This is a genomic window from Bacteroides sp. AF32-8BH (assembly GCF_003435205.1).
In the GTDB taxonomy this organism is placed as follows: Bacteria; Bacteroidota; Bacteroidia; order Bacteroidales; family Bacteroidaceae; genus Bacteroides; species Bacteroides ovatus.
The window spans coordinates 389-115,731 of the sequence record NZ_QVLZ01000016.1; the positions used below are offsets into that span (position 1 = coordinate 389).

The following is a 115,343-nucleotide window of genomic DNA, read 5'->3' on the forward strand; positions in this document are numbered from 1 at the left end:
GACTTGAGGCGTTGGCAGATGATAAGGAATCCTGTGATATGATACGCCTGTTTTGGGATAGCCATATTCCTATTCTTATGTCAGTAAAAGATGGATACCAATATTTGTGCATAGATTTATCTCCGGAAAATTACGGTAAAATCTATTATGGAGTTGAACCTGAATTTGAAGATTCGGCGGAATTTGTTTGCGATAGCTTCAATCATTTATTGGAAATGTTGTCTTCCAATGAAAAGGACGATATACTGACAAATTTCAAATAGGGTTTATAGTAAACAGAGGGACATTGTAAAATAAACAAAATGAAATATTTTAGATTTGTTTGTGAAATTAAGGCAAAGTCATCGGAGGATGTGAATAAATCCCGTGATTGTATAAATGAGGTTGGAATATACTGTGCATACTTGTCAAGAATGTATGAATATTATTTTCCTGCCACACAAACAGATAATGTTGTTTCTATAACCGTTTGTTTGATTGATAATTTACAAAAGACGAAATACCCAACGTCATGTGATATGAAGGTTGTATCAAATGTTGTAAATATCGACAAGTTCAACCAATTAACTCCCAAAGACAAGTCATTTTATATTATTGATTTATGTCAGCAGGCTATAATGTCATTAGTATATGAAATGCAATGGAATACGGAAGTTTTCGAACGTACCTACGATAAAATCATAAGTATGGGTGGACTCTTCCGGGAATATTGGCGAAAGGCAAAGAGTTCGCCTAACAAGCAACTGAAAGCTCAAATATATTTTGAAGATGATTATGAGAAAGATGGTATATACATTGACTTTACTGATAAAAGAGGGAAACTTATAAAACGGGTTCAGTTTGCTCCAAAGGGTTATCAAATCTATTGCAAAGGTATCAGTGAGCTACAATGGCAAGATAATTCACACGTGATAATAAAGAGGGCTTTTGGTCATGGTTTTACAAAAACAAGTGACTATTGGATGATTGGAGTCGATGGTAGTATAGAATACCATTCTCCAAGAGTTGAAAATACAGAAATCAATACGCATGGACTTTTTGATTTAGGTATTCTCTATTGGGAAGGAAAAACAATTATGCAAAACCCCAATAAGGGGCTCGAATTAATCAAGAAAGCTGCGGATCTGAACAACAAGCATGCACAGAAATGGCTTGAAAGAAATATGAAACAAAGAACTGATAGCGAACAAAAAAACGACTGAAAAGCGGAATGCTATCAAACAGTAACATCACAAATCGCAATACATCCATAATCTTATGAATAATGTAATTGAAAAAAAAGATAGAAAACAAATTACGAAAGATTGAATACCTAATATGCCAACATACACAAGAATACTCACACCATTGCCGGATTTCATCATTTTGACGGATGAAATACTAACACAATATAATGCATCTGTTTTTCTGGAAGTAAAAAGAAATGATGCCATTATAAATAGACGTATAGTTGCCGATGATATAGCTCGTTTTGTGCGAAGTGACCGAGATAAAAACTTACATTTCTATATAACAACACTTTCGTTGGAGGATGAAAATAGCTTCAATTTCTATGATGATGCACTCTGCAAGTTTGTGATAGAAGGTAGAGGTGGTAGAGAGAATGTATCAGAATTAGAAATGTTGGAATTAAGAATTGTGTCAAAAACACCTGATAGCATTATAAACAAAATATCTAATGCCATAAACTCAAAGTTGCGAAAAGATATAGGATATGGTAGCCTAACTATAAAAGGTAACTATAAGGTGTTTTATAATAAGGCAGATTTAGGGAAAAAGAAATTTGTTTATGATATATATAATCCCTTATTGCCAATAATTGAGATAGAAAACAATGAGGATTAGTGAGATATTGATTATGCCCAACATATAAATCCGAGGTGAAACATCAGTGCGACATTCACCACGGTCAGGGCGATAGCGATAAGGACTATTTTGGCGAGCTTCCTGCCGGGATGTTTCATCTTTCCGTAATATTCACGGAGCGCTTCACGCCGCCCGGCTGTGTAGCGAAGCTGGCAGAACAAGTCGGGAAGAAAGCAGAGCATCATCACTACGGCAAAAGCAACAATCCAACTGAAATAGCGAAACATCAACGGTGTTCCAAGCGGTACGAGTATGGCAAAGAGCCAGCAAAAGAACAACAGCATACGCCCGTTAAGGTTGGTATGCTCCCTTTCGTGCCATATCTCGGCTACATACCACATATAGTCGATGAAGCAGATCCGGTATTTGCGATTGTCCTTATCCATCTTGTTACAAAAATAATGTTTTCTACCCACTTAACCATTACTTCATGCCGAAAAACACCATACCCGATAAAAAGAACCTCGCCGGCTTGTTCTTGCCGACGGGGTATTTTTATCCTCACTTGTCCTTAATCAGATGCGACAGCTCCGGGTCTGCCTTGATGCGCTCAATTTCGTCGGCTACAATCTGCCTGACCTCGTTCTTGATGCGGTAGTAGTTGGCATCAATCTGCTGCTGCATGGTGTCGTTGCCGTCCTTGTCGGTGAAGTCGATGATCTGCGGTATCTTCACGTAGCGGGCGGTCTCCCGCCTGACCTTCTCGTTATCCACGACAATCTCGGCATGGAAAATCTTCTGCTCGATACGCTCGTCGAAATTGTCGGCTACCGCCCCGACGAACATACCCTGTGTGAGGTTGGAAATCTTGCTTGCCGGAATGAGGCTGTCCATCTGGGTGTTGATGGAGACGGAGGTCTCGTTCCGGTTGATAGTCATGTTCTGCCGTTTCTGCAAGACCTTGCCGAAACGCTCGGAGAGCGTCTTGGCGGTTTCGGCAACTACCTGACCTGCAAAGACATTGCCGACGGTATTACAGATTACAGCGGACTCTTTGTCTCCGTAATCACGCTTCAACTGGCTAAAATCCTGAAAGCCGAGCATGACGGCTACCTTGTTGCTTCGGGCGGTGGCAATCAGGTTATCCAGCCCACGCATGTAGATGGTGGGCAGCTCGTCGATAATCACGGCGGATTTGAGCCGTTTCTTCTTGTTGATGAGCTTCACGATGCGGGAGTTGTACAGTCCCAACGCCGCCCCGTAGATACCCTGACGGTCGGGATTGTTACCGACTACCAGCACTTTCGGCTCTTCGGGATTGTTGATGTCGAGGGTGAAATCGTCCGCCGTCATCACCCAGTAGAGCGCCGGGGAAATCATGCGGGAAAGCGGTATCTTGGCACTGGCAATCTGCCCCTGCAACTGCTCCACCGCCGAGGATTCCCATGCGTCCATAAAGGGAGAAAGGTAGTTCTCCAGCTCCGGGTACGAGGTCAGGATGGGGAAAATGTCGGCGTACTTGCGGTTCAGGAACTCGATGGCATGGGGAAAGGTGCAATACTTGCCGTTCTTGTAGATTTTGAGATACCATATAATACTGGCTAACAAAATGATAGGCGATTCCACGAAGAAGTCGCCCTGCTTGGAAATATCGGGTAAGTCAAGGGCATTGCTGCCCCCTTCTCCCCTAAGAACCGTACATGAGAGTTTCCCCTCATACGGCTCAAGCAACTCAATATTTCTATTTGTTGTTAGAAATCGGCTCATACTTTCAACATTTTCGTTTATTTCGCTTGTAGCAGTTGTTGTGGACAAGTTGCCGTACAATCGAACCACCAACAGATATTTCGTTGACGTTCCATGCTTTTGTACAATCTATTTCCTTGCCACATAACGGACAAATCCGGTTCTGCTTGTTCCATAAATATAAGAGAGACTTACGTCCCTTGAGAGATTCCAGCATTTGTTGCTCCTTTCGCTGAAAGAAATAATCATCGTATTCCGGGTCGAAAGGGTTTGCCTCACCTTTGATTTGCTTGTACGGGGTATAATGTATATCCGACAACCTTTTAAGGGTCAGGTAGTTCACTTTCTTGCTCTTGGTTTCATATTTCCATGCAAACGTCCATTTACGCCCCCGAATTTCATGCCAATATTTGTCTGCAACCCAAGACTTGCGTTTCTTTGGATGGCGACGTAAAGCCCATTTCTTCGTGAGATTGTAAATGTGATTGTCACAACCATGAAAAGCATCGGTTGATGCACCATATCGGTAATAGTTGCCCCAACCTGTGATTACAGGATTAAGCATTCGTATCAGCGATTCCTGCTTACACATTTTATGTCCTTTAACGATGTCACCGATTTTTGCCCTGAAGCGTTTCTGTGCATCTTTGGACGGGGATGTGTATAGCCTTTTGCCAAACTTCCTCACATTGAAACCTAAGAAATCAAAACCGTCGTATATGTTCGTAATGGTAGTTTTCTCTTCGGATAAGGTCAGCCCTCTTTCTTTGAGAAATTCTATCACGATAGGTTTGACTTCGTTTTCCAATAGCTCCTTATCTCGACCTGTGATTATAAAGTCATCCGCATAACGAATAAGGTTTACCTTGTAGTGGAATGTCTTATTGTTGCGCCATAATCTTTTGAATCTTTCAGCCAAGAGTGGTTGAAGTCCGTCAAGTGCTATATTTGCAAGTGTCGGTGATATGATACCTCCTTGTGGTGTACCCTCTTCTGTCGGGAATAGTTTGCCATTGAATACAGCTCCACATTTCAGCCATTTTCTGAGTATCGTCTTATCCATAGGGATATGATTAAGAAGCCAGTCGTGGCTGATATGGTCGAAGCAGCCTTTAATGTCTCCCTCCAAAATCCATTCGGGGGAATGCTGGCGGTTTAGAACCGTATCAATCTGACGGATAGCGTCCATTGTCCTGCGTTTCTTGCGGAAACCATAAGAAAAGCGGTCGCCTGTCGTTTCGGCTATCGGTTCCAATGCCATGAGATATAATGCCTGCATCGCCCTGTCTTTCATTGTCGGTATTCCCAACGGTCGGAGTTTACCGTTCTTTTTCTTGATGTGAACCCTACGAAGCGGCTGCGGATTGTAACCACGACGTTTCAGTTCACCGATTGCTTTGTACTTGCGCTTGGGAGAATCCCAAAGCTGTTTATCTACTCCAGACGTTTTCTTCCCTTTGTTGGAAGTAACCCTCTTTACCGCCAATGCCTTGGCGTAAAAAGAGTGGGTCAGCATCCACTGCAAGGCTTTCACCTTGTTATGTCTGCCTTCCTTTTGAGCCTTTACAATACGCGCTTGTAGCTTTCGGACATAGGCTTCACACTTGGACCAGTCCATGCCGTCCCAAGTTAGATTCCTACTATCAGCAGGCGCACACGATGTTTTAGTTTCGTTCATTTGCTTTCCTCCTTTTGAAAGTTCTAAAAGTTATCTTGTAAAGAGTTACCATATACGGAAGTCTGCCCACTTTCGTGTCGGATGATGTCACCAATAACAACCCGTGATGTTGATTCAATCCGTATCCACCCCATTACAGGGTGGCATTCGCTTTTTCCGTTATCTCATACCTGCACCCCATTCGGCTTGCCTTGCGGTTCGCTTACTCGCATTCTTACGAGAGAGATACAGGCTTGCCCTGTTCCACGTAATTGACAAACGGATAGTTTAGGTTCTGCCAAGTCCGCCGGCAGTGCTGTGTCCGTGTAACCCCAACATGGGCAAGGGTTATCCGACTGCTTACCTTTTGGTGAGAGCTAAAGTATCTTGCGCTCCTTCAAACCTTACGACGGCTAAAGTCAGTTCACTTACGTTAACCATGCTATCCAGCCTCGCCACTCAACGGTATGATACTAACCGTCCTTGACATTCCCTCACGGTTCAGTCTTGTCCTTTCGGAAAGTGTACTTTGTCCTATAAGCTTGGCACAACCCATCACTGGAGATGCACCTTATAGTAGGCTACCGCTGACGGAACAGCGGGTTAAATCATGCAATTAATATCACTGTCTAACAATCAATTACGTGACTTTACAGGTCACACCCACGTGCGGTTCAAATTTAACATAATCGTGTAGGCACTCTCGTAGGCATCGGATATGTCGGTCATGAAGTCCGGGTGGATGGGGTTGCAGCGGTGGCTCTCCCTCGGGTTGTCGAAGTTTATCACGTAGAACTTGGGCTTGACCTTGTAGCCGTCCAAATGGGCGAGCAGGTGGTTGTAGGCTATCTCGGAGAGGTCGGGGTACTTGAAATCATACAGGAAGAGCGAATAGCCCTTCTCGATGGTCTGTTTGATGTACTGGTTGATTATCGCATAGGACTTGCCCGAACCGGGCGTGCCCAAGACCATCGTCGCACGGAAGGGATTGACAAGGTTGATCCATCCGTCATACGCCCTGCCCCTGAACCAGAAGCGGGTGCGGAGGTTGACGGAATACTCGTTCTCCTTCAGCTCTGTCTCCTGCATGAAGGATTCGTTCTCGACGTTGAACACGTCTTCGAGCAGGTCGGTCTTCAGCAGGCGGGACATCCACAACCCCGCCATGAGCAGGCAGATATACCCGGCGGTAAGGGTGGCGATATACAGCACGGTGTCCGCCGGAAACGGCAGAGGAAGGGTGAGCAACCACCCGTTGCCGAAAAAGAGCAGCAAGCCGGACACGCCGCAAAGGATGATCCTGCGCCACGTGATTTTCTGTTCCTTCACGCCCTTTGTGCCGAGGCAGCTAAGGGCGAGGAACAGCACGGCGAAGAGCTTCGTCCAGAGGATATGGGAGAACAGCCCGGCGGTACGCTGGAAGCCGAGCAATATCCTATCGACCACGCCGATGTCGATGCCCCACTCCCGGACGGACTGGTAACAGAACCAATAAATATTGATGACTACAAATAAAATGCTTATCGCACGCATGAACTCCATGACTTTGGCGAGTCCACGCAAATCGTCTTCGTTTTGCATAATTCGTTGATGTATAAATTAAAACTTCGTTTTAGTTATGTACTTTTTCCTTTTGCCTTGATGCAAAAGAAAAAGTACCAAAAAGAAAAAATCAAGACTGCATTTTCTCGCTACTCCACTTCGCAATTTTCGGGGACAAAAAGAATTGCTTACGGCGAAAGTCCTACGTTCGGCATAGCCCAAACAAGTTTGGCTCTGCTCTCACTTAAACGGACTTTTCGCTACGCTCAAACAGCTTTTTGTCCTTATCCGAAAATCGCTGCGTTCCGCTTTACGCTGCGAAAATGAGGTCGGTATGCCATGCGGATGGTTGCTTGGTTAATGCTATCTTTTTGTTCTTTATTGCTGCCTGCCGTACTTGCGCCTCTTTTTCTTTTTGCGCTGCGGTGGTACGGGCTGGTCGCCGGACGCTCCGCCGGGTACGGGGGCAAAGAGGTTGAAGGCGGCCGCCACGTTTTGGGTGGTGCCGTCCTTGTGGTCGGGGCGGTAGCCGGTATCCTGTCCGTCCCATTGGGATGCGCCCGTATGCTCCTGCTGCCGGGTGGGATGTTCCACTTCGGCGGAGGGTTGCAGCAGGTGAATACCTTCCTGCCCGGCGAAAAGGTCGTTGAACACGCCTGCGGAGAACTCCTTGCCCAGACGGGAGCCGTTGAAGACGGCTTTGGCGGCATGGTCGATGAAGGTCGCCCCATAGATGCGCCCGGCTTCATTCTGACGGAATACCACGCCGATGCCCTGCTGCATGAGTTCCCGCTCGAACTGCGCCCGGTCATGCCCTGCGGTCTGCATGGCGGCGGCAACCTTTCCGGCGGTGGCGGCGGCGACCTCCTTGTGGGTCTTTTCCCATGCGGCAGCGTTGTGCATCCGCCTTTCAAGGGCTGCGATGCCCGCCTCCTTGCCGAACACGGAGGACTTGAAGGGCTTGCCGACCTTGTTGCCCTCCCTGTCGGTTGCCGAATAGGTCAAGCCGTGATACTCCCGCCCGCCGTATTCCCCCTTCACCTCGTCCACCGTGATGCCGTAAAGGGAAAGCACCGCCCGGTATTCTCCCAGTGTACGGAAACGCCACTCCCGGGCTATCGGGCGGATGACTCCCGCCAACTGCCCCTTGAGGTTGCCGTCCCCGTAACCGACGGGCGACAAGGGCAGCCCCTCCTTCCACTGCTTGGGCGTAGCCGGGACAAGACCGAACTGCCGTTCCAGCTCCCGGCAGACCTTCATCGAACGCCCGTGCTCGTAGCTATCGGAAATGGCACGCCCGGTTTCGTCCACCCGGACGGAGACGATGTGCAGGTGCTCCCGCCCGATGTCGTTGTGGCGATAGACGATATAGGGCTGGTCGCCGAAGCCCATGCGCCGCATGTACTCCTCCGCCAAGCTGACAAACCGCTCCTCGCTCAAGCAATCCTTCGGGTCGGGATTGAGGGAGATGTGCAGGACGGGCTTCTCGGTCTTACGGTTGGCGGTCAAATAGTCGCCGAACGAGCGGGAAAGATGCCCTATCGTGTAGGGGTTATCGCCCTGCGACTCGATAATCCGGCTGGTGAAAAGCACGTCGGCGTGCCGTTCGTCCACCTTCAACTGGTTGTAGGCAAGCACCCCGTACAGGCTGCTGCCGTGCGAAATCTTGGCTATCATCGGACGGGGTATTTGCTTTGGAACTCCTCCACCAGTGCGGAAATCCGCTTGCTTAACTCGACCAGTTCGAGGGTGTGCCGCTCCAGCTTGTAGAGGAAAGCGAGGGCTTTCTTCTCCGAGAAATTGGATTTGAGCGCACGCACGCATTGGTTGTAGTTCGTGCCTATGGCACGGAACTGCGAGTGGAAAGTGGTCAGGCGCATGTAGAAATCCTGCGTCCCCTTATCCAGTTTAATGACCTTAATCTCCCTTCCGAAAAGTGCGGAAACGATAAACTCCGCCTTGGTCGCCTTGCCCGACTCGTCGAAAAGCGCGAGGAAACGGGCGTTGTCCCCGTCGTCCAGACGGAACACGTAGCGGTGGCGCATCTTGTCGGGCTTGGGCTTTCGCCCGTGGTTGCCCGCATACTTCTTCTGATTGTCCATCATCCTGTAAAATTTTAAGTGAAACATGGTCTGAAAACGCCGTATGCCTACGGCTCTCCCCCGTGAGCAGCCCCCGACTCCGGAGGGGGATGCCACATCGAGGGGGCAAGGTGGTGGTGAGGCACGAAATTCATTTCGAGTGCCGCAGCACACAACTTGCCATTTTCGTTTGAAAATAAAATCCGTCCTGCCGGACAGATTGGGGATGCCCTTGCCTGCTGCGGAGTGCCGGGGCACTCCCTCGGGCGGTTGCCGCTCTTCTCCATTCTTATTCCATTTTGGTTTCCGCCTGCAAAGTAACAGCCCTTTTCCCGTCCGGACACCATGCCCGGATGCGACAAACCTACGGGTGGAAAGACAATGCACGACACGCTGATAATCAAACGGATAAACTACCGGTATTTTGATATTCCTTTGCGCCGTGGAAGCGGTGAAACGACTGTCCGGATAGACAAGGAAACAGCCGGATAGCCGACCGGACGGACAGCCGGACGGCTGACGGTCTTGCCGGACAAACGGACGGACAACCGGATAACCAGCCGGACGATTGGCTAACCAGCCAAACGGCTAAATGACTAAACGGCTAAACGGTCAAACGGCTGAACAGCCGGACAAGCGGACAGCCGGATGATTGGATGGACGGCTGGATACCGGGCTGAATGTATGACCGGATGTCTGAACGAATGAACGGACGAATGAACGGCAGAGTGGCTGAAAGGCTGACTGATTGAGTGAACAGAGAAGCGGCTGCACGGGCAGCCGGATGAATAACCAACAGAATGACGATATGGACAGACAGACATTGAACGTGGCTTTCGCCACACAGAAAGGCGGCAGCGGCAAGACGGCTATCACGGTGCTGGTGGCGGGCTACCTGCACTACCGCTTGGGGTGTCCGCTGGCGGTGATCGACTGCGACTTCCCGCAGTACAGCCTGTACGAGATGCGGGAGCGGGACAGCCGGGCGGTACTGGAGAACGAACACCTGAAACGGGCGGCTTACGAACAGATGCGGCAGCCGGGGCGTGCCGCCTATCCGGTGCGCAAGTGCCGGGTGGAACAAGCCCCCGACACGGCAAGGGAGCTGGCGGCGGAAGGCTGCTACGACCTGCTCTTCTTCGACCTGCCGGGCACGGTGAACTCGGCGGGCATCCTGCGCACGATCGCACAGATGGACTACATCTTCGCCCCGGTGAGTGCGGACAAGGCGGTGCTGGAAAGCACGCTCTCCTTCCTCGACGTGCTGCAACGGATGATGCTGGGCAAGGAGACGAGCCGCTTGAAGGGGCTTTACCTTTTCTGGAACCAAGTGGACAAGCGGGAAACGAGCGGGCTGTACGAGAAGTACGGGGAGGTGGTCGCCGACATGGGGCTGCCGATGCTGCAAACCCGCATCCCCGACACGAAACGCTTCCGCAAGGAGGCGGACGGCACGGGACGGACGGTGTTCCGCTCCACGCTGCTGGCTCCCGACAGGCGGATGCTGGCAGGCAGCGGCATCCCCGAACTGACCCGTGAGATAGCAACCATCCTCAAACTGGAAGGCTATGAAGAGACAGCGGAATGAGAAGCCCATCGACGAGGAGCTGCTGATGCGGATGATGGCGGGCGAGGCGGCAGGGACGGGAGAACCGGGAACCGGAAAGGTTGAAACCGCCGTGCCGGTGGAGAAGGCGCAGGAAGGGAAGGCGGCGGAGACAAGACGGCGCAAGGGAAGGCAGGCGGACTACGAGACGACCTTCCTCAAAGGCATGGACATCCCCGCCCGCTACGGCAAGCCGGTCTATGTGCGCCGTGAGTACCACGAGCGCATCGCCAAAATCTCGGTGATGCTGACGGGCGGCAAGGTGTCGCTCTCGGCATACATCGACAACGTGCTGGCGCAGCACTTCGAGCAATACCGGGAGGAGATCGAGGCGGCATACGCCGGGAAACTGGAGAACCTCTTTTAAAAAGGAAGGAGGAAACGGCATGATACTGAAATTATCGCTCACCGTCCTGCTGCTTTATTACCTCGGCGTGCTGTGGAAATACTACCGGCAGGACATCGCCGGGATGTTCGGTACAGCGGAGACGGACGAAGGCACGGACGAGCCGGATCAGGAGCCGGGGCAACCGGGCGAGCCGTACACGGTCATGGGTGAAAGCACCTACCTGCCCTTCGCAGCGGAGGACGGGGAGGAAGCGGCAGCCGGAGCCGTGGAGGAACCCGCCACGGAGGACGACGGGGCGGACTACTCCGACATCGAGCCGGAGGAGGACGAGGAGGAGACGGACTATGAACCCACGCCGGAGGAGATCCGGGAACTGGAGGAGGAAGAGGAATTAGGGGCTTATTACCCGGACGGCAACCCCGACTTCGCCACGGGGTACTCCTTCGATGACCTGAAAAAGGTGCGCCGGGTACTGGTGTCGGACGATGCGGGCGAAAAGGCGGAGCGGGAAGCCCGTGAGGTGCTGCCGTCCGTGATGGGGTCGGACATCTGGGAGGCGATGCTGGACGAGTTCGAGGGCGCACGTGAGCGTGTCGCCCGGCTGATGGACAACCATAATGTTTAATTAAAATTTTAAAGACAAATGAGACAGAAAAAAATCTTTTTTACGGCGGCCTGCATACTGGCTGCCGTGGGCGCAATGGCGCAGGGAAACGGGCAGGCGGGCATCACCGAAGCCACGCAGATGGTCACCTCGTATTTTGAGCCGGGGGTGTGACACGTGAAAGCCGTGTAAGTGATTGTGTAACTATGATTTAATTCATTGATTACACCTGCAATTCCGTTTGCAGTAGTCTGAGAGTACGTGCATTGTGAGTAATCTCTTTGTGCGAAGCTGCTCTGACAAAGTACCCTTTCCGAAAGGAATAGACCGAAGCGTGAGTGGAGGTTAAGGCAGATAACATCGTTCTGCCGAGGGGCGAGACTTGATGGTATGGTCAACCAATGTGAATGTCTGATAAACATCGTTACGAAGAACAAGCCAAATGATGTTGAGGGCTTCGCTCCAAAAGCGAGGCTGTAGGCTTGAACCAAAAGGTGTGCAGTCGGTCAACTCCCTGTCCAGGTGGGGTTGCACGGACATAATGACTGCCGGTGGATAGGACAGACCTAACCCATTATCGTCACTTGCATGGAACGTGGTAAGCCCGTATCCCTCCCCCTCTTAGAGGAGGTAAGCAAGCCGCAAGGCAAGCCTATATGGGGTGCGGGTATAGGAACGTGGAAAAAGCGAATGCTGTTCTGTAATGGAGCGGATACGGATTGACCTCATTGCCATGTATGGCAGAGAGCCACATCATCTGACACGAAAGTGTGCCCACTTCCACAAGGTAACTCTTTACAATAAACTTATAGAACTTCTAAAGAAAGGAATGCAAATGAACAAATCGAAAGAAAAGTGTGCGCCTGAAAATATGGTCCTCTCTGATACCGAACGTTGGAAAAGCATTGACCGACACAAGGCAGAGGAGTATGTTCGGAAGCTGCAAGCACGTATTGTAAAGGCTCAAAGGGAAGGCAGACACGGCAAGGTCAAATCCTTGCAATGGCTGTTGACCCACTCGTTCTACGGTCGCTATCTTGCCGTAGTTCGGGTTACTACTAATAAGGGTAAAAACACCGCAGGAGTTGACCATGTAAGATGGTCATCCGATGCGGCAAAAGTCAAAGCTATTGACACACTCAAACGCCGTGGCTATCAACCGATGCCCCTGCGTCGTGTGGAAATACCGAAGAAGAACGGGAAGAAACGCCCCTTGGGAATCCCTACGATGAAAGACCGTGCGATGCAGGCTCTCTATCTGATGGCTCTCGACCCTATTGCGGAAACGACAGGCGACCAACATTCCTACGGCTTCCGTAAGTATCGCAGTTGTCAAGATGCAATAGCCCAATGTCACAATGTCCTTTCAAGGGATGTTGCTCCTAAATGGATTCTGGAGGGAGACATCAAAGGATGCTTCGACCACATCAGCCATGAATGGCTTCTTAACAATATCCCTATGGATAAGGAAGTATTAAGGAAATGGCTCAAAAGCGGTTATGTATTCAATGGAAGTCTTTTTCCGACTGAGGAGGGAACTCCACAAGGCGGCATAATTTCTCCCACTCTTGCCAATATGACTCTTGACGGGCTTCAATCCCTCGTCCAAAAGGCGGTCAAGCCTTACTGGCAACCAGTGCCTACTGCTTATGGACGCAAGTGGATTGAACCTAAAATCAATCTCGTGCGCTATGCTGATGATTTTATTGTCACTGCAAAGGATAAGGAAACAATTGAGAATGTTATCCTGCCCCTTATACGGCAGTTTATGGCAGAACGTGGACTGATGCTATCGGAAGAAAAGACAAAGATAACCCACATCAGTGAGGGTTTTGATTTTCTTGGCTTCAACATCCGAGAATACAAGTCCAACGGCAAACTTCTGACCAAACCGTCCAAAGATGCGATGAAGCAATTCTGCGATAAGGTTCGCACGAAGATAAAGAGCAACAAGTCGGCAAAGGCTTCCTCACTTATAAGGATGCTCAACCACATGATTCCCGGATGGACAAATTATTACCGTTACGGGGCATCATCGAAAGCATTCTCACGTGTGGACTACGAGGTGTACAAAACACTTTGGCAATGGGCAAAACGCAGGCATCCGAAAAAGGGTATGCACTGGATTAAAGACAGGTATTTCAAACAACTGCATGGACGTGAGTGGTGTTTTGCCACTATAACCAAGAACAAGAAGTCGGGCAAGGAAACGACTTTAAGTCTTAAAAGGCTGGCGGACACTCCCATATTGAAGTACGTGCGTGTTAGAACCAATACTAATCCATACGACCCTGCCGATGCTCCTTACTATGCACGGCGTAAGTCAAAGAACACGGAGAATCAACTACGTGAGATTGACGACTTGTTGCGTATGATTTGGATCCATCAAGAAATGCGCTGTCCAATCTGTGGAAAGATTATTGACGATGAACGAAGATGGACGACTATTAAGGAGACTGTCAACGGAAAGCCGTTTAAGATTCTCATACACAGTTCATGTAAGAACAAGAAGTTTAACCCTGATAATATTAGTAGGAAATGAGGCAGAACTATTCCTTCAGTAAGAATGGCAATGCGTTGCTTGAGCCGTGTGAGGGGAAACTCTCATGCACGGTTCTTAGAGGGGAAAGCCCCAGCAATGGGGCTGACCTACTCGACACGAAACTGATTTACGCCATCGGTGCGGTGGTCGGCTTGATCGGAGGGGTGAAAGTGTACGGGAAATTCAGCGCCGGCGATCCGGACGTGAGCAAAGTCGCCGCAAGCTGGTTCGGTGCCTGCATCTTCCTGATCGTGGCGGCTACCATCCTCCGTTCGTTCTTCCTGTAAAACAGCGGACTATGGACTTGGAAATCAACAAGGGGATCGGCAGGAACGTGGAGTTCAAGGGGCTGGAAAGCCAGTACCTCTTCATCTTCTGCGGCGGTCTGCTCGCCGTGTTCGTGGTGTTCGTCATCCTGTACATGGCGGGCGTGAACCAGTGGGTGTGCATCGGCTTCGGCGTGGCTGCGGCTACGCTGCTGGTATGGCTGACCTTCCGGCTGAACGCCCGGTACGGCACGCACGGGCTGATGAAGGCAGCCGCCCGCAGGCGGCATCCGAGGTACGTGGTGAACCGCCTGAAAATCCCCCGATTATTCACCTTTAAACACTGGCAAGAATGAGAAACGTAATGAAAGCGGCGACGCTCGAAAGCAAGTTCCCGCTGCTGGCGGTGGAGAACGGCTGCATCGTGAGCAAGGAGGCGGACGTGACGGTCGCCTTCAGGGTGGAACTGCCGGAACTGTTCTCCGTCACGGGGAGCGAGTACGAGGCGGTCCACTCGGCTTGGCACAAGGCGGTGAAGGTGCTGCCGGAGTATTCCATCGTACACAAGCAGGACTTCTTCATCGAGGAGAAGTACCGGCCGGAAACGGACAGGGACGACCTTAGCTTCCTGAGCCGGAGCTTTGAGAGGCACTTCAACGAACGCCCGTTCCTGAACCACTTCTGCTACCTGTTCCTTACCAAGACGACGAAGGCACGGAGCCGTCAGGAAAGCACGTTCTCCACCCTCTGCAAGGGCAGGCTTGTCCCCAAGGAGATCGAGGACCGGGAGACGGTTACGAGGTTCATCGAAGCGGTCGGTCAGTTCGAGAAGATCATGAACGACAGCGGACTGGTCAGGCTGCGCCGCCTCACGACGGACGAGATCACCGGCACGGAACGGTCGGCGGGCATCGTGGAGAAGTACCTCTCGCTCTCGCAGCACGACACGACGGTGCTGAAGGACATCCAGTTGAACCCGGAGGAGATGCGCATCGGCGACGACATCCTCTGCCTGCACACCCTCTCTGACACGGAAGACCTGCCGGGCAAGGTGGCGACTGACAGCCGCTACGAGCGGCTCTCGACCGACCGCTCGGACTGCCGCCTGTCGTTCGCCGCCCCGGTGGGCTTGCTGCTGGACTGCAACCACTGCTACAACCAGTACATCTTCATCGACGACCACGGGGAGAACCTGAAACGCTTCGAGCAGACCGCCCGGAACATGCACTCGCTCTCCCGCTATTCCCGCTCCAACCAGATCAACAAGGCATGGATCGAGGAATACCTGAACGAGGCGCACTCGAAAGGGCTGACCTCGGTGCGCTGCCACTGCAACGTGATGGCGTGGAGCGACGACCGGGAGGAGCTTAGGCGCATCAAGAACGAGGTGGGCAGCCAGCTCGCCCTGATGGAGTGCAAGCCGAGGCACAACACGGTGGACGTGCCGACGCTCTTCTGGGCGGCGATACCGGGCAACGAGGGGGACTTCCCCTTCGAGGAGAGCTTCTACACGTTCATCCCGCAAGCCCTGTGCTTCTTCACCGAGGAGACGAACTACAAGGACTCGCTCTCGCCCTTCGGCATCAAGATGGCGGACAGGATGACGGGCAGACCGCTGCATCTGGACATCAGCGACCTGCCGATGAAGAAAGGGGTGATCTCGAACCGCAACAAGTTCGTCCTCGGTCCGAGCGGAAGCGGCAAGTCGTTCTTCATGAACCACCTCGTGCGCCAGTATTACGAGCAGAACAGCCACATCGTGCTGATCGACACGGGCAACTCGTACCAAGGGCTGTGCGAGCTGATCCACCGCAAGACCAAGGGCGAGGACGGGATTTATTACACGTACACGGAGGAGAAGCCCATCAGCTTCAACCCCTTCTTCACGGACGACTACAAGTTCAGCGTGGAGAAGAAGGACAGCATCAAGACGCTGCTGCTGGCGCTGTGGAAGGGCGAGGACGAGAAGGTCACGAAGACGGAGAGCGGCGAGCTGGGCAGTGCGGTGTCGGCGTACATCCGCCGGATACAACAGAACCGGGACATCGCCCCCTCGTTCGACACCTTCTACGAGTACATGCTGAACGATTACCGGAAGGAGCTGGCTGCAAGGGACATCAAGGTGAGCCGGGAGGACTTCAACATCGACAACTTCCTGACCACGCTGCGGCAGTATTACAAGGGCGGGCGCTACGACTTCCTGCTGAACTCGAACGAGAACATCGACCTGCTGCACAAGCGGTTCATCGTCTTCGAGATCGACGCCGTGAAGGACAACGCCGAGCTGTTCCCCGTGGTTACGATCATCATCATGGAAGCCTTCATCAACAAGCTGCGCCGCCTGAAAGGGGTGCGGAAGATGCTGATCTGCGAGGAGGCTTGGAAAGCCCTTTCCTCGCCGAGCATGAGCGAGTACCTGAAATATCTCTACAAGACCGTCAGGAAATATTTCGGCGAGGCGATTGTCGTCACGCAGGAAGTCGATGATATCATCTCGTCCCCCATCGTGAAGGAGGCTATCATCACCAACTCGGACTGCAAGATCCTTTTGGACCAGAAGAAGTACATGAACAAGTTCGACGGCATCCAGTCGATGCTCGGTCTGACGGACAAGGAGAAGTCGCAGATACTCTCCATCAACCTCGCCAACCATCCCGGACGGAAGTACAAGGAGGTCTGGATCGGTCTGAACGGGGTGCAGTCGGCGGTGTACGCCACGGAGGTGTCGGCTGCCGAGTACCTGACCTATACCACCGAGGAGAGCGAGAAGACGGAGGTGTTCGCACTGGCGGAAGAGCTGGGCGGCGACTTGGAGCTTGCCATCAAGCGGCTGGCGGAGACGAAGTATAAATAATGTGCCGATGCGCTGGCGGGGAGCGGCGGACAGGTTGCCGGACGGGTGGTTGATTGACCGGACGAACGGCTGAAGGGTCGGATGATTGACCAAACGGCTAAACGGTCAAACGGTTAAACAGTTAAACGGCTGGATGTACAAACGGCTAAACGATATGGAGAGAATAAAATTTTGTAAAACTTAAAAAAACGGAATCAAGATGAGACGATTGAATTTAATCCTGCTGCTGTCGGCGGTGACGGCGGCGCTGGCGTTTGTCATTTCCTGCAAGGAGACAAATGCGGAACGGTTGGAAAAGATGTGCGGCGAATGGGTCAGCACGGGCGGAAAGCCGCCCTTCACCCTCTGGGAAGAGGACGGCAGGTACCGTGTGACGGTCATGCACAGGAACCACACGGGCGGCAGTGAAGCGGAAACCTACCTCGTCCGGGAAACGGAAGGGGTGCTGTTCATCGAGACGGGCTTCGCCGTGATGATGGACTATGACCGGGAGAAAGACCGCATCCGGCTGTCGCCGGGCGGAGAGTACAGGAGAAAGAGTGACGGAACCCTAAAACAGTAAGGACATGAGAACGATAAAGACAATCATCGTGGGCGTAGCGTGCCTGACGGCAGGTGCGGCCAACGCCCAGTGGGTCGTACACGATCCCGGCAATCTGGCGCAGGGCATCATCAACACGACCAAGGAGATCGTGGAGACCTCCGCCACCGCACAGCACACGCTGGACGGATTCAAGGAGACGGCGAAGATATTCGAGCAGGGACGGAAGTATTACGATGCGCTCAAGGCGGTGCATGACGTGGTGAAAGGCGGCGTGAAGGTGAAGAAGTCCATCGAGATGGTGGCGGACATCTCGGAAATCTACGTGCGCAACTACCAGAAGATGCTCGGCGACCCGAACTACACGCCGGACGAGCTGTCAACCATCTCGTTCGGGTACGCCAAGCTGCTCTCCGAGAGCGCGGACATCCTGCAAGATCTGAAGAACGTGGTGAACGTGACGGGGATGTCGCTCTCGGACGCCGAGCGGCTGGCGATCATCGACCAGAGCTACAAGCGACTGCTGGAGTACCGCAACCTCGTGCAGTATTACACGGACAAGAACATCTCGGTGAGCTACCTGCGGGCGAAGAAGAAAAAGGACGCCGACCGGGTGGTGGCTCTCTACGGGGATGCGGAAGACCGTTACTGGTGAGAGTGGCAATATATAATAATGTTCACGTACATAAATATAATATAGGACTATGTTGTTAGCGATAGACTTCACGAACCTGCACGAGATATTGCAGGCATTGTATCAGGACATGATGCCGCTCTGCGAGAAGCTGACGGGGGTAGCCAAGGGAATCGCCGGGCTGGGTGCGCTGTTCTACGTAGCCGCCAAGGTGTGGCAGGCGCTCGCCCGTGCCGAGCCCATCGACGTGTACCCGCTGCTGCGCCCGTTCGCCATCGGGCTGTGCATCCTCTTCTTCCCCACCTTCGTCATCGGCACGATCAACACGGTGCTCTCGCCCGTGGTGAAGGGCTGCCACGGGATGCTCGAATCACAGACCTTCGACATGAACCGATACCGAGAACAGAAGGAGACGCTGGAGAGGGAGGCGTTCCGCCGTGACCCGGAGAAGGCGTATCTGGCGAGCAAGGAGGACTTCGACAAGAAGCTCGACGAGCTGGGCTGGTCGCCCAAGGACTTGAAGACGATGGCGGTGATGTACATTGACCGGACGGAGTACAACATGAAGCGGAGCATCCGGCTGTGGTTCCAAGAACTGCTCGAACTGCTGTTCCAGTCGGCTGCGCTGGTGATCGACACGATACGGACGTTCTTCCTGATCGCCCTCTCCATCCTCGGTCCGATAGCGTTCGCCCTCTCGGTCTATGACGGGTTCCAGAGCACGCTCACGCAGTGGATAACGAGGTACATCTCCATCTACATGTGGCTGCCCGTGAGCGACCTGTTCAGCTCGGTGCTGGCACGCATCCAAGTGCTGATGCTCACCCGTGACATCGAGGCGATGAGCGACCCGACCTTCATCCCGGACAGCTCGAACACAGTGTACATCATCTTTTTAATCATCGGGATATTCGGGTACTTCACCATACCGACCGTCGCCAACTGGATCATCATGGCGGGCGGGGTGAGCCACGCCAACCGTGCGATGAACCAGACCGCCACGAAGATAGGCAACGTCGCCGCAGCGGGTGCGGGCGCAGCCGTGGGGAACATCGCCGGAAGGATCGTCAAGTAGCGGCGGATGTCCCAAGAACATGAGTCATAACGAATAAAAAACCGGAAACATGGAATTTAAAAGTTTGAAAAATATCGAAACGAGCTTCAGGCAGATACGGCTCTTTACGCTGGTGTTCGCCAGCCTGTGCGCCGTGGTGACGGGCTTCGCCCTGTGGAAGTCGTACAGCTTCGCCGAGGCGCAGCGGCAGAAGATCTACGTGCTGGACAACGGCAAGAGCCTGATGCTGGCACTCTCGCAGGACGTGCGGCAGAACCGCCCGGTGGAGGCACGGGAACACGTGCGCCGCTTCCACGAGCTGTTCTTCACGCTCTCGCCCGACAAGTCGGCTATCGAGGGCAACATCAGGCGTTCGCTGCTGCTGGCGGACAAGAGCGCCTTCAACTACTACAAGGACCTCTCGGAAAAGGGGTATTACAACCGGATAATCTCGGGGAACATCAACCAGATGATAGAGATAGACAGCCTGCGGTGCGACTTCGACAAGTACCCGTACAGCGTGCGGACATTCGCCCGGCAGATCATCCTTAGGGAAAGCTCTGTTACGGAGCGCAGCCTTGTGACCCGCTGCCGTCTGCTGGATGCGGTCAGGAGCGACAACAACCCGCAGGGCTTCATCATCGAGGGCTTCGAGGTCACGGAGAACAAGGATTTGCAGACCCTCAAACGCTGACGGACATGATAGGCAAGTTCATCACAAAGGCGCAGGACTGGGCGGACGGGAAGCTCCGCCGCCTCGCCGGGCGTATCTCGCCCGACATGCGTGTGGCAATCATCCTCGTGATGCTGGCGGCGTTCGGCGCACTGTCGGTCTATATGACCGTCGCCTCCATCTACCGCATCGGCAGGAACGACGGGAAGGAACTGGGGATAGAGCATGTCAGGCGCCTGCAATTGCCCAATGACAGTATTGTCAACCCTTTTGAAAGCGGACGGCATGGGACTGGCGGAGAGGTTGAGTGAGTGGCTGCTCCGCCGCCGGGAGCGGCAGGAGGAGCGGAACATGAGGCAGGCAACGGCGTATTTCGGGAGCCTGCTGAAAAAGAGGCGTGCGGATGCCGGCGCAATCCTCCAGTCCGTCAGGGACTACCGGGACTGCCCGGAGGTGACAAGGAAACAGGCGGAGCTGCTGCTGGAACACAGGTTCTTCCGGTACGTGTACCAGACGGGCTATCCCGAATGGCGGGCGGTCATGGACGCCTTGAAAGAGACCCGTTACGGGATGCGTGAGGGGGCGGCAATCCCCCGGAGCGTGAAGGAGGCGGCGGAAAGCCCGATGCTGCGTCTGGCGGCGCAATACAAGGTGCTGGAGCACGAGTACACGAGGCGCAACGCCCCGCAGCCGCTATCCCCCGAAGCGCAGGCGGAACGGGATGCGGCGCACCGGCTGCTGAACTGCTGCATGAGGGAGGGCGACCTCGACGCACTGAAAAGGCTTGCCCTGAAAGGCGAGAAACCGGACGACTCGGTGGCCATCCGCCACGGGCTGGCGGAAGGCTACCGCAGGCTCGAAGAACTGAGCCGGGAATGGAGCGAGGAGATGCGGGGCGACAACCACACCGTCATGGAACAGATCGAGTTGCGGGAGGCGGACGAGCGGGGAAAGCTGATGCGGCAAGCCGCCGCCCTTTACGAGAGGAAGACGGGCGGCATACTGCCCGGCGACTATCTGGAAGCGGTGAAGGCGGAACGGGCGCTGCTCCACGGGCTCGCCCGCCACGGCTGGGACGGTCAGCGGGAAGTACCGAAGGAGACGGTGGAGAAGTACGGGCTGATGGAGGATTTTGCCGGCATCGCCCGGCTAAGGTGGGACTACCACCTGAGCGAGGACAACGGCGACCTCTCCCGTGACTACCCGGAAGCCGCCATCGGACGCCACAACCGTGCCATTCGGGAGCGGGCGGCGAAAGAACTGGCAGGTCTGGAAGCGAGGCTGTTCCCCGAAAAGGCGGCAAGCCGGGAACGGAAGGCTGCGCACCTGCGGGCGGACAACCGGGCAAGCCCCACGGCATCGCTCAAACGGGAACGGAAGGAACCACCCGGCAAGCGGCAAGCCGGGGAGACAGGCAGGCGGAAGCCTCCGGGGAGAAGAATCAGAATGTAGGACAACCATAAATTTTTGACATGATGGAAGAACAGAACCAAGAAAAAGTAACGGCAACGCAGCACGTAAAGGCGGCGGATGCCGCAGCCCCGGAGACGGGGAACGGAAAGAAGGAGGACAAGGGCGGCGGGAAAAAGGAAAAGAAGACAGCCAAGCCGCTCACGCCGAAACAGTTGCAGCAACGGAAGAAGCTGATGGTATATCCGCTGATGGGCTTGCTGTTCCTCGGCTCGATGTGGCTGATATTCGCACCTTCGGAGGAGCGGGAGGTGAACCGGGACACCGTGGGGGCGTTCAACGCCGACATCCCCCTGCCGGAGAACGACGGGATCATCGGCGACAAGCGGAAAGCCTACGAGCAGGCGCAGGCGGAAAGGCGGCAGGCAGAGAAGGTGCGCTCGCTGGAGGACTTCGCCTTCTCCGAAGAGAGCGATGCGGACGGGGTGGAAATGGAACTGCCGGACAGCGAGCCGGAACGGGAACCGTTCAGGGACTACTCGGGCAACGGCGGCGGCCGCTCTTCCGTCGCCGCCTACCGGGACATCAACCGGAAACTCGGCTCGTTCTACGAAGAGCCGAAGGTGGACGGGGAAAAGGAGGAGCTGAAAAGGCAGGTGGAGGAGCTGACCGCCAAGTTAGAAGAAAGGGAACGGCAGGCGGGCGGAATCGACGATCAGGTGGCACTGATGGAGAAGAGCTACGAGCTTGCCGCCAAGTACATGGGGCAGAACGGGCAGGACGGCGCAACCGTGCAGACACCCGCCACCGTGCAGAACGGCAACGGCTTGGGACAGCCCGCCGTGGCGGTGCAGGCGGCACGGGAGCGGACGGTATCGGGGCTGCGACAGCCCCTAAGCGATGCGGAGTTCATGCGGCGGTACAGCCAGCCGAGGAACTACGGCTTCAACACGGCGGTGGGCAGCGGGTACGCCCTCGGGAAGAACACGATAGCCGCCTGCATCCACCAAGACCAGACGGTTATGGACGGTCAGCAGGTGAAGCTCCGGCTGCTCGAACCGTTGCAGGCGGGAAACCTGACCATCCCACGCAATACGGTGGTATCCGGTACAGGCAAGGTGCAGGGGGAACGGCTCGACATCACGGTATCGTCCGTCCAGTACCAAGGTAACATATTGCCGGTGGAGTTGGCGGTCTATGACAACGAGGGAATGAAAGGGCTGTGCATAGAAACCTCACTGGAGCGGGAAGCGGCAAAGGAGGCGATGGCGAACATCGGCGGCGGGCTGGGAACGAGCATCTCGTTCGCACGGAGCGCCGGGCAACAGGTGGCGATGGACATCACCCGTGGGCTGATGCAGGGCGGCAGCCAGTACCTCGCCAAGAAGTTCCGCACGGTAAAGGTGCACCTGAAAGCGGGTGATCCGCTGATGCTCTACGCCAAACAACAATAAATCAACAGATTATAAAACCATTAAAAAGTAAAGACAATGAAAAAGATTTTTGGATGGGTTGCCCTGCTTGTAGGCATGGTGACGGGTGCGAACGCACAAGTGAATGATACGATACAGCGGACCACGGGCAACGACCTGTATCAGGGGATTACACGGAAGCTACCCTACCGGCAGATGGTGACGCCCCACGGGGTGCAGGTGACGTTCGCCAAGACGGTGCATATCATCTTCCCCTCGGCGGTGCGGTACGTGGATTTGGGAAGCAATTGGATTATCGCCGGGAAAGCGGACGGTGCGGAGAACGTGATCCGGGTGAAGGCGGCGACCGAGGGGTTTCCGGGGGAAACGAACTTTTCCGTCATCTGCGAGGACGGGAGTTTCTATTCATTCAATGCCCGGTATGCGCACGAGCCGGAGATGCTGAACATCGAGATGAAGGATTTTTTGGAGAACGGGGACACGACGGACTTTTCGCATACCCGCATGAACATCCATTTCCGTGAGCTGGCGGGCGAAAGCCCGCTCTTGGTGAAGCTGATCATGCAGAGCATCTACAAGGAGGACAGGCGGGAGATCCGGCACTTGGGCTGCAAACGCTTCGGGGTGCAGTTCCTCCTGAAATCCGTCCACTCGCACAACGGGCTGTTCTATTTCCACACGGAAACGAGGAACAGGTCGAACGTGGCTTTCCGGACGGACTTTATCCGGTTCAAGATCGTGGACAAGAAAGTGCCGAAGCGCACCGCCATTCAGGAACGGGTGATCGACCCGGTGCGCAGCTACAACGAGGTGCTGGTGACGGAGGGAAAAAGCGACGTGCGCACGGTGTATGCCGTCCCGCAGTTCACCATACCGGACGACAAGCTGCTGGTCATCGAGCTGTTCGAGAAGGACGGCGGCAGGCACCAGACCATCCGGGTGGAGAACGCCGACCTCGTGGCGGCAAGACAGATTAACGAACTGAAAATCAAATAAGCGATGAAAAGGTTACTGTTCATTATCCTGCTTTTCGGGGTGTGCCTGCATGTGAACCAGGCACACGCCCAACGGTGCCTGCCCGGAATGAGGGGCATACAGCTCACGGGCGGGCTGTCGGACAACATGCGCTGGAAAAACGGCGACGGCTTCGGCTACCACGCCGGGATAGCGGTGAGCACCTACACGAAGAACGCCCACCATTGGGTGGTCGGTGCGGAATACTTGGAGAAGCGATACGGCTACCGGGACTGCCTCTATCCGGCGAGCCAGTTCACGGGCGAGGGTGGCTATTACCTGAACTTCCTTTCCGACCGGAAAAAGACGTTCTTCGCCGCACTGGGGCTGTCCGCCCTTGCCGGGTACGAGACGGTGAACTGGGGCGAGAGCCTGCTGCCGGACGGCTCCCGGCTCACGGATGAGGACAATTTCATCTACGGGGGTGCGCTGACGCTGGAGCTGTCCGCCTACGTGACGGACAAGATTGTCTTGCTGGTAAACGGTCGCCAAAGGGTGCTGTTCGGCGGCGACTGCGGGAAATTCCACACGCAGGTCGGCGTGGGAATACGTTTTATGATTCGATAATAACTGATTGATTGCAAAGTATATGAAAAAGATAATCTATCAAATGCTCACGGGCTGCTACATCGTGGCCGCCCTCGTGCTGGTCGCAGCCTGTAATGACGGGCTGGACATTCAGACGAAATACCCGTTCACGGTGGAGACGATGCCCGTCCCGAAGGAGCTGAAAGTGAACGAGACGGCGGAGATACGGTGCGAGCTGAAACGGGAAGGACGCTGGGAGGACACCCGGTACACGATCCGCTGGTTCCTCTTCGACGGGGAAGGGACGCTCAAACTGGACGACGGCACGGTGTTGCTGCCCAATGACCGCTACCCGCTGGAGAAAGAGACGTTCCGGCTCTATTACACCCCGCTGTCGGACGAGCAGAGCGGCTTCACCGTCTGGGTGGAGGACTCGGACGGTCAGGCGGTCGAGCTGGAGTTCGACTTCAATGCGGACAACGACAAGGAGGACGGGTATGGAACGGAATGATCTGGTTCTATACCTCGACATACCGGAATTTTCCGAAGCCCTGCATGTCTCGAAGTGGCGGACGGACATTGTCCTTCCACAAGCGGGGGACAATATACGTCCGGAAAACCTGCTGTCGGAGAAAACGCTCGCCATGCTGGAGACGGTTTCCGCCGGGGAGGTCTGGGAAGACATGAAGGACGACTGCCGGACCATGCGCCGGGTCGTGGAGCACGAGCTGTTCCGGGTGACGGAACGGGGATTTCACCTGCGCAGGGACGGGACACCGTGCTGCACGCTGACGCTGCAAAGATACCGTGTGCACGATGCCGGAAGGCGGATGAAAACAGAAGTGCCGCCATCCTATCCAGCCCGGGGCGTGGAACGGAAAAGCGGGAAAATCCGGTTTTATTTCCGGAAATACTTTGTGCATATCGACGTGCCGGACACGCTGCCGCAATACCCGGAGGTGCGTGAGTTCGTGAACATAAAGCCGCTGCTCTCGGAGGCGGATAGAAAACTGCTGGCGGAAACGGAATGCGATGAAGCGGAAAGCCTGCTGGAGTGGATAAAGAATGAAGGCTATTGCCATGTCCGGGCGAGATGCTGGACGCCGGACGAGGAGAGCGGCGGATGGATGTGCGTGTTGTCGGTGGATGTTTAAAGGGGGTTATAACAAGAAAAAATGTAAAAACATGGAACGAGAAGAAAGAATGTATCAAGTGTCTTTAGAGATGATATGCAGGCACGACCGCACGGCGGAGGTCTGCCGTGCCGCCGTTGAAGAGGACGGCTGGCAGTTGGAGAACGTGCCCGAGGAGATGAAGACGCCGGAACTGTGCCGGAAGGCGCTGGAAACGGAAGCGGGATTCGGGAACGACTTCCACCGGGGGCTGGTCCAGCATATCCCGTCCCCGGAGGTGTGCATGGAGGTGCTGAAGGAGTGCCGGGAGAACAACCCGGAAGAACTCTACGGGGTGGCGGTGGCTATCCGCCCGGAGGTGATGAACGGCGAAATGGCGGACTTCCTGCTGCCGCTGGACGGCAGGTGCATCAGCATCCTGCCCGTACACCTGCAAACGCCGGAGCGGGTGCGGGTGGCGGTGGAAACATCGGGGATGTCCGCCGTCGGGCGTGGCGGAGTGCCGAAAAGCCTGCTCACGCCCGAGGTGTATGTCAGGTGCGCCGCCCACAGCCGGGAGTCGCTGATGATGATCCCGTGGGCGGAACGCTCGCCGGAGGTCTGCCTGATGGCGAAGACGCTGTACCCGGACTGGGTGAAGAATCACCCGGAGTTCGTGCCGGAGAGCGTGCGTAACCAAGACAGCATCTACACGCTGAACAGCCTGATGGAAAGCCTGACGGGGGAAAAGTTCAGCTACCGGCAAATGACGGACTTCTACAACGGGAAGCCGCTGAATGTGAAACGGATGGAGACGCCGGACGGCGTGCAGAAGGACAAGGCGGTGAAGTTCGACAAGGAGACGGGGAAGTTCTCCTTCTCCGACATCCGGCAGGAGCGGAAACGGGGATTGAAGATGTAGCGTGAGCCGGACGAAATGGAAAGCATCCTTCGGGATGCTTTTTTCATATCCGCCCTATCGTCTTCCGGTTTCTTTTGCTTCTTGTTCTTTTTCCGCCCCGCTCACGAAAGAAAAGAAGTGCAAAAAGGATAGCGAGCAAAAAAGGGGACGCTTAAAGCATCCCCTCGTCCATGTAGCTGAGGTAGGTGTCCTCGGTCAGTATGATGTGGTCCAAAAGCTGTATGCCGATTGCCTCGCAGCCTTTCTTCAACTGGCTGGTCAGGTTGTTGTCCGGCGTGCTCGCCACGGTCGAGCCGGAAGGGTGGTTGTGCGAGAGGATGATTCCCGAAGCATGGGAAACGAGAGCCGTCTGAAGAACGATGCGTATGTCCACCACCGTACAGTCTATCCCGCTGCGTGAGATGCACGAAACGCCCAGCAGCTTGCCTGCCCGGTTCAGGTACATCGCCCAGCACTCCTCGTGGTGCTGCATACAGTCCTCGTAGAAGGTCTTGAGGATGTCGTAAGACTCCTTGGAAGAGTGGATTTTAATTCTCTTGGATGCGTCAGCATCCTTGTAACTTACGGTGATTTGAGGAAAAGACAGTGTATTCATAATGCAAAAAATTAAAAGTGAAACATTTATTTTTTGCTTTGGGGCACGGGGAAAGAACGGACTTCATGCAAGGCTTTTGCGTGGAATACGACCCGAAGGTGTGGAGATTGTGCGCAAAACCGTCAGGTTCAGCCTTGCTACTTGTCCGTTTTTCCCCGTAGATTTGCTAAAAAATGAGTGTGGAGCTTGGCTAAAAATCCGGTAGGTCAAGGGGTTTCTTTTTGCTTCTTTGTCTTTGTCCGCATCCGGCTCACCGAAAGAAAAAGAAGTGCGTCCGAAATGTCGGGTCAATCCTTTCCCACGGGCGGGTAAAAATAGAAGTCCGGGCGGATCGCTACCCGTCCCGGACCTGCGGCGATGAAACATAGAGGGGGGAAGGTTATGGCTTGATTTCCCCCGTTGCGATTAAATTCCCGTCCGAATAATACGCTATCTTCCCGTAGGTAAATCCCATGTCGGGAATGGCTACGAGAGCGATATAGTCCGAATACTCCCTGCCTTTGAGGTTCTTCCCGACAAGGTTGTTGAATATCATGGGGATGCTGCAACCGTCCTCGCTGTAAAGGACGGTTTTCCCGTTCTGTCTGATTTCCTGCTTCATGCCGTTTCCTTGAAAAGTGTCCCGTCGATAAGGTACTCCCAATTATTCCTGTGGCTCTCGTCCGTGAAATATTCCTCGCTCTCGCAATACTCGCAATCGTCTCGGCACGAGCGGAAGAAGTTTTCCAGACAGTCACGCATGAGTTCCTTGAAATTCCGTGTGTCGGGCGAGCGCATGAAGTCCATGAGGGGCTGCAAGATGATTTCGTCCGACACAACGCCCGTGAAGGGGCATTCGCAAGTGACGGAGATACGGCTCCTGCGTCTTTTCTTGCGGTCTTTCGTCCAATAGACCTTGGGCTTGTACAACCCCGCATGGAAGTTGTTATAGAGGTAAGCCAGCAAGCGGATGCCTGAAAGTTCCTCCGTGTCCGTCTCGTGCTTGGTATAGAAACGGTAAGCGTATGTGCAACTGTCGTAACGGTAGTTGGTGCAGACGATACGGAAAAGGTTGCAGAAGGCTTCGAGCGTGTCGCAGTTCTCGGAAGCATACGGGTAATCGTTTCCCTTGGCAAGCCAGTCGGTATAGGCTCTCTGACGGGCTTCGTCCTCCAGTTCCGCAATGCCGAATAGTGTATAGGTTCTCTGTACGGTTCGCATAAGTTTGAAAATTTGAAAGTTTGAAAATCGGTTTCTTTGCTATCTTTCTTTTTCGCCACGGCTCACGAAAGAAAGTAGCGGGCGGATTTCTCCGCCCTGCCCTTTGTCCTTAGGCTGCAATTTCTTCGGGTTGCGGTTGTTCCTCGGGTTGCGTTACCTTGCGCTCCCTTGCCCGTTCCTGTACCAAGAGGACGGCTTTCTTTTCCTCGATGCGCTGGTGACGCTTCTCGTACACCCCGTTGTACTCCCTTTCGATGTTGGCGAGTTCCTCCGGCATGTGCCTGCGTGCGAAGTCGAGCAAGAGGGTCGCCACGGTGTTGTTCCCATACGCTCCCTTGAAGTTGGCTACAAGGAAGTCCCTGCGGATGATGGTCTTCATCCTCACGGTGAGGTTGCCGATAATCCCCATCTTGTCCTCGTCCGTGATATACGGCTTGTCTTCCGCAATCCCCACGGCTGCGAAGTGTTCCTTCCGGAGCGAGGACAGAAGGAAGAAGTACAACATGGTATCTTCATCGGCACTGAACTTACCGCCCGTGATGTCGGCTTCGAGAATCTGTTTCTTGGTGTCCTCCACCGTGCGTTCGAGTGCGATTTCCTTGTTGCGCTCGTCCTGCTTCTCCAACTTCTCCACGGGTGAGAGCGGTGCGGGTGCGGGCGTTCCGTCCGCTGTCTGCGCTTCGGTCATGTTCTCCACGTAACAGAATGTAATCTCCTTCTGCCCGATTTTGGCATAGACGGTGATTTCCCCCGCTCCGCTCCTGCGGGTGATTTCCTCCTCCTGCTCCATGTAGTCCGCCCATTGCTGCTCGTAGCGGGTGCGGGCTTCCCCGTAGCGTTCGGGGTCGTTGAAATTTTCGGCTTTGGGTTCTTTCGGGCAGCTTGGAAAGGCGGTGTACCTGTCAAGGGTCTCCACCTCGTAGCCCGAAGCGGTTAGCCGTTCTACCACCGTCTCGTTGGTAGTGTAGCGGTCACGGCAGAGCGACACCTCCGGCTGGTTCCGCATGATTTGCACAGCCCGCTCCATGAGGTAGGATGCGTTCATCTCGGCAAGGCACGTGCGGTTGGCGCAATGCCCGCACCCGCCATCACGGAACAACAGCAAGTTATTGGTGTTATGTGCGCACGTGGCGCACTCGGTCTTGTCGAAGCGGTAGTATTGCAGGTCGGTGGTGAAGTTCTGCTCGATGCGCCTTGCGACATCGGCGGCTTTCAGTCCCCGCCAACTGTTGTACGTTCCCTCGTCCTGCAAATGCTTCTCGTACACCTCACGCTGAATGTCCTCCCCGTATCGGCAGATTTCAGCCGCCACGCTGATGGTGATTTCATCCGCATCCAAGAGGGCGGCGATTTCGGGGATAAGGGCGGTGAATTTCAGCCGTGTGCGGATATAGTTCTCGTTCTTTCCGAAGAGTTGCGCCAAGGTCTGCACGGTGTGGCGTCCGCTCTCGATAAGCCGCTGATAGGCTGCGGCTTCCTCCACGGGTGTCACGTCCTTGCGCTGCAAGTTCTCGGTAATCGCCATTTCCTCGGCTTCCTCGTCCGACAACTCGGTTACGATTGCGGGAATTTCGTTCCTGCCCGCAATGACGGACGCACGGTAACGGCGTTCCCCGAAAACAATCCCGTAACGGTCTGTCCCGTCAACGGGTCGCACGGTGATGGGCTGTAACACGCCCTGCTGCTTGATGCTCTCGGCAAGCTCGTAAAGGCTCGTTTCATCGAAACGCTTGCGTGGGTTGAAACCGCTCGGCTGAATGTCTGCCAACGCTACCATCGTGATGTTTCTCTCTGCTGCTGATTGATTTGCTTTTGTCTTCATAATCTGTTATTTTTAAGTTGATTGTTTATTCTTGTTCTTTTTGATTTTTGACAAACCGTTCCGTTCGGGCAATCGGTTTCTTTGCTATCTTTCTTTCCCCGCTCCGGCTCACGAAAGAAAGTAGCGGGCGGAAAATCCGCCCTTGCGGGCTACCTGCGGTTATAGCATACGTTCGCGAACTTCTTCTTTTGCTCTACCGCCCGTTTGAGGGTGTAGAACGTACCGCCCACGGCTACCGCATCGTAATAGACCATCAGAAAAGCGGAGTTTTCCAAAAGGTAGTCGTTACGGCGTAAGAAACAGCCCTCGGTATATCCGTCCTGCAAGGTTACCACTTCATCGGCTTGCGCCAAAATGGTGTCGTAACGCCGCTTGTCGGCTTGGGTGTACCGCTCGGCTTGTCCCTTGAAGGGGACAACGCATTTCAGCCGGATATGCGGGTATTCCTTTTTGAGGTTCAAGACTTCCTCTGCTGCGATAAGGTCGAAGCCCTCGCACATTCCCGACAAAAAGGTGTCGTAGCCTTTTTTGATGCAATAACTCTCGATGGCTACAAATGTATCGAACGCCACCTCCCTGAAGAGTTTCTCACGGTCTGCCGTGAACTTGGCTATACGGTTGGTGCGGTGTCCCGAAAAGGCTACCGTCTTTTCCTTGGTAACGGGTGTTCCGTTTTCTGTCCATGTCCTTGTTTCCATATCGGTAAATTTTAGAGTATTAAAAGAATGATTATCAGTACGAACACGAAACCGACAAACAGACGCCACGCAAGGGCGAGAACAAGCCGTGCCACGAAGTAAAACAGAGCCACGACAAGCGACAAGGCGAAAAACCGCCCTGCGGTGGTGGTGAGGAAATAAACCACCGAAGCCCAAAGGATTAGGCGGTATATCCGTTTGTAAACAAATGCCGTTTTCATGTTCTTGGGTATTGTCGGGCGGATTGCTCCGCCCGTGGTTGTTTAACAGTTCCCTTTCGGGATATAGCGGTTATCGGCTATCAGCCGAAAAGTGTCGTAATCAGCCGTTCCCCGATAACTTAGGGACAGTTCAAAAGAGAGGTGTCCTTCCTCTATGTAGAAAGTGAAGCGCAAGCCGTTGCGGGTTATCGTTCCTTTTGAACGGTTTCTCCCTTCCCATCTTACGGGTTCGTTCTCGATACTTTTCAAGAAGTCGGCTACCTTTCGGGCGTTCTCCGTATTTTCCTGCTCCACCTGCCTGTATATCTGCGTGCAGTAGTTTATCCAATCGTTTATTTTCTTGGCGGTGAACACGCCGATATTGCACGGCTTTTCGTATTGGCTGCCCGCCCTTTCGATGTCGTAGCGGTTGACATATTCAAAGTGTTCCATGTCGGCGGCTATCTTGTACTTGTTCTCTTTGTTTATCTTGTACACATGAAAACGGATGCCGTTGTACGTGAACTCTATGCGCACGCCGTAAAATGCGGGGTATTCACCGCTTACCACGTGGTAGCCGTATTCCGCTTGGGGCATGTACTTCCTTATCTCCTGCATGAGTGGAGACAGCTCTTTTTTTGCCTGTTCCACCTTCTCGGTAAACATAACTTTTATGTTTAACCCGTTAAATTCCTTTTCCGATAATGTTTTCATCGTCTTATGTCTTTAGTAGGGCGGACTGCTCCGCCCGTTGGTTGAAACTCTTGTTCTTTGCTGTCCCGCTTAGGCTGCTGCGGGTTCGTTTATCGGTTCGGTTACCTTGTCGGCAATCATCTTCGCCGCCTTGTTCACGTCCCCCAATATCTCCACCAAAAAGGCGGGTTCTTCCTTTAGCTTGGTGAGCCAGTGTTTCAGATAGGCGGCGTTGTTCTCCTGCGGTGCGGCTGCGTAGCCGAAGAACGCACCGCAAAGGGCTGCGGTAAGTTCGGCGACAAGTTCCTCACGGGCGTAGAGCGCATCCCCGAAGAAGCTGCCGAACGTGCGGTTCAGCCGTTGGGGGCTTCCCGTGCTGTGCGCCATCTCGTGCAGAAGCGTGCCGTAATATTCCGCTCCCTGCGGGAACTGCTCACGCTGCGGGCAAACGATATGGTCGGAAGAGGGCGAATAGTAGGCACTGTCCGAATACTGCACCTTGATGGGGCAATACCAATTTTGCAGATAGACAAGCTCGTCCAACGCCTCGTAAATCATCCCGTCCGAACAGTCTTCGGGCTGCTCCCCCTTCTTCATGCGCTCGTAGCGTTCGGGCTGCTTTTCGGCAAAATCGGTCTGGTCGATGTTGAAGACATTGTAATACTTCATCTGCGGGATGACCTTGTAATTTTCCTGCTCGGTTGCGGGCAGCTTGCGGTATTCCTCGTACTTGATTGTCTTTTTCGTTTCCTTGTGTACCACGAACTTAAACCAATAATAGACGGGAAACGAGCGTGCGCCCTTGCAAACACTTAAATCCTCTTCCTTCGCTTGGTTGAACGTGAGGAACACGGGCAAAGTGAATTTCATGAACTCGGTGTAGAACAATAACATCAAGACATTTCCGCCGTTATAGAGCGTCCCTCTGATGTTGCGGGGCAAACCTTGTTCAAGGCTCGCAATCCACGGCTTTTGCCAATCCGTTTTCAAGCACTCGATTTTCTTGATTAACAAATCGGTGAACATCGGTGCAATCTTTTCGATGGTGCTGTTCGTTGTTGCCATAACTCACAAATTTTAATCGTTATTACTCTGTTTTCATCGCTTGTCGCCCCAACCAATTTTTTTCCCTTGGCTGATTGGGAAGAACATTGACCATCATTGATAGCGGAAAAGGTGAATTGCAACCATCTGAAAAAATGGTAAATACTACCCGCAGGGTGGAGATTTGGCATTTTTTGCGGATTTGCTTTCACCTCCGCCTACCTTCGTCAATGTTTTTCCAATCAGCTTAGGGAAAAAATGCCCTGTCAGTCTATTCCAGTCAATGGTAAGTTACTTGCCGGGTGCGCGGGAAGAAGAAGCCTTCCGGAGAGCCGGGAACGCCCGTTTCCCAAGGCAAGGAGATACGGGCGGGAGAAGTATATGGGAGCACGGTCAGGTTTCGGCTGCCGGACAAACGCCGGGGAACTCTTTCGGGCGGGACGGGGAACGGGAAGTTTCGGCGAACAGCCGAAGCCCCGTGTGGCGGCACGGACGGATGTGTTCCGTTTGTCCTTCCGCCCGATGTCCGGCTTCGGCCATGCAGCCTCACGGAATGGTCGGAAACAGACGCCGGGACGGGACAGCCCGTGCGCCAAGGTGCAAGCGCAAGACAGTGAAAGCCCTTTCACCCACGTTAGGGATTGCAGAGGAAAGCCCACAGCATAGCGAGGACTTGTAACGGAAAGCCCGACCCGGAGGGGAACGCCCAAACAACCACCCGCAGAACTGCTTTTAAGCATACTATGAAAAAAGGAAGACCGAATATTCCGAAGTTTTGCCCTTATGATATATATTTGTAGTCGAACGAAATAGAATTAGTGAACGTCACGGATAAATTGCTTGTAACAAAAAGAAAATATGGATTGGAATAATTACCTATCAGAAGAAAAATGTCCTTCGCCCCCAAATGCACACTTAGGGGTATTGGAAGGTGAGGTATGGGGACATTGGGATTTATCCCAAGTCCCCAAGGGTACTAAAATTTTGTCCTTGCCTACACCTTTAAAGAGAACCAAATTATCTTATAGTAATTGGAACGCTCTAAGGAATAATGATGAAATCGAAGCAATAAAACTGGGATATATTGATGAAGAACGCATTGATGTTTTGTCCTCTTTACCCAATTTGAAATATTTACAAATTCACTGTAATAGCCAAGACAATATTCCTGATTTATTTCCATTAAAGACATTGCAGGTTCTTGTGCTTGCCTATATAACCCGAATAGATAATATTGAGTTTCTGAAAAGACTTTCCAATTTGAAGACTCTTTATATATGCGATCTTAATCATCTTTATGACTTGTCTCCGATAGCCGAATTAAGTGGTTTGCAGGAATTATTTTTATCTAATGGAGGAATGAGCGGAGTTGGTAAGCCCGTTAAAAGCATGGAGCCGCTTTCTCGTTTACTTGAACTTGAATATTTGCATTTTGGAGTAACAGTCGAGAATCGGAATTATGATATTTCGTCCCTATTACACCTTAAGAGACTCAAGCATTTATCTATCTTACCAAGGTTTCTGAAAAAAGGGAATGAAGAAAAACTTAAAGAAATGTTGCCTTTGCTCAATTGGTAAAGTAGCCAACAAACAGCAAACCGACTGAATAAGCGGAACGCTACCAGACATTACAACAGATAAGAAAAATGAAGAAAAAGAAAAATATAGTAATTGTAAATCTTGACCAGTACGATGGTATTCCTGCTGGCAACGATATATTTTATCTATGTTCAAATTGTAGGTCTATCATACAATCATATCCTGAAACATATTCTACTTGTAAATGTGGAAATGTCTTTGTGGATGTAGATGCAGGTAGAGGTGGTGCTAATGACATCTCCAACCTATTAATTCTAAAGATTGAATAGAATGTTAGTAACATATAGCTTAATTGCCTAAACGGTAATTAGCTGCAACCCATTAGTTGCTATTAAACGAATATGGAAAATAAAAACAAAATTTGTCCTGTTTGCGAACAACATCCTATTTGTCTGCCCCATGAGGTATGCGCTGTTTGCTATGAAAAGGCAAAAAACACTTTTGTAGAATCTGAGGAATGTTTAAATCAAATAATAAAGCGGCGTGATGGATTAGAATGTGATTTATCTTTGACAAAAGATTGGATAAAAGAAAACTCGAATGGACTTGGAGCGATAAAAGTGATAGCAGAATCTATTTTGGATTATATCGAGGATGACAAAGACCACCAATGGCACAAACACCGGATACGTTTCATGCAAGACATGGTTAAAGAGCTTGATCTGAAGTATTTTGCTCCGGCAACAAGGCAACAGATAGATGACTTTGCACAATCGGCAGCCGATTTTTGGGATGGAAAAATAACTACTCAAGAAGCCAGAGAACGGCTTCTGTTCATGCGCAAGATTGTTCAAAAGGACATTATGAAGTCTTCTGACTGGGAACCGAAAGATTTTCTCCTTTGGATGATGGAGACAGAAGAAGTTTTTGACTGGATGTGGAGTCAATGGTTTGAGTGTATCCACGCTTGCATTCCCGACAAGTGTAACGATGAGTTGTGGATAAAAATGTTTCATAAACATTTCCATAATGAAATAAAGGTATGGGTAGATAAATAAATTGGGCAACTAATAAGTGGCTTAACCTCCCTTGAAAGGTCGATTAGCTGCCAGACATCATGAACTCTAAAAAAACAATAATATGAGAACTGAAATTTTACAGTTGAAAGATTTAGGTCGTATGCCTAATGAAAGCATCAATGACCCAGATAGCATTGTTGAAGTTATACGTTCTTATGATGAATTATTAGAGCGAATACAACTCCCCATATCATTTGATGAAGCTGAAGTATTGGTACAAATTTTTCCCGAGAGTTCTTTTTATGATTTGCAGTGGGACTTATTAAAACTGGTGGAATCTGTCATACGTATTGATGATGGCGACAAATATATCCAGTTAATAAACGCCTGTCCAAGTCAAGAATGGAAAGGTGTTCTAAACATTCGCTATAAAAATTATAAAAAGGAGAATATGGAATTTTAAGACCTACAAAAGCCCGACCCGAAGGGGAACGCCCAAACAACCGCCCGCAAAAACTGCTTTTAAGCATACCATAGAAAAAAAGGAAGACCGAACGCTCCGAAGTTTCGCCCTTATATATATATTTGTAATTGAGCGAAGATATACAGCGGAAAACGTATATAATTACATGTTATCTATTTAATAATAAGCATAAAACTATGAGATTCTTAAAAATTATGGGAATATTTACTTCTATCTTAAGTTTATTGAGTTGCGGGCATGGGAATAAACGAGTGACGCAAAACGACGGTATAAACTCCAATATCCCGGTTGCTGCCCGGATTACGATAGACAAACTGCCGGATGTATTGAGAAACGTGCAGGCAGGAAATACTGATTATGATTTTATAGGTATTTGTTCCAATGGTGTGGACTGCATCTACTTTGTGCTGGAGAACGGAAAGTTTTACATAGATTTTGAAGCTATGGGTAAAGAGCAGCTTCCCTACATAGATACCTTGAAACAGTTCGCAAAGGAACATAATTATCCTATTGTCGAAACAACCTATAACAATACTCCGGTCGATTACGAACATCTGAAATACGCTCCCGTCCTTAGCCTGAAAGTCAATGCGGACATAGACAGTATCGTAAAGGTCGGAAGCCAGATTGAGCAGACCATTTTCAGGAACAATGAGCGAACCGTTTACGAAATAGTGCCTTGATTTTGCCAATAAATACATTAAGATTTAGATAACAAACAGCACTGCCGCTTAAAGCGAAACGCTGCCAAGCATCATCTACATAAAAATATGAGAACATTCGCCATAATCCTGCTTTTAGCAAGCCTGTTTGCCGCAAGCTGCGGAGAGCCGCCCATGCCACCGAGCGACGAGGCAATGATACGCCACTTTACCACGCACGAGGCGGCGTTCCGCAAGGTGTACGAAATCATGTCAGAGAGTTCAGAAGGCAGTTTCCACTACCCGCCGCTTTCTCCGGAAGAGGTCATTATACTTGATTCAACAGAGCAAAGCGATACATCCCATGAAACGAATGACGAACAAGACCTCCCGGTATATGGGTTGCTAAAGCCTGACCGACTTCTGCTTGACTCCCTGTTGTCAGAGATTGGATGCGGTCTTGTCCTTGTTGACCGCAGGGAATGGGAAACGGCGGATTCGGTATATGTGAGCCTCGTTATGCCGTACTATTCCCACGGCATCGTGGATGCGGGAACATCCAAGAGTTTCGTTTACGATCCCGGATTGGAAAGCCGCCGGAATATCCGTATCACCGAACACGGCGACCTGAACGAGATCTACCGCAGGACGTACAACGACACCACGTTGTACAAGCCCGTCAAGGAAGGCTGGTACATCGAGTTAGACCATTCACGATAACCTGAAAAGAGGGACGCATGTGGATATACCAACATGTACGCCGCTTCTCCGGATTATCCGCATCCGTTTCTATCCTCCTTCCTCTGCCTTCCGCTCGTCCTCGAAAGCGATGGTCTTGGCAAGGAACATGCCGATGACGAACTTTGCCCCATGCGCTATCAGCTTGCGCCGCAGCGCTATGAAAGTAGCCCCGGTAGTAAGCACGTCGTCCACGAGCAAGACGCACTTCCCCCTGAACCGTTCGGGGTGGAACTCCAGATTGGCGGTGCGGTCTCCGTTCCCGTGCGTGCCCTTGTATTGCGCCCGGTCATAAGCGACGGTTATCGCCCCGTACCCGTCGGCAACCCCCATTTCCGCCGAGAGCTTGCGGCAGAACGCCTCGTACCGGGTGCGGTGCTTCTCCCGTGTGGATGCCGGGACGGGAACCAGCACGGCACGGTGCCTGTTCTCCTGAATCGCCCGAATGCGGCTGGCGGCGATGGAGAAGAGCTTGACGAAAAGGTCGGTCTGCTCGCCGCTCTTGAAACGCCAGACAGCGTTCGATACCTTCTTCCCCTCGAAAGTGATCTTGTCGTTCCGCCGGACGGGGCAATAGTCATAAAGGTATAGACACAAGCTGCCGTCCAAGCGGAAGAAACCCTGAAAGCGGTTGTCGAGCGGAAGGAACGCCTTGCGGAAACCGTTGAAGAAAGTGAATACAAGGATGTTGTTCCAGAAACGTGCCTCGTCCTCGCTGCCGGAATCGAGCCTGTACATGAAGCCCGCCAAGTTCCCGCTCTCGTACAAGCCCATGCCGATGGTCAGGCGGCTGTTGAAGTCGGTCTGGCTGACGACGTACCAGCCGCACCGGGCGAAATGCTCCTCGTAGCCGGAACGGGTCTCCAGCAGGAAATAGAACTTGCCGTCGTCCTCGAAACGGATGACGTACTCGCAGCGCAGGCGGCGTGCGATCTTGCCCAAGATGCGGCTCTCCTCCTCGATGACCGCAGGAGTGGCAAGGAAGGTGTATTGAGCGATAAAGACAGCCTCTTCCATAGTGATGATGTTTGGTCGGTTACAAATATGCGAAATGTCCGGCACACGGCAAGCGGAAAGGGCGGGAAATATGCGGGAGGGCGTGCGGATATGTAGAGCTTCTCCCTGCTTTTCACCGCCCGGAACGTGACAAGGCTACAAGCGTGAAGCAAAACGAGGACAAGCGATACGGTTTTGATACACGGACATATACAGACCGGTATATTTGCAGGGAAGTATAACAATAAAAACGTATTGGGACAATGGAAATAGTAAGCATCGAGAGAAAGACCTTCGAGGAGATGAAGGAACGGTTCGGCAGCTTCTCGCAGCACGTGAGGGAGCTTTGCGCCCGCTACCGCCCGCCCGAAAAGATGAACTGGATGGACGGGGCGGACGTGTGTGAGAAACTGGGCATCAGCAAGCGGACGTTGCAGACCTACCGTGACCGGGGGCTGCTGCCGTACAGCCAGATCAACCACAAGATTTACTACCGGACGGAGGACGTGGAGGCGTTCGTGGAAGCCATGAGCCGGGAAATGACGGAGGACGAGTGAGATGGAAGTGATCACAAGGGACACGGAAGAGGTACGGGCGTACTTCGAGGCGTTGGAAGAGGGAATGAGGTACATCGACACGGTGACGGCGCACTTCCGCCCGGCGATGAACGGCGAGGTCTATCTCACGGGCGAGGACGTGTGCAGGCTGCTGCACATCACGCCGAGAACGTTGCAGGATTACCGCACGCAACGGCTGATCCCGTACATATCGCTGCCGGGCAAGACGCTCTACCGCCAGTCGGATCTGCTGCGTATGCTGGAGGAGAACTACGTGGACATGCGCCCAAAGCGCAAACGGGGGAAAAGTCCAACATAAACGCACGGGGGTGTGCATCGGGAAATGCAGCAAAGGCAGGGACACCGCATCGGAAGTTCCTGCCTTTGCCGCATTCTGCACCGGGGGAAGGCGTCAAGCCGTTTCCCGGAGGGAGCGGCGCACCCGCTTCCCGTCCTGTTTCCTGTCCTTCTTCTCCAGCACGCTCCGCTGCATGGCGGCGAGGTTGCCGGAGATCGCCCGGAAATCGGAGCTTACCATCCTGTTGGTCACCTCGGCGTAGATCTGGGTCGTGGAAATGTGCTTGTGCCCGAGTATCTTGGAGAGCGCCTCGATGGTGCCGCCGTTGCAGAGATAGATGGTCGTGGCGAAGGTGTGGCGGCTTAGGTGGAAGCCGATCTCCTTGTGGATGCCGCAGGCTTTGGCTATCTGTTTGAGGTGCCTGTTGCACACGCTGTTGCTGGGCATGGGAAACACGAGGTCGCCTCCGGCAAGCCCTTTGTAACGTTCTATCAGCTCCTTGGCAATCTCCATAAGGGGGACGTTGCTCGACACACGGGTCTTGGTGCGCCGGGTGATGATCCATTCCTCGCCGTCGAAGTCCATGCGCTGTATCTTGTCATGGGTGAGCGTCTTTATGTCAATGTAGCTAAGCCCGGTGAAACACCCGAAGAGGAACATGTCCCGCACGAGGCTGGTCTGTTTCTTGACGAACACGGCGTTAGCCAAGGTGCGCAGCTCCTCTTCCGTGAGATAGCCCCGGTCGGTCTCCTGCATCTCAAGGCTGTACTCGCCGAAGGGGTCGGTGCGGACGATTCCACGCCGCCACGCCTTGTCGGTCAGGCTGAGCAGGGGCATGGTGTATATCCAGAGGGTGTTGGCGCTCAATCCCTTCTCCATCCGCAGGTACTTGTCGAAATCGGTGATGATCTCCTTGGTCAGCTCCTTGTAAGCCATGTCGGTGCGCTTCTTCTTCTCCCAAAGGAAGGTCTTGAAATGGTTGTAAACAGCCAGATACTTGTTGTAGGTGGACTTGGCTCGCTGCCCTTTCTCGACCATCGCCTCAAACTCCCGGTTCATGTTCCCGAAGTCTTTGAGGATGCAGTTCTCCATCACGCCGACACCGAGGAAGGCGTTGCGCAATTTCTCGGCGGTGACGAAATCCTCTTCCCGGAGGATGCGGTGGTAGTGGTTGGTGAGCCGGGCGGAGACCTCCTTCAGTTGCCCGTTTATCTCGTTTGCCTCGGCGGACTTGCCTTTCGCCTTGCCGTTCTCCCAGAGGTCGGGAGTGACAAACAGCTTGGTTCCCACCGCCTTGTCATCCCCGTCAACGGAGATTTTCACCATGATGGGGGCTTTCCCGTCCCGGTTTCTCACTGCGGATCTCTTGATGTAGAACGAGGTCGCAAACGTACTTCTCTTTGTTTCCATAACTCTAAAATTTTCGTTTCTAAAGGTAGTTACTTATTTCTTACCAAGAGCTATGCAAAACAAGGCAAAGCGATGAAACAGAACTCGTTATGCCGCATATACCCCGTTTCGGAACCGGTAGCTGTTTAGTAGCCGAACTTTGTCCGAAAGGGGTGTTTTCAGGCTTTTTATGCCGAAGCCTGCTTCAACCCGCCCTGCATACAAGATGCTGACCTGCATTTATTTATGTAGAACTTTGCTTTTCTTTGCGCCTTATGCCGATTTTTTTTAGAAAAATGTGCAGAATATATTTTTTTAGGAGCTTAAAAAGCTATATATTTGCAGTCCAAAAAATTAGCAATAACATAGTAATAATATTTTTTTTAAGGAAAAATGACTAAAGCAGATATTGTAAACGAGATTACAAAGAAAACTGGAATTGATAAGCAGACAGTTCTTACAACAGTTGAGGCATTTATGGATGCAGTAAAGGATTCATTGTCTAACGATGAGAACGTATACTTGCGTGGGTTTGGTAGTTTCGTAGTAAAGAAAAGAGCACAAAAGACTGCTCGTAACATTTCTAAAAATACTACGATCATTATTCCGGAGCACAACATTCCGGCTTTCAAACCGGCTAAGACATTTACAATTTCAGTAAAGAAATAATAAACAAGAGTATTAACCCATAAAATGTGAAGCTATGCCAAGCGGAAAAAAGAAAAAAAGACATAAAATGTCTACGCACAAGCGTAAAAAAAGACTAAGAAAGAACAGACATAAAAGCAAAAAATAATTTTTAAGTCTGGATCACACAGAAATAAAGAACAAACTTGCGAAGCTAATGTCTTTCAAGTTTGTTCTTTGTTTAAGTAGCTAACCCAAAATGAACAATTTGTCAAAAAAGTTGTTCATATAAATGAGATTCAATCAATAATAAGGAAACAAAACAGTGACAAGTGAACTAGTAGTTGACGTACAGCCCAAAGAGGTCTCCATCGCCCTTCTCGAAGATAAGAGCCTGGTGGAACTTCAAAGCGAAGGAAGAAATATTTCTTTCTCTGTGGGCAATATGTATTTGGGACGTATCAAGAAATTGATGCCCGGACTGAATGCATGCTTTGTAGACGTTGGTTACGAGAAAGACGCTTTCCTTCATTATCTGGACTTGGGTCCTCAATTTAACTCACTCGAAAAGTTTGTAAAGCAGACTTTAAGCGACAAAAAGAAGCTGACCTCCATCAGCAAAGCAACCCTGCTTCCCGATCTTGACAAGGATGGAACAGTATCCAACACCCTCAAGGTAGGACAAGAAGTAGTGGTGCAAATCGTTAAGGAACCGATCTCCACTAAGGGACCGCGACTGACGTCCGAAATTTCGTTTGCCGGACGCTATCTCGTACTGATCCCTTTTAATGACAAGGTTTCTGTTTCACAAAAAATTAAATCGAGCGAAGAACGCGCCCGCCTGAAACAATTGCTGATGAGCATCAAGCCGAAAAACTTCGGTGTCATCGTCCGCACGGTAGCCGAAGGCAAACGCGTAGCCGAACTCGACGGAGAGCTTAAAGTCCTGGTTAAGCATTGGGAAGATGCGATGGTAAAAGTACAAAAAGCCACCAAGTATCCGACGTTGATTTATGAAGAAACCAGCCGCGCCGTAGGTTTGTTGCGCGACCTCTTCAACCCTTCTTTTGAGAATATTCACGTCAACGACGAGGCTGTGTACAATGAAATTAAAGACTATGTATCACTGATTGCGCCCGACCGGGCTAATATCGTGAAACTGTACAAAGGTCAACTTCCCATTTACGACAATTTCGGTATCACCAAGCAGATTAAATCATCGTTTGGTAAAACAATCTCTTACAAGAGTGGTGCCTATCTGATTATTGAGCACACTGAGGCGCTTCACGTAGTAGACGTGAACAGCGGTAACCGCACCAAGAATGCCAACGGGCAGGAAGGTAACGCACTCGAAGTAAACCTGGGAGCCGCCGACGAGCTGGCCCGCCAATTGCGATTAAGAGATATGGGTGGTATCATTGTCGTGGACTTCATCGATATGAATGAAGCCGAAAACCGTCAGAAGCTTTATGAACGAATGTGTGCCAATATGCAGAAAGACAGGGCACGGCATAATATTCTGCCGCTTAGCAAATTCGGGCTAATGCAGATTACACGCCAACGTGTGCGTCCGGCAATGGACGTCAACACGACCGAAACCTGCCCCACTTGCTTCGGCAAAGGCACTATCAAGTCGTCCATTCTTTTTACGGACACTTTGGAGAGTAAAATTGATTACCTGGTCAATAAACTGAAGGTTAAGAAATTCTCGTTACACGTCCATCCGTATGTTGCCGCTTATATCAATCAGGGACTCGTTTCCCTGAAACGGAAGTGGCAAATGAAATACGGATTCGGTATCAAGATTATTCCAAGTCAAAAACTCGCATTTCTGCAATATGTGTTCTATGATACACATGGAGAGGAAATCGATATGAAGGAAGAAATCGAAATCAAATAAACAGAAAAGGCGGCCCGGTCAAAACGAGCCGCCTTTTTGTTTTATCTATTTTTCTTCAACTATCCATTTTTCAATATTACGGGTTTCCGCACTGAAATTTACTCCTATTTTAAAGAGTTTCCGTTCATCCATCTCGAAAGGAAGAGCGTAATGCTTGTCATTTATCTGCTGCAATGCTTCTTCTGCCGTACCGTTCAGTTTAAATTCCATGATATAGATGAATTTGTCTGTCTGCAAGACAAGGTCGATGCGTCCTTCGCTTGTATGATATTCCACTTTGGCATAGAAGCCGACCAGTTTAAAAACGATGAAAAGCACGTTCTCGTAATGCAATTCCTGATCGCGAATCACTTCGTAGGTGGTATCTGCAAAGAAGCTTTGCAAGCGACGGAAGAAAGAACTGTAATCGCCGGAACGTACTTCACGAACAAATTTCTGAATTTCAAACGGAGATTCTACCTTATTTACATTCGCATAATAAGGAAGCAGGAAACGGACAAATCCTTCTTCTACTTCACGATTCGGGAAACCTAACCGATACATTCCAAATTCTTCATCATACCCTTTAATGGTGAGGTAGCCACTCTGATAAATCACCGGAATGGGATTAGTAGATTCAGAGTCTATGCTATTCAATACTTGGGCGTCGGTTTCTTCATGCGTCATCCGCTCCAAGTCATAATGATGTTTTTGCAGCAATTTCACCAGATAGGTCGGTGTGCCCGTTTCAAACCAATAGCTGCCGAAATCCTTACGTTTGAAAGCATTAAGCAAACTGAACGGATTGTACATACCAATAGAATTGTGCGTAAAATGGTAACCGTCATAGCACTCTCTCAACTCTTCACAAAGTTTATCATACGTTATTCCGCGCGCAGCAGCAAATTCATGAAGCTCTGTTTCCAAATTGTTGTGGATTTCACGCTCGCTAATGCCACAGATTTCGACATACTCATTCCACATGGATATATCATCCAAGTTGTTCAAGTCACTAAACACACTGACTTTGCCAAACTTTGTCACACCGGTAAGGAATGCAAACTTGATGCAACCGTCCATTGTTTTAAGCGCTCCATAAAAAGGCTTTAATGTATTCCGAAATTGCTTTTGCAATTCTTCATTACCGATGGCTTGCAACATGGGTTTGTCATATTCATCGACAAGAATAACCACACGTTGCCCCGCCAACTTACAAGCGCGCTCTATGATACCGGCAAAACGCAAGGAAAACGAACGTTCGGACGGCTCGGCACCATATAGTTTTTCCCATGCTGTCAGCGATTTATCAAGTATATTATCCAGACTTTCGGATGTATCATATTTCTCGATATTAAGGTCCAGATGCAGTATAGGATATTTGATCCAGTCCTTTTCCAGTTTTTCCACAGCCAGCCCTTCAAACAGTTCTTTCTTTCCTTGAAAATAGGCCTCTAAGGTGGAGACGAGCAGACTCTTTCCGAAACGGCGCGGACGACTCAAGAAGTAATAACTTCCGGTCTTTACCATTTGATACATCAGTGCTGTCTTATCAATATAGAAATAACCGTCATTACGAATTTTTTCGAAATTCTGAATACCGATCGGATAAATTTTATGGCTCATATTCTCTTCTTTTATTAATCAATGCCTTTCTTGCAAAGATATATATTTTTAATAGAAATCTTTGTCATGGCAGGTTAAAAGATTCTTTTCAATCATTCATTCTGCACATTTCCCCGGAAACTTAGGGACGATAAAATAAGGGGATAATGACTGCACAAAATTACGAAAAGCCCGGACTTTCGCAAGCTCGGGCTTTCTGTATCTTGAGGACGTCTCCTTTACCTATAGGGAAATGGGCGACTAGCAATTGATTCTAGTACAACAAAAAAAGACGTCCCAAGAGTAAAGATAAAAGGGATGCCAGTAGGAAATGTGGGGAGGCATCCCTTTTCTAATAGAAGAACAAAGATGGAAGGATGGACTTTCACAAGCTGTGTCTCTTCGCTTTGTCACTTCTCAACATATAATCTTCACACTTCGGTGAAGAAGGGTTTCATATTTATGGAGAGAACGCACTTCAACAAGCACGGGCTCTCCTATTATGTTATATCATTCTAGAGATAGCTCCCACCTCTGCCAGAGGCAAATATAGAGGAGCTATCTAATAGAACATTAAAGGATTTCAAATTAATCCGCAAAGAGAGCAGTAGGGAATGTTACTGTCTTCACCACAGGTGCAGGAGATGTTGCGCTCCAGCTGATTGAAGGAGTAATAGTAACTGTCACTACCAAATCTTTCACAAGACCCTTCAAGGCCTTACCAGCATCTGTTAATATCAATTTCTGTCCAGTAGAATCAAACTTGAAGTTAGTTTTGTCACTTAGTTCTACCTTAATAGAATATCCATAAAGAGCAAGAACAGCGTCAGCGGTAGTCAAAGTACCAGTGTCATAAGTGTTATTATCTGCAGTCGGCCACATTGCCTTGCCTTTTCTGTCTTTCCATACAATGTCACCTAATACATCAATCTCTGAATCTATGGTTTCAGCTGTATACGCTGTTGTGATACCTTTTTTAGCGTCCGTTGCACCAAATTCCGATTTAAGCAATTCTGATAATGAGATGAATTGAATCTTTTGGTTAGCAATTGAAGCAGGTTCAGTAGCATCGTTAGGCTGACAATTTACATCTACAGAGAATGCCATATTGTCTTTAGCGTGAGCCATGTCTACTGTGAACTTATCGTTAGCTACACTTCCTACATGATCGTCACCATTCTTGTCAACATCATACGTAATGCTGTTGTATATACCTGAAGTAACTCCGCCAGTAATAGCGTTCCATGTAGTAAAGATTGAGCCCATTTCTCTTTCGAGACTGATGCTCTGAATCTTATCAGCATTCTTAGTTTCATTAATCAGAAGAGACACCTTGCCATCTTCAGTCCACATACCTGAAGTTTTTGTAAATACAGGCGTCTTATAATCAACAGTTACCGGTAATTTGAATACAATTTGCTTCGTTGCGTCAACGTCAACTGTCAATACGGCTTCCATAGTACCCTTGTATGCAGCGGTTACTGTCAGTTTCAGGTTATCATATTTAGTATCACCAGAAGCAATACCACTAAACTTCACTTTATCTCCATCGTTAGCCGTGGCAGTTGAGCTAGCAAGTTTAGCAGTAGTAATAGCGTCTTTGATTGCCTTAATATTAGCTGCTGACACAGCAATGTCGGATTTTTCTGATTTATTCCAAACTACCGTCTGTGCTGCCAAAGATTTTGTTTCTATTTGCTTGAAGGTGACAGTCAGTTTAGCCGGAGCAGAGGAGCCACCGACGCTAGAATAATCAATGCCCTCATGAGTTTCTCCATCAAAAGGAATACCATTTGTAGTTATATAGCAGACTTCAACCTTTGCTTCTTGCCCTTTGGTAGAAGTGATGGTTTGTTTGCCGGCTTCGTTCGTCCCCAATGTTACACCTTCAGGAGCATCGGCTGCCAACTTATAATAATATGCATAGACTGTACTCAAATCCATAGGAGTGGTGGTAGCTGCAGCTGCCAAGTCATCCAAAACCTGTACCTCACCAACTTTTGCGGACACTGCTGCATCTACCAGTTTAGTAGCACTTGTAACTGCTTCCGGTTTGATTTTAACATCATAAGCAGAGATTATTTCATTGTTCCATGCGTCTTTTGTACAGAATGCGTATGCTTCATCTGCAGGAAGGGCAGTTTCCAAATTCAAGCCATCTTTTAGTGTAACAGTAAGGTCGTAAACACCACGATTCACTTTGGCTTCGGTAGCACGTGTCAATGGTTTTGCAGTTTTATTTTGTTCAATCTTAGAGATAACAAAATTAGCTTCATTTTGAGAATTCATCAAATAGATTTGATATTTGCTATCAGTAAAGTCAGGACCTACTGGATTAATCAACGCATTCAACACGCCGGAATTAGTTATTAACAGGTCATTTTTCTTAAATTCTTTTTTCTCATCCTCCATACCAAAAGTGAAATCAGCTTTGCATTGAGCATAACTTAATTTAAGTTCCTTTGTTCCGCCTGCAGTGATTTTACCATTCTCAATAGTCACTCCTTCAAGGCTACTAATCAAAGCTGCAGTAGGCAGAATAGTTGTTAATTCTGTTCCAGTAGTTTTATCTTTTACATGTAGAGTAAAGCTAGGTAATCCCTCATTCTGTACAGCATAAACAGTGGCTGACGAATAATCACCTTTCACCCATTTATCTGTAGCGTCATCATAGAAATACCAATAATCTTTTTCAAATTCACCTGTTCCATCACCAATAAAAGGAGATTTTCCGGCAGGACCAGCAGGACCTTCGGGACCAACAGGACCGATAGGACCTTCGGGGCCAACAGGACCGACAGGACCTTCGGGACCAACAGGACCAACAGAACCTTCGGGGCCAACAGGACCAACAGGACCTTCGGGGCCAACAGGACCGACAGGACCAGTAGCACCGGTCTCACCCTTTTCACCTCGTGCCGGTTTCCCAGTATCAACACCGTCTATAAACCAGTTTCCATTTTCTCCAATTTCAACGACAGATCCATCTTTACCATTCACAATAGAATATTTATTTCCATTGTTGAAAGTAATTTCAAATCCACCAGTGATACTTTTAATGTCTGTTACCCAATTACCTGCATTCACTTTTGCTTGCAGTTCAGCAAGACCTGCCGCATTGGCATCAATCTGCGTTTGCAGATTGTCGATGTCATCATCATAGTCTTTACAGCCTACATAAGTGACAGTAGCAAGCGTCAATGCCCCGAAAAGCATTACCCTAACAAAATTTTTCTTCATAACTACTTAAAAATTACATTAATAATATATTATTAAACACTAAGTTTCAATAATAGACCGCCCGTTACTTTGTAGGTAACGGAGAAACCTTTGTTCCTGCTCTTTTGGAGTAGTCAATACGGAAAAATGAAACAATATGCGATTACATTTTTACCCCTGCTTCTTAGAAGCGGCAGAGGGGCGGGAGACCTTTTGCAAAATTTAGAAGTTAACAAAGCCCTAATACAAAGAATCCGCGTGTTTTATTTGTTTAATTCCTGTTTTGAGTAGTTTATTAGAAAAAATGTATGATTTCGTTTGGTTGTTTTAAGAAATATGCTCATATTTGCACCGATATTTCAACCCGTTACCTACAAAGTAACAGAATAAAAATCAAGCACTTACACCGACCACAGATCGTTTTATAAAATCAAGTACCTGCATATTTGCTTCATCAATTTTCTTATTTCGGAAAGGCTTCAAATAAGTTTCTGTCACGGTGATGGACGAATGTCCCATCGCTTCGGAAATAATACCCGGATGAATTTCGCAATAATACGCAGTCGTAGCCCAGGTATGGCGGGCGGTGTACGAGCTCAACCGGTCTTTGAGTCCCAATGCCTTTCCTAATAATTCCAACTGATAATTAAAATTGCGCAATGCCAGTTGATATTCCCTATACGCCTTTGGCGAACCTTCGTCACTATGAAGAATCGGGAACAAATAAGGCGACTGTTCCTCCCGATTCATATACTTTTGCAAAAGAAACATCGCTTCCGTCGTCAACGTCACAGACAACGGACGTCCCGTTTTACGACGACGATAACTAATCACATTTCCCCGGAGATCACTCTTGCGCAAATAAGCCAAGTCGACAAAAGGCAGTCCCCGAAGCAAGAACATAAGAATGAACAACTCCTGCGCCCCCTTCATGGCAGGAGTGATGGCGTCCGACTGCAACAGACGGGCAAATACCTTCTTCATATCCTCCATATCCAATGCCCGACGGCGGTCTGCCCGCGTACCTGTATATACGGAGCGAAAAAGATGCGGCACGTATGATGCCTTCCGAAGATCGACAGCGCGATTGTAAACCGCACGCAACGTGCGAAGATACGTAGACACCGTATTCCAACTACACCCACGTGCACGAAGACTACCCTCAAAATGCTTCAGCCACTCCGGAGTGATTTCCCGAAACGACAAACGATCGGAACCCTGAAAAGTAAGAATCGCATTCAACGTACTTCTGTATACATGAGCAGTCCCTAAATTTCCACTCTGCTGCAAATCAACAGCCACTTGTTTCATAAACAAAGTAAAACTTTCCTTTTTCATTAAAAATAAATTAATAATTAATATTTACTTTTCCCACATTTTACTTTAGTAAAATACAAAAATATATCTTCAAAAATTTACATACATAAAATCTAAAAAATAAAAACTAAAACATTTACATTAATCATCAAAGTAAATTTCATACATTTGCGCAATTTTTCAAACAACATATTATTTTAACCATTTAAAGTATAAAAAAATTATGAACAACAATGAACCAGCTGCCGAACGCTACAGCATTAATGGATTCAAGTATTTCTCCGAATTGGCGAAGGAGTATTTTCCCGATCTGGCAAACGCTTCTTCCGCCAGCAAAAAAATGCGCAAACGCATTAAAGCAAACAAGACATTGAACGAACAACTGGTTGCTGCGTATTACACCAGCCAAACAATCGATGTCAGTCCTGAAATGCAGCTAATCATCTACCGACACTGGGGACCTCCCCACATTGACTTGCCGACAAACGTTTAGCGCGTAACAGAAAACGAAAACACGGACAAGAAATAAAAGGAAAATCGAACTATATATTTTTAAATATATCATTTATCTTTTATTGTTTATTATGTATTCCACTTTGCGTTCATCACTTTTTTTCAAAACGAAGATAACTACCAATCATACAGCTATTTACAGAAAGAAAAAAGCGTTCCACAAAGCGTTCGGCAAAAATGACCGTTTTTTCACTACAAACAAGACCTTCGAATCCCCCCAAACGAAGGCTTTGTTTTTTCTCCAACAGAAGCTCCACCAGTCACAAACAGAAGCTCCACCAACCACCAACAGAAGCTCCGCCAACCACCAACAGAGCATTCGTTCCATCCCCACTCCTTCCCCGGCTTCATGAAAGAAGAAAAAAACAGCCATTTGCGCATCGCGGCACCCTTTATTCATCCACACCCGTCCGCACGGAACCACACCCCTTGCGCATCGCACAAGAACGGCGTACCTTTACAGAAATTTAAAACGATAACCCAATGAACAATTTCAATTTTGAAGCCATGATGGAACATGGTTTTCTCATTATCCCCAAAGCCCTGCTACAACAACAGATAGAAGACCCGAACATAGAAGCCGGAGAAATAGAAGCGCTCCTGAAAATCCTGATGAAAGTAAACTATTCGGACACGTTATACAGCGACCGGCAGCACAAAGACTACCTGTGCAAAAGAGGCGAAAGCATGTTCAGCTACCGCGACTGGAGCCGCATTTTCCGCTGGTCTGTCGGAAAAACCTTCCGATTCATACACGCCCTTGCCATCCTGGGGATCATCGAAATCGTCCCCCATCCCAACAACTCGTCCCTGCATATCCGTGTCGTCGAATACGACAAATGGGTAGGAGCCCCCGACAGCGGCAAGCAGAAAAAGAAAGCCGTCAACGAGAAGTTCCGCCTGTTTTGGAATGAGTTTCACAGCATCACGCAGCTTCCCAAAGAAAACATCGCCAAAGCGCAACGCGAATGGAAAAAATTAAGCGACAAGGAACAGCAACTCGCCATCGACAAGGTAGAAGATTATTATTTCCACCAAACAAACATCAACTACCTGCTCCACGCCGCCAGCTATTTATCCAACAAAGCTTTCCTAAACGAATACTGATAAAACGAATCCCAATTAAACGAAGACTGATTAAACAAACACTGATTATGAATACCGAAAACAGAGTTTCACCACAGGCTCCCGAAATAGAAGAAGCCATCATCGGCGCCTGCCTGATAGAGCAGAGGGCTATACCACTGATAGCCGACAAGCTGCGCCCCGAAATGTTCTACGTCCTGCGCCACCAACTGATCTACGCCGCCATACTGGCTATGTACCACGCCGGAATGAAAATAGACATCCTCACCGTAAAAGAAGAGCTTTCCCACCGCGGAAAGCTCGAAGAGGCGGGCGGAGCGTTCGGCATCACCCAGTTGAGCAGCAAAGTGGCGACTTCCGCCCACCTCGAATATCACGCGCAGATCGTACACGAGAAATATCTACGACGCGAAATGACCTTGGGATTCAACAAACTACTCGCCTGCTCGCTAGACGAAACGATGGACATCGACGACTCGTTGATGGACGCGCACAACCTGCTCGACCGTCTGGAAGGCGAATTCGGCCACAACAACCACATGCGGGACATGGATGAACTGATGACCGCCACCATGACCGAAGCCGAAGGACGTATTGCCAACAACATAAACGGAGTGACCGGCATCCCTACCGGACTGGCAGACCTGGACCGCATGACGTCCGGACTCCAAAACGGCGAACTAGTGGTAATCGCCGCCCGTCCCGGCGTAGGAAAAACGGCATTCGCACTACATCTGGCACGAAACGCAGCCATGGCAGGACATGCCGTAGCCGTCTACAGCCTCGAAATGCAAGGAGAAAGACTGGCCGACCGATGGCTGACAGCAGCCAGCGAAGTCAGTGCCCGCCATTGGCGGTCGGGAACCGTCAGCCCGCAAGAGCTTGCAGAGGCACGCACGGCAGCCGCCGACCTCAAACGTCTGCCGATACACGTAGACGACAGCACCTCGGTCAACATGGAACACGTACGATCCAGCGCGCGACTGCTGCAAAGCCAACATGCGTGCGACGCGATCATTATAGACTACCTGCAACTCTGCGACATGACAACCGGCCAAAACAACCGCAACCGCGAACAGGAAGTGGCACAAGCCACCCGCAAAGCGAAGTTGCTGGCCAAAGAGCTAAACGTACCGGTGGTACTGCTTAGCCAGCTAAACCGCGAATCGGAAAACCGCCCCGCAGGCCGCCCCGAACTGGCACATCTCCGCGAAAGTGGCGCAATCGAGCAGGATGCGGACGTCGTGATATTACTCTACCGCCCCGCCCTCGCACGAATAACAACCGACCGCGAAAGCGGTTACCCTACCGAAGAACTAGGCATAGCAATCATAGCCAAACAACGCAACGGAGAGACGGGAAACGTATACTTCAGGCATAATTCGGCAATGACAAAAATCACCGAATACGTCCCACCGCTGGAATACATGCTGAAACATGCTAAATAGATACAGATTCACCCCGATTCCATACAATTTTATATTACAATATATAGCTGTATGGAATTTCTTTTTTTATTTCATTATTGATATAAAATAAATAGCAAAATACTTGACTTTCCCTTTCAAATTTCGTATATTTGTAATGTCAACAAGGACAGAAAATATTATTACTTAAACCTTAACTTTTTTAATTGTATGAATGTATTAGTGGAGCGCTATCAGCGCAGAAAGTATGTGAATCAGCCGGATTCACAGATGTTGTATTATGTACGCCAGAAATCGGGTACAGTGAGAGTGATGGACATCAACAAGCTGGCCGATGCCATCGAAGCGAACTCATCGCTTACAGCAGGAGATGTGAAGCATTCCATCGAGGCTTTTGTTGAGCAGTTGCGCCTGTCGCTTACCCAGGGCGACAAGGTGAAGATCGACGGATTGGGCACGTTCCATATCACGTTGAGCAGCGAAGGGGCGGAAAAGGAGAAGGATTGCACGGTGCGCAATATCCGCAGAGTAAATGTTCGTTTTGTGGCAGACAAGGCACTTCAGCTGGTGAATACGAGTCATGCCACTACCCGAGGCGAGAATAATGTCGATTTCATCCTGGCCGGAAAGGGTGACGGAGAAGACGCGGATGGTGGAAACAGCGGTAGCGGTGGAAGCGGAGAAGCTCCGGACCCGGCAGCTTAATCATTAAAAACAGTGCCGCATGGGTATTACAGAGTGATTTCTACAGTTACTCTCCATGCGGTTTCTGTTTTCTTCTACATTTATTTTTTAATTCTCAATTTTCAATCCTCAATTTATTAAAATGCTCGATAAAATCATAGAGATCATTATGACGATCCTGCCCTTTCTGGGCAGTAATCGCAAAAAGCGCAAAGTAATGGCGCAAGAAGTAAAAGAGTTCAGCGAACTGGTGAAAGACCAATATACTTTTCTGATGCAGCAATTGGAAAAAGTGTTGAAGGATTATTTCGACCTTAGCTCGAAAGTGAAAGAGATGCATACGGAGATATTCTCATTAAGAGATCAGCTGGCACAGGCTGCTGCCTTACAATGTATTAATAAGGAATGTGCACAACGTAGTGCAGCAGAGGCATGATAATGATTCAATTAATGCAAATTATGGAACCTGTGCAATTTACAGAACCTATTCAATCTATTTAATCCATTCATGAGAACTATAAACCTGATAGTAATCCATTGCTCCGCTACGCGCGAAGACAAGAGTTTCACAGAATATGACCTGGACGTCTGTCATCGCAGACGAGGATTCAACGGAACGGGTTATCATTTCTATATCCGCAAGAACGGGGATATAAAATCTACCCGTCCGATAGAACGAATTGGTGCGCACAGCCGCGGTTTCAACAAAGAAAGTATAGGTATCTGCTATGAGGGCGGACTCGATTGCAAAGGACAACCGAAAGATACCCGTACCGAATGGCAGAAACATTCGCTCCGGGTATTGATTCTCGCTTTATTGAAAGATTATCCGAATTGCCGGATCTGCGGACATCGGGATCTAAGTCCCGACCTGAACGGAAACGGCGAAATAGAACCGGAAGAATGGATCAAGGCCTGTCCCTGTTTTAATGCTGAAACGGATTGGGATAAAGTCTAAAAAAAATAGCTTTATTATAATTTAGGCACGGATAACACGGATTTCACGGTTGCTTTGTACAAGCATAGCACTAACCGTGAAATCTATGTAATCCGTGCCTAATCTTTAACTTATGATTTTGCTAGACTACGCGTTATCAAAGGTTGTTTCAAACCGACGCAATATGCTGTCTAATTTTCCAACGAGGTAAAAAGGTAGATTTATCAATTTGAATTCTTTTCCGTCTGCCGTCTTTACCTCATCCACAGCATAAGGCTGCGACCATATTCTGACTGCAACAGTCTGATTAGAGTGATTCATAAAAGAATGTAAGGAACGCAAGTGGGCGTTATGCCCTGATTTGACTTCAATGGGATAAACCATAGAATCCTGCACCCACACATAATCGACTTCTGCATTAGAACCACTTTTATTACGCACCCAGAAACAACGTTTCTGACTGACTTTATCTGTCAGTGTCAACAGTTCTTGCGCTACAATCTGCTCCGCTATCATACCACGCCAAGCATCCATTATATCTTTTGCTCCCAAAACCTCTTTCTGTACTTGTGCCGCATAATTCACCAATCCTGTATCTAACCAGACCAGTTTGGGCATACGCTTTATTTCAGGAGTGGCCGGAACTTCCGTTGCCGTAGTCGGATAAACTAATTCCAGCAACATCGCCTTTTCCAATAAACGAAAAGCCTCTCCCACTTCCCGAGCATTATAAGACGAACCAGCAAATCCTCCTAAAGTTATAATTTGTCCAGCTTTATGCCATCCTTCTTTTAATATAAAGCGAATCACTTCCGGAAGTTGTTTTCCCAAAGCATATTTTTCCACATCATCCCGGTAGCCTTGCAAAAGAGTTTCATAAGTGGACTCCAAGGATAAAATATCCCTGCGCTCCGCATAGAGTTGCACAACTTCCGGCATACCTCCAATCAACGTATAGATATTAAACAATAACATCAAACGATCATGGAAAGCGAGAGTGATTTCAGGCTTATCTAAAACGGATAATAAAGGTTCTTCTCCAACAGCACCCAGAAACTCGCGAAATGAACAAGGACGCAATGCCATATATTGCACCCTTCCCACCGGAAATGAAACACGTACATCTATCAGGTTTTCTAATAATGAACCGGCAGCAATTACATAAATATCAGGTAATTCTTCATAGAAATAGCGTAATAACGCTACTGCCTTTGCTGAATTTTGAATTTCATCAATAAAAAGTAATATAGTTCCTTCATTCCTTATCTTTCCACAATGTGCAAAAAATAAAGGCATCAAATCTTTTAGAGATACATTCAACTCAAACAAGGATGCTGCCTCCCGTTTCTCCAAATTCAAATACAGGTAATTGTCAAACTGCTTTCCAAATTCGTTGACTACCGTTGTTTTACCGACTTGCCTTGCTCCACGCAATATCAAAGGCTTTCTATGCGTATCGTCTTTCCATCTTTCCAGATGAAATAAGATATCTCTTTTAAACATAAACCACAAATTTATTGATTTTCAGCAACAAAGTTATAAAGAATTTCCAAAGATGGGGCAAAATACCATTGATTTTGTTTCAAAGATGGGGCAAAAGTCTATCGTTCATGTTTCAAAAATGGGGCAAAGCCACCTAATACTGTCGTAAATATGGGGCAAAAAGAACGTATTTACAATCAGCTAATCTACAAATTAGACGACTTACCATGTACTAACTCCAATCGTACATCGTAAATCGTCTAATCGTAAATGAACTTAATCGTAAATTATTTTTCTACTTCACGTCGAATGCAGCATCAATCAACGCTTTCAAGTTCAGATAATGACTTCTGTATATTCCACTGGAAGCATTTGCCGCATTGGTCAGGTCTCTTCTAAGATCAGTCAACTGTCCGCGTGCAATAGTCGGTGCTTCAGAAGGGAAATCGAAAGCTACGAGCGAATAACCACCCAGACTTCCGAGCGAACCGGAACTGTTCTTCGGTTTATCAAGCATTCCAATCAACGCATTGACATAAGTCTTTTGCAAACTACGTTGGGAAGCATCCGGTTTCTTTCCTCCTTGCATATCGCTCCAGATACTCTTCTTCAAATCACGGAACAAATCGTTGGCTGTGTATGCCTTCGCTCCGTTGACCAGTTCGTTGTCCGTCATCTTATCAAGTGTGCGGCTGCTAAGCAGTTGTTTCAATGTACTGCTCTGTACACGGTAGATCGAATTGAAAGTATTGATACCAGTTCTTTCGGACAGTTTATCATCCATCAGCCAGGTCGGTGTGGTAAACAGTTCCTTGTTCAGGAAGTCGACCGCTTTCTTCTGAATATCCTTCGGAACATATTCCACCGCTTTCATGTCTGTCTGTTCCACAGAAATCGGATTGTGGTAGATACCGGCCACATTGGTAGCCACATGGCCCATGTACAAGTCGAATTGTCCCACCACATTCTGATACAAACGGACAGCTTTCATATAACCCTCATTCGGTTCATAAGTCCAGTTCATGATTTCAGGCATCACACGTTTCAGGTTTTTGATTCCATACGAGCTTGCCAGCATGGCATCATCTCCCAAATCTTCACTCTGGTTGCGGGGATCGTTTCTGTCGAGTTCCGTTCCGAACGTATAGCGTTTGTCCTCCCGCAGCTTCTCAATGATCCACTTATTCAAATGAGGTATTTCGGCTTCCGCCGTTTCATATTCAGGCATCCAACGATAGCCCCATTCAATCGCCCATTTATCATACATACCGATACGGGGGAATATTCCCGAACGTGAAACGTTGTCTTCCGGCTGTGCCACATAGTTGAAGCGTGCATAGTCCATGATAGACGGTGTATGACCGTTGGCTTCCACCCATATTTTGTCTCTAAGTTTCTCTACCGGGACGGTATTGGAAGAACCGAAGTTATGACGCAGTCCTAATGTATGTCCCACCTCGTGGGAAGATACAAAACGTACCAGTTCGCCCATCAGTTCATCGTCGAACATCGGTTTGCGTGCTCCCGGATCAATGGCTCCTGCCTGCACGATGTACCAGTTGTAAAGCAGGCTCATCACATTGTGATACCAGTTGATATGCGTTTCAAGAATTTCACCGCTGCGAGGGTCGTGCACGTGAGGTCCGCTTGCGTTCGGAATATCGGAAGGCTTGTACACGATAGCCGAATGGCGGGCGTCTTCCAAGCTCCAGGTAGGATCGTCCGTCGGTGCTTCTTTGCCGAAGATTGCATTTTTGAATCCTGCTTTCTCAAAAGCGGCTTGCCAGTCGTTCACTCCCTGAATAAGGTACGGAACCCATTTCTTCGGAGTGACAGGGTCGATATAAATGATAATCGGTTTCTTTGGTTCCACCAATTCGCCACGCAGGTATTTCTCGCGGTCTTCGTCTTTGGGTTCGAGACGCCAGCGGGTGATATTCGCTTTATACTTCACTCCTTGCGGATTCTCGTCAAAATCCTTATAGCTCACAGCAAAGTAACCTACCCGGTCGTCGTGCAATCTCGGTTTCATCGGTTCCTTGGGAAGTAATAGCATAGAGCTGTTCAGTTCGTAAGTCAACGGAGTGGTAGAGGTGGCAAAGAAAGCTGCCAGCAGTTTCTCAAGTCCACTGCCTCCTCCTTTCTTCCGCTGGAAGGTACGCACGGTACGTATTTCGATGTTTTGCGGAAAGGCTTTCAGTGTGTCGATATAACTGGCGTCGTCTACCATGCTGCTCGCTCCGATGTTGTCTTTCACCCGGCTGGTGAATGAAAACATTTCGTTGTCCTTACGGATATAGTCGGTCATGTCGATCACATAGTTGGTAGTTTCTCCTTCTTTACGGACAGTTTTCAGCGGGAAGGTGGCCACAATGGGTTGAACATTGGAGTTCAATACGGCCTGATACATACCCAGTGTATCAGCAGAATGTTCGAGATAAGAGATTTCACGCACGAACAGTTTGTCGCCGCGTCCTTTCTCGAAACGGATCACTTCGTCGCTGATGTAATCTCCCGGATAGCCTACTTTACGTTTCTGCGCGTCTACCGGTGCTTTCACAACTCTGTTCACAATCAAAATATCACGTCCGAAAAGAGAGTCGGCTATTTCGAAGAAATATTTACCATCTACGTAATGCACTTTAAAAAAGCCGTCCATTGTTTTGGCTTTGCCGGTGATTACTTTTGCGTAAGGTTGCAGAGCATCTTTCTTACTCTTGGCAATGGAGTCAGCCTTGGCTTTATCCACCGCTTCCGTCTTGCTCTTCTTTTTCTTCTTTTTCTTGAAGATGTCCGTCGATTGTGCTCCGGCCAATGGGATAATCATTGCCAGAATCATCAGAATTGAAACTAATTTCTTCATGCTTTCTTTTTTAATATTTATATACAGATACAAAGATAATAATTATTCGATACCGGCAATATCTTTCATATTCAGGTTATTATCCGTCGACCAGAAACCTGTTTTAGGTTTGCCTGAAGTCGTATATTCCTGTCCGCCGATTGTCAGCGTAAATTTATAGGTATAATTCATCCCCTCTTCAAAGGGAACGGCAACCATCATGTAAGCAGTTTCCAGTGAGGCCGGAAGCCCGAAAGCCGGAAATCCGGCATTTACCACCAGGCCGTCGGGAATGTTATAAGTGACGCTGTTCAAAGGAGTACCACTGATTTCACCGGTGGCCAGATTAACGGTAGCTCCGTCTGCATAAGACAGGGGATGTTCGTCGCAGGTTACCACAATTTTAGTGCAGGTTTTTCCAGCTAAAGCATCGGGACATTCCAGTGCGGGCAAGGTGAGCTGTGAAAACAGAGATTTGAATTCTCCCAAAGTAACCGTAGCTGCCGAATAACTGGAAGTGGTGGCCGAAGCGTATGCAAAGCTATATTTACGATTAGGCATAAATTCGGATGCATAGTATTCCTGCACTGAAATGTTTGGCAAGGCTACCGTTTTGTAATCTTGTGAAGCTGCACTATAAGGGGTATATGCATAAATCGTGTGATCGCCACTTTTAAATCCTGCAGACAGTTCGGAAGAAGGATTCAAAGTCACCTCATCAGTCACATAATCCTCTTTGTCATAGGTGATGTAGGTCTTGCCCTCATATTCCATCATAGTAGCTTTAGCTACTTCCGACGGAGCATACGGCAAGTTTTCCTGCGGTTTGCCGTCAGACAATACGTATATTCCTATCTTGTCCGCTTCAATCCATCCCTGGCTTCCATGAGAGTACACATTATAGGCACCGGAAACAGCTATTTTTCCTACTACAGGAATGTCTATATCTTCTTCTTCACCATCATCATCGCTGCTGCAACTTACTGAAGACAACGCCAAAGCCACACAAGTGGCAAAATAAAACAGTCTATTTTTCATACTTTTCTCGTTTTAAATGATTAATTATTTACTGATAGGTTATTTTCTTTTTCTAATATTCTCCTTCATAGTTCGTGCACCACACCATCCCTTTCACATCGCCAAAACCGGTGAAAGTCTGTAACTTCAGATCGGGTGAGAAACCTTCGAAAAGGCGTACCATCTGGCTCTTGTTTACGTCAATGACGGTGATATTTCCATTTTCTTGCGAAAGCGCCAGCCGGAAGTTAGGATCAGTGCTATTCCCTCCGTAGCCATAGAACTCGCAAACGATGGGGCTTCCGCTGATGCCGGTGATACGGCTGTCCGCTGTGTAAGCTAATACGTGATTGCGCATCTGCATACTGTACACATAGAGGTTCTTATCTCCATCGGTAAAGTAGAAATAGGGATTCTTCTCAAAGTTGGAGGACATCTTGATTATGCTTTGCGGAGTCAACAAAGAGCCGCCACTGAATCCGTATTGGTCTGTACCGGTGATAAGGTGGGAGTTATTATCCATTCCTTTCACAGCAAACTCATGCAGATTATAATTCCCGGTTCCCTGTACGTCGATCAATGACACATAGTTTGCCCAGAAAGTCAATCCGCCATTGGAGGCAACATCTATTTTTTCGTAAGCACCTATGGCAAGGCAGCGGGTTCCCGCTCCCATATCGTTCACCCGCAACACTCCGGAGGGGACTTCCAAATCCTGATCGTATGTTTTGAAGTAGACAATGGCGGGAGTATAAACTGCTCCCCATTGTGAATAATGTGCAATACCGATGAAACGGGCATTCTGCTCATCATACAAGATGCAACGTTCTTCATCGGCACACCAATAAGTGACATTGTGGAACGGTGCGAAGCAAGTGATGCGGCTGCCTCCCTCAAACTCATACGGCATGGCACCGTACTTCCCGTAATAAGGAATCGCTTTATTGTCAGTGCCTACGGCACGGATATACACTTCCCCCTGTTCGGAGCAAATCACGTAATATTCTTCCTTGAATGCGAAGTCCATTATCTTCAAGCCTTCCGGCTCTTTACGGTTTTCAAATTCGTCGGCAAGCCACATGTCTTTTTGCAACGAATTACCATCCAGCGTGACACTTCCACTACCCTGATTTATCAGGATTTTCGGCAAACCTGACACGTAGGAACCGGAGATAGAGCCTAATACATAATAGTAATAGATCCCGCGCGGGTCTGTACCCAGACCATCTTCGATGGTGTTTTCTACATCGTGCGTAGCCCGGAGGCCGGGATTGATGAAAGATAAAGAAGATTTTCCGTCTCCTTTGTCGGAGAGAATCATCCAGCCCCAGTCGAAACTGTTCTTTCCCGTCAGGGTATATTTATTGCTGATGTATGTTTCATTCGTTTCCTTATTGATGACTTTCAGTATCAGTTCGTACGTTCCGCCTTTTTCGAACTGATACTTCAGATGATAACCTGTGTAGATCAGTTCACGGTTCAGATACCATTGAACGGTGAAAAGTTCATCAACATTCCCGATGTCCGTTGAGAAGTTGATGGGCGCATCCATCTCGAAAAGGTCGCCTACCATAAACGTGTAGTCCGATGAAGCGGAGTTCACAAAAGAGACTTTGGTAGAGTTTGTATAGTCATAGTTTCCCAAATCGTCATAACAGCCGGTTATCACGAGAAGCTGCAGGATTGAAATGAATAGTATTGTTTTTCGCTTCATAATTTATTATCAGTTATCGAGAATGGTTTCATACAGCGGTGTCACTCCGTCTGTATCATAATATTGGTAATTGCCTTGCTGCCACTGGTCTTTCCACCAGGCCTTGAAGTCGGCTATCAGGTTGACAAACTCAATACCGGTGTATTTATCCAATGATTCGAGTATCTCACCATCCATGAAAATGATAAAAACACGGTATTTCATATCCGAATAAGTACCCAGATTGGCTGCCGAACTCTGGTTCCACCAAACAGGTTGGGAAATCCGGTCGGTCACTTGAATCGTGACGTATTGATATTCTGCCGGGCCTACCAGACAGTTTTCCACTGCATCCAGCGAAAGGGTAAGTGTATATTCTGTGTTGAGCAGTGCTTCATTACGATAGACGGTAACTTCGTAGGTATCTTCTGCCAGTCCGCTATGGAAGATGCCGGAAGTCAAAGGGGCATAATCGATGCCGGAACGGGCGGTGCTCTTCTCTCCCACTGCGGAAATATCACAGGTAGCATTTTCTTCGAGCAGGTAGCCAAGAAGTGTCATTTTCACTTTCACGGTTCCTTCCCGAAGCAAGGGTGCATCCGTGGCAAAATTGAATGTTATTTTCTGGGGAGACTTATCGTTCATGTAAGTGAAATAGACGTAGTTGTCTCCATGATAAACTTCCAGTTGCTCTTCGCTGCAGGAGGCGAAAACGAGCAGCAGGCAGAAGGTGGTATATGTCAATATTCGTTTCATCTTATCCGGGCATTAGTTGGTTGTTTCACTGGTAGGCAATGGAAGTACATAAGAACCTGTCATGTTGATTTCTCCTTCCTCGTCGGAATCGGGCACGGTGGAGAGGTTCATCCGTTTGTAGGTGTAGAAGGTTCCACCTTCGCCTATCATTTCTTTCCGTATATCGAGCAGTATTTCGGCATCCAGTTGTTCACGGGTGCTGACTGTCAGACTAAGGGTACGTTCAGCTCCACGGGCTTTTCGAACTGTTTCGAGGTAGTTGATTCCTTCGGTTATCTTGCCATTATAGCTACTGATCTCCGCCAGGATATGACAGATTTCACTGAACCGGATCACTGGTATCATCGGATTCTCCATTGCTTCTACTACTGATTCTACGGAAGGGTTATACTTCAGTGTGTAATACTTCGACTGGGTTTCATTGGTAGTCCCGATCAGGTAGGTGAACCGATAGTCGGTATATACGCCCGTATTGTCCGAAGCAAACAGGGAAGGGATATTTGCCAACGGCAAACGGGTGGTTGACGAAGAAGAGGAAGAGCCCCATACGGCCTGTTCATAATCCGTAGCCAGCTGTTTCTTGTACAAGCCGAACAATATGTCGTGGGAGACTTTTGTATATCGGGAATTGAGATTGCAGGTAATGTTCTCTCCTTCTGTAAAGCCTATCCACCGTTTCTGCTGGTAATAGGTGTTGTAAAGTTCTTTGGCGGCTGTCTCGGCATTCTTGTAGTAGGCAGGACCGGCATAGATGCAGACACGGGCTTTCAAGCCCAACAGTGCCAGATAATTAATGCGGATGCCACGATACCAGAAGAATGCTCCCATATCGTCTATATAGGAACCGGAGTTGAAGCGGTAGCGGGCATTCCATTCGGGAGTAGGCTCGTACATTTGTGAAGCATACATCGCTTCGGGATGGTATTCGGTGTCAAACTTCCGCAGAATGTCTTCCGCTTCGAGCAGGTCTTTCAGGACTTTCTCAATAAAATCGGTAACGGTGCATTTTTCTACCACTGCAGCTTCATATTTATCGCGGTAAGGAAGATAGGTGCCCGAAGGATTGGTTGCCGTTGCAGGGGCAAACAGGCGAAGCAGGTCAAAATGCATCATGGCTCTTAATGACAAGGCTTCGGCGTAAATGAGGTTTTTCTCTTCTTCTCCGTATTCGAACAAAGAGATGTCCGTGGGCCGGATGTTCTCGATGAGCTTGTTCAGGTTGGCTATCACTTTATAGCCTTTTTCCCAGATAGCTGTCACGACGGGTTCGGTGTCGACCGTGTTATAGATAAGTTCGGAAGCGTCGGCATACATCGGAGAGATGGTTCCGGCCTTTTGATTGTATTGCTGGGAGATGGCACTAAGGAATCCCCAGCTTAGTTGCTTACCGTAAAGTTCGTCGGACGCCAGATTGGTGTAGATACCATTCAGGGCGTTCCGGTAGCCGAAACCGGTGGAAAACAGATCGTCGTCGGCAATCGCATTTTCTGGTGTTACGTCCAGCCAGGCATTGCAGGAAACGGCTAACATTCCTGTCAGGGTTATTAGTATATGGCTGATTAGTTTCTTCATTTGTATGGTTAGAATATGATGTTAGTAGTCAGATTGAATGAACGCGAATAAGGATAATCCAGTCCCCGTTCCTGACGGATGGTAGACCAATAGAACAGGTCGTTCATCGTGAACGAAAGACGCAGGCCGGACAGATGGAGTTTCTTTAATTGTTCGGGACGGAAATTGTAGCTCATTGTCAATGAACTCCATTGCAGGGTATTGTTTTTCTGTACAAAACGCGAAGATGCGCCGGTGGTGACATTACGGTCACGAATATCTTTCATGGTGGTTATGTCTCCCGGTTTCTGCCAACGGTCGAGCAATACCCGCTTATCTACATTGTCATTTTTAATGTCGGCATTCTCTACATAGGAGACGAGGGTATTGTTGTAAGCATCTCCACCAAAAGTATAGAGGAAAGAAGCAAACATGGATAACTGTTTATAGGACAGGGTATAACCGAATGAGCCTTGTCCCTTGGGAGCTGTATCGCCAATAATGGTCCATTCGTCGGCAGACCATACATCGGTAACGTCACCATTCCGGCGAAGGTAGATTTCTTTGCCGTTTGTGGGGCTGATTCCCAATGACTTCATCCCGTAAATAGAGGTCAGAGAGGCTCCTTCGTAATATTTCAGGTATGTTTTAGCATATTTTGAATCGGAGCTGCTTTCGGGGTTATATCCGCTGAACAGTTCTTCCACTCTTTTATTATAGTCGCGCATTGCCTGGGAGATTTCAATAATCGTGTTTTTGTTTCTTGCAAAGCTGCCGTAGAGCTGGAAGAGCCAGTTTCTGTCACTGTAAAGTCGTGCCCGCAGTTCCAGTTCGACGCCGGTGTTTTTCACCTTTCCCATGTTTTCTTTGTAGGAGGTGAATCCGGTAGAGGAAGGGATGGTATAATCGGTTATCAGGTCGATGGTACGCTCGTCGTAGGCAGAGGCTTTCAGATAGATTTTATCGTGCCACAGTCCGATTTCAACTCCATAGTCGAGGGTGTATTTACGTTCCCATTTCAGGTTCGGATTTCCCATCTGATAGAGGAATACACCGTAGCCTGTGGGATACCAGCTGTCTGTTTGCAGCTGATACATATCTTTGGCCGAATAGAGGGAGAAGTTGGTCTTTCCGGTCAGTCCGTAGGAGACACGGAACTTCAACATGGAAAAGAGTTCATTCGACTTCATAAAATCATAATTATGAATGTTGATTCCTGCTCCTGTTGACCAGAACATGGACCATCTTTTATCGGAACCGAATTCGGAAGAACCGTCGATACGTCCTGTAAGGTCGGCGAGATAGATATTGTTGTAGGTGTAGTTGGAAGTGAGCAAGGCTCCTACCAAGCGGGTGGTATTATCGGAGCTGCTGGGCTTTCCGTATACTTCTGCCGCATAGTTTGAAGAGACAAGGTCGCCACCCGGAAATCCCCGGTAACGTGTTTCGGAAGCAGTGCTCTGCGTTTGTCTCATGTTGGAGGACAAGCAGATATTGAGATTGTGTCCCTTGAAGGTATTGTTGTACATGAGTGACAGGCTTCCGTCTATCACTGTTCTCTTTTGTGTGGATTCTGTTTTTTCACCATTGATGTTGCCTGTACTGGCTGAATAACTGGCCGATGCGGGATCTTTGTACAGATCACCGGTAGAATTTCTCATCAGGACGGAAAACTGACCGCGCAGACGCAGACCGTCGGTGATACGCCAATTCAGACTAAGATCATCGGTTACTTCATCATAACCGGAATGGTCGAAGCTGTTGTAGAAGTTGATTTCGTACAGTGGATTTACTTGTGTGCCGCTAGCCCCGTCGAACTTTTCGAGACGGCGCACATAATCGCCATTTTCATCATACAGACGCATATAAGGAAGTAAATGGGAGTAATCGCTGAATGAATTGAAGGGGACATCTGTACTTTTGTTATAAGTGTAGGTCACTTTGTTCTTTATTTGTAGTCCGCCAATGCGGTAGTCTACATAAAAAGCGGCATTGGCATTCTTACGGGAAGAGTGTTTCATCACTCCTTCCGTTCCTCTGAATCCCAGTTCCACTCCCCAGCGCACGTCGTTTTCTCCACCGTCTATGAAAACGGAGTGCTTATGGTTCAGAGCCGTGCGTAGTCCTTGAGAAAGCCAATAGGTATCGACACCTGTCAGTACATTATTGAGTCGTTGGTAGTAACCGTTGGTATAGGGGTCTATTTCCGGGGTGTTGCTGTCATATAGTCCTGCCAGGCGTTCGGTTTCCAGCTTCTCACGGGCGTTCACCAGATTGTAGGAGGATAAATCCGGCAGTTCGGCAGAAAGTACTCCGGAATACTGTACACGGAACTTTCCGGCTTCAGGCGCACGCCGTTCAATGACAATTACTCCGTTGGCCGCACGTGAACCGTACATGGCAGTGGCGGCAGCATCTTTCAGGATATTGATGCTGTGGATGCTATTCATATCGAGGTCGTATATCTTTTCTACATCGACTTCAAAGCCGTCCAGTATGAAGATAGGCAGGTTGGAATTACCGCTTAGCACTTCCCGCGAAATGGAGGAGGTGGAGGTCTGCCCAAGTGTCGTTTCTCCGATACCGGTCTGACCACGCAAGACGAATTGAGGCAGGCTGTTGGGATCGGAACCAGCAGCCAGATTCTCCTGTATTCTGAAAGAGGGATCGAAAGTCTGAATGGCCGAAATCAGGTTGTTCGGGTTGACTTTTAACAGGTCTTCTTTCTCTATCTTTGTGGTATTTCCAGTGAAACTTTCTTTCTGTATGGAGTTATAGCCGGTTACAATCACTTCCTGAATACTTTCGGTAGCTTCTACCATCTGCACATCGACTTTCTGCCGGGAAGTGACTTTGATTTTACGGGTTTCAAAACCGATGTAGGAATAGATAACCAGACCGCCTTTTTCGGGCAGGGTCAATACATAGCAACCGTTTATATCGGTAATTACACCAGTAGAATGACCATCCAAACGAATCGTCACTCCTACCATCGGTTCTTTAGAGAGTTTCTCAATCACCCGGCCATAAACATAATTTCCGTGTGGAGGAAGAAGATATGTCTCTTTTGAATTATTTTTGTTTTGGGCTATTGCATTAGTAGATAGTGATAAAATGTATACAAACAATAAGATTCTATTCAAAGCCCCGGAATTTAGCTTTTGCATAACGGATATATATAGTTATTACACCCGCAAAAGTATTCTTATATGATAGACGGAGCAATCACGAATTTTAGGTATTTTACACAACTATTATACCAAAATATAATTAAAGCAAAATCTTTTTGCTTCTGTTTAGGGATTAATCAATAGCAAAAAGAATAACTGCATCATTTATCCTCTATCAAAAGGCAAATGATGCAGCTGTCGGTTATATCTGTTTTTTTATAATGCCAGACGGTATATCTCTTTGCTGTCCTGTTTCGCTAATTTGACATAGTTGCCTACCAATTCACCTTTATTCCGGTGCAGACTATCTGCAAGGCGGTCGATGTCGGGATTCTCAATGCCAAGTTCTTTGAAGGTCACAGGCAGGCCGATGGAAGTAAAGAAGGATTTCAGACGGGAAATTCCTTCAAGGGCTACCGCCTTTTTATCGTCTGATTCTGCCACTCCCCACACTCGGATGGTGTATTGGGCTATCTTATCCACATTGTGTTCTGTCATCCATGTCATCCAGGCAGGGAAGATTACGGAGAGTCCGGCACCATGAGTCACGTTATAGATGGCGCTGATTTCATGTTCGAGGAAGTGGGAAGCCCAGTCCTCTTCACAACCTACACCACAGGTTCCATTGTGGGCGATCGTTCCGCACCACATCAGATTGGCACGGGCTCCGTAGTTTTCGGGGTCTTTCATGACGGTAGTTGCCTCTTTGATGATGGCAAGCAGGGTACCTTCGCACAGGCGATCGCCTATTTCTACATCTTTCGTGTTGGTGAAATAGCGTTCCATGATGTGTGCCATCATATCGGCAATGCCGCAGGCGGTTTGGAAAGGAGGAAGTGTGTAGGTCAGCTCGGGGTTCATCACGGCAAAAACAGGACGTAGTACACCGGGAGCACGGAGGCTTAATTTCTGTAAGCCATCGACTTTCGTGATGACGGTGTTACCGGAACCTTCGCTTCCGGCAGCAGGAATCGTTAACACAACGGCTACTTTCAATGCTTTCGTCACAATGGCTTTTCCGATGTAGAAATCCCAGAAATCTCCGTTGTAAGGAACTCCGGCTGCAATGGCTTTCGCCGTATCAATCACAGAGCCACCACCAACGGCGAGCATCATGTCTACGTTTTCTTTCCGGCAGAGATCGATTCCTTCATACACTTTCGTGTCTATCGGGTTAGGCTGTACACCACCCAGCATGCAATAGGGAATACCTACTTCCTGCAATGATTTCTCAACACGGGCCAACAAGCCGCTACGTATCACGGAACCGCCACCATAAACAATCATTATTTTGCGTGCACCGTATTTCTGTACTAACACTCCGGTCTGCGCTTCCGTATCCCGACCGAACACGAATTCAGTAGGGCTGTAAAAGATAAAATTATTCATTGTCGTTTTCTTTATAGGTCTTTTCGTCAGTCTTTTCTATAGATCCAAATAGAACTCCTTTGACAAGTTTTTCTATAAGTTCTTTTATAGAGCCCTTCATAAGAGTCTTTATAGATCAGACAAAGTTATAAATTTAAGCAGAATATCTTTCTTTTGATTGTTTAAAATTTCCTACTTTCATTAGTACAAGTCCGATTACAATCCAGACCATTTCGCGTATACGGGTAATCAAAGCGGCATAGACTCCGTAAGCTCCGGAAAGGGAAAGGCCGCCTACGGCGAGGGCAAAGCCACCTTCACGACCTCCCAATTGCATAGGCAGGAAAAACAGCAGATTAGCAAGTAAAGAAGAGAAAGCCGCAATCAGGCAGCAGTCGGCAAAGCTGACATGGGTGGTCAGCACGTTCAGTATCAGCCATATTTCAAGACAACTGACTACACGGGCGGTATATTCCAGTAAGAGGGCGCTATAAAAGGTTTGTTTCTTTTGTTGGTGGAGAAGGGCAATTTGTTTGTCTATATTCTCCAACTTCTCTTTATGCGCGTTTGCAAAATGAAATACTTTCTTTTTCAGAAAAGGAATACGACCACCCATACGGACAAAAGCCACAGCCATCCCCTGCCGATAGCCTTTCATAAAAAGAATAACAATCAGCAAGCAAAAGACAGTAATAGCTCCTAAGATTATCCCCATCATCCACCCCACCGGATAGAGACAAACGTAAAGCAACACTGAACTTAACCAAAAGCAAAAGTGGGAAAAGATATGCATCATCACATAAAGAATCACGGAAGAGGTGGCGCGTTCTATTCCTATATAGGGTTTCAGCTCCATAATGCGATATGGTTCGCCTCCCATCAGCCCAACAGGAGTCACGTAATTAAGCGCAAAACCTGTTACTGTGAATTTGTAGAGCCGGACAAATGAAACCCCCGTCTTACCACCACTACGGATGATGATGTACCACGATACTGTATTAATAAGGTAGACAAACAGCCATAGCAACAAAACCAAAGGTAAATATACCCCTGCACGCTTCAAATTCAGCCAAAGCTCCTGATAATCCATATCAAAAGTGAATATCATTATCAGAACGGCAATGATACCAAAAGCGAGAAATATATTACGGTACTTGTTCTTCACTATTTGTGAGACTTATATCTATTTTTTATATGGGTATATATCTGCTTTTATATGAGTATATACTTGCTTTTTGTATGGGTATATATCTCACTTTATTCACATATAATCTTACTTTATATACGTATAATATCTTTCGAAGAATCTTTTGAACGCCGGGATTCTCATCAATATGTATTCGAATACCAGCCAACCGATTAACGCGCAAGAGATGCCAAGTAATACATCAATGATATAATGATGGCATGAATAAATAGCTGTTCCCCAAATGCCGACCATGATAATAGAGAAAAGAGTAACCACATACCACCTGCATTTACCAATAATGGCATACACCAATGCAACTACCATATAGGCCGCATGCAGTGAAGGCACTGCCGCAAAAACATTAGCATTACGCCCGTAGATAGAATCAAAGATGGTTACTCCGAAGAATGCATCAAAGCGTCCCAATCCTGCAACATTACCCGGTGTGTTTAATATCGGTTCGAAACCGTAGTTGATGGCATACCAAGGCGGAGCGGCCGGATGAATATAATAACCGGCAAAACCAATCAAATTGACAAACAAGAATACTAACGCAAAGCGAAGGTAGGTTTTTCTTTCTTTCTTGAAATACAGGCAAAGACCGAACAGGATGGGAACGGGAACCCAACAAAGGTAGAAGATTCCGGCAAAAACGTCCGCTATCGGCCAGTTGTGTGCAGCGAAGTATTCGCAAGGAGTAACCAGAAGACCATTATCCATTACTCCGAAAAGAGACTTTTCGAGATTATACAGTCCGGCCACATCAATCGGGTTCACTTCGTAGTTGGGGCAAATACGCATCCAGTCATACGAGATTCCAAAAATGGCGAAAGGTAACAGGGCCACAGCCAACTTACGAGTAGGTAATCCGGCAAAAAATAAAACTAAATAGAGTACCGCCATTAACAGGTGCTCGGAACGAAGCCCGATGAAGATACTTGTCAGCAAAAGGAAAAGAGCCATAATGACTGTCACAGTCAGGGCTTCTCTCTTCGACGGCATTTGAATATTCTTTATCATTATAATGTTTTGATTAGACAACTAGACTATTTACTATTAGACTATTTACTATTGGACTATTTACGATGTACTATTTAGGATGTACGATGTAAATAGTAAATCGTCCAACAGTAAATTAATTCATTCTTTCATCACTTTGTAGCAATGTCTCACACGAGCAAATGCCGTGATATTGGCAAACAGGGCAACAAAAGCCAGAGGAACAATCATAATCAGGATTGGTTCGAAAACGGTGATATCTTTGAAAACGCCACAGAACAAAGCTCCGAGACTGGTCAGCACTACGCGTTCCGGACGTTGCATGAATCCGACTTTACATTCAATTCCTAAGCCTTCGGCACGGGCACGCACATAGCTTACCATCAGTGAGCCGATTAGTGCCACAAATGCAATGAGTGCATAAAGGAAATAATCTTTCATTGATAAATAGTAACAGATACCAAAGAAAGTCATCAATTCACTATAACGGTCGAGTACTGAATCGTAAAGCGCACCGAACTTGGAACTCATGTTGCCTAGGCGAGCTACACGTCCGTCCATCATATCGAACAGTCCGGCAAACAAAATCACACCTCCTGCCCAGCCGATAATGGCCAAATCGTTCTGTCCGCCATATATGCCGGCATATACAAACATACCTGCCGCTACTACATTCAGGATAAATCCGGTAGTGGTGATAAAGTTAGGAGTGATTCCTATTTTAATCATTCCGCGTATCAGGGGATTGATAATCTTATAAATCAACTGTTGTAAATAATCTCTGTAATTCATCTGTTTAAATCTGTTTATAGCTATTTTTATCTAAATCTTCTGTTTTCTCAATCTGTATATATCTAATTCTTTCGTTTTCTCATCAGTCTTTTCAATCCGTTTTTCAGTTTCTTTTTCCGAACAAACTTCTTATATCTATATTCCGGTAAACAAAAAAGCGTTGCATATTATAGTTCCAGAACAGTGCCACGATGACTGCCACTACCACTTTAGGAATAATGAAAAAATCTCCGAAATACAGGCTAAGTGTGTTGCGTACCCAGGGAATCTTCGCTAATGATTCCGTCAGTGCATACGTTCCCCACGTATTGAGCCAAACACTGCAAACCCATACAAGGATAAATTTTACAGCAACGTGTGTTTTCTTTCCTTTCGATTTAAAAGTCCATTTATAGTTGATAACGCAATTAACGATTCCTCCATAGATAGCTCCCGCCAGGGTGGCATATACATAGTAGACATCAAACAGCCTGACCAGAAGAATCGTAACGAGAAAGTCTGCAATAGTTGCCATTTGAGCAGAAAGCTGCGCCCTCAAAAACATGAAGATGCCGCCTTTCTGGGAAATCATCCGTGCAACTTTTTTCAGCCAATCACCCATCTCGCTCCCACTAACAATATAAAACTATACACTCCCGCCAAAACATCGTCCATCATGACCCCTACCCCACCTTTCAGGCTTTCCATACGACGTATGCCCAACGGTTTGGCTATATCAAAGATGCGGAACAAGGCAAAAGCCGCAATCACGTACCAAAACCATTTGTCATCATTGGGAACAGCCAACAACGGTATCCACACTCCCACCATCTCATCCACTACCACACGCGAAGGATCTTCTCCCCAATAAGTCTCCAGCTTATCGGCAGCCCAAATGCCGGCGAATGTAAATACAATCACCAAAGCGGCAGTCAGCCATAATACCCAAGAGAAAGGAAGGAGAAAATAAAGTGCAATCCAAATGATAGAAGCCAGTAACGCCCCAGCCGTGCCGGGAGCAAAAGGAGAAAAACCGGAGCCAAAGCCCGTGCCTATAAAAACAGGTAGAAAGGGAGGACGCTTCATTTATTACTAATTACTAATTACAAACTACGAGTCGGTTGTGTCACGAGTCCCCCAAACGAATGGGGAATTTGTACAATAAAAAAGTAAAAGTTGAGGTTGAGTATCCACCAGTCTTTATAGGATGGTAAATCTCAATCTCAACTTATTATTTGGGGTTACTGATTAAGCTAAGTAATCAGGTTCTTTTTCACCAATCATGTTACGCAATGTCTGTTTTACCATTCTCCATTGTGTAAACAAGTCGTGTTCGGGCTGATGTTCGAAATCGTGCATCGGGCTCTTGCAGAAGAATGACAACCAAGTCTGGATGCCACACATGCCTGCACGCATTGCCAAGTCGCTGAACAACACAAGGTCAAGAGCGATAGGAGCTGCAAGGATAGAGTCGCGGCAAAGGAAGTTCACCTTGATTTCCATCGGGTAGCCCATCCATCCGAAGATGTCGATGTTGTCCCATGCTTCTTTGTTGTCTTTGCGGGGAGGATAATAGTTGATACGTACTTTATGATAAACATCTCCGTAGAGATCCGGATATTTTTCAGGTTCGAAGATAGTATCGATTACAGACAGCTTGCTGACTTCTTTTGTCTTGAAGTTGTCCGGATCATCGAGCACTTCACCGTCGCGGTTACCGAGGATATTGGTAGAGAACCAACCGTTCACACCCAGCATACGGGTTTTGAACATCGGAGCCAATACGGTTTTCATCAGTGTCTGACCACTCTTGAAGTCTTTACCGGAGATAGGTACATTCTTTTGTTTAGAGAATTCCCACATAGCAGGAGTATCCACACACAAGTTAGGAGCACCCATCACGAACGGAGCGTCTTCTGCAATAGCAGCATACGCGTAACACATACTCGGAGAAATCACGTCTGTATTGTTTTCCTTCATTGCTTTCTCTAAAGCAGCGAGTGACATGTGTTCGTCAGACAGCGGAATGTAAATTTCAGTACTTGCAGCCCAAAGCACCACTACGCGTTCGCAGTTGTTAGCAGCTTTGAAGTCGCGGATATCCTGACGAAGTTGTTCTACCATTTCCCAACGGGTAGCAGCCTTCTTCACGTGTGTACCGTTCAGACGTTTTGCCCAGTTGTGATCGAAAGCAGCCGGCATCGGTTTGATAGCTTCCAACTCTTCTTTTACTCCATTCAGGTCTTTTTCTTTCAAAACCTCGGCGTACATAGCAGCTTCGTATGCGTTGTCCGGGAAAATATCCCATCCTCCGAAAACAATGTCTTCCAAATTCGTCAAGGGCACAACGTCCTTGATGAGTTTTTCTTCGTTGTTCTCCATGCGCATTGTGGCTAACTGTGTAATAGATCCTATCGGTTTTGCCAGTCCCTTGCGAGAGGCTAGTGTACCTACAATCATCGTGGTAGCTACCGCACCACCCACTCCAACTACCAGTACGCCAAGACGCCCGGTAGCGGGTTTAATTTCTTGTTTCATTTCTATTCTATTAAAATTAAACTAAAATTGATGCAAAAATAAGATTAATTAATTACTAATACAGTCTTTATTTGTCATATAAACATTGCAATTAGCAGGATTTAACTTTTAAAAGGTCATGTGGAGACTTATTCTCAAGCCTGATCTGTCAATCCCGGGCGAATCACGATAAGTGAGCCTCCAAATATAGTCCAAACGTAACACCTTGAAAATGTTTTCGATACCGACACCCGCCTCCACATAAGGTGTTTTTCCCATTGTTTGTGTGTTCTCTATCGGAAAAGCGAACAAACCGTCACTCAAAGCCGGGTTGTTTTTATCGTTCAAATGTCCATATAATCCACGACAGGAAACTATTTCCCTCCATTTTAGTTTTTTCAACAACGGTACCCGGTTGAACAGCCATCCGTTGAGGAAATAAGTAACATCCCACGAGAAATACTCATCGTTCATAAATTCCATCGCATTCATCAACGAGTAAGATTCCGGTTGGATGGTATAAGAAAGGTTGGCATTAGGCATGATAAGCAACGGAAAAGGTACTTTATCCCACACTTTACCTGCTTTTAGTATAACGTCCGTATAGCCGAACGCGGAAAACCAGAAGCGTTTCTGAATACCGGCTTCGGTATGATTGTAGGTGTAATCGCTGCCCAACACTCCTTTTCCGGCAATGGTATGCGACAAGGTAAACACCGGTGCATCCAACGATACGGGAAAACGGTTCCATTGGGTCTGGAAGAATTTCTCGTTCGGAGCATAACGCAACTTCAACTCTGCGGCACTGATAGAGAAATCTTTTACCGGGGTGTAGGTATCTCCTTCTTTCTTTAAAAAAGGAATCAGGTAGGAGGACTCATCTTTCCGTGTACGCGCTGTCAACTGGAAAGAAAAGCCGGAATAAAACTCATTGGTATAGGTCATCTCCGCCTGCCGGAAATAGCCGATACGGTCGTCCTTCTCACGTTTCAAGGCCAGGAACACATTGTCTTTGCTTGTATACAGGTAATTTTGTCCATACTGGTTCACATCTGATTCGTAACGCAATTTCAATGAATGGATGGGAAATTCGTTGGCGTATTCTTTCTTCTTTTTGAAAGAATATTCCAGTTCTGCTAATCCTTTCACTCTTTCATCTTTAAACCCGTAAGCCACATATCCTTTGCCAAACAGGTGCGGATTGAGCCAGGCGGTAGTCATACCTCCGGCACGGATACGGGGACCTTCCAATGTGTTACCGCTGATAGTGGCATTCATCGGGCCGATATAGAAAAGTGGTGCTTCTTTGGAGGTGGGAATATATCCCGTAAAGAGAATGGAAAGCACTTTTTCCGTCCAGTAATATACCGGATAACTGCGTAATTGTGTCATCAGGCGGTCTACCGAGTTTTCCTGCTGGGAGATGGCGGCTTGTGGACGATTCTCCGCCCAGAATGTTTCGGGACGCGACAGGGCTTCCGTCTCTTCAATAATACGTTCGGGTTTGGTGAAGGCTTTGTCGGCTTCGGCAGTCGGCGTAAAGGTGTAGTTGCTGTAATCCGCTACACGGCGGGCAAAAATACCGTCCTGTCCTTCGGTCAGTTTAAACTCAACAGTGATACTTTCATGATCGAGCAGGCGTGTGCCGTCTTCAGCGCGCTTAAATTCCTGTTCGAGCAACATGTAGTCTACAAAGTTCAGGTTTATCTTTTTGGGAAAGTTGAATACGGCACGTTTGACAAAGTAGGTAGAGTCGAGCGTCACATACAGGTGTCCGTTGAAACCGAAAGACTCGGAATTAAAAGGTGTGAAAGCGAGGTCTGCACAAGGCTCTCCGGCAATCTGCAACGTGTCCATCAGGTAATATTTATAAAAGCCTGTACCGATACGGGACAAGGGACTGACAAACTTATTTGTAAACAGGGAAATGTTGTTTTCGTAGATATCGACATCTTTAAAGACTTCATTGATGGCTGCCTGCATCCCTTGTTTAGAGAGAAACTCATCGACACCGGCCTGTTTGCGTCCTTTCACCCATTGCTTCTCGGAACGGGGAGATTTCCGGTAATAGTCTGTGGCAAGCAGTTCACGGGCTGATACCGTCAGAATCGGTTTACCGGTAACGGCAGAAGTATCTACATATTCCGTCAGGAAATCAAATTTACGATATAGCCATTTTTTCTGTTTCTCTTCATCGAAGTTATTCAACGCAAAGGTGGTCTTTTCATAACGTTCGCGTTGCCAGAAGTCTTTCTCGTAGGGAGAGTAGTTGTCACGGCTTTCAATCATACGGCGGACAAATTCTACGGCAGGATTATCTTTCTTCCGGTAGTGTTCACGTTTGGGTTTGACTACCACTTCACCAAGCGCGTATTCGGTAGGCGCAAGCGCTACTTTATAGGATGCATTATGGGCAGGGCGAATGGTGCGGACATAGTCATTATATCCGATTACAGAGATTACAAGCACTGCTTCGGAGCGATGAGTTTTGAAGTAAAAGCGTCCGTCGCTTCCGGTAGTAGTTCCTTCGGTCGTGTCTTTTAAGCGTACAGATGCATAAGGCAAAGGTTCTTTGGTCAGAGAATCAGTCACCACCCCTTGTACCACATACTGCGCACTTAGCGGAATACTGATAGCCAATAAAAGAAAGAGCGTCAATGTGCCTTTTTTCATTAATCTCATACCTTAAATCCTATTGAATTGAGCGGGGCAAAGGTAGGAGTGATTTCAAGACAAAAAAAGGTCTATTTGATGGAAGAAATGTTCTTATTTGACACAATTAGGGGAAAATAATACGGAATCGGGTCAGTCCGTCGGCATAGGTTCGCAAAGAGAATGTGCACCCATGACGCATCAGTACTTCGCGAATAAAGATAAGTCCGATTCCCTGACCGTTCGGTTTGGTGGAGAAGAAAGGACTGAACAGTTTAGCTTCTGTTTCTTTGCTGATTCCCTGACCGTTATCTATCACTTCAACAGTAGCCGGAGCGAGGGTGCGGACTATTATTTCCCCATCGGTTTCAATGCTTTCCGCTGCATTTTTGATGATGTTTACGAGTACTTGCTCAAACAAAGCGGCATCCAGCATCACATCTTTCAGACTTTCGTCCATTTCCATGCGGAGTGTAATGCGACGGTCATTACACATTCCTTCCATAAACCGCTTGCAGGTGAAAACCAAATCATTCAGGTTGACAGAAGAAAGTGTCGGTTCGGGGATTTTCACCACATCGGCAAAACGGGTGATGAAACGACTCATTGAGAAACAACGGTCGGTACATACACGCATCACGTCGCAGATGTCTTCCATTCCTTCTTCGCTGGAAAGGGCTTGTTCTACCGTATCCAGTGTGGAAGTAATGCCGGCAGTCGTGTTGTTCACTTCGTGGGCAATCATGCGGATCACTTTCTCGTATGCTTTCTTTTCCGCTTTCATCACTTCGTCGGTGAGGGTTTCTACCAAGTAGAAGGGATGCTGAAATCCACGATCAATGAAAGAAGAATGAGTACACCGGTAGATATTCGAGTCGTTCAGACGGACGGTTACCTTCTCTCCTTTCGGGAGGTTGGCCAATTCCACCGCTAACGGAGAATCAATCTCTTTCATCTTCTTGCCTTGTACGTCTTCCAAACGAACACCCAGCATTTTCAAAGCCATCGGATTCAATTCCGAAAGGTCTTCATCAAGGGAAGTTATAATCACTCCCATCGGAGAAGCTTTAATCAGCAAATCGAGAAAATTATTCTGTTCACGCAGACGGAGACGTTCATTCTTGAGCTGCTCCATCATGCGGTTGAAAATATTCACCACACGATCGGCCTCATATTGACCTACAGGACTAAGGCGGCTACTGAAATCCTGCTCACGCAACAGTTCCATACCGCTTCCGATTGTATTCAACGGCTTCACAATCTTACGATAGAAAAAGGTCAGATAAATGAGGATGAAAAGTATCAGCCCCTCCCCTATGTAGAAAAAGATTGTATTCAGTTGACTGGAAAGGAACAGCAATACACTACCTAATGCCAGCAGCAGAAAGACTAGTATGTAAAAGAATCCTTTTATACGCACGTTATCTGTGGTTAACGGTTAATCTTAATATTATTAGGCACGTGCCTAAATTTATCACATTGTTATATTATATTTTTCGAGACGGCGATAGAGTGCTGCACGGCTGATACCCAATGCCGTAGCTACCTGACTCAAATTTCCTTTGTAACGGTCCAACGCCTGGAGAATGGTCTGGCGTTCTATTTCATCCAAAGTCATACCAGCCAGAGCTGCGCCTTCGGTCACTCTTGCGTCATCGTGGCGAATATACTGCGCATCAAAATCGGAAGCATCAAGCAGCGGTTTACCACTTACCAAAATGGTACGTTCCACCAAGTTCTTCAATTCACGAATATTCCCCGGATAGGGCAAACGGCTCAAGAATTGCAGGGCATCGGCAGAGAACTCCGTACGGGGCAATCCGTTGGTTACCGCCTGACGGTCGGCAAAATGACGTGCCAGCAAAGGAATATCTTCGCGACGTTCGCGCAAGGCCGGCAGTTTCACTGTTATCAGATTGATACGATAGAAGAGGTCTTCACGAAAAGTACGTTCGCCTACCATTTTGCGCAAATCGGCATTGGTGGCTGATACTACCCGGATATCCGTCTTGCGCGGACGGCTGTCGCCGAGCACTTCAAATGTCTGATCCTGCAATACACGCAGTAACTTCACCTGGCACGAAGGGTCGAGATCACCTATTTCATCCAGGAAAATCGTCCCTTTGTTTGCCATTTCGAAACGTCCGATACGGTCTGCGGAAGCATCGGTAAAAGCTCCTTTCTTGTGCCCGAACATTTCACTTTCGAACAGACTTTGAGAAATACCTCCAAGATTCACTTTCACAAAGGGGTGTTTGGCTCGCTGACTGTTGATATGAATAGCCTCGGCTATCAATTCCTTACCTGTTCCGCTTTCCCCTGTAATGAGGACAGAGGCATTGGTCTTTGCTATGCGGGCAATCGTATTCAACACATCCATCAATCCCTGGCTACGCCCGATGATGTGGCTGCGGTCGAAAGAATCGCTCTGTTCCTGCGTTGGTTCCTGTGGAGTGCCCGAAAGTTGGAGTGCCGTTTCAATGCGTTGCAACAAGGCGGCATTATTCCAGGGCTTCGTTATGAAATCAAAAGCTCCTGCCTGCATTCCTTGCACGGCAAGTTGGATACTTCCCCAAGCGGTCATCAATATCACCGGTGTTTCGGGACGGAATATTTTTACTTGTTTGAGTAGGGTCAAACCCTCCTCACCCGTTGTAGAAAGAGTGAAGTTCATATCCATCAGGATTAAATCCGGAGCTATGGAACGTACTACTTCCATAGCTTCCCGTGGACCGGGAACGGTCTGTGCTTCATATCCTGCCCGCTTCAACATGAAGCTAAGCGAAGAACGCACTGCGCTGTCGTCGTCAATTATCAGAATCATAGTTATATTTGAGTTTTACCCAGTCAATTAACAACTTTGTCTCACACTCCAAAGGTACTAATAAATAGTTTGCTACCAAATGATTGATATATAAATCACGGAATGCACGCTTCAATAATACAAGTTACGTAATAAAGCTGTTTTCTTATTATTGTATTTAAGATTTTCCACTGCACTAAATAAAGATTTTCAGTACAGTAATTTATAATTGTTTATGCAGTCGAGTAATTATCCAGTTACAATGGGACAAAAGTCACCTTATAGAGTGATAAATATCATCTTATAAGATGACTATTGGCACTCTATAATATGACCACCTGTCTCCGAAAGGATTAAAACTCTTAAGATACGAAATTAATTCGTAAAAAGCAAGAACGGAATAGAAAATAATACTATTTACTGCAAGTTCCTCCATAAGATTCAAAAGCTTTTTCCTACCCTTTCTATTGCCGGATGATTTCATCAAAATCAGCTTCAAGTTCGGTATTGGTACGAAAATCCCATAACGTCAGACTGCGAATCTGATAATAGTAATACCAATAATAATAGAGTTCGGAAATATGTTTCTGTCTTGCCTCATCTTTAGAGTTCTGCGCATCATTCAGGTCTAAGGTATTAATTTTGCCTATCAGGAAAGTTTCAATACTGGTCTTATAACGTTGCTGTGCAATTGCATCGGCTTCCTTCGCTATGTCCAACTGCTGCGCCTGATTATTGAAATGCTCCACCAACAAAAAGATATCCTGGTTGAAGTTGATCTGTTCCTGGCGGATCTTTGAAAGCACCACATCCCGGTTACTCTTGGCTACCCGGACTTTCCCACGGCGTTTTCCCCAATCGAGAATCGGAATCTTAACGCCTACCTGAACAATCTGATTATCCTGCAGGTTCCTGTAAACGGCCGGAAAATTCCGGTTCTCACCCGTATATCCTACGCTTGCAAACAAATCGACACTACGCAAATTTCCGCGTGCGGTAGCTACTTCATAATCGGCTTCCAACTGGCGGCGACGGATATTCTGTGCAAAAGAATTACGTTCCAATGCTTTATTTAACACCTGATTGTACTCCATCCTCGGGCCATCCACAGCTTCGGGAAGAACCGGGTTTAGTACTTCATCCTCTCCTACTCCCAAAAAGGCACGGAGCTGGAACATCTTGGCATTGAGATCACTCTCTGCTTCCGTCAATGCAGCCTTCGCATTCAAAGCGGAAAGCTTCAACTGCAAGAGTTCATTCTCGGAAATTTGCCCCATTTTGCGTTTGGCAAGGGCTACTTCATAAAGGTGGTCGGCGTTTGTCTGGTTCTGTTTCGCCGTGCCAAGATTTTCTTTTGCCAACAAAAGATTAAAGTAATAAGTGATGGCACGCATCGTCACTTCTTCGGTAGCAGTGATAAAGGCTGCTTTCGCTTCGGCATAACGAACCGGTTCGATGCGTCTGTTCCACTTTATATTATTGACTCCAAAGATGGGTTGTGTAAGTTGTAATGTGACAGGAACCGACATAAAATGCCGGTCTCCTCCGGCTCCCAATTGCTTGATATAGTCAAGAGAGGAAGTCAGCGAGAGTTTACCACCAGTAAGCCAGATGTTTTGATCGATAGAAAGATCACCGGTAAGCCCTAATGTGTTATTACGGACGAAACCGTAAGAACCGTCCGAATTTTGATAGGAACTATACGATTTGTTATAATTGGGCAGGGTTCCGGTCAGGTTGACTTCCGGCAGAAGATCAGCACGAAAGGTACGAAACTCCCAATAGGCCGTTTTCAATTCATTCAAGGCAACAGCAGCGTCAACAGATTGAATACGCGCCATAGCAATAGCTTCATTCAAGGTTATTTCCCTTTCCTTCTGTGCCGACAATGCCAACGGCAGGCAAACGGCAGCAAGAGCAAACAATATACTTTTCTTTTTCATTATGCACAGTATTTTCCACTATGAGAGAATCAAACGATGTGCCAAAAAAGTAAAGTTTTTATTATCAACAGATTAGAAAATAAGAAAAGTGTCCATTTTCGGACACTATGCCCAAAAGTGAACGTTCAATTATTCACAGTAGTTAGGAAGGCGCACAGTGAAACGAGTGCCTTTACCTACTTCGGAGGTGACAGAGATGGTACCATTCAGACGTTCGATGATGGTCTGACAAATACTTAATCCCAAACCTGCTCCTTGGGTGAAATTATCGACTTTATAGAATCGTTCGAATATATGACGGATACCTTCTTCAGAAATACCGACTCCTGTATCCTCCACAAAGATGCGGGTGTAGCCGGGAACCTCATCATCTTCATAGCCGAAAGTAATGAAACCACTACTCGTAAATTTAGCAGCGTTATTTATCAGATTATTCACGACTTGCTGCAAGCGTACATTATCTGTCGTAAGATATTTCTTATCACTTTCGGGCATACGCAACACCAGTTCTACTCCCGGTGGCATATTCAAGCGTTGAGAATCATGGACGGTCTTTAATAACAGCGGCAGGTTATGCTCGGCGAACATAAATTCCATGGTTCCCGATTCGATACGTGACAAATCAAGAATATCATTAATCAAAGCCAGCAACAGGCCGCAATTCTTATTAATGGTTCCGATAAACTGGGCAATCTCTTCGCTTGTAAAACCACTCGTATCGCTTAGCAAATCGGAGAAACCTACAATCGCATTCAACGGAGTCCGAATCTCGTGACTCATGTTGGCAAGGAATGCCGATTTCAGTTTGTCAGCCTGGAGGGCTTTATCACGAGCCTCTCTCATCTCCTGCTCGGCAGTCTTATATCGCTGGATACTCTGGCAAACACCTAATATATTATACAATGAATCTTGTGTCAATCCCGTGATTACGGAAGAACGATATTCCCACCATTCATACTCTCCGTTGACATTCCGCTGACGGAAATTCAGACGGGTATTGGAATCTTCTCCTGTCAATGCTCTATTAAATAACGGACTTATTTCCTTCAAATCATCAGGATGGATAGTGCGATCCATTTCATCACGGGAGATGGTAGTAACCGATTCATCGTATCCAAGACGTTTCAAGAAACCTTGCGGGAAAATGAAACAGTTGGTTTCCATATCAAACTGCCACGGATAGATGGAGCTTTCGTCTACTGCCATATCAAAGAAACGCTTCTGCATTTCTTCATTCGAAATATTCCGTGCGGAAAGTGCCATACCGGTAATCGTATCCTTTGAACGGATCGGGACTATTTCCCCCGACACCGGGAAGTATTTATCACTATGCACTTCTTTCATGAAAGCTCCCTGGGGTATCTTCACACTTTCTCCTTTAGCAGCTACCTGCTTCAGCATAGAATGAAGAATATCCTGACCGTTATAATATATCTTGAAGATGCTGCCTGCCATCATTCCTTCATAAAAACGGCCCCCTGACTCATACGGCAAATGCAGCATTTGTAATAAGGAGCGGTTTGTGAAATGAATGTGCAAATCGGTATCATACGTTATCACACCATCACGGATGGAATGAAATACATTATCAAACTCATTACGCTGTTCCACAAGTTTATTCTGTACGAGCAGACGGGTCTGTGCCTGAATCCGTCGTTTGGACTCACGCCGGTTGGCACGCATCAACCACACGATAGAAGCTATCAGCAACGCCAGGATAGACGGATAGAGCAGTATAAAAAGGTATTTATATTTTTCCCAATACGGTTCGTTGACGATGGTTCCGCTAGAGGATACTTTATCAGGGTCAATATGAAAATAATCCAACTGTTTATAGTCATAGATGAATCCCTGCGTGATTTCTGTCACTCCTATTTCTTGGGGAGATGTACCTTTTAAGACTAAAGCAGCCCTTTGAGCTGCCGATAATGCTGAAGCATAACTATCGGAATCGTATGCACAGAATACGCCATTAGTTAACCCCACATTCTGACTCGAAAATACGGGAGCTTTTGAGTTTTTGCCAACGAATGAAAGGAAAGGCGACCATTTAGGAGCAACCACCAGACGTTCGTAGCTGTTACGAGGGTAACAAATAGCAGCAATGATGTGACTCGTTGTATGATTTTGGGTATTATAGACTTTCATTCTATAATCCGGATTGTCTTTTTGAAAGATTTTCCACTCTTCTTCAAAATCTTCAAGGCCTTTGTTACTCAAAAAGCTGTTATCTATCACACATACCACTTCTTTCCGCTGGGGAAATATCTTTTGCGCCTGACGCAATATGACATCAAAATCCGGATTGGCAGTGAACCCGCAAACATTGGGATGAGTAGCAATCAGCTCCATATCAGGATACTTAATGCCGAAAAACACGACCGGTATCTGCAAAGGCAACGAATCTCTACAGGCAAAAAGAGTATAGAAAGCTTCATCACTTGCTGTTATAATCAAATCGGTCTGCCTGTCACGAGCACGCTGACAAAAACGACGCATAATTACTTTCTCGGAGTTGAATGCCCAAAAATCGGCATCAAGATACTCCGTTGTTATATTCACCTTCAGGCCACTTTCTTTAAATCCTTTGACCAACCCCTGATTAAGGTCGCTATGCCAAGGAGTCTGTGAGGTGTATGACTGTATAAACAGGATATTGTATGTACGTTCCGCTGCTGCCGCCTGAATAAGAACAGCAAAAAACAGAACGATAAGCAAACAATAGTAGCGTCGATTCATATAATTAAAGCCTGCGGTGTTTTCAATATTATGCCGACAAAGATACGTTAATTATATTGAAAACAAACAGATAGCCCAAGTTTTTTATTCTTCGCGCAACGCCTCGGCAGGGTGTATGCGAATTACCTGACGAGCAGGAAACCAAATGCCAACGAGAATCATTAAAGTCATCAAGAAATAGGTAATGGCACATGTGATAAGAAAACGTACCACTCCCCATTCCAGATATCCTTCCGTCAAATCCAGGTAGCCGATATTATAACATATCACAGCAGCAGGCAAAGCGGCCAGCGTTAACAGTAATAATCCTTCTTTATTCAACCGTTGCCAAAGCTGTATCCGGCTGGACCCAACCGCTATACGAAGCGCCGATTCAGCACGACGGTGCTGTGTACGGAACCAGAATGTGCCAACAATACCTAACAGGATATTGAGCAGTAAGAATCCCATCATCCAGAAACGTACCTGTACCTGATTATAGCTCTCTTGCTGGAAATCATTCCGTATATCTTCATAATCATGCACTTTCAAGATGAATAAGTTGCCGACACTCAACTGGTTGACAGACAATTTCATCAAATGTTCCGCAAAGTCTTTAGAAGTCCCCGGCTTCACACGCAGACAAACTTCTACACTTGAAGGATAAAGTTCATCGTCAAGTTCGACCATTATCTTTTCAGGAAGTTCAATGGCTACATACCGATCACTGTAGTTAGGCCAAAAGTCATTGTAACGCACCTTCTTCGAAACTCCCCCTATCTTGTACACTTTCGTAGAATCATCCACATCGACCATTTCTTTACCCAACAGCGTACGATCGCCTTTATAATCTTTGGGCAAGAAATTTTCACCAACAACGACATTGCCATTCCTTAAAGCTTGCACCAACGGCTGATAACCACGCCCATCAGCACTTTGATAACGAAAGACCTGAAAAAAGTCAGGGGTTACCGAACGCCGTAGCGGATTACTAACTAATGTATCGATACGTAACATACTACCGGAGTTACTCCCGATATAGGGACGCGCATTATTGGATATTGAAACGGCCTCCACTTCCGGCAATCTCCGGAGACGATTAGTCAACTCGATAATATCTTGTCCTAAAGATGTACTCTTTTGCTCTTTCGAAAGATAGGAATTACTCTTGTCGTTTTTCAGGCTTAGTTCCAAATAATACGTATCGGTAATATCAAATCCTACCGGTTCGTAATAAGTACGCGCTGTCACATACGTCCAGTCGACCACATACCACAGGACCACAAAAACAATTAATAGTTCTGACCACAACCATCCGTTTGACCGGCGCTCGTTCCATATTTGTTTTAATAGTTGCATTTTCTTTAGAATTTAGATGAGTTGAAGAATTATCTTTCGTTGATGGCATCCACAATATTGGTGCGAGTTACTCTCCATGCCGGAATGGCGGCACTTAATAAATTGAGTAGGAAACAAGCCAGAAATGCCAGCAGGAATACGGTAGGATCGAACAGTAAGTCGACACACATGGTCCGCAAATCCTCCACACCATTGGATACAAAGTCTACGGAGAAAAGCATTCCTCCCAAAAGGAAAGCGGCGACATAACTTAATACCAGTCCGAGAATTCCTCCGAACAGGGAATAAAGCATATTTTCGGATAGTACCTGCATCATAAGCTCCCGTCTGGGGGCACCAAAGGCTTTTCGCACTCCTATTTCGGAGATACGCTTACGCATGCGTGACAAAGTAAGTCCGGACAAGTTGACGGCAGGAACAATCAATAAGACAAGTAATGTCAGTATGTATTGCCGTACTGCTTCTTTCACAGCAGGAGGATTGTTGGCGGAATAGCGTTGCGCGGCTACGAAATAAGTATCAGGCTGTCCGCGATAGAGTAAATCGAAATTGGGATGCCCTGCCATAAAGATAGCCCGCAAGCGGTCTGCCTCCTGACGAATAGCCGGAAAATCGTCTTTCGATTTAGCCAGTATATAAACGGCAGTCATACCCATGATATTGTCATCGCCCCAAGTGGCTGTGAAGGCACTTGTTGAACTCAAAGGAATCCAAACTTGTGCATAGGCGTACTTCGCCAGTTTAGAGACCGGACGTACCACTCCGCAAACAATATAAGCCGAATGATTCAGAAGGAATGTTTTTCCAACCACTTCTGATGTTCCGAACAAACGGCGAGCCATATCTTCGGAAATCACAGCTTTTGCTGCTCCGGCATCAAAATCGGCATTATCATACGGTTTACCAGATAGAAACTCAAATTCAAATATTTTCCAGAAAGCATCGTCTGTTTGCAACACACTACAACTTTCCATCTCACCTGCCGGTTTAGCAGCCAGCATTGTTTCCTGCCAGATATTGGTTATGGAAACAACTTCGGGAATTGTCATTGCTTTGAAACAAGCCTTTGCCGTATTGTATCCGATAGGGCCATTGCTTTGCCAATTCACGTTGGACTTACTTTGAAGTCCGGCAAACCGGAAAATAAGCATCCGGTCACGATGGGTTTCCGGTGCAAAGGGAGCAATAGTCGCACGTAAAGTAATCACAATTACCATTATCATAGCAATAGCCAAAGCTGTACCAATAATGGAAATAAAAGAAAGCAGTTTATTTTCTCCCAACAGATGGAATGCTTGTTTAAAATAGAGTTTTATCATGATCGTTACCAGTATAAAGTTCAGTATATTTCTTACTCGTCTCTTAGTGCTTCGGCCGGTTGCACTTTCATTGATTGCAGAGCCGGATACAACACGCCAAGAATAATCATTATCGCCATCAAGAGATATGTCAGTAAAATGGCTATCAGGAAACGGGGTACTGTAAATGCCATTTGTGATATATCCACCAGTTCAGTATATCCAATATTGAATGCAATCAATACGGCAGGAAGAGCCGACATGCTTAACAGTAACAAACCTTCCGTAATCAAACGATAGAATATGTTTTTCCGGTTAGCTCCCATCGCCATGCGTAAAGCAACTTCTCCCCGGCGTTGCTGGGTACGGAACCAGAAAGTGCCGATCACTCCCAGAAAGATATTCAACAACAGGAAAAAGAGAATACAGAACTGGGTACGTAATTCATTATCATTGTCTATCTCACTGGCTGTCCGGACTTTGCTTAATGGAGTGACATCAAGTATATAAACATTCCCTACCTGATAGATACGGTCGGCATCATTCATAAGACGTTCCACAAAGCCATCGTCTACACCTTCGCGGACACGCAGACTTAATTCGAGATAGGCTACGTTTTCAACTGTTTCCATTTGTTCGTCAGAAAGGTAAGTGCCGATATAGGTTCCGGTAAAAGGTTTTCCGGCAATGTTATAATGATCGTAGCGAACGGGCTCTGTTAAAGCTGCAATACGAAAGTTGGTATCACTCATGCGAACTTCTTTACCCAAAAGGTCTTTTCCGTGGAAAGTAGCATCCGGATAATAGTCTGCAACATCGACAGGAACGATTATTGTATTTTTCTCCAGAGCTTTCACCAGACTTTCATGACCGGAACCATCGATATTCCGGAAACGAAACACCTTATAATATTCAGGAGTCGTCCAACGATCCATCGTACTTATCCAAACCGTGTCGTTATCCGGAAAACGGAAACTCGCTCCACTGCACCCTTCATTGTATGGAATACTGTTTTGAGAGATACAGACAGATTCAACTTCCGGATGACGGGACAAACGTCCGGCTATTTCCCTTAAAGCAGTCATATCATCTTTAACAGTCAGCTCCGGATTGAAATCGGTAGATTTATCGGTAAGACGGTTCATACGTAATACATACGTATTTTCTATATTAAAGCCCATTGGCTGATAATAGATATGCAAAGTGACATAAACCAAATCAATGATATACCACAATACGACAAACACCAACAATAGCTCAATCCATAGAAAAGCATTGCTCCGGCGCTCATTATATATTTGTTTCAATAACTGTTTCATCATTTCATCTTTGGTTTATTGCATCTACAATGTTCATTCTCGACACTCTCCAAGCCGGAATTCCGGCACTCAATAGATTTAATAACAGGCAGAAACAGAATGCAACGAGAAACGTCAACGGACTGAACAGCATATCAGTGGAAAGAGAAGTTTCCCCGGCAAGACCTGCATTCTCACTGTTATCAAAAAGGAATGAGTTTAACAGGAAAGTAGCTGAATAGCTCAATATCAGTCCCAGTATTCCCGCAAGCAGTGTCAATATCAGATTCTCCCAGAATACCTGTCGCAACAATTCGTTGGCAGTAGCACCGAATGCTTTCCGGACACCGATTTCCGTCATACGCTTCCGCATGCGGGATAAAGTCATACTACTTAGGTTGATAGCTGGAACCAAGAGGAGAATCACAATGATAAGAATGAATCGCCTGACAATGTGTTTCATATCCAAGTCTGTCCCCCAATGGCGGTAAAGGTAGGCAAATTGAGTATCCGGCTGACCACGATAAATCAATTCCATATCCTTCAGCTTACTATTGTAGACCTGACGATATTTTTCGACTTCAGCACGAATAGCCGGAAAATCGTCGGACGAACGTGCAAGGATGACCGCCCGCATAGGTCCCATCAGATTTTCTCTCCACGAGAAAGAAGCCAAATCTGTTGATGTATAGGGAATCCAGACCTGTGCATAAGAAGCTGTCGCCAACTTTGATACGTCTTTCACTACTCCTGTAATGGTATAATCCGCTTTATTTAATTGGATGGTACGCCCTACCACGTCAGTTGTATCGAACAGGTGGCGTGCCACACTGGCAGAAACCACAGCCTTGGACAGCCCACTCTCAAAATCGGCTTTCGTATATGGTTTGCCACACAAGAATTCAAAGCAAAAGACTTGCCAGAACGCTTCATCCGTTTCCATTTCATCTACACTCATCCTGCCTCCTCCGGGAAGAGAAGCACGCATCTTATTATTAACGGAAGTAATGGTAACCGCTTCAGGTATTGTCAACGTCTTAAAGCATTCACGGGCAGTCGTGACGGACATCTGGCTGCTGGCAGCATTATTGTGTTGCTCTTTATGCCGGGACGTCATTGCCTTGACATACAATGATCGTGAACGGTTAACTTCCGGCACGCAGTCTTTTATCCGTATCTGCAATGTCAGCACAATCACCATTATCATGCAAATAGCCAAAGCTGTACCTACCATACAGACAATACTAATAAGCCGGTTCTCCTTCAACTGGTAAAGAGCTTGCTTTATGTATTGCTTCCACATCTTCTTATTCTTTTTTTGATTTGATTCTACAGGAGTTCACAGAAGAATGTTCTACATTAGAAATTCCAACCTTTCTTTGTTACGTCTTTACACTTCAGGTTTTTGGAGTTGATTTTACCAACGCCATCCCGCTTAAAGAAAGCTGCATCCGCTTTACCGGATACAGTGATATTTCCTACTCCATCCACTTTAGCTTTGATAGTGCTGCAATCAACATTCAACTTCATATTGCCTACTCCGTCAACATCTAGTTTCAACTCATCGCAATATAGACTTTTCACGTTACAGTTGCCTACTCCATCAAGTTCGAAAGCTATATTTTTAAGTTTTAGTTCTTCTTTTGCATCGAAGTTTCCTACTCCGTCTATTTTCACTTTACTCAAATCGGGAGCAGTAATATAGAAAGTCAGATTCTTGATATTCTTGGCATTTTTATCTTTATAAGAGATAACCAGAGTTCCATTTTTCACTGTCACCCTTGTTTTCTCTACAAATTCAGAAGGACCTTCCAGACGACAGGCGCATCCTGCCGATTGAGTAAAAATAATATTCCCGACAGATTGCAGGTTTATGGCAGAAAACTCGTCTACATTATAATCTTTACTCACATTTTGTGCCGATAGCGAACAGAAAGCAACACTTAACAGGACAGCTATCGCAACGATGAAAATATTCTTTGTCATGATGATTTTTAATTTAGAGATACATTAATCAATTTTTCCATTTAGTTCTAATCGTAAGAGGCCGTTTCTATTGTACCTGGCGTCCATCGAAGAAACGAATAGTGCGCGAAGTCTGCTTCGCCTGTTCTTCATTATGGGTAACCATCACGATAGTACGTCCGTCTTCCTTATTCAACCGATGAAGCAGTTCCATTACTTCAGCTCCCATCTTTGAATCCAAGTTACCTGTCGGCTCATCGGCAAGGATTATTTCGGGATTACCAATAATCGCACGGGCAATAGCTACACGTTGGCACTGCCCACCGGAAAGTTGTGTAGGAAAATGTCTCATACGATGGCTTAATCCTACTTTTTCCAATACCTCTTGTGCCAACCGTTTTCGTTCACTACCAGCCATACGTCGATAAAGCAAGGGGAGTTCTACATTATCCATCACATTCAACGAATTAATCAAATGAAAAGACTGAAATACAAAACCGAGCGTTTTATTACGAAAAACCGCCAGTTCCTTGTCTTTCATTCCTTCGGTACGTATTCCGTTAATTTCCACCATTCCCATTGTAGGTGCGTCAAGCAATCCCATTATGTTCAGCAGGGTGGATTTTCCGCATCCGGAAGGTCCCATTATACTTAGAAATTCTCCACGTTCTACCGTCAGATTCACATTCTCCAATGCTACCGTCTCAATCTCGTCCGTACGATAAATCTTAGAAAGAGAGTTCAATGTTATCATAACTTCTAGTATTTAGTTTATTTAATTTTCAACTTATTCTTGTTCTTATAAGCACTCATATCGCTTACTACTACTTTATCACCCGGTTGCAATCCGCTCAACACTTCTACATATTCAAAATTAGAATCTCCTAACTGTATTTTACGTTTTACCAGTTCATTATCCGAATTGCAGACAAAAAGTTCATATTCACCGCGTCCCACATAGAAAGAGCCATTGGCTATGCGCATTACATCTTCCTTCACAGCATTCATCACATAAACATCTGTCTTTAGTCCGGAACGTAAGCGGCGGTGATTATCTTCTTTCAACTGAACGGTAAATGATATCACACCATTCTTGGATAGTGGTGTAACACTGCTAACTGTCCCTTCCAGTTTGTCGCTCCCTATCTTAACAATTGCTTTTCCTCCGGCTGCTACACGATCACCGTACGTATCCGCAATCTCGCCTTCCACTTTAAAATGGCTCAAATCAGAAATGATAGCTACCTGTCCGCCTTCGGAAATCTGTGCACCGATCTGGTTATTAATATAGGTAAGAATAGCTTTACGCGGGGAACGGATTTGTGCATCATCCAACGTACGTTTCTTTTCGGAAAGGCTCTTGCGGAAGATATTAAAATCAAGCTCCTGAACTTTTAGTTCGGCAGCAGCTACTTCCTTCTCATTTTTATATTGTTGCTGAAGTTGTTCGTACTCTAATTGAGCCACATTATAGCTCAATTCAGCCTGGCGTACCTTATCCGTTGTTCCTGCACCGAGACTGTCCAGATAGTGTTCATTTCTCAACTCCACTTTCATACGACTCAATTTCATTGCCGAAACTTTAATCTGCATTGCCATATCGGAAAGTTTCGTCTGATTATTGACGCGAAGCTGATCAAGCTTATACTGGCGCATTTGTTCCTCGTCCAGTAACTTCTTATATTCAATTTCCGTACTCTGAAGGTCCAGTTTCAGAATCGGAGTACCTACGTCTACGCTATCTCCCCCTTTTTTATAGACTTCAATAATACGACTGTTGATCGGAGAATTGATAATTTCTTCAAAAGCAGGGACAACCTTACCGGAAGCACTGACACTTACCTCAATCACCCCTTTATCGACTGTGGAAAAGACAAGATCCTTTGCCTCCACTCCTGCCCTTAATACAGATATAAGTACACTGATGGCAATAATACTTGCCACTCCAATGGATGAATAACGAATAATCTTCTTATTACGTTCTTTTTGACGTACCTCTTTAGGAATTTCTCTGTCCATATCCGATCATTTACTATTTTATGATGTATCAATTCAGTACTTTATATACCAAATCTGTGCCAAAATCGTAAATGATTGATAAATAGAAGATAACAAAAAACAAAGGGTGTCCGATATCGGACACCCTGTACGAATTTACCGTTCAGAATAGCATCTATCATCCTGTCGACAGGAAGCCTGTCTACTTGGATGATGATGTAATTGAGGGGTTCTTTTCCTCTTGTACCAGTTCTTTCCCCCAATGGGTAGTTTCCTCCACCTTTTCACGATCACGAATCTCTTTTGCTTTACGGGCATAGACAATCATACGCATAGACTGATCGTAAGTGAAATAATTCCATACCCAATTCAAGAGTACAATAACCTTATTGCGTACCCCAAGAATAGAGCGCAGATGAACAACCAGCCACATCACCCAGGCAAACCATCCCTGCATTTTTACTTTACTAAACTCTGCCACGGCACGATTACGTCCTACAGTCGCCATCGAACCCAAATTACGGTAATGGAAAGGTTTCATCTCCCGTCCTTTCTCCATACGTACTAGATTCTTTGCCAGCAATTCCCCTTGCTGGATAGCCACTTGCGCTAATTGAGGATGTCCGTTCGGGTAATTTTCATCAGCTAACTGAATACATTGGTCGCCAATAGCAAACACATTATTCATCCCTTCTACACGGTTAAATGAATCGACTTTAATACGTCCTCCACGCCCAATCAGAGAGGCATCCAGATTTCCGATAGTCACACCGGTGACACCACTCACCCAGATAAAAGTACGCGTGGCAATCTCTGTACCATCTTCGAGTACTACTTTATGGTCACGATAATCCACAACGCGTTTATTCAACAGGATATTTACTCCCATTTCACGGAGAAACTGTTCAGCATGTGCAGAAGATTCTTCCGACATTCCGGCAAGCAATCGCGGCCCGGCTTCAATCAAATAGATGTGCATCAGACTGCTGGGCATATCAGGATAATCATTCGGCAAGACAAATTTCTTCATCTCGGAAAGTATTCCGGCTACTTCTATCCCGGTAGCTCCACCTCCCACAATTACAATATTCAATAACTCTTGTTGTTCCTGCTTCGTTGAACAGGTCAGCGCTCGTTCCAGATTAGCCAGAAGAGCGTTTCGCAATCCCATCGCTTCTGACACATTTTTCATCGGCATGGCTTCCTCTTCGATATGTTTATTACCGAAATAGTTGGTTGTAGTACCTGCTGCTAACACCAGATAGTCATATTCTGCTTTTCCGATGGAAGTCTGTATCATATTCTTTTCCGGGAAAATGGCACGTACTTCCGCCATACGGAAATAGAAATCTTTCCGATGCTGGAATATTTTACGGAAGGGGAAGGATATGGAAGTTGGCTCCATGCCGGCCGAAGCCACCTGATAAATCAAAGGAGGAAACTGATGATAGTTGTTTTTATCTATCAATACGACTTGAAAGCCTGACTTTTTCAGCTTGTTAGCCAGTTTCAAGCCACCGAAACCACCGCCTACTATGACGACACGTTTCTTATTACTTTTTGCAATGTTTAGACTCATATTCTAATCATGTTTTATCAAGATAATAACACATGAATGAGTCATTAAGTTTCCGAAATTCGAAACTTTTGAGAGAAGTCTCTACCGCAGACGCAATCTATCTCCGATTTCCGGAACATACTCACCATCCTTACGATTCATCTTATACAGATTTTTGAGGCGGATACCATATTTTTGAGAGATGCCATGCATGGAATCTCCATCTTTCACAACATATACAGTATAAGGTTTGGAAGCCTTTTTCTTCTTGCTCTTCAGGTAGATGATATCCCCTTCCATCAAGGTATAATCACGCTGCAAGTCGTTGTACTTCACAAGTTTCTTCCAACTAATATCGAATTCCTTGCCTAAATCTTTAAAGGTATCACCGTTGCGGGCTACCACATAAGCAATATCATTAGCGATATACACCTGATGCGGGCTCATCAACCAAGGATTCTTTTTCAGTTTCCGTTCCGAATATACCCCCTTACGGTCGTATTTATACAAGTCATAATCTTCGATAATTGTAATCAGACGATTAGCATAAGAAGGATCGGTAGCATAGCCTGCTTTTTTCAGTCCACGCGCCCAGCCTTTATAATCGGTGATGTCCAGTTTAAAAAGAAAAGCGTAACGGGCACCTCTTCTAAGGAAGTCGGAATGATCTTCGTAAGAGTCACGCGGATGCTTATAAGCACGGAAACATTCGTTACGGGCATCATCATCATGACGAACCGTACGTCCCCGCCAACTGCCACCACACTTAATACCAAAGTGGTTATTACTCTTTCGTGCCAACTGGCTGTATCCGGCACCGCTTTCCAGCAATCCTTGTGCCAATGTAATACTCGCCGGAATCTTATGAAGCTTCATCTGTTCAACAGCCAAATCACTATACTTATTTATATACTCGACGTAACGGGCATTCCGTTTCTGTGCCTGCACTCCTACGGCAAAGAAAAAAACAACGGTTAAAAAGATAAGTCTATGCAGTTTATTCTCCATTTTTATTCAGATGTGAATTAGATGGCACAAAAATCTGAAAAATAATTGGGATTATCAATCTCTTTCCTAACTTTGTAACATTAATTGTAGAAACCAATACCCTGACGTATATGAAAGACCTCACAATTACCGCTATTATTAAAGTATATCAATATGATGAGTTGAATGAGGGCGATCGGGCACTTATGCAGACTGCCATGGAGGCAACAGCTCGTAGTTATTCTCCGTACTCCCATTTCTCCGTAGGTGCCGCTGCGCTATTGGGCAACGGGACAGTAGTGACAGGAACCAATCAGGAAAATGCGGCCTATCCGTCGGGGCTTTGTGCAGAACGTACTACCCTATTCTATGCCAACTCCCAATATCCCGACCAACCGGTTGTCACTCTTGCCATCGCGGCACGAACGGAAAAAGATTTCATCGACCAACCGATTCCTCCCTGCGGCGCTTGCCGGCAAGTGATTCTGGAAACGGAAAAGCGTTACAAACAACCCATCCGTATCCTATTATACGGCAAAGAATGTATCTACGAAGTAAAAAGTATAGGCGACCTACTGCCATTATCATTTGACGCATCAGCAATGGAGGATTAATTATGTTACAACAATATCACACGAAACTAAAAGGAACACTCGCACTTACAGACTCTTATCTGACAGAAAAAGCACTGCAAAAAGAAAAAGGGCTTTATAAATTTATATGGGTACGCAGCGGAAGCATTACAGTAGAAATCGATCATCAGGAAATGATGCTTACCAAGGATGAAGTGATTTCACTCACCCATCTGCAACACCTCGAATTTAAATCGATTGACGGCGAATACCTGACTTTGCTGTTCAACAGCAATTTCTATTGCATTTATGGCAATGACCATGAAGTGTCGTGCAGCGGTTTCCTGTTCAACGGTTCTTCTCACCTGATCCGTTTTACCCTGAATGAAAAAGAACGTAAAGAGCTCGACACCATTACCGAAGCACTGGAAAACGAGTTTACCGTTTCCGACAGCCTGCAGGAGGAGATGCTACGCATCCTGCTGAAACGCTTCATCATTCAATGTACCCGTATTGCACGTCATCGCATGAATATCACCCGTGAAAAAGAATCCGGTTTCGAGATTGTCCGCCAATACTATAACTTGGTTGACGAGCATTATCGGACAAAGAAGCAGGTACAGGACTATGCCGATATGCTACACAAATCTCCCAAGACACTATCGAACATCTTTTCTACCTGCAAACTGCCTTCGCCGCTTCGGGTTATCCACGAACGGGTGGAAGCGGAAGCTAAACGTCTCCTGCTTTACAGCAACAAAAGCGCCAAAGAGATTGCCGATATTCTGGGATTTGAAGACCAGGCTTCTTTCAGCCGTTTCTTCAAAAATATGACCGGACAGAGCGCCGTGCAATTCAGAAACACACAGGAAGGGAAAAATTGACAAGGCATACGGAAGTATTGCTATTTTGGGAGTAGTGGAAATGGACGACCTTTGCAACATAAGATAAACCCATTAAAACCCCAACAAAATGAAAGAGAAATTGATCGCTTTACTGACCTTCACTTCAAGTCTGAAAAGTTTTGGTATGAAATTTATCCGCATTGCCATCCTGATAGTATTTGTATGGATAGGCGGATTGAAGTATTTCCATTATGAAGCCGACGGGATTGTTCCGTTTGTTGCCAACAGTCCTTTTATGAGTTTCTTCTATGCTAAAGGTGCACCCGAATACAAAGAACATAAAAATGCGGAAGGTGCTTTTGTCCCGGAAAATCGTGCATGGCACGAAGCAAACCGCACTTATACTTTCTCTTACGGACTGGGAGCTCTTATTATGGGTATCGGCATACTGGTATTCTTGGGAATCTTTTTCCCAAAAGTGGGATTGGCAGGCGACACCCTCGCCATTATCATGACGCTCGGCACACTTTCTTTTCTTGTCACCACCCCGGAAGTCTGGGTTCCCGACTTGGGAAGCGGAGAATTCGGTTTCCCATTACTATCCGGTGCAGGGCGGTTGGTGATTAAAGACATCGTGATCCTAGCTAGTGCCGTAGTGTTATTATCCGACTCGTCACAACGCGTACTCAAAACACTTAAAAAAGACTAAGACAACCACTAAAGAGGATTCTGACTTCTTGCCATTGCGGAACAAATCGTATTTTCAGACTGTTATATAGTCTCATACAAATCGTTAATACAAGAAGTTATGAAACAATATGATGCAATTATTATAGGATTCGGCAAGGCAGGGAAAACCCTGGCTGCCGAACTTTCCAACCGCGGATGGCAAGTGGCCATCGTAGAACGTTCCAACATGATGTATGGAGGAAGCTGTCCGAATGTAGCCTGTATCCCAACAAAGACGCTGGTGCATGAAGCCGAGGTTTCCGCTTTGCTTTACCACGATGATTTTCCGAAGCAGGCGAATATGTACAAACAGGCCATCGGCCGAAAGAACCGCCTCACTTCCTTTCTTAGGAATGATAATTACGAAAGACTAAGCAAACGTCCTAATGTGACTATCTATACCGGAACGGGGTCTTTCATATCCGCCGATACCATAAAAGTGGAACTTCCCGAAGGAGAAATCGAACTGAAAGGAAAAGAGATATTTATCAACACGGGGTCTACTCCCATTATCCCTGCAATAGATGGTATTCAGCAAAGTCAGCACGTATATACCAGTAGTGCGCTTTTGGACTTAAACGTACTTCCTCATCACCTGATTATCATAGGTGGAGGATATATCGGACTGGAGTTCGCTTCTATGTATGCCGGTTTCGGCAGTAAAGTGACGATACTCGAAGGAGGAAACAAATTTATGCCTCGTGAAGATCGGGATATTGCAAACAGCGTCAAAGAAGTGATGGAGAAGAAAGGTATTGAAATCCATCTGAACGCTCGTGCGCAGTCTATCCATGACACGAATGACGGAGTGACACTGACTTACTCGGACATATCCGACGGTACTCCTTATTATGTAGATGGAGATGCCATTCTTATCGCAACGGGACGTAAACCGATGATTGAAGGATTGAATCTGCAAGCAGCGGGTGTAGGAGTTGATGCTCACGGAGCTATCATCGTAAACGATCAGTTACGCACTACTGTTTCTCATATATGGGCAATGGGAGATGTGAAAGGCGGATCGCAATTTACTTATGTCTCGCTAGATGATTTCCGGATTATCCGTGACCAGCTCTTCGGCGACAAGAAACGTGATATCGGAGACCGTGATCCTGTGCAATATGCAGTGTTTATTGATCCGCCATTGGCACATATCGGAATCAGTGAAGAAGAAGCTCTGAAAAGAGGATATTCATTTAAAGTTTCCCGGTTGCCGGCTTCCTCCATCGTCCGTACCCGTACATTGAGGCAGACAGATGGTATGCTAAAAGCTATCATCAATAATCATAACGGGAAGATTATGGGCTGTACTCTATTCTGCGCCGATGCTTCAGAAATCATCAATATCGTAGCTATGGCGATAAAGACAGGCCAGACGTCTACATTCTTGCGCGATTTTATCTTCACGCATCCCAGTATGAGTGAGGGATTAAATCAACTGTTTGATGTATAAGAATAAGAAAGAATATAATTCACTTCTAAAACAGAGCCTCTGAATAGGGTAAACAGAGGCTCTATTTGGAGTAATCGGAGGCTCTGAATGAGGTAAACGGAGCCTCTAAATAAATGAAACTCATTCTTTTTCAGTCTTAATAGAGTGAAATCTAATAGAAAGTGTTATCTTTGCCACCAAGTTAAACTATATACCTACCGCAATGAGAATTACTAAGTAAGACAACACTTCTAAGTAAACATCACTTTTCTTATATGCTTTTTCTATTTTGTTAAGCATCACGAAATCCGTGTTGTTTAGCCAGTATTGTGTTTGTCGTTCCCCTATCCTGTGATTTTTTTCACTCTATTTTCAACCTCAAACCCAATAGATCATCATGTCTATCAGTATCCAACAAATCAGCTATATCCATCCGGATAAAGATGTATTATTCAGTGAGCTCAATTTCGCCATCAGTAAAGGGCAGAAACTAGGATTAGTCGGTAACAATGGTTGTGGCAAGTCTACTTTGCTACAAATTATTGCCGGACAGTTATCACCCTCTTCCGGTGTCATTGTCCGCCCGGACGACCTATATTATATCCCGCAACATTTCGGGCAATATGATTCACTGACCATCGCACAGGCTCTTCAAATAGAGCGCAAACAGCAAGCTCTGCACGCTATCCTGGCAGGAGATGTCTCAAACGAGAATTTCACCATTCTAAATGATGACTGGAATATCGAAGAACGTTCCATCGCCGCTCTCGATTTATGGGGATTAGGACAGTTTACGCTATCCTACCCGATGAATCTGCTTAGTGGCGGCGAAAAGACCCGCGTATTCCTGGCAGGTATGGACATCCATCATCCATCTGTCATACTTATGGATGAACCGACCAATCATCTCGATTCTTCCGGCAGACAACGTTTATATGACTGGGTAGAGAAATATCGTTCCACCCTGTTGGTGGTAAGTCATGACCGTACCCTGCTCAATCTTCTCCCCGAGATTTGCGAATTGGAGAAGCATCAAATCAATTATTATGGCGGAAATTACGAATTCTACAAAGAACAAAAAACGCTGATGCAGGAAGCATTGCAACAACGTATTGAAGAAAAAGAAAAGGCACTACGTATTGCCCGTAAAGTGGCTCGCGAAACGGCCGAACGCAGGGACAAACAGAATGTATGCGGCGAAAAGAGTAATATAAAAAAAGGAGTTCCACGCATTGTATTGAACGCACTCCAAGGGAAATCCGAGAAGAGCACTAGTAAACTGACTGGCATTCATCAGGAAAAAGCCGAGAAATTAACAAATGAACGCAACCAGCTTCGAGGTTCGCTCTCTCCGACTGCTGCATTAAAAACCGACTTCAATAGTTCCTCGCTTCATACCGGGAAGATATTAGTGACAGCAAAAGAGATTAACTTCAGTTATCATTCCAATTCGGTTAACAATGATATTCTGACAAATGATGAAATAAATTCGTCTGACACAGGTTATCATCCCAATCCGAATAGCAATGATATTCAGGAAAATAGTATCTCAAAACAACAGCTTTGGCAAGCTCCTGTCAGCTTTCAGCTAAAGAGCGGAGACCGCCTCCGTATAGAAGGAACCAACGGTAGCGGGAAAACAACTCTATTGAAATTAATCACCGGCCAACTTCAACCACAGGAAGGAACCCTGACGCGGACGGACTTTAGCTATGTCTATTTGAATCAAGAGTATTCGATCATTGACGACCGGAACAGTATTCTTGAACAGGCTTACGCTTTCAACAGCCGGAATCTGCCGGAGCATGAAATAAAGATTATTCTAAACCGTTACTTGTTTCCTGCATCCGAATGGGACAAACCCTGCCGGAAACTTAGTGGTGGTGAGAAAATGCGTCTCGCTTTCTGCTGTCTGATGATTAGTAACAATACCCCTGATATGTTTATCCTGGATGAACCTACCAACAATTTGGACATACAAAGTATTGAAATTATCACTGCTACTATCAAAAATTATGCAGGTACTGTGATAGCAATCTCACACGACAATTATTTTATTCAGGAAATTGGTGTCGAACAATGCATTTTATTGAGTTAGTCTATTGATATTTTATCCAGGGCAACCGCACCAAAATTTAATTCATATCCGCACAGTTTTGAATAAAATAATAGAGTATTCTGGAAACGTTGTGGTAAATCTGAAAAAGATGATTGAGTTTTTAAGATTCCCCGTTATCTTTTTATTATAAGATATGGGTCCAGGGGGAGGGGTAGTGAGGGGAGATTTATAACCTTTTATTTTATTATTTTCTATACTATCTCCTTTTTTATCTATAAAAAAAAATACGAAAGTTATAAATCTACCCTCACTACCCCTCACCCTGGACCCATTCATTAGCGCACCGTTTAACTCGTTTCTATGCAGTTTTGATTCTTTTCACCACAGAGGACACAGAGGTTATAATTATCTATGAATTAGAACTTTGAAACCTCTGCGTCCTCCATGTCCTCTGTGGTGAAATAGTTCATTTCCGTACCGTTATGAATCAAATTTTGGTGCAGTTGCCCTGTATTTTATCTGATAAGTCTAAATATCAATCTAGTTTTTTTATAACTTCGCAGCGCGAAGATCAAGAATTAGAATTAAAATGAATCAGACAGCACAATCATGGTGGTTTATCTTTTACAAAGACCAACTGCTTCTTGAGAAAAAAGAGGATGGTATATATACCGTCCCATGTGGAGAAAGCTCTCCTATTGTTATTAAAGAAAAAACAACCGTACACAATATCACTACACTGGAAGGGAGAAACTGCAAGGCTTTCTCCCTCTCCTCTCCCATTGAAGAATCGGAGCAATGGATCATGATAGGGCTTCGTGCCTCCTATGAATATCTTCCTTTGTCTCATTATCAGACAGCAGGAAAAGCACATGAGATTCTGCATTGGGATAGAAACAGCCGCTTTTGTTCCGCCTGCGGCACGCCTATGGAACAGAAAGAATCTATCATGAAGCGTTGTCCGAAATGTGGCCGGGAGGTATATCCTTCCATTTCCACAGCGATTCTTGTATTAGTGAGAAAAAAAGATTCACTACTTTTAGTGCACGCCCGCAATTTTAAAGGAACATTCAACAGTCTCGTTGCCGGATTTCTGGAAACCGGAGAAACGCTAGAAGAATGTGTAGCACGTGAAGTAAAAGAAGAAACCGGACTGGATGTAAAAAATATCACTTATTTCGGTAATCAGCCCTGGCCTTATCCCAGCGGACTAATGGTCGGCTTTATTGCTGATTATGCCGGAGGGGAAATCAACCTCCAAGATGAAGAATTGAGTTCGGGAGACTTTTATACAAGAGACAATTTACCCGAACTTCCCAGAAAACTTAGCCTTGCCCGAAAGATGATTGATTGGTGGATAGAGCATCCAAATGAATAAATCAAACATGGAAAATATCATCAAAGGAATCCGACAGTATTATCCGGTATCCGACAGTTCTTTGGAAGTACTCTTCAGTTATATGAAGAAAATGGAGCTTCCCAAAAAACATTTACTAATACACGGTGGAGTACTAGACCGCCACGTCTACTTTATTGAAAAAGGATTTTGTAGATCCTATTGTTTACGTGACGGAGAAGAAATCACGATCTGGTTTTCACGCGAAGGTGATATTACCTTTGCCATGAAAGATTTATATCATAATCAACCGGGATACGAATATGTAGAATTACTGGAAGATTGTGAATTATATGCCATACGTATTGAAGATTTAAATCAAATTTATGAAACTAATATAGAAATTGCCAACTGGGGACGTGTCATTCATCAGGAATGTTTGTTGTACATGGATATTCACCATATCAACCGATTGTATCTTCCGGCTAAAGAACGTTATGAACAACTTTTACGTGAGCAACCCGATGTCATTCACCGTGCCCAATTGGGATATATAGCCTCCTTTCTAGGCATGACTCCCCAACATCTTAGCCGCCTACGCTCCGAATCTTGAATCTTTTTAATCTATGTGAATTTTTATATCACAAGAAAGCAGTACTTTTGTCAGCGAATACAAAAAAAACTGATAAGTATCGTGATTAACACATTAACTTCTTTACGAATATTATTTGCCTTGATGGTATTCGGGGCACATTGTTATGTTCTGGATCCGAGCTTCGACACACACTTCTTTAAAGAAGGATTTGTTGGAGTCAGCTTTTTTTTTCATCCTTAGTGGCTTCATTATTACCTATAATTATGAAGAAAAGTTATTGGAAAAGACCACCACCAAACGTACTTTTTGGGTAGCACGCATTGCCCGCATTTATCCCCTCCATCTACTTACTCTATTAATTGCCGCATGTATAGGAGGGTCTGTTCAATACAACGATACGACAGACTGGATAAAACACTTCACCGCTTCCACTTTTTTATTGCAACCGTTCTTCCCTTCTGCAGATTATTTTTTCTCATTCAATAGTCCTTCGTGGAGTTTGGGCTGCGAACAGTTATTTTATTTCTGTTTCCCCCTCATCATTCCTTTCTTAAATAGTAAACGGAATTTATGCATCACTCTTTTCATCTGCCTGCTGGTTATGCTGACAGGTATGCATCTGACTGCTGAAGAACAAATAAAAGCATACTGGTATGTAAATCCAATCACCCGCCTGCCGGACTTTTTTGTAGGTGTTTTACTTTATCAGTTTTATCGGTCGATATTCAACAAAAAGATTTCTTATTCCACTGGAACACTATTAGAAATAGGAGTAGTCATTTTATTTTTTGTTTTCTATTTTTGTGCCGCAAACATTCCCAAAGTATACCGCTATTCTTGTTACTACTGGCTACCCGTTTCTTTGGTGATACTTATCTTTGCCTTACAAAGAGGGTATATATCCCGGTTACTATCCAATCGGGGCTTAGTGATAGGAGGAGAAATCAGTTATAGTTTCTATCTGATACATTTATTTATTATACTCACATACCTCCAAATGGCTACTCTGTATCAATGGCACATACATTGGATGATAAGTGTCCCCGTCATTTTTTGCATCACTATTGCGCTTAGCTTACTTTCTTATTATTATTTTGAAAAGCCTGCCAATAGATGGGTAAAACGAATACTAACTAAAAAACAATCATAAATTAGCCCCATGGAATTATCAACAAAAACACCCCGAATTGAAGTAGTAGATGCTCTTAGAGGATTTGCTGTAATGGCCATCCTTCTGGTTCATAACCTGGAGCATTTCATTTTCCCTGTATATCCGGAAAGTTCTCCTGAATGGCTCACCATTTTGGATGCCGGAGTATTTAATGCGACATTTTCACTGCTTGCCGGAAAGTCTTATGCAATATTCGCTCTGCTTTTCGGATTCACTTTCTATATCCAGTCGCACAACCAGCAGTTGAAAGGAAAAGATTTTGGTTACCGCTTTTTATGGAGAATGATATTGCTGGCAGGATTCGCCACTCTGAATGCCGCTTTCTTCCCGGCAGGAGATGTCCTGCTTCTGTTTGTTGTAGTCAGTCTTGTACTGTTTATCGTACGTAAATGGAGTGACAAAGCGATTCTAATCACCGCCATCTTGTTTTCACTGCAACCGATTGAATGGTTTCATTATATAATGAGCCTTTTCAATCCTGCCTATACCCTACCCGATTTGAATGTTGGAGCCATGTATGCTGAAGTAGCGGAATACACCAAAGCCGGAAACTTTTGGGATTTTCTGATAGGTAATATTACTTTAGGACAGAAAGCAAGCCTGTTTTGGGCTATCGGTGCCGGACGTTTCTTGCAGACTGCCGGACTTTTCCTGTTTGGCTTATATATCGGACGCAAAGAATTGTTCGTAACTACCGAATCTCATTTGAAGTTCTGGATGAAAGCACTTATTATTGCAGCTATCAGTTTCGCGCCACTGTATTCTCTGAAAGAACAGATCATGCAAAGTGACAGCAGTCTGATTCAGCAAACAGTAGGTACTGCTTTTGATATGTGGCAGAAGTTTGCATTCACGATTGTACTTGTTTCTTCTTTCATGTTGCTTTATCAGAAAGATAAATTCAAGAAAGCCGTATCCAACCTACGATTCTACGGAAAAATGAGTTTGACCAACTATATTTCCCAATCTATTTTAGGAGCTATTATCTATTTTCCATTCGGGCTTTATCTTGCTCCTTACTGTGGATATACTCTTAGCTTGATTATAGGTATCGTTCTTTTCCTGTTACAGGTTAAGTTCTGCAAATGGTGGCTATCTAACCATAAACAAGGACCATTGGAGACAATATGGCATAAATGGACTTGGATCGGAACCAAGAAATGACAGGAAGAAAAGCAGGCTACGAAATATGCACAACTACAAACGAACAACTTACGAATATGAAACTGAACGTATCACTCTAAAGCATCAACAACACATGTGTATATCCGCAGCCTGCCTGTTGAAATTGAGATGATGCCAATACAACAAGATTCTCGCAAGAAGGATTTGCAAGTGGACTTAAAGAATGCAAAGGAAATGAAAGAACTGTACCAAGTGAGGAAAAATACCCGAAAATAGGCAGAATCAGGGGCATGTACAGAGAAAAAAGAAGCGCCTCCACAATCTTCAAAAGATTATAGAGGCGCTATTTTATTATTTATCTTTTTATGATCTATATCTGAAATTTCAGAAGAGACAAAATCAGATACCCAATGATTTTTTCACTGCTTCAATCTTTTCCATGGCGGCAGATTCGGCAGAAGCATAACAGTTGCGGCATCCCATTTCACCCTGAACTTCCATATAGAACTTAATCTTCGGTTCTGTACCTGAAGGACGAACAGAAACTTTGCTACCGTCTTCTGTGAAATATTGAAGAACGTTAGATGGTTCCGGCATATCGATGGCAGTTACGTTACCTTTATCATCAGTCTGTTTCAGTGTCTTATAATCTTTGCTTAAGATCACCTTAGAGCCACCCAATTCTTTCGGAGGATTAGCACGGAAGTTTTCCATCATTGCTTTGATTTCTTCAGCACCACTCTTACCCGGTTTCACTACGTTTACGGTAAACTCTTTAGAGAATCCATATTCTACGTAGATATCAAGCAACAACTGATACAAAGATTTGCCATTATCTTTTGCCCATGCGGCAACTTCAGCAATCAGACAGCAAGCAGATACAGCATCTTTATCACGAACAAAATCTTCGGCAAGGAATCCATAGCTTTCTTCACCACCACCGATATATTTCTGTTTACCTTCACGCAGACGGATTTCACGGGCAATCCATTTAAATCCAGTATAGCAGTCAAGCATTTCGATATTATTCTTATCTGCGATTTTCTTGATAAGTTCGGTAGTAACGATTGTCTTCACACAGAACTCATTACCTTTAATCTTACCCAGTTGTTTGTATTGAGTCAGAATATAATAAAGGTACATCATACAGGTCTGGTTACCGTTAATCAGTACCCATTCACCCTTGTCATCCTTACAAGCGATACCCACACGGTCAGCATCCGGATCGGAAGCCATTACGAGTTCAGCATCAATTTCTTTAGCAAGGTTTACAGCCATAGAAAGAGCTTCCGCATTTTCAGGATTCGGAGATACGACAGTCGGGAAGTTACCGTCCTTAACCATTTGTTCGGGAACAGTGAATACGTTTTCGAATCCCCACATCTTCAATGCACGCGGAATCAACATCATACCTGTACCGTGAATCGGAGTATAGACAATCTTCATATCTTTGTGACGGGCGATAGCTGCCGGATCAATAGAAACGGTTTTCACCATGTCCAGATAAATTTTATCAATGTCTTCGCCGATAATCTGAATCAAATCAGGATTTCCCTGGAATTTAATGTCAGCAGCAGAAGCAATGGCATTTACTTCGTCGATGATGCCTTTATCGTGTGGAGCCAATACCTGTGCACCATCGTCCCAATATGCCTTGTAACCGTTGTATTCCTTCGGATTGTGAGAAGCAGTCAGAATGATACCGCTCTGGCAACCGAGGTGACGGATAGCAAAAGACATTTCCGGAGTCGGACGCATATCGTCAAACAGATATACTTTAATGCCATTGGCAGAGAATATATTAGCAGATGTCTCTGCAAACAAACGGCTGTTGTTACGGCAGTCATGACCGACTACTACAGAAATTTGTGGCAGGTCTTTGAAGTTCTTCTTCAGATAGTTGGAAAGCCCTTGAGTGGCAGCACCTACCGTATAGATATTCATACGATTGCTACCTACTCCCATGATACCACGCAAACCACCAGTACCAAATTCAAGGTCTTTGTAGAAAGCTTCAATAAGTTCGGTTTTATCATCGTTTTCCAACATTCGTTTCACTTCAGCCTGGGTTTCAGCATCATAAGCCGGGGTTAGCCATTTTTCGGCTTTTTCAGTGACCTGTTTAATAAGTTCCTGATTTTCCATTTCGATTGTTATTTATTGGTTAATGAATTATTTATTATCAATTTCTCGAGCACACAAATGTAAAATAATAAGTTTATAAATCCTAGGTATTCAATTAAAAATTAGAAATTAAAAATTAAAAACCAGAGATTAAAAGTAAATAGCCATCCCACAGCAACAACTTGTCAGCCCATTTTAATCTTTCATTTTTAATCTTTCATTTTTAATCTTTCATTTTCAATTCTTATTTTACCAAATATCTGTCGCCAGTCTGTTTGACATATTCCTGCAAGAATTCTTTCGGATATCCGGGACGGATCACACCGGCAGGTTGTCCGATAGAATTACGTTCAAACTTACCATCTTTAACACGCTTCACTACTCCATCATTATACTTCACAATCAAGAATGTACCTAATTGTTTCCAAGTATCGAAAGTGCTCTGTGCGGTCATATTTGTATAATTTGTCAGAAAATCAACTGCTGCGTTCTTATCTTTAGCCAACAGTTTGGCAGCCATCTCTTCAATGCCTTCCTGTGCATTGTTGAAAGTCGTTTCCATTTCTTTCTGCGCTTCCCGTACATCACCGATCATCAAATCATAACGCGGATAGACCATATTAGATACCCAGTTGAAAATCCAGAAAGCTGAATTCCAAGAGAATGTTATATAATCGGCTCCATCTACACGGGTATAGCATACCGGAACTTTCGTTGCGCAGCAATAGACCGGAGTAAATACCGTCATGTTGGCATCATCCACACCAAACCAAAGTACACCACCTATCGGGTCCGGCTTATGAGCACGCATTTGTGCAACAAATACAAATCCGCTTTGTTGAGTGGAAATGGGACGTTCGTTGAAATATTCCTTATCGTCTACCTTGAAGTTCAGAGGAGAAAGGCGATATGGCGTCTTATAAGGACCTGCTCCGAAATCATTGGAAATATCAAGAGGCGTACCTTCATAGTGGTCACGCATCATATCTTTCACATCCTGTACAGACAGTTTATGTTTCGGTTTCACAAAAAGAGGCATTGGAGTATCGGTCTTTCCCTCAATATAAGGAAGATACTCTTTTCCATTATCCGTGAACTTATTAAAATAGCTCCACACACGTGCCTCACAGAAACGACGAGCACCAAAATCAAGAGGCGCATAAGCTAACGAAAAGCTAAAATCTTTATTTACTCCATTAAAATATCCCTTCTCACGAGCGAAAGAAACGACATCCGGAGAGTACATACAGTTCTCCTTGTCATTCATATCAAACTGGTGGATACGTGACTGATTAGCATGAGCCGAAATGCAGTCATCAGGCACACGTACAGCTACCCAAACAGCTCCACGAATTCCGGGACCTTTACCAATCATTTCCATGATCCATATTTCGTTCGGATCGGCAATAGTAAAGGACTCTCCTTCGCTATAATAACCGTATTGCTGCACTAAATCGGTCATGATTTTAATTGCTTCACGGGCAGTGCGCGAACGTTGCAAACCAATATAAATCAGACTTCCGTAATCAATAATCCCTGTGGAATCCGCCAGTTCCGGACGTCCGCCGAAAGTCGTCTCACCAATCGTAACCTGATATTCATTCATATTACCGACTACATTGTAAGTCTGACGTGCCTGCTCTATTTCTCCCAGATACTTGCCGGTATCCCATTCATACACTTTCAACATCGTTCCCTTCGGGTAGGTAGCAGCCGGATAATGATAGAGTTCTCCGAACAGGCCATACGAGTCAGCAGAATAGGAAACGATCGTCGAGCCATCGGCAGACGCATTCTTTCCAACAATCAGGTTAGTGCAAGCGAAAGTGTTCGCCACAGCTGCCATAAACATGGCAGCACAAAGAATAATTCTTCTTTTCATAAATATATGATTCACTTTTAGTAATTTACCAAACAAAGCTTTCACGAGCTATCGTTTCATTCCCACAACCATCGGTCACTGTAAACTCGACAGTATGCTTTCCGCCCTTCTTCACGTGTTTCGGATCAAGTACACATTCCCAGTACGATTTCACAATATTGGGGCGTCCGAAAAGTGCATACTTACCATCAATCGTTCCACGATAGGAAGCAATTCCCGCCCCCTGATCTTTCAACCGATAGACAATCTTTCCGTTTCTTCCCCACTGGTTCTTATTGACAGGAATAATCTCCGGCGGAATGGTGTCGATGGCAACAGTATAAGTTCCCAGCTCCCTGATAGCGGCTTTCATGTATCCATCTTCATACTTTCCACCTACGCTGTACTTTCCTCCCTTCGGAGTGATACGGGCTACATAATATTTGGTCGTATCGGCAACCGGCTTTCTACGCAACCCGATACGAAGTTCACAAGCTGCATGCAATGGAACCGTCTTATCATTCAGTTGATAAGTAAAAGCAACGGCACCACTATCCGCCTTCATCTGATAATTGAGGGGGACATCGTCATACAACATTCCTTTCGGAATAACCAGGCTCAATCCCGGTTCTTGCAAATAATTAGTCTTATTCCAGGTGAAATAATATTTCTCTCGATGATTCAACGGTTCAACCGGCTGCTTCCGGCCCCGTACGGTAAAACGATAGTTGGAAGTGTTTCCGAAAGCATCTTTCAACGTATATAAGAACTGATAATCCCGTTCCTCGTCAATCGTCACCAAACCACGATTATCATTCGACGCTTTCAGCAGACGCAACGTATTCCCCGGATCAATAAAAGATTTCATATATTGTCCATACGTCCAAGAGTTAATCATCCGGTTTTCTTCCTGTGAGAAGCGATCTACTGTGCTACGAAATATTTCATTCCCATCTACCGCGAGCACAACAGAATAAACTCCATAATGGTTACTTACGCCATCCATATAATCGTATGCCTTGATACCCATACCTATCACTCCCCATGCTTCCACGGGACGTTCGCTATTGGGAAGAATCGTTTTATTCTCCTGCTTTCCATCCACAACTCCTTTGCCCGGTTGCGGAAAAAACATGATGCCATCCGCTTTCGGAGCACGCGTATCTTTTATTTTCGATTGAAAAAAAGGCATAGGGTCAATATAATCTCCCGATTCCGTTTCAAACACATCCAGATGAAGATGCGGACCGAACGAATATCCGGTGTTTCCGCTCCATGCAATCTGCTGACCTCCTTTTACCGGATATTCTCCCGGTTCGGGAACAATCTCCACTTCCCAGTTCTCTTCTTCATATTGAAGTTTCTCCACCCTTTCGGCAATGGGAGAAACAAAACCACTCAAGTGACGGTTGATAGTTGAATAACCATTATGGTAGCAGACATCAAGTACATATCCCGATCCATTCGTGACACGAATACGTGAAATATAGCCATCAGCGAGAGCACAAACGGGTTTACCGATCACTCCGCCTGTTTTAAAATCCAGCCCGCCATGGAAGTGATTGGAGCGGATTTCGCCAAAGTTTCCACTCAATGTAAGAGGAAAGTCAAAAGGAGGCACAAAGGTAGCTTGCTTTTTCTCTTGTCCATACCCTCCGATGCAGCAAGCTAGCATCAAAGCTGTGATATATCGTCTCATCATTCCATTCACTTTTTTACTCCCGCAAATGTACACTATTCCCACTAAACTATGAAATATCTGGGAGGAATGATGGCCTTAGATTCTAGTTAATATTTCTTTTTAATGTTATATTCATTGCAAATCAGTAGTCATTATGTTATTAATATTAGTACTTTTGTGGCTGTTTTTTAATTATAATTAAAAGTTAGAGACTCAATGAGAATGTATGTAAAAGTAATGGCAGCGGTCATTGCATGTATATTGCTGAGTGGAGAAGCGCTCTCGGCATTTGCAACTACCCCCGCTACAGAAAATCTGAGTTGGTTTAAAAAGAAAAAGAAGAAACCAGAAGAGAAAGAAGAGAAGAGTAAAAGCGACTACGAAAAATTAGTGGAAGACAGTAAAACTACAAAAGGAATGTTTGCTGTACACCAAAAGAAGAATGACTATTATTTTGAAATTCCTACCTCACTTTTGGGACGTGATTTATTAGTTGTCAACAAACTGCAGCGAGTTCCTGCCGAACTTAATGATGCAGGTGTAAACCGTGGAGTAAACTACGAGAATCAGATGGTTTGCATGGAATGGGATAAAGCTACGGGCAAACTAATGCTACGACAACAACGCCCATTACCTCTGGCCCCCCAAACGGATGCTATCTTCCGTTCGGTAAAGGATAATTTTATCTCTCCGTTGATTGCCGCATTCAAAATCGAAGCGATTAATGCAGATTCTACTGCATTAGTAATCAAGGTGAATGATATTTATGACGGTACTGAAACCAGTATTAATAATGTATTTACTAATATCAATCTGGGTACTTCGGCTATCAAGAACTTATCACGTATTTTATCCATCAAATCCTTTTCAAACAATGTCGTGGCAACTTCCGAGTTGACCACCAGAGTTACAGAAGGAACCACCACAGTTTATGTGACGGTGGAAGTTAGCTCTTCTATTCTCTTGTTACCCGAAAAGCCGATGATGGGGCGATTCGACAATCAGAAGGTCGGTTATTTCACTAATCCGTTATTAAGTTTCAGTGATGCACAACAACGTACGGATAAAACACAGTATATCACTCGCTGGCGTATGGAGCCTAAACCGGAAGACCGGGAGGCTTATCTGAAAGGTCAGCTTGTGGAACCTGCCAAACCAATCGTATTCTACATTGATAATTCAACGCCTTACCAATGGCGTACGTACATTAAGAAAGGTATTGAGGACTGGCAGATTGCTTTTGAAAAGGCTGGTTTCAAGAATGCGATTATCGCCAAGGAAATCACGGACAGTATGCATGTAGATATGGACGATGTCAACTACTCCGTACTGACTTATGCAGCTTCAGAAAAGAAAAATGCAATGGGACCTTCTCTGTTAGATCCACGTTCCGGAGAAATTCTGGAAGCTGATATTATGTGGTGGCACAATGTGCTTTCTATGGTACGCGAATGGATCACTGTGCAAACTGGAACTGTGTGTCCGGAAGCACGCAATGTGCAATTACCCGATGCTTTAATGGGAGATGCCATCCGGTTCGTTGCTTGCCATGAGGTAGGCCACTCATTGGGACTCCGTCACAATATGATGGGATCATGGGCTTTCCCGACGGATTCATTACGTTCCGAAGCATTCACTTCCAGAATGAATTCTACCGCTTCATCTATCATGGATTATGCACGATTCAATTATATCGCACAACCAGGAGATGGCGTGAAAGTTCTTTCTCCGCATATCGGTCCTTATGACATGTTTGCTATCGAATATGGTTATCGTTGGTACGGAAAGAAGACTCCGGAAGAAGAAAAGGATGTTTTATTCGATTTTTTGAGCAAACATACTGATCGTCTTTATAAATATAGTGAAGCACAGGATGTACGTGATGCGGTAGATCCACGTGCACAGAACGAAGATTTAGGTGATGATCCGGTTCGTTCTTCTTTACTTGGCATTGAGAATCTGAAACGTATTGTTCCGCAAATTCTTCAATGGACTACTACCGGCGAGAAAGGACAAACTTATGAAGAAGCATCACGCCTCTACTATGCAGTAATCAACCAATGGAACAACTATTTATATCATGTCCTTGCCAATATTGGCGGTATCTACATTGAAAATACAATTGTTGGAGATGGCGTCAAGACTTATACATTCGTTGAGAAAGAGAAACAACAAGCTTCACTAAAATTTCTGATGGATGAAGTATTAACATATCCTAAATGGCTGTTTGACACGGAAGTAGGACAATATACTTATCTACTTCGTAATACTCCCATCGGAAAACAGGAGAATGCTCCTACGCAAATCTTAAAGAACGCCCAAGCCTATATCCTTTGGGATTTACTAGGCAACACCCGTTTGATGCGTATGATAGAGAATGAGTCTGTCAACGGGAAAAAAGCCTTCACAGTAGTGGAGCTTATGGACGGACTTCATAAAAACATTTTCGGTATTACCGAACGTGGTGGCATCCCCAACGTAATGGAACGTTCTTTGCAGAAAAACTTCCTCGATGCATTACTTACAGCAGCCGCAGAACCCGAAGCTGTAAAAATCAACAAGAAGATTGCAAATGAGCATTTCCTGCTTGACCATGCCACTCCTTTCTGCAGCTGTTATGCAGCCGAACAACGGGCACTTCGCCAAGAAGACCGAATGGGCGCTCCACGTGTGCTTAACTTCTATGGTAGTCAGCTCAACCGTATTTCTGATGCTATCTCGGTGAAACGCGGAGAGCTATTACGTATCAAGAAATTGTTGCAGAGCCGTCTCGGCACTTCTGATACTGCTGCACGCTATCATTATGAGGATATGATTCTACGTATTAATACGGCTTTGGGAATCAAATAAAACAAAATCAATCACTTTAACAATCTATATTGATGAGAAAAAAATATTTATACGTTCTTATATGTTTTCTTGTTAGCACGTTGGCTGTAGCCAACGCTGCTAATCGCACAATCACCGGAGTCGTCATATCCGGTGAAGACAATGAACCTCTAATCGGTGCTTCTGTATATGTTAATGCAGACGATTTGAAAAAAGCCGGAGTATCACAGACTTCTCTAGGTACTATCACTGATATGGATGGTAAATTCTCCATTTCCATTCCGGAAAAGGTGACCAGACTACATTGTAGTTATATAGGTTTTGAAGAACAAAACATCATATTACAAACAGGAAAAGATACTTATCGTATTGTACTTCAAGCTTCATCACACACATTAGGAGACGTAGTAGTAACTGGTTATCAAGAACTGGAACGTCGTAAACTGACTGCTGCCATTGCCAAAGTAGATGTTACAGATGGAATGGTAGGTGCTGCAAAAAGTATCGATCAGGCGTTAGCAGGACAAATCGCCGGTGTAGCTGTTACGACAACTTCTGGTGCACCGGGAGCTCCAGCACGTATTCGTATTCGTGGTACGGCTTCATTAAATGGAACACAAGACCCATTGTGGGTATTGGATGGGATACCTTTGGAGGGTACGGACATTCCAGAAATCAACAAAGACAACGATAATGACATCGTAAATATGTCACAATCTTCTATCGCAGGTTTAAGTCCAAACGACATTGAAAGCATTACGATATTAAAAGATGCAGCTGCTACTGCTATCTATGGTGCACGTGCTGCAAATGGCGTAATTGTGGTAACAACCAAAAGAGGAAAAACCGGAAAACCTGTTATTAACTTCAATACTAAATTGACTTATACTCCAAATCTCAATACTTCACGACTCAACTTACTAAACTCGGAAGAGAAAGTCGATTTGGAACTTCAATTATTAAAAGAAGCACGGTTTGACATATTATGGGGATTAACAGATCCGATACCGGTATTTCCTGAAAAAGGAAAAGTTGCTGCTATCATGAAACAATATAACTTAATAGACATCTATAAAGAACAGGGGTGGAACGGACTGACACCTGAAGCCCAAAATGCTATAAACAAACTGAAAACAATCAATACAGACTGGAATGATATATTATTCAGAGATGCTTTCACGCAAGAATATAACTTTAGCATTTCCGGTGGTAGCGAAAAGGTTACTTATTACAACTCACTTGGTTATGTCAAAGAAAACGGAAATGTACCAGGTGTAAGCATGAGCCGTTTTAATCTGACCAGTAAAACGTCTTACCAAATCAACAAAATATTAAAAATTGGAATGTCTATTTTTGCCAACAGACGCAAGAATAACACATTTATGACTGATACTTACGGACTTATTAACCCTATATATTATTCACGTATCGCCAACCCTTACTTTGCTCCGTTTGACGAACAAGGAAACTACCTTTACGATTACGACGTAGTCAGAAGTAATGAAACAGATGAAAAGCAAGGCTTTAATATATTCGAAGAACGAGCAAACACCAATAAAGAATCTGTCACCACAGCCATCAATTCTATCTTTGATGTTCAGCTACGTTTTAACGATCAGTGGAAAGTTTATTCACAGATTGGTGTGCAATGGGATCAATTGTCGCAAGAAGAATATGCCGGGATAAATTCATATAATATTAGGAATATACGTGAAACCAATAAATATTGGAAAAATGGTGTACAAACCTATCTTATACCAGAAGGAGGCATGCTTAAAACAACTAATAGTACAACCTCACAACTCACATGGAAAATCCAAGGAGAATACAAAAACACATTTGGGGATATACATGACATACAAATAATGGCTGGTTCGGAAATTCGCAAAAACTGGGTAGACAACCAAGCCTCAACCGGATACGGATATGATCCCAAGAAACTAACATTCCAGAATCTCATATTTAAAGATGAAGCACAAGCCAATGATTGGAATCTAAAAACTAAATCGTACAAGGAAAACGCTTTTGCTTCTTTCTTTGCCAATGGTTCATATACTTTAATGAATCGTTATACATTGGGAGGAAGTGTGCGCATGGATGGTTCTGATTTATTCGGAGTAGATAAGAAATACCGTTTCTTACCAATCTATTCGGTAAGCGGTTTGTGGCGTTTATCTAATGAATCGTTCATTAGACAATACAAATGGATTGATAATTTAGCTCTTCGCCTTTCTTATGGCTTACAAGGAAATATTGATAAGGGAACCTCTCCATTCCTAGTCGGAAAATATGATAATGTGAATATTTTACCAGGTTACAGTGAAGAAAATATTATTATCAATAGTGCTCCCAACAGTAAATTACGCTGGGAAAAAACAGCATCTTACAATCTAGGAATAGATTTTTCTGTACTCAATCAAGCCATCAATCTTAGTGTAGATTACTACTATAGAAAAGGAACAGACTTAATTGGTTCTAAAGCATTAGCTTTAGAAAATGGATTCACTAATATGTCTATAAACTGGGCTAGTATGGAAAATAAAGGTGTAGAAATAAACCTGCAGACACGTAATATCACCACTAAAAACTTCTCTTGGTACACTACTTTCAACTTCGCATATAATCAAAATAAAGTACTAAAAGTACTTACAGATAAAAGCCAAGTGACTCCTAGTCTGGAAGGATATCCCGTAGGTGCAATCTTTGCACTAAAAACAAAAGGTATAAATCCTGATACAGGACAAATCTATCTTGAGAATAAAGAGGGGAAAGCTGTCACTGTAGAAGAGTTATTCAGAATGACATCGAATGAAGATGGTCTTGGCACTTACCAAATAGGACCAAGTACTGAAGAACAAAGAGACTTTTACAGCTATGTTGGAACGTCAGATGCTCCCTACACAGGCGGTTTTCTAAATACGTTCAATTACCGAAATTGGGAACTGAATCTGAATTTTTCATATAATTTTGGAGCACACGTAAAAACAACTCCAAGTTATAATGTATCTGACTTAGACCCAGGGCGCAATATGAATAGAGACATACTGGATAGATGGACACCGGAAAATACAACAGGAAAGTTCCCTGCATTAGCAACGTACAATTACAATCCGGCCGACTACTACTTGTTCAGTACTCGAAATGACATTTACAGATCACTGGATATCTGGGTAAAAAAGCTAAGCTTTGTACGTCTACAAAATATACGTCTTGCTTACCGGGTTCCATCCGAATGGCTTCATAAACTAAGTATCGGCGGAGCAACTGTAGGATTAGAGGCTCGTAACCTATTCGTTATCAGCTCTAATTATGATAATTATATGGATCCGGAATCAATGGGCAACCTATACTCTACCCCAGTTCCCAAATCCATTACCTTCAATCTAAGTCTTAACTTTTAAAAAATATATTATGACAAAGAAAATATATTATATATTCACATTAATAGGAAGCCTGTTATTATCTTCCTGTG

At 46.3% G+C, this 115,343-nt stretch carries 104 protein-coding genes and 4 pseudogenes (1 of these 108 cut by a window edge); 55 read left to right on the plus strand and 53 right to left on the minus strand.

Annotation, left to right across the window (positions count from 1 at the left end; all coding sequences use genetic code 11):
- The 3 genes from DWZ47_RS30975 to DWZ47_RS12615 form a co-directional block, all read left to right on the plus strand.
- On the plus strand, positions 1–263 hold a 263-nt coding region (locus DWZ47_RS30975), incomplete at its 5' end, for an SMI1/KNR4 family protein (RefSeq protein WP_233525044.1).
- 39 nt (positions 264–302) lie between these two features.
- A complete protein-coding gene (locus DWZ47_RS12610; protein ID WP_032581406.1) occupies positions 303–1,202 on the plus strand; it encodes an SEL1-like repeat protein in 900 nt (299 codons plus the stop codon).
- Between the two features lie 115 nt (positions 1,203–1,317).
- Positions 1,318–1,845: a hypothetical protein gene (locus tag DWZ47_RS12615; protein WP_032581407.1), complete on the plus strand. Its 528-nt coding sequence runs from the start codon at positions 1,318–1,320 to the stop codon at positions 1,843–1,845.
- An 11-nt stretch (positions 1,846–1,856) separates the two neighbouring features.
- Here the strand turns inward: DWZ47_RS12615 and DWZ47_RS12620 are convergent, their stop codons facing one another.
- The 4 genes and pseudogenes from DWZ47_RS12620 to DWZ47_RS12635 form a co-directional block, all read right to left on the minus strand.
- Positions 1,857–2,252 carry a hypothetical protein gene (locus DWZ47_RS12620; RefSeq protein ID WP_032581409.1) on the minus strand — a complete coding sequence of 132 codons (396 nt, stop codon included), beginning with the start codon at positions 2,250–2,252 and terminating at the stop codon, positions 1,857–1,859.
- A gap of 115 nt (positions 2,253–2,367) precedes the next feature.
- Positions 2,368–3,573 (minus strand): TraM recognition domain-containing protein, encoded by a 1,206-nt coding sequence (locus DWZ47_RS12625; protein ID WP_117513352.1) that lies wholly within the window; start codon positions 3,571–3,573, stop codon positions 2,368–2,370.
- A 4-nt stretch (positions 3,574–3,577) separates the two neighbouring features.
- On the minus strand, positions 3,578–5,230 hold the full coding sequence (gene ltrA / locus DWZ47_RS12630; protein ID WP_004308488.1) for a group II intron reverse transcriptase/maturase: 1,653 nt from the start codon (positions 5,228–5,230) through the stop codon (positions 3,578–3,580).
- Positions 5,231–5,869: 639 nt separating this feature from the next.
- Positions 5,870–6,790: pseudogene (locus DWZ47_RS12635) on the minus strand (YWFCY domain-containing protein); the annotation flags it as partial.
- Between the two features lie 9 nt (positions 6,791–6,799).
- Here DWZ47_RS12635 and DWZ47_RS12640 point away from each other — a divergent pair.
- Positions 6,800–7,078 carry a hypothetical protein gene (locus DWZ47_RS12640; RefSeq protein ID WP_032581411.1) on the plus strand — a complete coding sequence of 93 codons (279 nt, stop codon included), beginning with the start codon at positions 6,800–6,802 and terminating at the stop codon, positions 7,076–7,078.
- Positions 7,079–7,129: 51 nt separating this feature from the next.
- Here the strand turns inward: DWZ47_RS12640 and mobB are convergent, their stop codons facing one another.
- The 4 genes from mobB to DWZ47_RS12660 all read right to left on the minus strand — a co-directional run bounded on the left by mobB (position 7,130) and on the right by DWZ47_RS12660 (position 9,628).
- The gene (mobB, locus tag DWZ47_RS12645; protein ID WP_117513355.1) at positions 7,130–8,428 is read right to left on the minus strand and encodes a conjugal transfer protein MobB; all 1,299 of its coding nucleotides are present in this window, start codon (positions 8,426–8,428) and stop codon (positions 7,130–7,132) included.
- On the minus strand, positions 8,425–8,853 hold the full coding sequence (gene mobA, locus DWZ47_RS12650) for a conjugal transfer protein MobA (protein ID WP_004327358.1): 429 nt from the start codon (positions 8,851–8,853) through the stop codon (positions 8,425–8,427). The genes mobB and mobA overlap by 4 nt, the downstream gene beginning before the upstream one ends.
- Positions 8,854–8,900: 47 nt before the next feature.
- Positions 8,901–9,224: a hypothetical protein gene (locus tag DWZ47_RS12655; RefSeq protein ID WP_233525045.1), complete on the minus strand. Its 324-nt coding sequence runs from the start codon at positions 9,222–9,224 to the stop codon at positions 8,901–8,903.
- Positions 9,225–9,436: 212 nt separating this feature from the next.
- Positions 9,437–9,628: a hypothetical protein gene (locus tag DWZ47_RS12660; protein ID WP_233525046.1), complete on the minus strand. Its 192-nt coding sequence runs from the start codon at positions 9,626–9,628 to the stop codon at positions 9,437–9,439.
- Between the two features lie 12 nt (positions 9,629–9,640).
- Here DWZ47_RS12660 and DWZ47_RS12665 point away from each other — a divergent pair, with 12 nt between their 5' ends.
- From DWZ47_RS12665 to DWZ47_RS12680, 4 genes and pseudogenes are all read left to right on the plus strand, one after another.
- On the plus strand, positions 9,641–10,420 hold the full coding sequence (locus DWZ47_RS12665; RefSeq protein ID WP_233525047.1) for a ParA family protein: 780 nt from the start codon (positions 9,641–9,643) through the stop codon (positions 10,418–10,420).
- A complete protein-coding gene (locus tag DWZ47_RS12670; protein ID WP_117513361.1) occupies positions 10,401–10,805 on the plus strand; it encodes a DUF3408 domain-containing protein in 405 nt (134 codons plus the stop codon). The genes DWZ47_RS12665 and DWZ47_RS12670 overlap by 20 nt, the downstream gene beginning before the upstream one ends.
- Positions 10,806–10,824: 19 nt before the next feature.
- Complete coding sequence (locus DWZ47_RS12675; RefSeq protein ID WP_117513363.1) at positions 10,825–11,412, plus strand: DUF4122 family protein; 588 nt, start codon at positions 10,825–10,827, stop codon at positions 11,410–11,412.
- Between the two features lie 18 nt (positions 11,413–11,430).
- Positions 11,431–11,559: pseudogene (locus tag DWZ47_RS12680) on the plus strand (DUF4134 family protein); the annotation flags it as partial.
- Positions 11,560–11,736: 177 nt separating this feature from the next.
- On the opposite strand, the gene DWZ47_RS30335 reads toward DWZ47_RS12680, so the two are convergent.
- Entirely contained in the window at positions 11,737–11,931 is a 195-nt protein-coding gene (locus DWZ47_RS30335) for a hypothetical protein (protein WP_147330784.1), read from the minus strand.
- 48 nt (positions 11,932–11,979) lie between these two features.
- Here DWZ47_RS30335 and DWZ47_RS31260 point away from each other — a divergent pair, with 48 nt between their 5' ends.
- The 17 genes and pseudogenes from DWZ47_RS31260 to DWZ47_RS12760 all read left to right on the plus strand — a co-directional run bounded on the left by DWZ47_RS31260 (position 11,980) and on the right by DWZ47_RS12760 (position 26,374).
- Complete coding sequence (locus DWZ47_RS31260) at positions 11,980–12,114, plus strand: hypothetical protein (RefSeq protein ID WP_255421418.1); 135 nt, start codon at positions 11,980–11,982, stop codon at positions 12,112–12,114.
- Between the two features lie 112 nt (positions 12,115–12,226).
- Positions 12,227–13,933: a group II intron reverse transcriptase/maturase gene (ltrA, locus tag DWZ47_RS12685; protein WP_100766110.1), complete on the plus strand. Its 1,707-nt coding sequence runs from the start codon at positions 12,227–12,229 to the stop codon at positions 13,931–13,933.
- A gap of 116 nt (positions 13,934–14,049) precedes the next feature.
- A pseudogene (locus tag DWZ47_RS12690) lies at positions 14,050–14,220 on the plus strand (DUF4134 domain-containing protein); the annotation flags it as partial.
- A gap of 11 nt (positions 14,221–14,231) precedes the next feature.
- The gene (locus tag DWZ47_RS12695) at positions 14,232–14,555 is read left to right on the plus strand and encodes a DUF4133 domain-containing protein (RefSeq protein WP_004327363.1); all 324 of its coding nucleotides are present in this window, start codon (positions 14,232–14,234) and stop codon (positions 14,553–14,555) included.
- Complete coding sequence (locus tag DWZ47_RS12700) at positions 14,552–17,053, plus strand: TraG family conjugative transposon ATPase (protein WP_117513365.1); 2,502 nt, start codon at positions 14,552–14,554, stop codon at positions 17,051–17,053. Before DWZ47_RS12695 ends, DWZ47_RS12700 begins: the two co-directional genes overlap by 4 nt.
- A 199-nt stretch (positions 17,054–17,252) precedes the next feature.
- Positions 17,253–17,615 carry a DUF3876 domain-containing protein gene (locus DWZ47_RS12705; RefSeq protein ID WP_010992658.1) on the plus strand — a complete coding sequence of 121 codons (363 nt, stop codon included), beginning with the start codon at positions 17,253–17,255 and terminating at the stop codon, positions 17,613–17,615.
- A gap of 4 nt (positions 17,616–17,619) precedes the next feature.
- The gene (locus tag DWZ47_RS12710; protein ID WP_009041281.1) at positions 17,620–18,249 is read left to right on the plus strand and encodes a DUF4141 domain-containing protein; all 630 of its coding nucleotides are present in this window, start codon (positions 17,620–17,622) and stop codon (positions 18,247–18,249) included.
- A 49-nt stretch (positions 18,250–18,298) separates the two neighbouring features.
- Positions 18,299–19,303, plus strand: a complete 1,005-nt coding sequence (gene traJ / locus DWZ47_RS12715) for a conjugative transposon protein TraJ (protein ID WP_004327367.1) — start codon at positions 18,299–18,301, stop codon at positions 19,301–19,303.
- 49 nt (positions 19,304–19,352) lie between these two features.
- Entirely contained in the window at positions 19,353–19,976 is a 624-nt protein-coding gene (gene traK, locus DWZ47_RS12720; RefSeq protein WP_004327368.1) for a conjugative transposon protein TraK, read from the plus strand.
- Between the two features lie 5 nt (positions 19,977–19,981).
- Positions 19,982–20,266: a TraL conjugative transposon family protein gene (locus DWZ47_RS12725; RefSeq protein ID WP_004327369.1), complete on the plus strand. Its 285-nt coding sequence runs from the start codon at positions 19,982–19,984 to the stop codon at positions 20,264–20,266.
- Positions 20,241–21,407: a hypothetical protein gene (locus tag DWZ47_RS12730; RefSeq protein ID WP_117513367.1), complete on the plus strand. Its 1,167-nt coding sequence runs from the start codon at positions 20,241–20,243 to the stop codon at positions 21,405–21,407. Before DWZ47_RS12725 ends, DWZ47_RS12730 begins: the two co-directional genes overlap by 26 nt.
- Positions 21,408–21,427: 20 nt before the next feature.
- On the plus strand, positions 21,428–22,819 hold the full coding sequence (gene traM, locus DWZ47_RS12735; protein ID WP_055268695.1) for a conjugative transposon protein TraM: 1,392 nt from the start codon (positions 21,428–21,430) through the stop codon (positions 22,817–22,819).
- Positions 22,820–22,855: 36 nt separating this feature from the next.
- Positions 22,856–23,794 (plus strand): conjugative transposon protein TraN, encoded by a 939-nt coding sequence (gene traN, locus DWZ47_RS12740; protein ID WP_055268694.1) that lies wholly within the window; start codon positions 22,856–22,858, stop codon positions 23,792–23,794.
- Between the two features lie 3 nt (positions 23,795–23,797).
- Positions 23,798–24,379 carry a conjugal transfer protein TraO gene (locus DWZ47_RS12745; protein ID WP_032581425.1) on the plus strand — a complete coding sequence of 194 codons (582 nt, stop codon included), beginning with the start codon at positions 23,798–23,800 and terminating at the stop codon, positions 24,377–24,379.
- 22 nt (positions 24,380–24,401) lie between these two features.
- Positions 24,402–24,851, plus strand: coding sequence for a DUF3872 domain-containing protein (locus DWZ47_RS12750; RefSeq protein WP_117513369.1), 450 nt, complete (start codon positions 24,402–24,404; stop codon positions 24,849–24,851).
- Positions 24,838–25,494 (plus strand): hypothetical protein, encoded by a 657-nt coding sequence (locus DWZ47_RS12755; protein WP_010992663.1) that lies wholly within the window; start codon positions 24,838–24,840, stop codon positions 25,492–25,494. The genes DWZ47_RS12750 and DWZ47_RS12755 overlap by 14 nt, the downstream gene beginning before the upstream one ends.
- Positions 25,495–25,525: 31 nt before the next feature.
- The gene (locus DWZ47_RS12760) at positions 25,526–26,374 is read left to right on the plus strand and encodes a hypothetical protein (RefSeq protein ID WP_117513370.1); all 849 of its coding nucleotides are present in this window, start codon (positions 25,526–25,528) and stop codon (positions 26,372–26,374) included.
- Between the two features lie 151 nt (positions 26,375–26,525).
- Here DWZ47_RS12760 and DWZ47_RS12765 read toward each other — a convergent pair whose 3' ends face one another.
- From DWZ47_RS12765 to DWZ47_RS12805, 7 genes are all read right to left on the minus strand, one after another.
- Positions 26,526–26,969 carry a RadC family protein gene (locus tag DWZ47_RS12765; RefSeq protein ID WP_117513373.1) on the minus strand — a complete coding sequence of 148 codons (444 nt, stop codon included), beginning with the start codon at positions 26,967–26,969 and terminating at the stop codon, positions 26,526–26,528.
- A gap of 379 nt (positions 26,970–27,348) precedes the next feature.
- Positions 27,349–27,570: a hypothetical protein gene (locus tag DWZ47_RS12775; protein WP_008629243.1), complete on the minus strand. Its 222-nt coding sequence runs from the start codon at positions 27,568–27,570 to the stop codon at positions 27,349–27,351.
- Positions 27,567–28,169: a hypothetical protein gene (locus tag DWZ47_RS12780; RefSeq protein WP_117513375.1), complete on the minus strand. Its 603-nt coding sequence runs from the start codon at positions 28,167–28,169 to the stop codon at positions 27,567–27,569. The genes DWZ47_RS12775 and DWZ47_RS12780 overlap by 4 nt, the downstream gene beginning before the upstream one ends.
- Before the next feature lie 109 nt (positions 28,170–28,278).
- Positions 28,279–29,991: a ParB/RepB/Spo0J family partition protein gene (locus DWZ47_RS12785; RefSeq protein ID WP_117513377.1), complete on the minus strand. Its 1,713-nt coding sequence runs from the start codon at positions 29,989–29,991 to the stop codon at positions 28,279–28,281.
- A gap of 149 nt (positions 29,992–30,140) precedes the next feature.
- Positions 30,141–30,689 carry an SLOG family protein gene (locus tag DWZ47_RS12790; protein ID WP_032581444.1) on the minus strand — a complete coding sequence of 183 codons (549 nt, stop codon included), beginning with the start codon at positions 30,687–30,689 and terminating at the stop codon, positions 30,141–30,143.
- A 263-nt stretch (positions 30,690–30,952) separates the two neighbouring features.
- Complete coding sequence (locus DWZ47_RS12800) at positions 30,953–31,603, minus strand: hypothetical protein (protein WP_117513379.1); 651 nt, start codon at positions 31,601–31,603, stop codon at positions 30,953–30,955.
- A gap of 69 nt (positions 31,604–31,672) precedes the next feature.
- Positions 31,673–32,647, minus strand: coding sequence for an ArdC family protein (locus DWZ47_RS12805; protein WP_117513381.1), 975 nt, complete (start codon positions 32,645–32,647; stop codon positions 31,673–31,675).
- A 262-nt stretch (positions 32,648–32,909) separates the two neighbouring features.
- Between DWZ47_RS12805 and DWZ47_RS12810 the strand changes: the two genes are divergently transcribed.
- The 7 genes from DWZ47_RS12810 (at position 32,910) to DWZ47_RS12840 (ending at position 37,029) form a co-directional block, all read left to right on the plus strand.
- Positions 32,910–33,305: a hypothetical protein gene (locus DWZ47_RS12810; RefSeq protein ID WP_233525048.1), complete on the plus strand. Its 396-nt coding sequence runs from the start codon at positions 32,910–32,912 to the stop codon at positions 33,303–33,305.
- Between the two features lie 179 nt (positions 33,306–33,484).
- The gene (locus DWZ47_RS12815; protein ID WP_117513383.1) at positions 33,485–34,204 is read left to right on the plus strand and encodes a leucine-rich repeat domain-containing protein; all 720 of its coding nucleotides are present in this window, start codon (positions 33,485–33,487) and stop codon (positions 34,202–34,204) included.
- Positions 34,205–34,272: 68 nt separating this feature from the next.
- Positions 34,273–34,494, plus strand: coding sequence for a hypothetical protein (locus DWZ47_RS12820; RefSeq protein ID WP_117513385.1), 222 nt, complete (start codon positions 34,273–34,275; stop codon positions 34,492–34,494).
- Positions 34,495–34,566: 72 nt separating this feature from the next.
- Positions 34,567–35,223: a hypothetical protein gene (locus DWZ47_RS12825; RefSeq protein WP_117513387.1), complete on the plus strand. Its 657-nt coding sequence runs from the start codon at positions 34,567–34,569 to the stop codon at positions 35,221–35,223.
- Between the two features lie 82 nt (positions 35,224–35,305).
- Positions 35,306–35,647, plus strand: a complete 342-nt coding sequence (locus tag DWZ47_RS12830; RefSeq protein ID WP_117513389.1) for a hypothetical protein — start codon at positions 35,306–35,308, stop codon at positions 35,645–35,647.
- 197 nt (positions 35,648–35,844) lie between these two features.
- The gene (locus tag DWZ47_RS12835) at positions 35,845–36,351 is read left to right on the plus strand and encodes a hypothetical protein (protein ID WP_117513391.1); all 507 of its coding nucleotides are present in this window, start codon (positions 35,845–35,847) and stop codon (positions 36,349–36,351) included.
- Positions 36,352–36,438: 87 nt separating this feature from the next.
- A complete protein-coding gene (locus DWZ47_RS12840) occupies positions 36,439–37,029 on the plus strand; it encodes a DUF4948 family protein (RefSeq protein ID WP_117513393.1) in 591 nt (196 codons plus the stop codon).
- A 69-nt stretch (positions 37,030–37,098) separates the two neighbouring features.
- Here DWZ47_RS12840 and DWZ47_RS12845 read toward each other — a convergent pair whose 3' ends face one another.
- Positions 37,099–38,064, minus strand: coding sequence for a ComF family protein (locus DWZ47_RS12845; RefSeq protein ID WP_029427316.1), 966 nt, complete (start codon positions 38,062–38,064; stop codon positions 37,099–37,101).
- 11 nt (positions 38,065–38,075) lie between these two features.
- Between DWZ47_RS12845 and DWZ47_RS12850 the strand changes: the two genes are divergently transcribed.
- The 3 genes from DWZ47_RS12850 to DWZ47_RS12860 are packed head-to-tail and all read left to right on the plus strand — an operon-like array spanning position 38,076 to position 38,919.
- Positions 38,076–38,285 carry a hypothetical protein gene (locus tag DWZ47_RS12850; RefSeq protein WP_080706941.1) on the plus strand — a complete coding sequence of 70 codons (210 nt, stop codon included), beginning with the start codon at positions 38,076–38,078 and terminating at the stop codon, positions 38,283–38,285.
- 21 nt (positions 38,286–38,306) lie between these two features.
- Positions 38,307–38,600 (plus strand): helix-turn-helix domain-containing protein, encoded by a 294-nt coding sequence (locus DWZ47_RS12855; RefSeq protein ID WP_008629224.1) that lies wholly within the window; start codon positions 38,307–38,309, stop codon positions 38,598–38,600.
- A gap of 1 nt (position 38,601) precedes the next feature.
- Positions 38,602–38,919, plus strand: coding sequence for a helix-turn-helix domain-containing protein (locus DWZ47_RS12860; RefSeq protein ID WP_009041186.1), 318 nt, complete (start codon positions 38,602–38,604; stop codon positions 38,917–38,919).
- A 93-nt stretch (positions 38,920–39,012) separates the two neighbouring features.
- On the opposite strand, the gene DWZ47_RS12865 is transcribed toward DWZ47_RS12860, so the two are convergent.
- Positions 39,013–40,308, minus strand: coding sequence for a site-specific integrase (locus tag DWZ47_RS12865; protein WP_117513395.1), 1,296 nt, complete (start codon positions 40,306–40,308; stop codon positions 39,013–39,015).
- A gap of 372 nt (positions 40,309–40,680) precedes the next feature.
- On the opposite strand from DWZ47_RS12865, the gene DWZ47_RS12870 reads away from it, so the two are divergent.
- Positions 40,681–40,956 carry an HU family DNA-binding protein gene (locus tag DWZ47_RS12870; protein WP_004300646.1) on the plus strand — a complete coding sequence of 92 codons (276 nt, stop codon included), beginning with the start codon at positions 40,681–40,683 and terminating at the stop codon, positions 40,954–40,956.
- Between the two features lie 283 nt (positions 40,957–41,239).
- Positions 41,240–42,814: a ribonuclease E/G gene (locus DWZ47_RS12875; protein WP_004316204.1), complete on the plus strand. Its 1,575-nt coding sequence runs from the start codon at positions 41,240–41,242 to the stop codon at positions 42,812–42,814.
- A 45-nt stretch (positions 42,815–42,859) separates the two neighbouring features.
- Here DWZ47_RS12875 and DWZ47_RS12880 read toward each other — a convergent pair whose 3' ends face one another.
- From DWZ47_RS12880 to DWZ47_RS12890, 3 genes are all read right to left on the minus strand, one after another.
- On the minus strand, positions 42,860–44,416 hold the full coding sequence (locus tag DWZ47_RS12880) for an ATP-binding protein (RefSeq protein ID WP_004316203.1): 1,557 nt from the start codon (positions 44,414–44,416) through the stop codon (positions 42,860–42,862).
- Between the two features lie 567 nt (positions 44,417–44,983).
- Positions 44,984–47,635, minus strand: coding sequence for a collagen-like protein (locus tag DWZ47_RS30985; RefSeq protein ID WP_008997352.1), 2,652 nt, complete (start codon positions 47,633–47,635; stop codon positions 44,984–44,986).
- Between the two features lie 372 nt (positions 47,636–48,007).
- Positions 48,008–48,952, minus strand: coding sequence for a tyrosine-type recombinase/integrase (locus tag DWZ47_RS12890; protein ID WP_004314322.1), 945 nt, complete (start codon positions 48,950–48,952; stop codon positions 48,008–48,010).
- 202 nt (positions 48,953–49,154) lie between these two features.
- On the opposite strand from DWZ47_RS12890, the gene DWZ47_RS12895 reads away from it, so the two are divergent.
- Complete coding sequence (locus DWZ47_RS12895; RefSeq protein WP_004300655.1) at positions 49,155–49,424, plus strand: DUF4248 domain-containing protein; 270 nt, start codon at positions 49,155–49,157, stop codon at positions 49,422–49,424.
- Positions 49,425–49,580: 156 nt separating this feature from the next.
- On the opposite strand, the gene DWZ47_RS12900 is transcribed toward DWZ47_RS12895, so the two are convergent.
- Complete coding sequence (locus DWZ47_RS12900) at positions 49,581–49,886, minus strand: hypothetical protein (protein ID WP_153882625.1); 306 nt, start codon at positions 49,884–49,886, stop codon at positions 49,581–49,583.
- Positions 49,887–49,927: 41 nt separating this feature from the next.
- Between DWZ47_RS12900 and DWZ47_RS12905 the strand changes: the two genes are divergently transcribed.
- The 5 genes from DWZ47_RS12905 to DWZ47_RS12925 all read left to right on the plus strand — a co-directional run bounded on the left by DWZ47_RS12905 (position 49,928) and on the right by DWZ47_RS12925 (position 53,599).
- Positions 49,928–50,551: a hypothetical protein gene (locus DWZ47_RS12905; RefSeq protein ID WP_004314320.1), complete on the plus strand. Its 624-nt coding sequence runs from the start codon at positions 49,928–49,930 to the stop codon at positions 50,549–50,551.
- A 47-nt stretch (positions 50,552–50,598) separates the two neighbouring features.
- Entirely contained in the window at positions 50,599–51,978 is a 1,380-nt protein-coding gene (gene dnaB / locus DWZ47_RS12910) for a replicative DNA helicase (RefSeq protein ID WP_004314319.1), read from the plus strand.
- Between the two features lie 189 nt (positions 51,979–52,167).
- Positions 52,168–52,662 carry an HU family DNA-binding protein gene (locus DWZ47_RS12915; RefSeq protein WP_004314318.1) on the plus strand — a complete coding sequence of 165 codons (495 nt, stop codon included), beginning with the start codon at positions 52,168–52,170 and terminating at the stop codon, positions 52,660–52,662.
- A gap of 121 nt (positions 52,663–52,783) precedes the next feature.
- Entirely contained in the window at positions 52,784–53,077 is a 294-nt protein-coding gene (locus tag DWZ47_RS12920; RefSeq protein WP_008648736.1) for a hypothetical protein, read from the plus strand.
- 72 nt (positions 53,078–53,149) lie between these two features.
- Positions 53,150–53,599 (plus strand): N-acetylmuramoyl-L-alanine amidase, encoded by a 450-nt coding sequence (locus DWZ47_RS12925; RefSeq protein WP_004314316.1) that lies wholly within the window; start codon positions 53,150–53,152, stop codon positions 53,597–53,599.
- 126 nt (positions 53,600–53,725) lie between these two features.
- Here DWZ47_RS12925 and DWZ47_RS12930 read toward each other — a convergent pair whose 3' ends face one another.
- The 28 genes from DWZ47_RS12930 to DWZ47_RS13070 form a co-directional block, all read right to left on the minus strand.
- Positions 53,726–55,081: an ATP-binding protein gene (locus tag DWZ47_RS12930; protein WP_004314315.1), complete on the minus strand. Its 1,356-nt coding sequence runs from the start codon at positions 55,079–55,081 to the stop codon at positions 53,726–53,728.
- Between the two features lie 274 nt (positions 55,082–55,355).
- Positions 55,356–57,923, minus strand: a complete 2,568-nt coding sequence (locus tag DWZ47_RS12935; RefSeq protein ID WP_117513453.1) for a zinc-dependent metalloprotease — start codon at positions 57,921–57,923, stop codon at positions 55,356–55,358.
- Between the two features lie 42 nt (positions 57,924–57,965).
- The gene (locus DWZ47_RS12940; protein WP_117513397.1) at positions 57,966–58,940 is read right to left on the minus strand and encodes a fimbrillin family protein; all 975 of its coding nucleotides are present in this window, start codon (positions 58,938–58,940) and stop codon (positions 57,966–57,968) included.
- A 52-nt stretch (positions 58,941–58,992) separates the two neighbouring features.
- Positions 58,993–60,633: a PKD-like family lipoprotein gene (locus DWZ47_RS12945; RefSeq protein WP_117513399.1), complete on the minus strand. Its 1,641-nt coding sequence runs from the start codon at positions 60,631–60,633 to the stop codon at positions 58,993–58,995.
- 9 nt (positions 60,634–60,642) lie between these two features.
- Complete coding sequence (locus tag DWZ47_RS12950) at positions 60,643–61,368, minus strand: DUF4843 domain-containing protein (protein ID WP_117513401.1); 726 nt, start codon at positions 61,366–61,368, stop codon at positions 60,643–60,645.
- A gap of 12 nt (positions 61,369–61,380) precedes the next feature.
- On the minus strand, positions 61,381–62,940 hold the full coding sequence (locus DWZ47_RS12955) for a RagB/SusD family nutrient uptake outer membrane protein (protein WP_117513402.1): 1,560 nt from the start codon (positions 62,938–62,940) through the stop codon (positions 61,381–61,383).
- Positions 62,941–62,948: 8 nt separating this feature from the next.
- Positions 62,949–66,086: a SusC/RagA family TonB-linked outer membrane protein gene (locus DWZ47_RS12960; RefSeq protein ID WP_008648740.1), complete on the minus strand. Its 3,138-nt coding sequence runs from the start codon at positions 66,084–66,086 to the stop codon at positions 62,949–62,951.
- Positions 66,087–66,305: 219 nt separating this feature from the next.
- Complete coding sequence (locus DWZ47_RS12965; protein WP_117513404.1) at positions 66,306–67,478, minus strand: iron-containing alcohol dehydrogenase; 1,173 nt, start codon at positions 67,476–67,478, stop codon at positions 66,306–66,308.
- 133 nt (positions 67,479–67,611) lie between these two features.
- Positions 67,612–68,622: a lysylphosphatidylglycerol synthase transmembrane domain-containing protein gene (locus DWZ47_RS12970; protein ID WP_117513406.1), complete on the minus strand. Its 1,011-nt coding sequence runs from the start codon at positions 68,620–68,622 to the stop codon at positions 67,612–67,614.
- Between the two features lie 108 nt (positions 68,623–68,730).
- Positions 68,731–69,648: a phosphatase PAP2 family protein gene (locus DWZ47_RS12975; RefSeq protein ID WP_004326585.1), complete on the minus strand. Its 918-nt coding sequence runs from the start codon at positions 69,646–69,648 to the stop codon at positions 68,731–68,733.
- A gap of 138 nt (positions 69,649–69,786) precedes the next feature.
- On the minus strand, positions 69,787–70,437 hold the full coding sequence (locus tag DWZ47_RS12980) for a CDP-alcohol phosphatidyltransferase family protein (protein ID WP_009040796.1): 651 nt from the start codon (positions 70,435–70,437) through the stop codon (positions 69,787–69,789).
- A gap of 103 nt (positions 70,438–70,540) precedes the next feature.
- Positions 70,541–71,008, minus strand: coding sequence for a GtrA family protein (locus DWZ47_RS12985; protein WP_081104589.1), 468 nt, complete (start codon positions 71,006–71,008; stop codon positions 70,541–70,543).
- 14 nt (positions 71,009–71,022) lie between these two features.
- The gene (locus DWZ47_RS12990) at positions 71,023–71,502 is read right to left on the minus strand and encodes a phosphatidylglycerophosphatase A (protein ID WP_004326579.1); all 480 of its coding nucleotides are present in this window, start codon (positions 71,500–71,502) and stop codon (positions 71,023–71,025) included.
- A gap of 162 nt (positions 71,503–71,664) precedes the next feature.
- The gene (locus tag DWZ47_RS12995) at positions 71,665–72,954 is read right to left on the minus strand and encodes an inositol-3-phosphate synthase (protein WP_004300682.1); all 1,290 of its coding nucleotides are present in this window, start codon (positions 72,952–72,954) and stop codon (positions 71,665–71,667) included.
- A gap of 108 nt (positions 72,955–73,062) precedes the next feature.
- Entirely contained in the window at positions 73,063–75,615 is a 2,553-nt protein-coding gene (locus tag DWZ47_RS13000) for a DUF5686 and carboxypeptidase-like regulatory domain-containing protein (RefSeq protein ID WP_117513409.1), read from the minus strand.
- A gap of 97 nt (positions 75,616–75,712) precedes the next feature.
- Positions 75,713–77,005, minus strand: coding sequence for a sensor histidine kinase (locus tag DWZ47_RS13005; RefSeq protein WP_008025737.1), 1,293 nt, complete (start codon positions 77,003–77,005; stop codon positions 75,713–75,715).
- A gap of 54 nt (positions 77,006–77,059) precedes the next feature.
- Complete coding sequence (locus tag DWZ47_RS13010) at positions 77,060–78,409, minus strand: sigma-54-dependent transcriptional regulator (protein WP_008771245.1); 1,350 nt, start codon at positions 78,407–78,409, stop codon at positions 77,060–77,062.
- A 443-nt stretch (positions 78,410–78,852) separates the two neighbouring features.
- Positions 78,853–80,331, minus strand: coding sequence for a TolC family protein (locus DWZ47_RS13020; protein WP_004300692.1), 1,479 nt, complete (start codon positions 80,329–80,331; stop codon positions 78,853–78,855).
- Between the two features lie 129 nt (positions 80,332–80,460).
- On the minus strand, positions 80,461–83,070 hold the full coding sequence (locus DWZ47_RS13025; protein ID WP_117513411.1) for a PAS domain-containing sensor histidine kinase: 2,610 nt from the start codon (positions 83,068–83,070) through the stop codon (positions 80,461–80,463).
- Between the two features lie 84 nt (positions 83,071–83,154).
- Complete coding sequence (locus DWZ47_RS13030) at positions 83,155–84,408, minus strand: ABC transporter permease (RefSeq protein ID WP_117513413.1); 1,254 nt, start codon at positions 84,406–84,408, stop codon at positions 83,155–83,157.
- A gap of 29 nt (positions 84,409–84,437) precedes the next feature.
- Positions 84,438–85,727 (minus strand): ABC transporter permease, encoded by a 1,290-nt coding sequence (locus DWZ47_RS13035; protein ID WP_117513415.1) that lies wholly within the window; start codon positions 85,725–85,727, stop codon positions 84,438–84,440.
- Between the two features lie 32 nt (positions 85,728–85,759).
- Positions 85,760–87,028 carry an ABC transporter permease gene (locus tag DWZ47_RS13040; protein WP_117513417.1) on the minus strand — a complete coding sequence of 423 codons (1,269 nt, stop codon included), beginning with the start codon at positions 87,026–87,028 and terminating at the stop codon, positions 85,760–85,762.
- Between the two features lies 1 nt (position 87,029).
- On the minus strand, positions 87,030–88,307 hold the full coding sequence (locus DWZ47_RS13045; protein WP_117513419.1) for an ABC transporter permease: 1,278 nt from the start codon (positions 88,305–88,307) through the stop codon (positions 87,030–87,032).
- 56 nt (positions 88,308–88,363) lie between these two features.
- Entirely contained in the window at positions 88,364–88,990 is a 627-nt protein-coding gene (locus DWZ47_RS13050) for a GIN domain-containing protein (protein WP_004304228.1), read from the minus strand.
- A gap of 67 nt (positions 88,991–89,057) precedes the next feature.
- Positions 89,058–89,723, minus strand: a complete 666-nt coding sequence (locus tag DWZ47_RS13055; protein WP_004300704.1) for an ABC transporter ATP-binding protein — start codon at positions 89,721–89,723, stop codon at positions 89,058–89,060.
- Between the two features lie 17 nt (positions 89,724–89,740).
- Positions 89,741–90,988 carry an efflux RND transporter periplasmic adaptor subunit gene (locus tag DWZ47_RS13060; protein ID WP_117513421.1) on the minus strand — a complete coding sequence of 416 codons (1,248 nt, stop codon included), beginning with the start codon at positions 90,986–90,988 and terminating at the stop codon, positions 89,741–89,743.
- A gap of 181 nt (positions 90,989–91,169) precedes the next feature.
- Positions 91,170–92,546, minus strand: coding sequence for an NAD(P)/FAD-dependent oxidoreductase (locus tag DWZ47_RS13065; RefSeq protein WP_004304230.1), 1,377 nt, complete (start codon positions 92,544–92,546; stop codon positions 91,170–91,172).
- An 81-nt stretch (positions 92,547–92,627) separates the two neighbouring features.
- Positions 92,628–93,533, minus strand: coding sequence for a glucosaminidase domain-containing protein (locus DWZ47_RS13070; RefSeq protein WP_004304231.1), 906 nt, complete (start codon positions 93,531–93,533; stop codon positions 92,628–92,630).
- Positions 93,534–93,643: 110 nt separating this feature from the next.
- Between DWZ47_RS13070 and cdd the strand changes: the two genes are divergently transcribed.
- The 9 genes and pseudogenes from cdd (at position 93,644) to DWZ47_RS13120 (ending at position 103,415) form a co-directional block, all read left to right on the plus strand.
- Positions 93,644–94,126, plus strand: coding sequence for a cytidine deaminase (gene cdd, locus DWZ47_RS13075; protein ID WP_117513423.1), 483 nt, complete (start codon positions 93,644–93,646; stop codon positions 94,124–94,126).
- A gap of 2 nt (positions 94,127–94,128) precedes the next feature.
- Complete coding sequence (locus DWZ47_RS13080) at positions 94,129–94,968, plus strand: AraC family transcriptional regulator (RefSeq protein ID WP_004300715.1); 840 nt, start codon at positions 94,129–94,131, stop codon at positions 94,966–94,968.
- An 88-nt stretch (positions 94,969–95,056) separates the two neighbouring features.
- Positions 95,057–95,638 carry a DUF417 family protein gene (locus tag DWZ47_RS13085; protein ID WP_117513425.1) on the plus strand — a complete coding sequence of 194 codons (582 nt, stop codon included), beginning with the start codon at positions 95,057–95,059 and terminating at the stop codon, positions 95,636–95,638.
- A gap of 99 nt (positions 95,639–95,737) precedes the next feature.
- Entirely contained in the window at positions 95,738–97,111 is a 1,374-nt protein-coding gene (locus DWZ47_RS13090) for an FAD-dependent oxidoreductase (RefSeq protein ID WP_117513427.1), read from the plus strand.
- Positions 97,112–97,487: 376 nt separating this feature from the next.
- Positions 97,488–99,188: an ABC-F family ATP-binding cassette domain-containing protein gene (locus DWZ47_RS13095; RefSeq protein WP_117513429.1), complete on the plus strand. Its 1,701-nt coding sequence runs from the start codon at positions 97,488–97,490 to the stop codon at positions 99,186–99,188.
- 544 nt (positions 99,189–99,732) lie between these two features.
- Positions 99,733–100,527, plus strand: a complete 795-nt coding sequence (gene nudC / locus DWZ47_RS13105; protein ID WP_255421419.1) for an NAD(+) diphosphatase — start codon at positions 99,733–99,735, stop codon at positions 100,525–100,527.
- A gap of 7 nt (positions 100,528–100,534) precedes the next feature.
- Positions 100,535–101,098 (plus strand): Crp/Fnr family transcriptional regulator, encoded by a 564-nt coding sequence (locus tag DWZ47_RS13110; RefSeq protein ID WP_004304240.1) that lies wholly within the window; start codon positions 100,535–100,537, stop codon positions 101,096–101,098.
- An 81-nt stretch (positions 101,099–101,179) separates the two neighbouring features.
- Positions 101,180–102,230 (plus strand): annotated as a pseudogene (locus DWZ47_RS13115) (acyltransferase family protein).
- A 9-nt stretch (positions 102,231–102,239) separates the two neighbouring features.
- On the plus strand, positions 102,240–103,415 hold the full coding sequence (locus DWZ47_RS13120) for a DUF418 domain-containing protein (RefSeq protein WP_117513432.1): 1,176 nt from the start codon (positions 102,240–102,242) through the stop codon (positions 103,413–103,415).
- A gap of 360 nt (positions 103,416–103,775) precedes the next feature.
- Here DWZ47_RS13120 and DWZ47_RS13125 read toward each other — a convergent pair whose 3' ends face one another.
- The 3 genes from DWZ47_RS13125 to DWZ47_RS13135 form a co-directional block, all read right to left on the minus strand.
- Positions 103,776–105,521, minus strand: a complete 1,746-nt coding sequence (locus tag DWZ47_RS13125) for a phospho-sugar mutase (RefSeq protein ID WP_032854661.1) — start codon at positions 105,519–105,521, stop codon at positions 103,776–103,778.
- Positions 105,522–105,744: 223 nt separating this feature from the next.
- On the minus strand, positions 105,745–107,382 hold the full coding sequence (locus tag DWZ47_RS13130; protein ID WP_032843271.1) for a C69 family dipeptidase: 1,638 nt from the start codon (positions 107,380–107,382) through the stop codon (positions 105,745–105,747).
- A 25-nt stretch (positions 107,383–107,407) separates the two neighbouring features.
- Positions 107,408–109,060 (minus strand): M23 family metallopeptidase, encoded by a 1,653-nt coding sequence (locus tag DWZ47_RS13135; RefSeq protein ID WP_117513455.1) that lies wholly within the window; start codon positions 109,058–109,060, stop codon positions 107,408–107,410.
- Between the two features lie 198 nt (positions 109,061–109,258).
- On the opposite strand from DWZ47_RS13135, the gene DWZ47_RS13140 reads away from it, so the two are divergent.
- The 3 genes in view from DWZ47_RS13140 to DWZ47_RS13150 are tightly spaced (at most 32 nt apart) and all read left to right on the plus strand, a layout consistent with a single transcriptional unit that may run on beyond the window.
- On the plus strand, positions 109,259–111,892 hold the full coding sequence (locus DWZ47_RS13140) for a zinc-dependent metalloprotease (protein WP_032843270.1): 2,634 nt from the start codon (positions 109,259–109,261) through the stop codon (positions 111,890–111,892).
- Between the two features lie 32 nt (positions 111,893–111,924).
- Complete coding sequence (locus tag DWZ47_RS13145; protein WP_032854660.1) at positions 111,925–115,272, plus strand: SusC/RagA family TonB-linked outer membrane protein; 3,348 nt, start codon at positions 111,925–111,927, stop codon at positions 115,270–115,272.
- Positions 115,273–115,282: 10 nt separating this feature from the next.
- A protein-coding gene (locus tag DWZ47_RS13150) for a RagB/SusD family nutrient uptake outer membrane protein (protein ID WP_032843266.1) crosses the window boundary here: on the plus strand, positions 115,283–115,343 show its 5' portion. 1,277 nt of this gene lie beyond the right edge of the window; only the first 61 of its 1,338 coding nucleotides appear in the window; its start codon is at positions 115,283–115,285; the stop codon falls past the right edge of the window.

Bases quoted from the DNA above. Each gene is read 5' to 3' on its own strand.
- traJ (WP_004327367.1), top strand. From the start codon at position 18,299: ATGTTGTTAGCGATAGACTTCACGAACCTGCACGAGATATTGCAGGCA.
- DWZ47_RS13035 (WP_117513415.1), bottom strand. From the start codon at position 85,727: ATGATAAAACTCTATTTTAAACAAGCATTCCATCTGTTGGGAGAAAAT.
- DWZ47_RS12965 (WP_117513404.1), bottom strand. From the start codon at position 67,478: ATGAATAATTTTATCTTTTACAGCCCTACTGAATTCGTGTTCGGTCGG.
- DWZ47_RS12845 (WP_029427316.1), bottom strand. From the start codon at position 38,064: ATGGAAGAGGCTGTCTTTATCGCTCAATACACCTTCCTTGCCACTCCT.
- ltrA (WP_004308488.1), bottom strand. From the start codon at position 5,230: ATGAACGAAACTAAAACATCGTGTGCGCCTGCTGATAGTAGGAATCTA.
- DWZ47_RS13025 (WP_117513411.1), bottom strand. From the start codon at position 83,070: ATGAATCGACGCTACTATTGTTTGCTTATCGTTCTGTTTTTTGCTGTT.
- DWZ47_RS13095 (WP_117513429.1), top strand. From the start codon at position 97,488: ATGTCTATCAGTATCCAACAAATCAGCTATATCCATCCGGATAAAGAT.
- DWZ47_RS12815 (WP_117513383.1), top strand. From the start codon at position 33,485: ATGGATTGGAATAATTACCTATCAGAAGAAAAATGTCCTTCGCCCCCA.
- DWZ47_RS12925 (WP_004314316.1), top strand. From the start codon at position 53,150: ATGAGAACTATAAACCTGATAGTAATCCATTGCTCCGCTACGCGCGAA.
- DWZ47_RS12825 (WP_117513387.1), top strand. From the start codon at position 34,567: ATGGAAAATAAAAACAAAATTTGTCCTGTTTGCGAACAACATCCTATT.
- DWZ47_RS12820 (WP_117513385.1), top strand. From the start codon at position 34,273: ATGAAGAAAAAGAAAAATATAGTAATTGTAAATCTTGACCAGTACGAT.
- DWZ47_RS13090 (WP_117513427.1), top strand. From the start codon at position 95,738: ATGAAACAATATGATGCAATTATTATAGGATTCGGCAAGGCAGGGAAA.
- DWZ47_RS12610 (WP_032581406.1), top strand. From the start codon at position 303: ATGAAATATTTTAGATTTGTTTGTGAAATTAAGGCAAAGTCATCGGAG.
- DWZ47_RS12835 (WP_117513391.1), top strand. From the start codon at position 35,845: ATGAGATTCTTAAAAATTATGGGAATATTTACTTCTATCTTAAGTTTA.
- DWZ47_RS12805 (WP_117513381.1), bottom strand. From the start codon at position 32,647: ATGGCAACAACGAACAGCACCATCGAAAAGATTGCACCGATGTTCACC.
- DWZ47_RS12615 (WP_032581407.1), top strand. From the start codon at position 1,318: ATGCCAACATACACAAGAATACTCACACCATTGCCGGATTTCATCATT.
- traN (WP_055268694.1), top strand. From the start codon at position 22,856: ATGAAAAAGATTTTTGGATGGGTTGCCCTGCTTGTAGGCATGGTGACG.
- DWZ47_RS12790 (WP_032581444.1), bottom strand. From the start codon at position 30,689: ATGGAAACAAGGACATGGACAGAAAACGGAACACCCGTTACCAAGGAA.
- DWZ47_RS12750 (WP_117513369.1), top strand. From the start codon at position 24,402: ATGAAAAAGATAATCTATCAAATGCTCACGGGCTGCTACATCGTGGCC.
- DWZ47_RS12930 (WP_004314315.1), bottom strand. From the start codon at position 55,081: ATGTTTAAAAGAGATATCTTATTTCATCTGGAAAGATGGAAAGACGAT.
- DWZ47_RS12880 (WP_004316203.1), bottom strand. From the start codon at position 44,416: ATGAGCCATAAAATTTATCCGATCGGTATTCAGAATTTCGAAAAAATT.
- DWZ47_RS13080 (WP_004300715.1), top strand. From the start codon at position 94,129: ATGTTACAACAATATCACACGAAACTAAAAGGAACACTCGCACTTACA.
- DWZ47_RS13030 (WP_117513413.1), bottom strand. From the start codon at position 84,408: ATGCAACTATTAAAACAAATATGGAACGAGCGCCGGTCAAACGGATGG.
- DWZ47_RS12840 (WP_117513393.1), top strand. From the start codon at position 36,439: ATGAGAACATTCGCCATAATCCTGCTTTTAGCAAGCCTGTTTGCCGCA.
- DWZ47_RS13050 (WP_004304228.1), bottom strand. From the start codon at position 88,990: ATGACAAAGAATATTTTCATCGTTGCGATAGCTGTCCTGTTAAGTGTT.
- DWZ47_RS12755 (WP_010992663.1), top strand. From the start codon at position 24,838: ATGGAACGGAATGATCTGGTTCTATACCTCGACATACCGGAATTTTCC.
- DWZ47_RS12995 (WP_004300682.1), bottom strand. From the start codon at position 72,954: ATGAAACAAGAAATTAAACCCGCTACCGGGCGTCTTGGCGTACTGGTA.
- DWZ47_RS13060 (WP_117513421.1), bottom strand. From the start codon at position 90,988: ATGGACAGAGAAATTCCTAAAGAGGTACGTCAAAAAGAACGTAATAAG.
- mobA (WP_004327358.1), bottom strand. From the start codon at position 8,853: ATGGACAATCAGAAGAAGTATGCGGGCAACCACGGGCGAAAGCCCAAG.
- traM (WP_055268695.1), top strand. From the start codon at position 21,428: ATGATGGAAGAACAGAACCAAGAAAAAGTAACGGCAACGCAGCACGTA.
- DWZ47_RS13045 (WP_117513419.1), bottom strand. From the start codon at position 88,307: ATGTGGAAGCAATACATAAAGCAAGCTCTTTACCAGTTGAAGGAGAAC.
- DWZ47_RS12765 (WP_117513373.1), bottom strand. From the start codon at position 26,969: ATGAATACACTGTCTTTTCCTCAAATCACCGTAAGTTACAAGGATGCT.
- DWZ47_RS12905 (WP_004314320.1), top strand. From the start codon at position 49,928: ATGAACAATTTCAATTTTGAAGCCATGATGGAACATGGTTTTCTCATT.
- DWZ47_RS13145 (WP_032854660.1), top strand. From the start codon at position 111,925: ATGAGAAAAAAATATTTATACGTTCTTATATGTTTTCTTGTTAGCACG.
- DWZ47_RS12990 (WP_004326579.1), bottom strand. From the start codon at position 71,502: ATGAAGCGTCCTCCCTTTCTACCTGTTTTTATAGGCACGGGCTTTGGC.
- DWZ47_RS12975 (WP_004326585.1), bottom strand. From the start codon at position 69,648: ATGCCGTCGAAGAGAGAAGCCCTGACTGTGACAGTCATTATGGCTCTT.
- ltrA (WP_100766110.1), top strand. From the start codon at position 12,227: ATGAACAAATCGAAAGAAAAGTGTGCGCCTGAAAATATGGTCCTCTCT.
- DWZ47_RS12640 (WP_032581411.1), top strand. From the start codon at position 6,800: ATGTATAAATTAAAACTTCGTTTTAGTTATGTACTTTTTCCTTTTGCC.
- DWZ47_RS13040 (WP_117513417.1), bottom strand. From the start codon at position 87,028: ATGATGAAACAGTTATTGAAACAAATATATAATGAGCGCCGGAGCAAT.
- DWZ47_RS12745 (WP_032581425.1), top strand. From the start codon at position 23,798: ATGAAAAGGTTACTGTTCATTATCCTGCTTTTCGGGGTGTGCCTGCAT.
- DWZ47_RS13130 (WP_032843271.1), bottom strand. From the start codon at position 107,382: ATGAAAAGAAGAATTATTCTTTGTGCTGCCATGTTTATGGCAGCTGTG.
- DWZ47_RS12920 (WP_008648736.1), top strand. From the start codon at position 52,784: ATGCTCGATAAAATCATAGAGATCATTATGACGATCCTGCCCTTTCTG.
- DWZ47_RS12855 (WP_008629224.1), top strand. From the start codon at position 38,307: ATGGAAATAGTAAGCATCGAGAGAAAGACCTTCGAGGAGATGAAGGAA.
- DWZ47_RS12940 (WP_117513397.1), bottom strand. From the start codon at position 58,940: ATGAAAAATAGACTGTTTTATTTTGCCACTTGTGTGGCTTTGGCGTTG.
- DWZ47_RS12870 (WP_004300646.1), top strand. From the start codon at position 40,681: ATGACTAAAGCAGATATTGTAAACGAGATTACAAAGAAAACTGGAATT.
- DWZ47_RS13020 (WP_004300692.1), bottom strand. From the start codon at position 80,331: ATGAAAAAGAAAAGTATATTGTTTGCTCTTGCTGCCGTTTGCCTGCCG.
- DWZ47_RS12935 (WP_117513453.1), bottom strand. From the start codon at position 57,923: ATGAAGAAATTAGTTTCAATTCTGATGATTCTGGCAATGATTATCCCA.
- traK (WP_004327368.1), top strand. From the start codon at position 19,353: ATGGAATTTAAAAGTTTGAAAAATATCGAAACGAGCTTCAGGCAGATA.
- DWZ47_RS13135 (WP_117513455.1), bottom strand. From the start codon at position 109,060: ATGAGACGATATATCACAGCTTTGATGCTAGCTTGCTGCATCGGAGGG.
- DWZ47_RS12710 (WP_009041281.1), top strand. From the start codon at position 17,620: ATGAGAACGATAAAGACAATCATCGTGGGCGTAGCGTGCCTGACGGCA.
- dnaB (WP_004314319.1), top strand. From the start codon at position 50,599: ATGAATACCGAAAACAGAGTTTCACCACAGGCTCCCGAAATAGAAGAA.
- DWZ47_RS12800 (WP_117513379.1), bottom strand. From the start codon at position 31,603: ATGAAAACATTATCGGAAAAGGAATTTAACGGGTTAAACATAAAAGTT.
- DWZ47_RS12785 (WP_117513377.1), bottom strand. From the start codon at position 29,991: ATGAAGACAAAAGCAAATCAATCAGCAGCAGAGAGAAACATCACGATG.
- DWZ47_RS12985 (WP_081104589.1), bottom strand. From the start codon at position 71,008: ATGATTTCCCAGAAAGGCGGCATCTTCATGTTTTTGAGGGCGCAGCTT.
- DWZ47_RS12700 (WP_117513365.1), top strand. From the start codon at position 14,552: ATGAGAAACGTAATGAAAGCGGCGACGCTCGAAAGCAAGTTCCCGCTG.
- DWZ47_RS12775 (WP_008629243.1), bottom strand. From the start codon at position 27,570: ATGAAGCAGGAAATCAGACAGAACGGGAAAACCGTCCTTTACAGCGAG.
- DWZ47_RS12730 (WP_117513367.1), top strand. From the start codon at position 20,241: ATGGGACTGGCGGAGAGGTTGAGTGAGTGGCTGCTCCGCCGCCGGGAG.
- mobB (WP_117513355.1), bottom strand. From the start codon at position 8,428: ATGATAGCCAAGATTTCGCACGGCAGCAGCCTGTACGGGGTGCTTGCC.
- DWZ47_RS13125 (WP_032854661.1), bottom strand. From the start codon at position 105,521: ATGGAAAATCAGGAACTTATTAAACAGGTCACTGAAAAAGCCGAAAAA.
- DWZ47_RS12665 (WP_233525047.1), top strand. From the start codon at position 9,641: ATGGACAGACAGACATTGAACGTGGCTTTCGCCACACAGAAAGGCGGC.
- DWZ47_RS13070 (WP_004304231.1), bottom strand. From the start codon at position 93,533: ATGGAGAATAAACTGCATAGACTTATCTTTTTAACCGTTGTTTTTTTC.
- DWZ47_RS12865 (WP_117513395.1), bottom strand. From the start codon at position 40,308: ATGGAAACAAAGAGAAGTACGTTTGCGACCTCGTTCTACATCAAGAGA.
- DWZ47_RS13085 (WP_117513425.1), top strand. From the start codon at position 95,057: ATGAAAGAGAAATTGATCGCTTTACTGACCTTCACTTCAAGTCTGAAA.
- DWZ47_RS12670 (WP_117513361.1), top strand. From the start codon at position 10,401: ATGAAGAGACAGCGGAATGAGAAGCCCATCGACGAGGAGCTGCTGATG.
- DWZ47_RS12895 (WP_004300655.1), top strand. From the start codon at position 49,155: ATGAACAACAATGAACCAGCTGCCGAACGCTACAGCATTAATGGATTC.
- DWZ47_RS12955 (WP_117513402.1), bottom strand. From the start codon at position 62,940: ATGAAGAAACTAATCAGCCATATACTAATAACCCTGACAGGAATGTTA.
- DWZ47_RS12945 (WP_117513399.1), bottom strand. From the start codon at position 60,633: ATGAAGCGAAAAACAATACTATTCATTTCAATCCTGCAGCTTCTCGTG.
- DWZ47_RS12960 (WP_008648740.1), bottom strand. From the start codon at position 66,086: ATGCAAAAGCTAAATTCCGGGGCTTTGAATAGAATCTTATTGTTTGTA.
- DWZ47_RS30335 (WP_147330784.1), bottom strand. From the start codon at position 11,931: ATGTCCGTGCAACCCCACCTGGACAGGGAGTTGACCGACTGCACACCT.
- DWZ47_RS12625 (WP_117513352.1), bottom strand. From the start codon at position 3,573: ATGAGCCGATTTCTAACAACAAATAGAAATATTGAGTTGCTTGAGCCG.
- DWZ47_RS12725 (WP_004327369.1), top strand. From the start codon at position 19,982: ATGATAGGCAAGTTCATCACAAAGGCGCAGGACTGGGCGGACGGGAAG.
- DWZ47_RS13110 (WP_004304240.1), top strand. From the start codon at position 100,535: ATGGAAAATATCATCAAAGGAATCCGACAGTATTATCCGGTATCCGAC.
- DWZ47_RS12620 (WP_032581409.1), bottom strand. From the start codon at position 2,252: ATGGATAAGGACAATCGCAAATACCGGATCTGCTTCATCGACTATATG.
- DWZ47_RS12760 (WP_117513370.1), top strand. From the start codon at position 25,526: ATGGAACGAGAAGAAAGAATGTATCAAGTGTCTTTAGAGATGATATGC.
- DWZ47_RS13000 (WP_117513409.1), bottom strand. From the start codon at position 75,615: ATGAGATTAATGAAAAAAGGCACATTGACGCTCTTTCTTTTATTGGCT.
- DWZ47_RS12915 (WP_004314318.1), top strand. From the start codon at position 52,168: ATGAATGTATTAGTGGAGCGCTATCAGCGCAGAAAGTATGTGAATCAG.
- DWZ47_RS13055 (WP_004300704.1), bottom strand. From the start codon at position 89,723: ATGATAACATTGAACTCTCTTTCTAAGATTTATCGTACGGACGAGATT.
- DWZ47_RS12675 (WP_117513363.1), top strand. From the start codon at position 10,825: ATGATACTGAAATTATCGCTCACCGTCCTGCTGCTTTATTACCTCGGC.
- DWZ47_RS12705 (WP_010992658.1), top strand. From the start codon at position 17,253: ATGAGACGATTGAATTTAATCCTGCTGCTGTCGGCGGTGACGGCGGCG.
- DWZ47_RS30985 (WP_008997352.1), bottom strand. From the start codon at position 47,635: ATGAAGAAAAATTTTGTTAGGGTAATGCTTTTCGGGGCATTGACGCTT.
- DWZ47_RS13010 (WP_008771245.1), bottom strand. From the start codon at position 78,409: ATGATTCTGATAATTGACGACGACAGCGCAGTGCGTTCTTCGCTTAGC.
- DWZ47_RS12830 (WP_117513389.1), top strand. From the start codon at position 35,306: ATGAGAACTGAAATTTTACAGTTGAAAGATTTAGGTCGTATGCCTAAT.
- DWZ47_RS13065 (WP_004304230.1), bottom strand. From the start codon at position 92,546: ATGAGTCTAAACATTGCAAAAAGTAATAAGAAACGTGTCGTCATAGTA.
- DWZ47_RS12695 (WP_004327363.1), top strand. From the start codon at position 14,232: ATGGACTTGGAAATCAACAAGGGGATCGGCAGGAACGTGGAGTTCAAG.
- cdd (WP_117513423.1), top strand. From the start codon at position 93,644: ATGAAAGACCTCACAATTACCGCTATTATTAAAGTATATCAATATGAT.
- DWZ47_RS12950 (WP_117513401.1), bottom strand. From the start codon at position 61,368: ATGAAACGAATATTGACATATACCACCTTCTGCCTGCTGCTCGTTTTC.
- DWZ47_RS13140 (WP_032843270.1), top strand. From the start codon at position 109,259: ATGAGAATGTATGTAAAAGTAATGGCAGCGGTCATTGCATGTATATTG.
- DWZ47_RS12980 (WP_009040796.1), bottom strand. From the start codon at position 70,437: ATGAATTACAGAGATTATTTACAACAGTTGATTTATAAGATTATCAAT.
- DWZ47_RS12890 (WP_004314322.1), bottom strand. From the start codon at position 48,952: ATGAAAAAGGAAAGTTTTACTTTGTTTATGAAACAAGTGGCTGTTGAT.
- DWZ47_RS12810 (WP_233525048.1), top strand. From the start codon at position 32,910: ATGGTAAGTTACTTGCCGGGTGCGCGGGAAGAAGAAGCCTTCCGGAGA.
- DWZ47_RS12860 (WP_009041186.1), top strand. From the start codon at position 38,602: ATGGAAGTGATCACAAGGGACACGGAAGAGGTACGGGCGTACTTCGAG.
- DWZ47_RS31260 (WP_255421418.1), top strand. From the start codon at position 11,980: ATGGAACGTGGTAAGCCCGTATCCCTCCCCCTCTTAGAGGAGGTAAGC.
- DWZ47_RS13120 (WP_117513432.1), top strand. From the start codon at position 102,240: ATGGAATTATCAACAAAAACACCCCGAATTGAAGTAGTAGATGCTCTT.
- DWZ47_RS12780 (WP_117513375.1), bottom strand. From the start codon at position 28,169: ATGCGAACCGTACAGAGAACCTATACACTATTCGGCATTGCGGAACTG.